Below are 111,682 nucleotides of genomic sequence, written 5' to 3'. Positions count from 1 at the left end.
ACGCGGCGAGCAACCCCGACCGCTCCGGCCCGTATTCCGACCGCCGCTGGTGCGTGAACAAGTACGACGAGGCCGCGCGCAAGTATCTCGGCCGACCGGCCAGCGAAATCCCGTGGGGCAGCAAGATCGAGAAGCCCGGCGTGATGGATCTGATCGGCGTGGACGACGTCATCGAACGCTACGAGGCTGCCGCGCGCGACATGCGGCTGTTTTAGACCGCGCGGTAATCCTGGTACGACTTTTCCTCGACCAGTTGCGAGCCTAGCTTGAGGTTGATCTCGCGCTTGAACGCCGCGCGTTCGTCATTGCGGAAATACACCGAACGTGCCAGCTCGATGAACTCGGCGTCGAACGCCTGCGCCCGCTCTTTCAGGCGGATGCGGTCCTCGATGTCCCACAGCAGCTCGTTCACCGCCAGCAAATGTGCGCGCTCGCCGGAGATGTCGGTGCGCGAAGCCGCGTCATTGGCCCAGGTCGCGTTGAGCAGGTCCAGCTCGTTGCGCACGTTGGCCAGCTTGGCCGCATCGGTGATGCGGCGCGACTTGATCTCCAGGATGGTGATCTTGTCGATCAGCTCACCATAGGACACCGGGGTCTGGATCAGGCTCATGGTCTTGGCTTCCGTCAAAAAGGATGAGTCATGCCGCCGGGCGGAGTGCGCCCTGCTGCACCAGCGCGCAGACCGTGCGCACGTCGCCGTCCATCGCACGGTCGCGGTGCATGAAGCCGATCTGCCGGCGCAGGATCGCATGGGCATCGCGCACGCTGGCGCCGGCGTGGAAATCGCCGGCACCGGCCAATGCCGCCGCGAGCTGCTGCACTTCGGCGACGAACTGTTCGTAATGCGGCTGGCCTTCGCGCGGCGCGTTGGCAATCTTCGCCGCGAGCGCCTGCCAGCCGCCGCGCGTCGCCAGCCGGCGCGCCGCGTTCAGCATTTCCTGGCGGTAATCCAGCGCCTGCGCGGCGGTGTACAGCTCCAGTGCCAGCACGTGGCCGAGGTCTTCCATCATCTCCAGCACGTGGCGCGCCTCGTTGGCACCCATCGAGACGTGGTCCTCGGCATTTGCACTGGTCGGCACCGAATACACGCTGGCCGGATGCGCCCGCGTGGCGAGGTCGTTGACCAGCGCCGCGGCGGTGTACTGCACGATCATGAAACCCGAATCGGTACCGTCCTCGTTGCCGGTGAGGAAGGCCGGCAGGCCGTCGTTGGTGGCCGGGTCGACCAGCTTGTTGAGCCGGCGCTCGGAGATCGAGGCGAGCACCGGGATGGCCGCCTTCACGTAGCTCATCGCCAGCGCCAGCGGCATGCCGTGGAAGTGGCCGGCCGAAATCACCTGCTCCTCGATGAACGGCGCGCCATCGTTGTCCGGGAAGATCAGCGGATTGTCGGTGACCGAGTTCAGCTCGATGTCGATCACCCGGCAGGCCTGCGCCCAGGCGTCGCGCACCGCGCCATGCACCTGCGGCATGCAGCGCAGGCTGTAGGCGTCCTGCGGCTGATGCTTCTTGCCGCCCTTGAACGGCAGGAAGCGCGCGTAGAACGCCTCGCGGCCGTGGCGCTGGTTGGCCGGCACCCAGTCCCAGCCGATGTCGAAGCTGAGTGCCTGGTCGTCGGCTTCGCTCCACGCCTCGGCGCTCCACGGCTTGAAGCGCGGCACCAGGTGGTACGGAATGTCGAGCAGGGTGGAATCGGCCAGCAGTTCGCGCACGTGCGCGGCGGTCTCCACCTGGCCCGGATGCGGGCGCAGCGCGTGGACGTCCGCACGCAGCGCGCCGCTGCGGCCGGCGAAGGCGTCCAGCGTCATCGCCGCGGCGAGGTCGGCGGTGTTCAGCAACTGCTCCAGCGCATCCAGCGCCAGCGCGGCGGTGGCCAGCATCTGCGCGGTGCCGTTGTTGAGCGCCAGACCTTCCTTGAACGACAGCCGGATCGGTGCGAGCCCGGCGCGCTTCAGCGCCTCGGCGCCGCTCAACCGCTCGCCCTGCCAGAACGCCTCGCCGCCGCCGAGCAGCACGATGGCCAGGTGCGACAGCGGTGCCAGATCGCCGCTGGCGCCGACCGAGCCCTTCTCCGGCACCACCGGCACCACGCCGGCATTGAGCATCGCGGCTAGCGCTTCCAGCGTGCTCACGCGGATGCCGGAGTGCCCGCGCATCAGCGTGTTGATGCGGATCAGCAGCATCGCCCGCACCACGTCGGCCGCAAACGGTTTGCCGACGCAGACCGCGTGCGTGATGATCAGGTTGTGCTGCAGCTCCTCCATCAGCGTGCCTTCGGCAGGCTGGCTCCCCGGCAGCTCGTCGCGCACGCGGTGCGCGCCGAGCAGCTTGTCGGCGTTGCTGCCGAAGCCGGTGGTGACGCCATAGGTCGGCTCGCCGCAGCTGACCTTGTCGGCGAGGAAATCGGCGGCGTGCTGCACGCGCTTGAGCTGTGCCTGATCCAGCGCTACCGATGCGCCTTGCCGTGCCACCGCCACCAGCTGCGCGCGCGTCAGGCTGCTGCCGTCGAGAAGAATGGTTTCGCTCACTTAACGAATGCTCCGCACCTTGTTGCCGTCATTCCCGCGCAAGCGGGAATCCATTTTTTGCCGTTGCCAGGCACCTACCGTGATGACCGCTTGTACTACGGCAAGTCTTCCAAAAGATCCCGCCATCGGGGGTTGCTGCCTTCGATCAGTTCCAGCTTCCAAGCTCGGTTCCACTTCTTCAGCTGCTTCTCGCGTGCGATGGCTGACGGGAAGTCCGGGTGGAACTCGAACCACACCAGGTGCTTCACGCCGTAATGCTTTGTAAAGCCTTCAATCACTCCATCGTGGTGTTCCCATGCACGCAGCTTGAGGTTTCCCGTCACACCCACATACAACGTGCCGCGTTCACCGCTGGCCATTATGTAAACAGCCGGCTGTTTCGAAGCCATCCATGCCTCCGTATCTTTCTTCAGGCCGTCATTCCCGCGAAAGCGGGAATCCATTTTGACTTCGTCGCAAGCTGAAGATGGATTCCCGCTTTCGCGGGAATGACGGCTGTGTGGGGGACGATGCTTTGTCTCACCCCATTGCCGCGGCCTGCTCCAGCTCCACCCGCAGCGTCTTGACCAGTTCGCCGCGCGCCACCTCGAACTGGTCCTCACGGCGCAGGTCCTTCACCGTCACCACGCCGCGGACGATCTCATCCTCGCCCAGCACCACCACGAAGCGGATGCCGGCGCGGTCGGCGTACTTGAACTGCTTGCCGAGCTTGCCGCCTTCCAGCACCACCTCGGTGGCGATGCCGGCGCCCCGCAGCTCGCTGGCCAGTGCCAGATAGGCGGGCAGCTGCGCCTCATCCATCTGGGTCACCAGCACGTCGACGGTGCTCTTCGCCGTATCGATCAGGCCGGCGTCTCGCAGCTGCCAGTACAGCCGGGTCAGGCCGATGGAGATGCCGACGCCCGGCAGGTGCGACTTGGTGTACTGGCCGGCCAGGTTCTCGTAACGGCCGCCGGAGCAGATCGAGCCGATCTGCGGATGGTCGTTCAGCGTGGTCTCGTAGACCGTGCCAGTGTAGTAGTCGAGGCCGCGGGCGATCGACAGGTTCAGCGCGTAGTGCGTCTGCGGCACGCCGAACGCGTGGATCAGGCCCAGCACCTCCTTCAATTCGCTGCGGCCCTGCTCCATCGCCTCCGGGCCGGCGCCGAGCGCATCGAGCTTGTCCAGCGCATCCTGCAGCGAGGTCGAGCGCACCTGCACGAAGGCGAGGATCTTCTGCGCCACCTCGGCGCTTAGGCCAAATGCTTCGCCGGTCAGCGTGTCGCGCACGTAGTCGGCGCCGCGCTTGTCCAGCTTGTCCACCTCGCGCAGCACCAGCATCTGCTGCTCGCCGTCGACGATGCCCAGGCTCTCGAAGTAGCCGCGCATCAGCTTGCGGTTGTTGAGCTGGATGGTGAACGGGCCGATGTCCAGCTCGCGGAACACGCTGTAGATCACCGCCGGGATCTCGGCGTCGTAGCGCACCGACAACGCGTCCTTGCCGATCACGTCGATGTCGCACTGGTAGAACTCGCGGAAACGCCCGCGCTGCGCGCGTTCGCCGCGGTACACCTTCTGCATCTGGTAGCGACGGAACGGGAAGCTGAGGTCGCGCTCGTGCTCGGCCACGTAGCGTGCCAGCGGCACGGTGAGGTCGAAGCGCAGAGCCAGTTCGGGGGTGCCCTCGTCGGCCTTGCCCAGCGCGCCGGTGGACTGCACGAAGTACACCTGCCGCTCGGTCTCGCCGCCGCTCTTGGTCAGCAGCACGTCGGAGTATTCGATCACCGGCGTCTCGATGGCCAGGAAGCCGAAACGCTCGTAGTTGCGGCGGATCACGTCGAGCATGCGCTGGAACGCGACCTGGTCGAGCGGCAGCAGCTCGAGCACGCCGGGCATGGTGCGGGCCGGGGTAAGCGCCATGGAATCCTCTACTGACGATGGGGGCATTCCGTCGCACGACAGAACGCGCGACGGCAGCCGTCAAGATTAACAGAACGCCGCCACCCTTCCGCAGCGGATCGTCCAGCGGATGCATCGAACCTGTTGCCAAGCCCCCGATCGGCGATTAAGATACGCGGCTTCCCACGGGGTGTAGCTCAGCCTGGTAGAGCGCTACGTTCGGGACGTAGAAGTCGCAGGTTCGAATCCTGTCACCCCGACCAAATTCGACGATCAAGCTGGCCTCGCGCCGGCTTTTTTGTGTGTTCCGCACGGGTTCGTCAGCCGATCGGAGCCAAGGCGGCCAGCCGGTCGAGCTCCTCTTCGACAAAACCCGCCTCAAGCCGCGCCGGCCGATTGAACGGCCCGCGCAGGCTCACGCCCATATAGTCGCGCAGCAGGGTGAAGAATGTCTCGATCGGGTCGACGCCGTCGCGCTCGCAGCAGTACAGGTACCAGCGGGTGCCGGCGGCGACGTGGGCCACTTCCTCGCGCAAGATCAGCTCCAGGATCGCCACCGTGCGTTTATCACCGAGTGCGCGCAGCCGTTCGATCATGCCGGGGGTGACGTCCAGCCCGCGCGCCTCCAGCACGCGCGGTACCAGCGCCATCCGCGCGGTGTCGCTATCGGCGGTCTTCTCGGCCATCGCCCACAGACCGTCGTGGGCGTCGAAGTCGCCGTAGGCGTGACCCAGCTCGGCCAGCCGGTCGGACAGCAGCGCGAAGTGGCGCGCCTCGTCATGGGCGCAGCTGGCCCAGTCGCGGTAATAGTCCGCCGGCATGCCGCGGAAACGGTACACCGCGTCCCAGGCCAGGTTGATTGCGTTGAATTCGATGTGCGCCACCGCGTGCACCAGGGCGACGCGGCCTGCTTCGCTGCCCAGTCCACGCTGCGGCAGCTGACGGGCGTTGACCAGTTGCGGTTTTGCCGGCCGACCGGGCGGGCCGATCGGCTCGGGCGGCGGCGATGCGGGGTCCGCACGCCATTCGCCCGCGCGGAAGGCCTGCCAGGTTTCGTGGGTGAGGCGCAGCTTTTCAGCCGGGTCGGCGGCATCAAGGCAGCGCTTGGCGGCGGCATGCAGGTCAGTCATAGCGCGCCGCCCGGACGCTGGCTCAGACCGCCCGCCGCGCGGCCTTGGCGTCGTCCGAACGCAGCATCTCGATCTGCTCCAGGTAGCTCTGGTCGAGGCCGGTGACGTATTCGCCGGAGAAGCACGAGGTGTCGAACTGCTTCAGCTCCTCGTTGCCATCCTGCACAGCCCAGACCAGGTCCTTCAGGTCCTGATAGATCAGCCAGTCGGCGCCCAGCGTCTGCTCGATCTCCTTCTCGGTGCGCCCCGCGGCGACCAGTTCCGAGGCCGACGGCATGTCGATGCCGTACACGTTCGGGTAGCGTACCGGCGGCGCGGCGGAGGCGAAGTAGACGTTCTTCGCGCCGGCGTCGCGGGCCATCTGGATGATCTGCTTCGAGGTGGTGCCGCGCACGATCGAGTCGTCCACCAGCAGCACGTTCTTCTTGCGGAACTCCAGGTCGATCGCGTTGAGCTTGCGGCGCACCGATTTCACCCGCTCGCCCTGCCCCGGCATGATGAAGGTGCGGCCGATGTAACGGTTCTTGACGAAGCCCTCGCGAAACGGCACGCCGAGCGCGCCGGCCAGCGCGCTGGCGGCGGTGCGCGCGGTATCGGGGATCGGGATCACCGCGTCGATGCCGTGGTCGGGCCGCTCGCGCAGGATCTTCTCGGCCAGCTTCTCGCCCATGCGCAGGCGCGCCTTGTACACCGAGACGTCCTCGATCATCGAATCGGGTCGCGCCAGGTAGACGTATTCGAAGATGCACGGCGTGTGCGGCGCGCCCTCGGCGCAGCGGCGGGTATGCAGCTGGCCGTCGTCGGTGATGATCACCGCCTCGCCCGGCGCCACGTCGCGGATGCGCTTGAAGCCGAGGATGTCCAGCGCCACCGACTCCGACGCCACTGCGTATTCGCGGCCTTCGCCGCTGATCCGCTCGCCCAGCACCAGCGGGCGAATGCCGTTGGGATCACGGAACGCGATCAGGCCGTAGCCCAGCAGCAACGCGATGCAGGCATAGCCGCCGCGGGCGCGCGCGTGCACGCCGGCGACCGCCTTGAAGATGTGATCGGGGGTCAACGCCATGCGGTCCTGGATCTGCAGCTCGTGCGCCAGCACGTTCAGCAGCACCTCGGAATCGGAATCGGTGTTGATGTGGCGGCGGTCGTCCTGGAACATCTCGCGGCGCAGCGCGTCGGTGTTGACCAGGTTGCCGTTGTGCGCGAAGGCGATGCCGTACGGCGAGTTGACGTAGAACGGCTGGGCCTCGGACGAGCCTTCCGAGCCGGCGGTGGGGTAGCGGCAGTGGCCGATGCCGATGCGCCCGCGCAGGCCGCTCATCGCGCTCTGCCCGAACACGTCGCGCACCAGTCCGTTGCCCTTGTGCAGGCGCAGCCGCGCGCCGTCCACGGTGGCGATCCCGGCCGCGTCCTGGCCGCGGTGCTGCAGCACCGTCAGGCCGTCATAGAGCGCCGATGCCACTTCGGTGGTACCGACAATGCCGATGATTCCGCACATGGTTTGTTGCCTGCTTCAGAGGATATGTTCAGAAAGTCCGGTGCGTGCCGGTCGTGCTGGCTGCCGCCGGTGACGCCGGGTGCACCGCGGTTGCCGCCGGTGCGGGCGTCTTGCCCGATATGGGGGCCGGCAATGCAGCCGGCAAGCTGGACAGGTGAGCTAGCACCGCCGGCGGATGGAGGTACCCGCGCACGCTGGGCGGCACCTGCTGGCCCAGCCAGACCGCCACATGCTGGAAACGCGGCAGCAGCACCGACTGCCGCCACCACGGATCGCGCGTGAACGCGGTGAATCCGACCAGGAATACCAGCAGGGCCACCACCAGTACGCCGCGTGCGAAGCCGAACAACATGCCCAGCAACCGGTCGGTGCCGGACAGCCCGGTGCTCTCGATCAGCCTGCTGATCACGAAACGCAGCAACGCACCAAGGATCAGCACGACGACGAAGCAGAGCCCGTAGCCCACGATGATCCGCGCCGATGGCAGTTCGATCACGTGCTCCAGGCGCCCGGCCGCCGCCGGGCCGAGCATCCATGCCACCCAGAACGCGGCGATCCAGATCGCCAGTGCCAGCACTTCGGAGATCAGGCCGCGCCACAACCCCACGAAGACCGACAGGGTCAGCACGCCGATGATGATGTAGTCGGTCCAGTTCATCCGCCTGCTCCGCGTGCCGGTCTCGGTATCGGCATGCTCAGGGCACCGGCACGACGTTGCCGTCGATGCCCAGCTTCGCCTTGATCTGGTCGTGCACGCGCTGCGCGTCGTCACGCTGGGTCTGCGGGCCGGCACGCACGCGCCACAAACGCCTGCCGCCGGACTGCACCGCATCGACGAAGCCGTCGAAACCGTTCGCACGCAGCTTGTCACGCAGCGCATTCGCATCGGCCTGGTCACCCATCGCCGCCAGCTGCACGGCCCAGCCACCCGCCCTGGCGGTGGTCGTGGCGGCAGCTGGCGGGGTCGCCGCCGCGCTGCTTTCGCGGCTGGCGTCCTGTTCCAGCCGGGCCGGCACGCCAGGGATCGACTGGGTGATCTTCAGCCGCGCGGCCTCGGCCGCGGTGCGCGTCTCGAACGGCCCGGCGATGACCAGGGTGCGCGACTTGCCCGCCTGGGTGATGGCATGGCCGCTGACCGGATAACCCAGCTCGCGTACGCGGCGTTCCAGGCTGGCGGCGCCGGCTGCACTCGCATACGCACTGAGGTTGAGCGTGTAGCTGCCGCGTGCTGCGGTGGGCGCCACCGCCGATGCAGGTGCGGACGGTGCCGCCACGGCAGGCCGGGTCGGCGTGGCAACCACCGTCGGCTTCGTCGCCACGGCTACGCCGGTGTTCGCTGCAGCCTGCGGCGGCGTGGTCCGCTGCGGGATCACCGGCTGGCTCGGCGACGTGCCCGAACCGGTGGTCACCGTGGTCGGTTGCGCCGGCTTGCCGGCTTCGGGGTCGGTCTCGACGTCACGCGGGCGGCTGGAGCCGATGTCCACCGTGGCCAGCTTGTCGGCCGACGCCGGCGTCACCGACTGCGTCTGCACGGTGGTGGCGCTCGCCCCGCTGGCGGGGGCATCCGGCGCCAGGCTCATGGTGCGGGTCTGCAGGTCGCGATCGGGTGCCGGCGGGATCGCCAGGCTGACCGCCTGGTCGCCACCCGGAGCCGGCGGGGTACTGGAAAAGAACATGGGCACGAACAGAACCGCCAGCGCGATCAGGACGGCGGCTCCCAGCAGGCGTGTTTTCAAGTTTTCGCTCCAGGGCGGCAAACGCGGTCACAACGGCGCGATTATACCTGCCTGCGCCGGGCGCCATGAGTCACCCTCAGCCGATGCGTTCAGCGAGCACCGCGCTGGCCACGAAAAACGAGCCGAACGCCAGGATACGTTCGCCCGGCTGCGCCGTCATGCGTGCCACCGCCAGCGCGGCGGCCACGTCGGCATGCACGTCGTAGGACGCCTGCGGCAGGGCCTGTTGCAGGACCGCGGCCAGTGCCGCCACCGGCATGCCGCGCGGGGTGGCCTGATCCAGCCCGGCCAGGTACCAGTGGTCGATGCGCGTGCCGAGCGCGCCGATCACCCCGGCCACGTCCTTGTCCGCCAGCGCGCCATAAACCGCATGCACCCGTGCCGGCGGCTGCGCATCCAGCCATTCGGCCAGCGCGCGGGCGGCCTGCGGGTTGTGGCCCACGTCCACGATCACTGGCGGCTCGCCGCCGATCGACTGTAACCGCGCCTGTACCCGTACCTCGTGCAGGCCGGCGCTGACCGCCGCGAAGAGGGCGCTGGGCGTCAATGTTTCCAGACCGAGCGCGCGCAGCGCGGCGATCGCCGTCGCCGCGTTGGCGTATTGCACCGGCGCTGCCAGCGCAGGATCGGGCAGTTCCATCGCGCTGCCGTCGCGGTGGCGCCAGCGCCAGCCGTCCTGGTGCCGCTCGACGCTGAAATCGATGCCGGCCCGCTCGACCCGTGCGCCGCAGCCGGCGAGCGCATCGAGCAAACCGGTCGGCGGCTCCAGCTCGCCCACGATCGCCGGGCGACCCGCTCGCGCGATACCGGCTTTCTCGCGGCCGATGCTGTCGCGGTCCGGACCGAGCCACTCCATATGGTCCAGGTCCACCGTGGTGATCACCGCCACGTCAGCGTCGATGATGTTGACCGCATCCAGCCGCCCGCCCAGCCCTACTTCCAGCAGCGCCACGTCGACCCCGGCGCGGGCGAACAGGTCCAGCGCGGCCAGCGTTCCGAATTCGAAATAGGTCAGCGGAACATCGCCGCGCACCGCCTCGATCCGCTCGAACGAGGCGACCAGCGCAGCATCGTCGGCATCCGCGCCGTCGATGCGCACGCGCTCGTTGTAGTCCAGCAGGTGCGGCGAGGTGAATGCACCCACGCGCAAGCCGGCGGCACGCAACATCGCCTCAAGCAGGGCGACGGTGGAACCCTTGCCATTGGTGCCGCCGACGGTGATCACCCGCTGCGCCGGCGCCGGCGCACCCATCCGTTGCCACACCTCGCGTACCCGTTCGAGCCCCAGCTCGACGCTGTGGATGTTGACGCGTTCCTGGTACGCCAGCCATTCGGCGAGAGTGCGACTCATGCAGTGACTTCGTGCAGACGGGAAGTGCAAAGCTTAAAGCATCAATTCGAACGCACGGATGAACCCCACCGCCATGCACGCTGCTCCGCGCGAACGGCCTCTCACAAGCGCAGCTTGCGCAAGCGCAGCGCGTTGCTCACCACCGACACCGAGCTCAGGCTCATCGCCAGCGCGGCGATCATCGGCGACAGCGTGATGCCGAACCACGGGTACAGCACGCCGGCCGCCAGCGGCACGCCGATCGCGTTGTAGACGAAGGCAAAGAACAGGTTCTGGTGGATGTTGCGCACGGTCGCCTGCGACAGCTTGCGCGCGCGCACGATCGCGCCCAGCTCGCCCTTGACCAGGGTCACCTGCGCGCTCTCCATCGCCACGTCGGTGCCGCTGCCCATCGCGATGCCGATGTCGGAAGCGGCCAGCGCCGGCGCGTCGTTGATGCCGTCGCCGGCCATCGCCACGCGGCGGCCTTCAAGCTTGAGCCGGTTCACCACCGCCGCCTTGTCGGCCGGCGAGACATCCGCATGCACCTCGTCGATGCCAAGCGTGCGCGCCACCGATTGCGCGGTGGTGGCATTGTCGCCGGTGAGCATCACGATGCGCAGGCCGGCCGCGTGCAGCGCGGCGATCGCCGCCGGCGTGTCCGGCTTGATCCGGTCGGCCACCGCCAGCAGCGCGGCAAGCGACCCGTCGACGGCCAGGAACATCACCGTGGCGCCCTGCCCGCGCAGTTGCTCGGCGCGAGCGTCGGCCTCATCACCGATCGCGGCACGCGACTCCGCCATCAGCTTCGCGTTGCCCAGCGCTGCCGTGCTGCCATCCACCTTCGCGCTGACGCCGCGGCCGGTCAGCGAGCGGAAATCCGTCGCTGCCAGTGTCGCCACGCGCTCGGCCTCCGCCGCCGTCACGATCGCCCGCGCCAGCGGGTGCTCGCTCGGCCGCTCCAGCACCGCCGCCAGCGCCAGCAGGCGTTCGCGCGACTGGCCGCCCAGCACCACCAGCTCGGTCAGCGCCGGCTTGCCTTCAGTCAGCGTGCCGGTCTTGTCCACCACCAGGGTGTCGATGTCACGCAGACGCTCGATCGCTCCGGCGTCCTTGAACAGCACGCCATGCTGCGCGCCGCGACCACTGGCGACCATGATCGAGATCGGCGTGGCCAGGCCGAGCGCGCACGGGCAGGCGATGATCAGCACCGACACGGCTGCGATCAGCGCGTGCGCCAGCCGCGGCTCCGGGCCGACGATCGCCCACGCCGCGAACGCCGCCACGGCCACCGCCACCACTGCCGGCACGAACCATGCCGCCACCTGGTCGGCCACGCGCTGCAGCGGCGCCCGACTGCGCTGCGCGGCCGCCACCAACGCCACGATCTGCGCCAGCATCGTCTCGGCGCCGACCTTCTGCGCGCGCATGATCAGCGCGCCATCCTGGTTCACCGTGCCGCCGGTCAACGGATCATCCTTCGCCTTGGCCACCGGCATCGGTTCGCCGGTGAGCATGGACTCGTCGACGTGGCTCTCGCCCTCGGTCACCACGCCATCGACCGGTACCTTCTCGCCGGGGCGCACGCGCAGCACATCGCCGGCATGCACCTCGTCCAGCGCCACGTCGCTCTCGCTGCCATCGTCGGCGATGCGTCGCGCCGTCTTCGGCGCCAGCCCCAGCAGCGCCTTCAGCGCCGCGCCGGTACGCCGACGCGCGCGCAATTCCAGGAAGTCGCCCAGGGTGACCAGGGTGACGATCACCGCCGCCGATTCGAAGTACACCGCGACCCGGCCGTGCGCATCGCGGAAGCCGTCCGGGAAGATCCCCGGCCACAGGAACGCCACCGCGCTGTACAGCCACGCCACGCCGGTGCCCAACGCGATCAGCGTGTACATGTTCGGCCGCCAGGGATGCAGCGAGCGCCAGCCGCGCACGAAGAACGGCGCGCCGCCCCACAGCACCACGCTGCTGGCCAGCAGCGCCTCGACCCAGCCGGCCACGCCAGCCCACGGCGCGGGCAGGTGCCAGCCGAACAGATGCGGTCCCATCGCCAGCACGAACACCGGCACGGTCAGCGCCACCAGCCACCAGAAGCGGCGCGTCATCGACGCCAGCTCGCCGCCGTCGTCCTCCTCCAACGTCGGCATCATCGGTTCCAGCGCCATGCCGCAGATCGGGCAATGGCCCGGGCCGAGCTGCTGGATTTGTGGGTGCATCGGACAGGTGTAGATCGTGCCGGGCGGTGCCGGTGGAGGCGCTGCTGGACGATCCTTCAGATACGCCGACGGATCGGCGGTGAATTTCTCGTGGCAACGCGCGGAGCAGAAGTGGTAGGTCTGGCCGTCATGGTCGGCGTGATATTTCGCCGTTTGCGGATCCACCGTCATGCCGCATACCGGATCCTTCGCGGCGTGCGCATGCCCTTGATCGGGGTGATCGTGGTTCGCGTGGTCATCCGCCACCGGTTTGCCGGCGCAACAGCCTCCCGCAGGCTTCTGTCCGGCAGCCATGTAGGTCGCCGGCGACGCATCGAACTTCGCCTTGCAACCCGCGCTGCAGAAATAAAACGTCTGCCCGTCGTGCGTGCTGACGTGCTTCGCCGTCGCCGGATCCACCGTCATCCCGCACACCGGATCGATCGCCGCGCCGGCCGCCGGCTTGCTACCGCCCGCGCAGCAGGAAGCTTGCCCGCTCATGCCTTCACCTCCTCGTTGCCAAGCGCGCGCAGGATCGGGCAATGCTCGGGTGCACCATGGCCCGGACACGACGCGACCAGCTCCGCCAACCCGTCACGCACGCGCTGCAGCTCGGCGATGCGCTGTTCGATCGCTGCCAGCCGCTTCTCCGCGCGCTGTTTCACCGCCTTCACCCCGCGCTGGCGGTCGGCTGACAGCGCCAGCAGCTCGCGGATCTCCTCCAGCGTGAAACCGAGATCCTTGGCGCGGCGGATGAAGCGCAACTGCACAACTGCGCTTTCACCGTAACTGCGATAACCGGACGCCCGTCGCTGCGGCTCGGGCAGCAGGCCCTCGCGCTCGTAATAACGGATCGTGTCGATCGCCACGCCGACGCGCTTGGCGACGGCACCGATGGTCAGGGGGGCATTCGGGGTCTTCATGCAGTAAGCATAGACCTTTGATCAAAGTCCAGAGTCAAGCATTCCCGCCATCTTGCTGCCATGGGCCCGCGAGCGCTCCCACCCCACCCAAACTCGTCAGCGACTTCTACGATGCCGGGCGCCACACACAGCAGTGCAATCAGGTCGTCCCAGCCGCAGGTATCAGACCGAACCCGACCGTCGCTTGCCGGCAGCGGCTACGCGCTTCTCCGGTGCGCACTTGCGCTTGGCCGTGACGCACGTGCCGCCGGACTGGCTGCAGCAGTGGTCAGTGAGGTAGCCGACCAGCTCGTCCATCGTCTCCATCACCGGCGCGTAATAGATGAAGCGCCCGCTCTGCCGGCTACTCACCAGGCTCGCGTGTGACAGCTCCTTCAGGTGGAAGGACAGCGTGGCGTTGGGCAGGCCCAGTTTCTCCGCGATCGCGCTGGCGGCCAGTCCTTCCGGCGCGTGCTCGATCAACAGCCGGTAGACCGCCAGCCGCGACTCCTGGGCGAGTGCGGCGAGGATGGTGATGGCTTGGCTGTTCTGCATGGCGCTACTCCCGGGCTGCTTCGTACCAGCGCTTGCTGTGGTTGACGATGCGTACCACCGACAGCATCACCGGCACCTCGATCAGCACGCCCACCACGGTCGCCAGCGCCGCGCCGGAATGCACGCCGAACAGGCCCACCGCGGTGGCCACCGCCAGCTCGAAGAAGTTGCTGGCGCCGATCAGCGCCGACGGGCCGGCCACGCAGTGCGGTACGCCGAAGCGGCGATTGAGCCAGTACGCCAGGCCGGCGTTGAAATACACCTGGATCAGGATCGGCACCGCCAGCAGCGCGATGATCGCCGGCTGCGCGAGGATTTGCCGGCCCTGGAAACCGAACAGCAGCACCAGCGTGGCCAGCAGCGCGCCCAGCGACACCGGCCCCAGCCGCTGCAGCAGTGTCTGCAAGCGCGTCTCGTCGCCGTACGCCAGCAGCTGGCGCCGCAGCAGCATGCTGAGCGCCACCGGCACCACGATGTACAGCAACACCGACAGCAGCAACGTGTTCCACGGCACCGTGATCGAGGAGATGCCCAGCAGCAGCGCCACGATTGGCGCGAACGCCACGACCATGATGGCGTCATTCAGCGCGACCTGGCTCAGCGTGAACGCCGGCTCGCCGTTGCACAGGTTGCTCCACACGAACACCATCGCCGTGCACGGGGCGGCGGCCAGCAGGATCAGGCCAGCGATATAAGAGTCGAGCTGTGCGGCCGGCAACTGGCCGGCGAACAGGTGGCGGATGAAGATCCATCCCAGCAGCGCCATCGAAAAGGGCTTCACCGCCCAGTTGACGAACAGCGTGACGCCGATGCCCTTCCACTGCCGGCGCACGCCGCCCAGCACGCCGAAGTCGATCTTCAGCAGCATCGGGATGATCATCAGCCAGATCAGCACGGCGACCGGCAGGTTCACCTGGGCCACCTGCATGCCGCCCAGCGCCGCAAAGCTGCCGGGCAAAAGATGGCCCAGCAGCGTGCCGGCGACGATGCACAGCAACACCCATAGCGTGAGCCAGCGCTCGAAGAAACCGATGCGGGCGCCGTCCGCAGAAACCGCGCCGGCAGCGAGTGCTGCGGATGGCTGGTTCATGCGTCGGCTTCCTCGCCGGTGAGGCTGCCGATGCGGTCGAGCGCCTGTTTCAGCTCGTCGCGCCCCATCGTTTCCACCGGCAGCTGCAGCAGCGCGGTGATCCGCCGCACGATCAGCGTGTACGCACGCCGAAACGCCGCAGCGGCGTCCGCGTCCCGCGCGGCGGCCGGATCGGGCAGACCCCAGTGGCTTTTCACGAAGTCGCCGAACAGCACCGGACAGGTCTCGCTGGCGGCGTTGTCGCAAACGGTGATCACGATATCCAGCGGCGGCGCGCCCGCTTCGGTGAAGCAGTCCCACGACTTGCTAGCGAGTCCCTCGGTGGCGATGCCGTGGGCCCGGAGTTCTTCGATCGCATAGGGATTGACGCGCCCGGTCGGTTGGCTGCCGGCGCTAAACGCCGCGAAGCGCCCTGCGCCCAGGTGATTGAGGGTGGCCTCGGACAGGATGCTGCGGGCTGAATTGCCGGTACAGATGAACAGGACACGACACGGGTGCATGGGCGGCGGTTCCGGATTGGCTTCCATATTTCCATTATTATAGAATCATCAAACCAACGCAACAGGAACCACCGTGATCCCGGACCTGCCCCACATCGCCGCCGACGTGCTGGACACCCCCAGCCTGGCCAAGTTGGCCCTGCCAGCCGACGCCGACCACCCGCCGCGCATCCTGATCCTGTACGGTTCGCTGCGCCCGCAGTCGTTCAGCCGCAAGCTGGCGCTGGAAGCCGAACGCATCCTGCGCCAGTTCGGCGCCGAGACGCGGGTGTTCGACCCGCACGAGCTGCCGCTGCTGGATAGCGTGCCGGCCAGCCACCCCAAGGTGCAGGAACTGCGCGCGCTGTCGTTGTGGTCCGAAGGCCAGGTCTGGGTCAGCCCCGAGCGGCATGGCACGATCACCGGCGTGTTCAAGAACCAGATCGACTGGCTGCCGCTGGAAGACGGCAGCGTGCGGCCCACGCAGGGGCGCACGCTCGCGGTGATGCAGGTCAGCGGCGGCTCGCAGTCGTTCAACGTGGTCAACACCTTGCGCGTGCTTGGCCGCTGGATGCGCATGCTGACCATCCCGAACCAGTCCTCGGTGGCCAAGGCCTGGCAGGAGTTCGACGACGACGGCCGGATGAAACCCTCGCCGTTCTACGATCGCGTGGTCGACGTGATGGAGGAGCTGTTCAAGTTCACCCTGCTGGTGCGCGGACGCAGCGACTACTTGGTCAGCCGCTACAGCGAGCGCAAGGGCGCCGCCGCGGCGAAGGCGCTGACGGCCGCGGCCGAGGTGCTGGAAAGCGCAGCGACGGCGGGCAAGCCTGCTTGCTGCAGCGGTGGAGCGTGCTGATCGCGGTTCACCCCTGATGTCGCTGCCGACGACGGACGGTCTCGACAACTCTCCCGTCGTCATCCCAGCGAAAAGCCGAAATCGCACTTGAACCACAAGACCCTCCCGTCGTCATTCCGGCGAAGGCCGGAATCGCACTTGATCGACAAGGGCGCCTCACGCATGGAAGGCCAGCAAAAGCCGTGAGCAGCACGCTGCTCCACCACACGGCTGAAGTGCGATTCCGGCCTTCGCCGGAATGACGACAGGGTGAGTGGACACATCGAGCCGAGGTGGCGGATGACGAGCAAAAGCCCGCTCAGCGCCCTCCCTAAACCGGCGTATCCTCCGCCGCAACGAAGCCGCCGGTCTGCCGATGCCACAGCCGCGCGTACAAGCCACTGCGCGCGATCAGCTCGGCGTGCGTGCCGGTCTCGACGATCTGCCCCTTGTCCAGCACCACCAGCCGGTCCATCCGCGCGATGGTGGACAGGCGATGGGCGATCGCGATCACCGTCTTGCCCTGCATCAGGATGTCCAGGCTGTCCTGGATCGCCGCCTCGGCTTCGGAGTCGAGCGCGGAGGTGGCTTCGTCCAGCACCAGGATCGGCGCGTCCTTCAGCAGCACGCGGGCGATCGCGATGCGCTGGCGCTGGCCGCCCGAGAGTTTCACACCGCGCTCGCCGACCAGCGCGTCGTAGCCGCGGCGGCCTTCGCCGTCGCTGAGGTTCGGGATGAATTCGTCCGCGCGCGCCTTGCGCACGGCCTCGACCACCTGCGCCTCGCTGGCGTCGGGGCGGCCATACAGCAGGTTGTCGCGGATCGAGCGATGCAGCAGCGAGGTGTCCTGGGTCACCACGCCGATCTGCGAGCGCAGGCTTTCCTGGGTGACGCCGGCGATGTCCTGGCCGTCGATCAGGATGCGGCCCGCCTCCAAGTCGTACAGCCGCAGCAACACGTTGACCAACGTCGACTTGCCCGCGCCGGACGGGCCGACCAGGCCGATCTTTTCGCCCGCGCGCACGTCCAGGTCGAGCCCGGCGATCACCCCGCCCTGCTTGCCGTAATGGAAATGGATGTGCTCGAAACGCACGCCGCCGTTGGTCACCTCCAGCGGCATCGCGCCCTCGTGGTCCTGCACCGCGCGCGGCCGCGAGATGGTGGTGATGCCGTCCTGCACCGTGCCCACGTTCTCGAAGATGCCGTTGACCACCCACATGATCCAGCCGGACATGTTGTTGATGCGGATCACCAGCCCGGTCGACAGCGCGATCGCGCCCACCGTCACCCGGCCTTCGCTCCACAGCCACAGCGCCAGCGCCGAGGTGCCCACGATCAGGAAACCGTTGAGCGTGGTGATACTGGCATCCAGCGTGGTGGTGACGCGGGTCATGCGGCGCAGCTTGTCGGTCTGCTCGGCCATCGCGTCGGCTACGTAGGCCTCCTCGCGGCGCGTATGCGCAAACAGCTTCAGCGTGAGCACGTTGCTGTAGCCGTCGACGATGCGCCCCATCAATTTCGAGCGCGCCTCGGAGGCCAGCCACGAGCGCTGCTTGATGCGCGGGATGAAGAACGCCAGCAGGCCGATATAGGCAAACACCCAGGCGAACAGCGGCGCGGCCAGCCACGGGTCCGCCTGCGCGAACAGCACGATCGCGCTGCCGGTGTAGATGGTGACGTACCAGATCGCATCGACGATCTGCACCGCCGACTCGCGCAGCGCGCCGCCGGTCTGCATGATGCGGTTGGCGATGCGCCCGGCGTAGTCGTTCTGGAAGAAGCCCAGGCTCTGGCGAATCACGTAGCGATGGTTCTGCCAGCGGATGCGGTTGGTCAGGCTGGGCACGATCGCCTGGTTCACCAGCAGGTCGTGCGCGCCGATCGCCAGCGGCCGCACGATCAGCGCCACGAAGCCCATCCACAGAAGTTCGTGGCCGTGCTGCCGGAAGAAGTCCGCCGCCGGCGCGCCCCTGGCCATGTCCACGATGCGGCCGATGAAGCCGAACAGCGACACCTCGACGATCGCCACCACGAAGCCCACCGCGATCGCCACGGCGAACACCGGCCACACCTGGCGCAGGTAGAACGCGTAGAAGCGCCACACCGACGTCGGCGGCATGCCGTCGACCGGTTCCTTGAACGCGTCGATCAGGGATTCGAACCAGCGGAAGAGCATGGGCATTCCGAGCCTGCGGGGCTGTCCATTGTGCGTGAAGCCCGCACGATACGTGTGACGACGCGGCGCTTTCGTGATCGCCGCGACCTGCCACCGCCGGGGCGGAGTCACCGATCCGGGCAGCCCGCCGCGGAGAGCGCGACACCGAGCCTGAACGCCAGCCGCAAAGACAATCGTTTATCCGCCTGGCGCGATTGACCGCTCGCAGCGGCGCTCCGATCATGGGCGGATGCCCAGCCTGCTCCGCTTCCTCCTGCTCCTGCTGCTGACCTTTGGCAGCACCGTGTCGCCTGCCCAAGACAATGACCAGCCGCCACCGGCCACCGCGCCGGCAGCAACCCCTGCGCCGACACTGGAACAGCTGGGCAGCCAGCTCGACACGGTCAAGGCCTCGCTGAAGAACAAGACATCCGATACACCGCTGGCCGATCTGCGCAACACCGCGCTCGGCGTGCAGGACCAGGCGAGCGAACTGGCCACCAGCCTTGCGCCGCAGATGACCGCGCTGCAGGCGCAGCTCGCCGTGCTGGGTCCGGCGCCGGCGAAGGGCGCGCCGGCGGAGGCGCCGGAAGTCGCCGCACAGCGCCGCAAACTGGACAAGGCCCAGGCCGACCTGGACGCGCAGATCAAGCAGGCGCAGTTGCTCGGCCAGAACGCGACGCAACTGGCGGCGCAGATTTCCGGCCTGCGCAACGACGAGTTCCAGGCGCGGCTGGCCTCGCGCACGGCAACCCCCTTCAGCCACACGTTCTGGGCCGACCCGGTACGCACGTTTCCGGATGACGTGGTGCGGCTCAAGCGCCTCGGCTCGCGCTACGCCAGCGCCGTGGCGCAGGCATGGCAGCCGCCGAACCGGGAGCCGCTGGCGTGGTGCCTGATCGCCGCAGCACTGCTGCTCGGCGGCGGCCGCTGGGTGCTGGAGCGGCTGTTGCTGCTGCTGGCCACGCGGCACGTGCCGGACGGCCATCTGCGGCGCAGCGCAATGGCCACCGCGGTGGCGCTGACTGCGGTCCTCACCACCGGACTGGCGGCGCAACTGGTCTACCTGGGATTGAACTGGAACGACATCCTGGACGACGACCTCGCCGCACTGGCCACCAGGGTGGTCGGGCTGGTGTGTTTCGCCGCCTACGTGACCGGGCTGGGCCGGGCGCTGTTGTCGGTGCGACGGCCGTCGTGGCGCCTGCCTGCGCTGTCGGATCTGGCGGCGCAGCGGCTGCGCCTGTTCCCGTGGCTGCTGGCCGCGGCCGCGCTGCTGTTCGGCCTGCTCGACCGCACCAGCCGCGCGGTCGGCACCAGCCTGCCGGCCTCGGTGGCCACGCGTGGCTTGTTTGCGCTGGTCATCAGCGGGCTGATCGGGCTGGCTTTGCTGCGCCTGCGCCGCACCCGCCAGGCTGCCGCTGCCGATGGCGCCGAGCCGGAACATCGGCCGCTATGGATCGGCCTGCTCACCGCAGCGGCCACGCTCGGCGTGATAGTCAGCTGGCTGGGCGTGGCCACCGGTTTCATCGCGCTGGCGTTCTTCGTCGCCGTGCAGATGCTGTGGATCGGCGTGATCGTGGCCACGGTATACCTGCTGATCTACCTGCTCACCGACCTGATCAACACTACGCTGTTGCCGCACGGGCGCGGTGGCCAGCGGCTGCAAGCCACCTTCGAGCTGGCGCCGCACACGCTGGAGCAGGCCGCCGTGCTGCTCGCCGGCATCTGCCGCGTGGGGTTGGTGCTGCTGGCTCTGGCCACCGTGCTGACCCCGTTCGGCGCCGGGCCGAAGGACCTGCTGGCCAGCGCCGAGCAAACCCTGGGCAACGTCAAGCTGGGCGAGCTGGCGATCAATCCAGGCACCATCTTCGGCGGCGTGCTGGTGCTGCTGGCCGGGATGTTCGTGCTGCGCATGCTCAAGCGCTGGCTGGCCGAGCAGTTGCTGCCGAAGTCCACGATGGAAAAAGGCATGCAGGACTCCATCGTCACCCTGCTCGGCTACGTCGGCGGCCTGCTGGTGGTGGTGCTGACGCTGGCGGCGTTGCACGTGGACCTGAAGAGCATCACCTGGATCGTCAGCGCGCTGTCGGTGGGCATCGGCTTCGGCCTGCAGGCGATCGTGCAGAATTTCATCTCCGGCCTGATCCTGCTGGTTGAGCGGCCGGTGAAGGTGGGCGACTGGGTCAGCCTGTCGAGCGACGTCGAGGGCGACATCCGCCGCATCAACGTGCGCGCCACCGAGATCCAGATGGGGGACCGCTCCACCGTGATCGTGCCGAACTCGCAGCTGATCACCCAGAACGTGCGCAACGTGACCCTGGCCAACGCGCAGGGCCGTGTGCAGATCAAGCTGCCGATGCCGCTGGACACCGACGCTGGCAAGGTACGCGAACTGGTGCTGGGCATCCTGCGCGCGCACCACGGCACGCTGGCCGTGCCGGCACCGTACGTGCAGCTGGAAAACCTCAACAACGGCGTGATGACGTTCAACTGCGTCGCCTATGTCGGCAGCCCGCGCGAGGTCAGCGGCGTGAAGAGCGACCTGCTGTTCGAGATCCTCAAGCGCCTGCGCAGCGAAGGGCTGCCGATGACCAGCCCGCAGAGCATGCTGGTGCGCACGCTGCCGCCGCTGGTCGAGGAAGACGAACCCACCGGCTGAGGCGGCGGCGCGACGATGCCCGGCAAGACAGCGAACGGCGGGCGCGCTAGCCTGTGCGTGGTTTTCGCCAACGGAGTCCCGCCATGCCGGCACCCCATCCCCACGGCAGCACCATCATCCCCTGCCTGCGCTATCGCGACGCGCATGCCGCCATTGAGTGGTTGTGCAAGGCGTTCGGTTTCGAGAAACAGGCGGTTTACGAGAACGAGGATGGCGGCGTGGAGCACGCCCAGCTCACCTTTGGCAATGGCATGGTCATGCTCGGTGAAGTGCGTGACAACGCATTCGGCCAGCACATCGCGCAGCCCGACGAGATCGGCGGCCGCGAAACGCAGTGCGCCTGCGTGACCGTGGTCGACTGCAAGGCGCATTACCTGCGGGCGAAGGCCGCCGGCGCGGTGATCGCCGACGACTATGCCGAGCAGGACTACGGCGGCGCCGGCTACAGCTGCCACGATCCGGAAGGCCACCTGTGGTACTTCGGCAGCTACGACCCGTGGCAGCCCGAGCCGGCCTGACAGAAAAAGAGGCCGGCTTGCGCCGGCCTCCTGCTCACGCGGATGGCGACTGCACCGTTACGGCGTGCAAGCCTTGCCATGCTCGGCGTGATTGCCCTTGGCCTTGGCGTCGGCTTCGCTCATGTACTCGCCATGCTTGGTCTTGCCGTACCACTTGTCGTTAGGGCAGTGGTAAACCTTGCTGCTGGCGTTAACCCAGACCATCCCCGCACCGCCACCCGGCGCCGCGGTGGCAGCCGGCTTGGTCCAGCCCATCGACGACTTCTTCGGCGCGGCTGCAGGCGCGGCCGGTGTGGCCGGTGCGGCTGCGGCGGCGGGTGCCGTCACTGCAGCTGGTGCAGCGGCAGGTGCCGCCTTGGCAGCCGGTGTGCTGGCAGCGGCGTACCACTCCTGCACACCCTTGTGTCCCCGACAGGCACCGCGCTTGGTGGCGGTGCTGGTATAGCTGCCGTCCTTGCACTGACCGGTCGAACCGGACGGGGCGGACGCCTGTTGCGCATAGACCGCCGGCATCGCCAGCAGACAAGCCAGTGCGATGGCGGCAAGACTCGAAGATTTCATGCAGATTCCCTCCAACGTGAGTTCGCGATGACGCTCCCAAGCACCCCCTATCGCAGCGCTTGCGGCATGACTATGCCGCGGAACCATGGCGACAAAACGTGATGGCGGTACGGCATTCATCCGGCAGTCGGTTGCCTCGAACGAACTTGCGACGTGTCCCGCCGACTGACACGCGACATGCACCGGAAAAAGCAGTGGCTGACGGCCCGGTCGGCAGGCCGCGCAATGGCACCATGGCTGAAACCGCTACGGCGCGGCGGCGGCCTTCAGTTTCGTGTCCGGCCGCGCGACTGCATACATTTCCCACGCCATCTGCTTGAGCAGCCCCTGGCGATCCTTGCCCTGCACGTACAGGTCGAAGTGGGTGCGGTCCGGCAGGAAGCGGAAGTCCGACTTCGCGCCCAGTGTGTCCAGCACCGCCTTGAGCTTGTGCGCGGCACCGTCGAGATAGAAGGTGTCGGCGGTGCCCACCACCACGTGGATCTTGCCGTCCAGGTCGCCTTGCAACCGTGGCCAGTTCGTCTGCACGAGGTGGGCGATGTCGTAGTGCTCGCGCCAGTACGCCACCACCGAGGGATCGACGGCGCCGGTGTCGCGATCGAACATCGGCAGCGGCCGGCCATCCGCGCCGCGCGGCGAGAACACCCATTCGAACGAGGCCATCTGGCCGCCGTATTCGCCCAGCACGCGCTCGAGCTTCGCGAACGCCTCGAAGCTGGCGACCACCTTGCCCTTGTCGCGCACCAGCGGGTAGGCCGAACCGTTCGCCCGGCGATAGACGTTCGCGTGCGGCGCGTACAGGTCCACGCCGGTGAAGTCGTGGAAATCACTGGGATCGGGCGAGGTCGACCAGGTGCCGCCGAAGATCGTCGGATAGCGCACCTGCAGCCACAGCGTGGCCCAGCCACCGGAGGAATGCCCGGTGAGGAAGCGGCCGGACGGTCGCGCATCCATGCGGTAACGCGATTCCAGCTGCGGGATCAGCTCGGTGGTGAGCGCCGTGCCCCATGGCCCGTTGTTCACCGAGTCGGCGAATTCGTGCGTGCCGGTGGGGCTGGACTGGTCCAGGAACACCCAGATCATCGGCGGCATCTGCTGCTCGGCCATCGCGCCGTAGACCATCGCGGCGCTGCCGGCGAGCGATGCCGTGCTGCCACCGTAACCGTGGGTGGCATACACCACCGGCCAGGTCTGCTTCGCGCCTGCGTCGTAACCCGGCGGCAGCAACACCCAGCCGCGCATGTGGATCGGGCGTCCCCAGAACGCGCTCAGCGCCGGGCTGACGAAGTCCAGCGATTGCGCCGCGCGGCGCGCCTCATCAAGGTGCTTGCGGGTGGTGTCGCTGAAGTAGCGCGCCGGCAGATCCCACGGTTCGCGCGCGGGCAGCACGCGGTCCAGGCTCAGCTTGGGTATCACCTTGGCCGGCAGGTGCAGCTTCAGCACCGGGCTGATCAGGTCGCCCGCGCCGCGCCCGCCGTAGTTGTAGTCGTGGTTGACGTCGAGCACCGCCTGCACGAAGTAGTCGCCGGGCGGCAGTTGCGACCAGCCGGCTGGGTATGCCAGTGCATCGGCGTCGATCTCCACGCCCTGCCCCGGCATCAGCCGGCTCACTTCGCGCGCTGCCACCGAGGCCTGGGTGGCGCCGAACGGATTCGCGTCCACCTCGTCGACCTTGCCGTCCTTCGCCGCGGCGATGGCCGCCTTGGCGTCGGTGGCGAACAGCAGCAGCCGGCCCGAGGCCGGCTCGGTCAGCGCACTGCCCAGCTCGACACGGAACGGGCTGTGCGCCGCCGGTGCGTCGGTGCGCGCCAACGCCACGCCGGCGAACAGACCGCAGCCCAGCACGATCGCTAGTGCACGATGCATGTCACGCATGTCGATTCCCTCCGTATCGCAACAGTGGAATGGTTCAGGGCCTGCTCAATGCTTGTCGGTATCGGGCTTGTCCGCGGCCGGCACCATGCGCAGGTCCTGGAAGTCGAAGCTGAAATCGGTCAGCGGCGAGATTGGCTGCATGCGTACCTCGCTGACATGGCCGTCCACGTCCAGGCTGAAGGTGATGAAGGCGTCGGCGTTGAGCGTGCGGTCGTCCCAGCGCACGGTGAAGGTGTCGTGCTGCCATGGCGTCATCGTGCCGACCAGCTGCGCGGTCTTCGAGAAACGCAGGCGCAGTTTGCCGTTCTCCTGGCTGACGATGACGTCGCCATACCACGGGTCGCGGTAGGTGCCGGCGTACTTCGCCAGCGGCAGCGACGGCTTGCTGCGCTTGTCGCGCGCGGCTTCATGCTTGGTCAGGCTGTCGTCAGCCTTGGCCTCGGATTTCTTCACCGCCTTGTCGTACGCGGCGACCCAGTCGGTCTTGTGTTCCGGGTTCAGGTACGCATCGAGCACGCGATAAGTCACCGCATTGAACGCGGCACCGGATTCAGCATTGGTCAGCACCACCACGCCGAGCTTCAGCTCCGGCACCAGGGTCACTCGCGAAACCATGCCGGGCCAGCCGCCGGTGTGCCAGACCAGCTTCTGGCCGCGGTAGTCGGACAGGAACCAGCTTTCGCCGTAGCCGGAGAAATTCGGCACCAGCGGCGCCAGTTCCGGAACCGGTGGCTTGCCGACCTTGATCGGGGTCAGCACGCTCCACATCTCGCGCTGGCTGTCCTCGGAAAACAGCCGCGCCGGCTTGCCGTCGGCGCCCATCGTCGGCAATGCGCCGCCGGCCAGTTGCACGTTCATCCACTTCGCCAGGTCGTGCACGCTGGAATAGATGCCACCGGCGCCGGGGTCGTTGAGCCAGGCCATCGGCGGCACCGGCTTGAGATTCTTGAAGTCGGCCTTGGCGTGGCCGGTGGCCACGTCCATGCCGGGTTTCAGATACGTCATGTCGACCAGCGACTCGTCCATGCCGACCGGCTTGAACAGATGATCGCGCACGTAGTCGGCGTAGCTCTGGCCGGAAGCCTGCTCAATCACCAGGGTGGCTACCGCGAACAGGATGTTGTCGTAGGCATAGCCGCTGCGGAAGCCGTTCTTGATCGGCACGCGGGCCAGCCGCTCGACCACTTCCTTCGTGCTGTACGAGGTCGGCGGCCAGTACAGGAGATCGCCGGCGCCGAGGCTGAGGCCGCTGCGATGCGCCAGCAGGTCACGGATGCGCATCTCGTGGGTGACGTACGGGTCGGACATGCGGAACCACGGCAGGTGGTCGATCACGCGGTCGTCCATCTTCAACTTGCCCGCGCCGGCCAGCTGCTGCAGCGCGGCGGCGGTGAATGCCTTAGTGTTGGAGGCGATCGCGAACAGCGTGTTCGCGTCCACCGGCGCCGGCTTGCCGAGCTCGCGCAGGCCGAAGCCCTGTTCCATGACGACGTGGCCGTCCTTGACGATCGCCACCGCGATGCCGGGCACGTCGAAGGTCTTGCGGGCGCTGTCGACGTAGGCGGAAAAGTCCTGCAGCTGCGCCGGCAGCAGCGGCCGCGCGGTGTCGCCGGTGGAGACCGGCGGCGGCGACTGCGCGGCCGGCGACTGCGCCGAAACAGCGGTGGCGGAAACGAGCAGCGCGCAGCACAGCGCCAGGCGCAGGGAGAGGGGTCGCTGGGACATCGAAGGCTCCGCGGTGGGCAAGGCCGCCACTATCGCGGCAAACCGGGGGCAAGGCCAGCGCCGGACGTCACGGTACGCCGTCCGCTCGACGCAGCACACGGCAACGCCGATCATGGCGCCCTCATGCCGGCCACGGCGAACCGAGGAACACGATGGACCCGATGGTGGAATGGATCGCCGCCCATGCCCTGCGGCTGTGGGCCTTGCTGCTGTTGCTGGCCCTGCTGGCCGGCGACCTCGCCTGGCGGCACAACGCACGCTGGCAGCGCCACGCGCTCGCCCGAGGCGACGCGCCGATCGCGCTGCGCTGGCAGGTCGGACTGATCCTGCTGCTGGCGCTGGCCCTGCTGTTCCTTGCCATCGCCTCCGCGGTCGCCGGCCAGCAGGCCGGCGAGCTGGCGCGCTTCGACACCGACCTGGCCGAGCACCTGCATGCGCAGTTGCCGCTGCCGGTGTTGCGCGGCATCGCCGTGGTCACCCATCTCGGCGACCTGTGGTGGGTGGCGCCCACGGCCGCCGTGGTGGCCCTGCTGCTGTTGCTGCGCCGGCACTGGCAGCTGGCAGGCATCTGGGTTGTGGCCCTGCTCGGCATCCTGCCGATCAATGGCAGCCTCAAGGCGCTGTTCCAACGGGTGCGGCCGCTGCATGACCACGGCTTCATCGTCGAACCCGGCTGGAGTTTCCCCAGCGGCCATGCGTTCGGTTCCATCGTGTTCTACGGCATGCTCGCCTACGTGCTGCTGCGTCTGCTGCCGCCGCGCTTCCACCGCGCGGTGATCGCCGCCGCCGTGCTGCTGGTCGGCGTGGTCGGGATCAGCCGCGTGCTGCTGCAGGTGCACTATTTCAGCGACGTGATGGCCGGCTATGCCGCCGGTGCGGCGTGGCTGGTGCTGTGCATCGGCGCTGCCGAACACCTGCGCATGACGGCAACGAGGACCTTGCCATGAACGACCTGTTCGCCCCCGCCAGTCACGACGCCCCCCGCATCCGCGTCGGCATCGGCGGCTGGAACTACGCGCCGTGGCGCGACAATTTCTATCCCGCCAAACTGGTGCAGCGGCGCGAGCTGGAATACGCCAGCCGCCAGCTGCGCACTATCGAGATCAACGGCACGTTCTACGGCGCGCAGAAGCCGGCGACCTACGCGAAGTGGGCGGCGGAAACGCCGGCCGGTTTCGTCTTCTCGCTGAAGGCACCGCGCTACGTCACCGAGGGCAAGCGGCTGGCCGATACCAGCAAGGGCGTCAGCGGTTTCGTGCATGGCGGCTTGGCGGAGATGGGCGACCGACTGGGACCGATCCTGTGGCAACTGCCGCCGTCGCGCCCGTTCGACGCCGACGATCTCGCCGCCTTCCTCGACGCGCTGCCGCGCGAACTGGACGGCCGGCCGCTGCGCCACGTGCTGGAAGTGCGCCACCCGAGCTTCCTCGACCCGCGCTACGTGGCGCTGGCCCGCACGCATCGCGCGCCCACCGTGTTCACCGACTCACCCGACTACCCCTCGCTGGCCGACCTCACCGGCGACTTCAGCTACGCGCGGCTGATGCGCAGCGAGGATGGCAACCCCGCCGGTTATGCGCCCGCCGAACTGGATCGCTGGGCCGGCCACGCGCGCGCCTGGGCCGCAGGCAACGACATCGCCGAGCTGCCGCACGTCGCCGCGTCGCAACCGCTAGGGCCGCCGCGCGACGTGTTCGTGTTCTTCATCAGCGCCGCCAAGCACCGCAACCCGGCCGCGGCGATGGCGCTGCAGTCGCGCGTGGATGCGTTGACCTGATCAGCCGGAGCGGTAGTTGTCTACCTCACGGTAGCGCCGCGCATACAGCCCGAACGCCAGTGCGGCGAGCAGCGCGAAGGCGGCGAAGAAGAACATCTGGAACGCGGTGACGCTGAGCCCCGTGCCGGCGATGGAACCCGTGACGGTTTCGTTGCGCACCGCCGCGTTGGCCAGCAGCACCCACAGGTTGCCGACCGTGGTGGTGAGGTTCCAGAAACTCATCACCACGCCCTTCATCGATGCCGGCGCCTGGCTGTAGGCGAACTCCAGACCGGTCGCCGACACCAGCACCTCGCCGAAGGTCAGCAGCGCGTACGGCAGCACCTGCCACACGATGGAGAGCGGATCACCGCCGTCGATCATCACCTGCAAGCCGCCGACCACGATCCACGCCAGACCACTGAAGGCGATGCCGGCGGTCATCCGGCGCAGCGCAGTGGGCTCGTAGCCGAGCCGGCGCAGCAGCGGATACAGCACCAGGTTGTTGAACGGGATCAGCAGCATCACCAGCATCGGGTTCAGCGCCTGCATCTGCGCGGCATGGAACCACGACGGCATGGTCATCCCGTGGCCCTGCACCACCCAGGTCGAAGCCTTCTGGTCGAACAGCGAGAAGAACGGCGTGGTCAACGCGAAGATCACCAGCACGCGCAGCACGTTGCGCGCGCCGTCCACCGCCGCGTCCGGGTGCTGGCCCCGGGCACGCTCCATCTGCAGCCAGGCACCGCCGCCGACGCCGCCGATCAGCGCCACCAGGGCGAGACAGGCCACGATCACGAAGCCAAGCGAGTCGATCAGGCTGAAGCCGGCCAGCGCCACCAGCACGCCGGCAACCGCGATCCACAAACCGGGCCGCGCCTGTCCTGGCCGATGGGTCAGCAGTGCCGTGCGCAGCACCCGCGAGAACGCGTTGGGGTCCGGCGGCGTCGGCGGCAGCATCACGTACTGCTTGCGGCCCAGCCAGAACACCACGGTGGCAATGAACATCAGGCCGCCGGGAATGCCGAAGGCCACCGCCGCGCCGAAGTGGTGCAGGAACAGCGGCATCAACAGCGAGGCGAAGAACGAGCCGAAGTTGATGATCCAGTAGAACGCGTCGAACACCAGCTTCGCCAGGTGCTTGTTCGAGCGGTCGAACTGGTCGCCCATGAACGACGCCACCAGCGGCTTGATGCCGCCCGCACCCAGCGCGATCAGCCCCAGCCCGGCGAAGAAGCCGAGGCGGTTGTGCTCGAAGATCGCCAGGCAGGCATGGCCCACGCAATACACCAGACTCATCCACAGCACGGTGTGGTACTTGCCGAAGAAACGGTCGGCCAGCCAGCCGCCCAGCAGCGGGAAGAAGTACACGCCGATCACGAAGGTGTGGAACACGTCCTTCGCCGCCAGCGTGCGCTGTCCTTCCGGCAGGTACAGCAGCAAGGTGGTGATCAGGAACGGGGTGAGGATGTTGCGCATTCCGTAGAAGGAAAAACGCTCGCAGCCTTCGTTGCCGATGATGTAGGCAATCTGCCGCGGCATGCGCCCGCCGGCGTGATCGGGGATGGTGCTCATCCATACTCCAGGGATCGGGTGGGCGGCGTGCAGCGCCGTATCCACGGGTCCGCTGGAGTGTGCGCAATTTCTTGCGGTCACGAAACCCCATGGGCAACGTCTCTCGCGTGACCCGTCGCTTCGCCCTGTTAAGCTCGCGGCGCATCCACCGCCAACCCATCCACATGCGCCAACTCAAACCACTGATTCTACTGGCATTCATCGTCTTCGCGGTGATGATGTGGAACCGCCACGCCAGCACGCCGCCGGCCAGCACCGGCCCGGCGGCAAGCGCGGACAGCAGCGCATCGCCCCGCGCACCGGACCGCCCTGCCGGCACCGACGCTTCCGCCTTCCTGCCGGTGGAGGCGCACGCCACGCTGGACCGGATCGCCCGCGGCGGGCCGTTCGAGCACAGCCAGGACGGCGCCGTGTTCGGCAACTACGAAGGCCTGCTGCCGCAGCAGCCGCGCGGCTACTACCACGAGTACACGGTGGAAACGCCCGGCGCACGCAACCGCGGCACGCGACGCATCATCACCGGCGGCACGCCGCCGGTGGTCTGGTACTACACCGACGATCATTACCGCAGTTTTCGCCGTTTCGAGGCGGGCCGATGAGTACGCACGGCTTCGACCTCGACCTGACCCGCACCGCCATGAACGGGGTGTACTTCGTCGGCGCCGACGATCTGGGGCGACTGGCCCGCGGCGCCGGCGAGGCACAGCTGCATGTGTGCCGCACCGACCTGGCCGGCTGCCGCGACAAGGACGAACTGCTGCGCCGGCTCGCCGTCTCGCTGCAGCTGCCGGCCAGCTTCGGCCACAACTGGGACGCGCTGGCCGACTGCCTGCGCGACCTCGGCTGGCTGCCGGCCTGGGGTTATGTGCTGCTGTTCGAGCACGTCGACGAATTGCGCCAGTCCGCCGCAGCCGACTATGACACCCTGCTTGGCATCCTCGACGACGCCGCCACCTTCGGTGGCGATCACGACACACCGTGGTTCGCGTTCCTGGCGCTGCCCGACAGCGCGTTCGACGAAGATCATCCGTCCGCCTGAACGCGGCCTTCCCCCTCATTCCGGAAAACCATGCAAACCATCGACTTTGAACTGGAAGGCGACTACGTCGAGCTCAACCTGCTGCTGAAACTGGTCGGCCTGTGCGACAGCGGCGGTGCCGGCAAGGCGATCGTGGCCAGCGGCGCGGTGCGCGTCGACGGCGTCATGGAACTGCGCAAGACCTGCAAGATCCGTGCAGGCCAGGTGGTCGCCATCGACGACGTGGAGATCCGCGTACTGGCCGATCCCGAGGCCTAACCCGGCAGGCTGTCCAGCCGCTGGTCCAGGCCGGCGTGCATGGGCAGGCGCAACTGGAACTCCTCCTCCAGCACGCGCCGTATCGCGGCGCTGTCGCGCAAGGCGTGCCGCTCGGGTTCCCGCCCCAGCCGCCGCACGGTGAATTCATGGTTGAGCAGGCTCAGGCGCCGGTCGGCGGTGGTGCGCGCCGCGATCAGGTTGCGCGGGAAGCGCGAGGCCGCGTGCGTGGAGACGTAGTGGTTGGCCACCACGTAGTCGACCATCTCGCAACGCCGCAGGTCGAAGCGGTACAGCGTGAACCATTGCCCGCGCACGCATGACTGCATGCGCCATTCGCCGTCGCGCTCGACCAGCCGGAACGGCTCGTGGCCGGTCGGTTGTTCCAGGTCGGCCTGCAGCCGCAGCGCACCGGTCAGCACCTGGTTGCCGAAGCCGACATCCGCCAGCCAGCTTTCACCACCCAGCTCGACGCGCAGCAACATGTGGGTCTGCGCGGTGACGGCATCCTCCGGGTGCTGCCACAGCACGCGCGCGATCAGCCCCGACACCTCGAAACCGATCGTGCGCAGCACCGCGGCGAACAGCAGGTTCTGCTCGAAGCAGTAGCCGCCGCGGCCGTCGTGCACCAGCTTGCGTTCCAGCGCTGGCGTATCCAGCTCGACCGGCAGGCCGAGCAGCGGGGTGAGGTTTTCGAACGGGATCGCCGCCACGTGCGCCACGGCCAGACCACGCAGGGTGGCCAGGTCGGCGGCGACGCTACCGTGCCAGCCGATGCGCCGCAGATAGGCGCCCAGATCGATGGAACCTTGCATCCCTCAACTCCACGAAACCGATGGACAATGATGGTACCGGGCCGGCCACCGCCGCACAGGTAACCGATGGCATACGCCCGGCGAAGAGCAGGTATCGGCCACCCGATGGCCATGCCGGCGAGGCGCAACATGATCCGTCGCAGCACGCTCCACACCATGCCGCTGGCCGCCCTGCTCATGCTGGGTGTGAGCGCTTGCCAGCCGGTGTCCGCCGCCAGCGGCGCGCTCCCGGCGCCGACCGTCGATGCCCGCAAAACCGTTGCCCACGGCGAACAGGTCGCGGTGCTGGCCGGCGGCTGCTTCTGGGGCATCGAGGCGGTGTTCGAGCACGTCAAGGGCGTGCACCGGGTGATCGCGGGCTACTCCGGCGGCAACGCCGATACCGCCCATTACGACGAGGTCAGCGAAGGCGACACCGGCCATGCCGAGTCGGTGCAGGTGCATTTCGACCCGGCCGAAATCAGCTACGGCACGCTGCTGCAGGTGTTCTTCTCGGTCGCGCTCGACCCCACCGAACGGAACCGGCAGGGCCCGGACGTCGGCAGCCAGTATCGCTCGGTGATCTTCTACGGCAACGCCGAACAGCAGCGCATTGCCGGTGCCTATATCGCGCAACTGGGCGCGGCGAAATCCTTCCCGGCGCCGATCGTGACCCAGCTCGCGCCGCTGCAGGCGTTCTACCCGGCCGAGGCGTACCACCAGCATTACTTCCAGCTGCATCCGAACAACCCATACATCGTCTACAACGACGCGCCCAAGGTGGCGCAGCTGAAGCAGCTGTTCCCGGCGCTGTACCAGCCGGACCGACAGGTGGTGGAAGTTCAGCTGCACTGACTTGGGCGAGGCGGCACGCCTCCCATCTTGCGTGAAGCGACGCGGCCCCCATCTCGGGAGTTCCGCGCAAACGACGCCCACGGCCTGACGACTCTCCACGTGCCGCCCCACCACTCCCCCGAATCCGCCGGATCGAGCGAACTCGCGCGCAGCTTCCTGGGCGTGTTCCGCTACAGCGGGCGCGCGCTGGAACTGGTGTGGAGCACCAGCCATGCGCTGACCGTCGCGCTGGCCGCGCTCACCCTGATTGCCGGCCTGCTGCCGGCCGGCATCGCCTACGTCGGTGCGCACATCGTCGACGCGGTGGTGACCGCCAGTCGTCTATGGGCCGCCAACGGCCATGCACCGCTGCGATCGGCCTTCGAATGGGTGGCGCTGGAGGGCTTGCTGGTGGCCGCGCTGGCCGGCGCGCAACGCGGTTTGTCGCTGTGCCAGTCGCTGCTGCGCGCGCAACTGGGCCAGCGCGTCAACGTGATGATCCTGGAGAAGGCGCTGACCCTGGAGCTGGCGCACTTCGAGGATTCGGAGTTCTACGACAAGCTCACCCGCGCCCGCCGCGAAGCATCGAGCCGGCCGCTGTCGCTGGTCACGCGCACGTTCGGACTCGGCCAGAACGCGATCTCGCTGCTCAGCTACGGCAGCCTGCTGTTCCAGTTCTCGCCGTGGGCGGTGGCGGTGCTGCTGCTGGCCGGCCTGCCCTCGTTCTTCGCCGAGACCAAGTTCTCCGGTGACGCGTTCCGCCTGTTCCGCTGGCGTTCGCCGGAAACACGCATGCAGCTCTACCTGGAAACCGTGCTGGCGCGCGAGGACCACGCCAAGGAAGTGAAGCTGTTCGGCCTCGGTCCGCTGCTGCTGCAGCGCTATCGCGACATCTTCCACAGCCTGTACCGCGCCGATCGCGAACTCGCCGTGCGCCGCGACAGCTGGGGCTTCGTGCTGGGTCTGCTGGGCACGCTGGCACTGTACGGCGCCTATGCGTGGATCGCCGCCAGCACGGTGATGGCGCGCATCACCCTGGGCCAGATGACGATGTACCTGGCGCTGTTCCGCCAGGGCCAGTCAGCGGTGTCGGCGATGCTGTCGGCGATCGGCGGCATGTACGAGGACAACCTCTACCTCTCCACGCTGTACGAGTACCTGGAAACCCCGGTGCCGCCGGCGACCGGCATGGCGCAGCGCGGCGCCATGCCCGAAGACGGCATCCGCTTCGAGCAGGTCAGCTTCACCTACCCCGGCGCCAGCGAGCCGGCGCTGCGCGATATCGACCTGCACATCCGCCCTGGCGAGTCGCTGGCCCTGGTTGGCCAGAACGGCTCAGGCAAGACCACCCTGATCAAGCTGCTCACGCGTCTGTACACGCCCGACCGCGGCCGCATCCTGCTCGATGGTACCGACCTGCGCGAGTGGGACGAAGCCGTGCTGCTGCAGCGCATCGGCGTGATCTTCCAGGATTTCGCCCGCTACCAGATGCGCGTGGGCGAGAACGTGGGCGCCGGCGACGTCACCCACTTCGACGACGAGGCGCGCTGGCGCGAAGCCGCCGACAAAGGCATGGCCAGCGACTTCATCGACAGTCTGCCGGCCGGCTTCGAGACCCAGCTGGGCAAGTGGTTCAACGACGGTCGCGAACTCTCCGGCGGCCAGTGGCAGAAGATCGCGCTGGCGCGCGCCTTCATGCGCTCCCGCGCCGACATCCTGGTGCTGGACGAACCCACCGCCGCGATGGACGCCGCCGCCGAGGCCACCATCTTCGAGCATTTCCGCGAATTGGCCGGCGGGCGCATCGCGATCCTGATCTCGCACCGCTTCTCCACGGTGCGCATGGCCGACCAGATTATCGTGATCCAGGACGGCCGCATCGTCGAGCACGGCAGCCACGAGCAACTGATGGCGCTGGGCGGGCACTATGCGCAGCTGTTCTCGTTGCAGGCACAGGGCTACCGCTGATCCGGGCAGTCGGCTTGACCATCGCCGCCCGCGCGCCCCATGCTTTGTCGTCTTGTCTTGATCGAAACACCCGCATGAGCAGTCGCTACAACGCCGCCGACATCGAAGTCCTCTCCGGCCTGGATCCGGTCAAACGCCGCCCCGGCATGTATACCGACACCACCCGGCCGAACCATCTGGTGCAGGAAGTGGTGGACAACTCGGTGGACGAGGCGCTGGCCGGGCACGCGAAAAGCATCGAGGTGGTGCTGCACGACGACGGTTCGGTGGAAGTGAGCGACGACGGCCGCGGCATGCCGGTGGACATCCACCCGGAGGAAGGCGTTTCCGGTGTCGAACTGATCATGACCCGGCTGCACGCCGGCGGCAAATTCAGCGGCAAGAACTACAACTTCTCCGGCGGTTTGCACGGTGTCGGCGTGTCGGTGGTCAACGCGTTGTCCGACCGCGTGGAAGTCACGATCCGCCGCGATGGTTCCGAATACCAGATGGTGTTCGCCCACGGCGACAAGATCAGCCCGCTGGAAGTGATCGGCACGGTACCGAAGAAGCGCAGCGGCACCACGTTGCGCTTCTGGCCGGAAGCGAAGTACTTCGACTCGCCGAAGATCTCGCTGGGCAAGCTCAAGCACCTGCTGCGCGCCAAGGCCGTGCTGTGCGCCGGCCTCAACGTGAAGCTCACCGACGCAGCCTCGGGCGAAGTCGTCGAGTGGCACTACGAGGACGGCCTGCGCGATTACCTGCGCGGCGAACTCGACGGCATCGAGGCGCTGCCGAACGAGCTGTTCGTGCACCACATGGCACGCGACGTCGAAGGCCTGGAAGTGGCACTGGCCTGGCTGCCGGAAGGCGAGCTGGTGCAGGAGAGTTACGTCAACTTGATCCCCACCGCGCAGGGCGGTACCCACGTCAACGGCCTGCGCACCGGCCTGACCACCGCCATCCGCGAGTTCTGCGATATCCGCAACCTGCTGCCGCGCGGGGTGAAGCTGGCGCCGGAAGACGTGTGGGAGCGGCTGTCGTTCGTGCTGTCGGCACGGCTGCAGGATCCGCAGTTCGCCGGCCAGACCAAGGAGCGGCTGTCTTCACGCCAGACCGCCGGCATGGTCGAAAACGTCATCCACGACGCCTTCAGCCTGTGGCTCAACCAGCACGTGGAGATGGGCGAGCGCATCGCGCAGCTGGCGATCGAACGCGCCAGCGCACGCCTCAAGGCGGCCAAGCAGATCGTACGCAAGAAGATCACCCAGGGTCCGCAATTGCCCGGCAAGCTGGCCGACTGCACCGCGACCGACCTCAGCCGCACCGAACTGTTCCTGGTCGAGGGCGACTCCGCCGGTGGCAGTGCCAAGCAGGCGCGCGACAAGGAGTTCCAGGCGATCCTGCCGCTGCGCGGCAAGATCCTCAACACCTGGGAGGTCGAATCGACCTCGGTGCTGGCCTCGGAGGAAGTGCACAACCTGGCCGTGGCGATCGGCTGCGACCCGGGCAAGGACGACCTGTCCAGCCTGCGCTACGGCAAGGTGATCATCCTGGCCGATGCCGACTCCGACGGCCTGCACATCGCCACCCTGCTGTCGGCGCTGTTCCTGCGGCATTTCCCGCGGCTGGTCAGCGAAGGCCACGTGTTCGTGGCGATGCCGCCGCTGTTCCGCGTCGACGTGGGCAAGCAGGTGTTCTATTGCCTGGACGAGAGCGAGAAGGAAGCGATGCTGCAGCGGATCGAGCGCGAGAAGATGAAGGGCGCGGTCAGCACCACCCGCTTCAAGGGCCTGGGCGAGATGAACCCGCCGCAGCTGCGCGAGTCGACCATTCATCCGGACACGCGTCGCCTCGTGCAGCTCACCGTCGGCGACGACGACGGCACCGCCAAGCTGATGGACATGCTGCTGGCCAAGAAACGCGCCGGCGACCGCAAGTCCTGGCTGGAAGAGAAAGGCGACCTCGCCACGCTCGAGGTCTGAACGCCCTGCGTCGCCGCCTGGATTCCACGTCACGGAACTCCGGGCAGCCGCATTGCATCCGTTCTGATGGATGCCGCGTATCTACAGGCGCTTCCAATCCGCGAAGCGGAAAATCCTGGAGAACTTCATGAAGACTCATTCCCGCATGCGCGCCCTGGCTATGGGCCTTTCCCTGGCACTAGCCACCGCAGCCGCAGTGCCGATGGCCATGGCCGGGCAGATGAATTCGTCGATGAGCATGCAGAAAACCGTGATGGTCGGCGGGGCCGCGATGTATCCGTCGAAAAACATCATCGAGAACGCGGTGAACTCGAAGGATCACACCACGCTGGTGGCCGCCGTGAAGGCTGCCGGCCTGGTCGAAACACTCGAGGGCCCGGGTCCGTTCACCGTATTCGCGCCGACCAACGAGGCATTCGCCGCGCTGCCAGCGGGCACGGTCGACAACCTGCTGAAGCCCGAGAACAAGGCCACCCTGACCAAGGTGCTCACCTACCACGTGGTGCCCGGAAAATACACGGCGCACGACCTGGCAAAACTGGCGAAGGCGCATGGCGGCAAGGCGATGCTGAAAACAGTCGAGGGCGACTCGATCACCGTCGCCGGCAAGGATGGCAAGTGGACTGTCACCGATGCCAAGGGCAATGTGGCCAACATCACGATTGCCGATGTGACGCAGTCGAACGGCGAGATCTTCGTGATCGACAAGGTGTTGATGCCGTAACAACTCCCGCCAAGATCGTCTTGCTGCTGCCGCCCGGTGAACGTCGGGCGGCTTTTTTTGTGGCGATGGCAGGGTTATCGTGCGAACTGGTTTTCCGCGAGCACGACGCATGGCCCTGCTGCCGCCACTCAATCTTGAACGCTGGATCGACGGACACCGTCACCTGCTGAAGCCGCCGGTGGGCAACAAGTGCATCGTCGACGGCGACTTCATCATCATGATCGTGGGCGGCCCGAACGCGCGCACCGACTATCACTACGATGAAGGCCCCGAGTTCTTCTATCAGCTCGAGGGCGAGATCACGTTGAAGGTGCAGGACGACGGCGTGGCGCGCGACATCCCGCTGCGCGCCGGAGAGATCTTCTACCTGCCGCCATGCGTGCCGCATTCGCCAAACCGCGCCGCCGGCTCCATCGGGCTGGTGATCGAGCGCCGCCGTCTGCCCGGCGAGAAAGATGGCCTGATGTGGTTCTGCGAGCAGTGCAATCACAAGCTGTACGAGGAGTACTTCACCCTCGCCAGCATCGAGCAGGATTTCCCGCCGGTGTTCGAGCGTTTCTACGGCTCACGCGAGGCGCGCACCTGCGGCGCCTGCGGCCAGGTGCATCCCGCCCCGGGAAAATACCTGTAGAAGCGCAGCCTACGTTTTCGCCAGCCACTTGCGCGCCATCCGCCGCAACGACGTGTCGAGTGTCTCGTCAGCGGCCACCTCGTTCACCGGCCGCCATGCCAGCGCGCGCGATTCGGCATTGACCACGAACGACTCATCCCCACCCGCACGTACCACGTAACGCACATCGTAATGCCAGTGCTCCGGCTCGCTGCCGCGGGCCGGGATGCGATGGCGGTCGATATCGAAGATGCCGCCTTCGACGCGCAGGCCGGCAACACCGGTTTCCTCCTGCGCCTCGCGCAACGCCACCCGCGCCAGGTCGATATCGCCATCGGCATGGCCGCCTGGTTGCAGCCAGCGATCCAGTTTGCGGTGATGCATCAGCAACACGCGCGCACCGTCCGCGCTGACCAGCCAGCATGAGCCGGTGAAATGGCCGATCGCGTTGCTGCGCTCGAAGGCATCCGCATGCGTATGCAGGAATGTCTCGAACTGCGCGGCGACCGCGGCCTCCCCCTGCCATTGGTCACGGTAGTGCCGGATGGCGTCGATCATGACGATGGCTGGCTGTTGCATGGCATCCGTCGAAGCGGGTTGAAACTCGTCACGGCATGTTTCGCCGCAACATGAACGAAGCTTGTACATCATCTATCGCTGGGCTATGTTGGCCCGCCATTGCCCGCCTGTACCACCCATCCGCCGCAGAGCGGAAACGGGCAAAAATCACTTGAGGGGAGCTTGATGATAAAAGGTCTGTTTGCCACTCACGCAATCGAGGCGATGCCTCGCGTGGATGCGGGCGAGCCCGTCGAAGGCAGTTCGGAGGGCGAGATCACTCTCAAGCGCGTACTGACTGCCCGGCATCTGGTGATGCTCGGTATCGGTGCCGTGATCGGCGCAGGCATTTTCGCCATCACCGGTACCGCCGCCGCCCAGTTCGCCGGACCCGCGCTGATCATCAGCTTCCTGATTGCCGCCGTCGCCTGCGGGCTGGCAGGCATGTGCTACGCCGAGTTCGCCGCGATGCTGCCGGTGTCCGGCAGCGCCTACTCGTACTCCTACGCGACTCTCGGCGAAGTGGTTGCCTGGTTCGTCGGCTGGGCGCTGGTGCTCGAATACCTGTTCGCGGCATCGACCGTGGCGGTGGCATGGTCGGGGTACTTCGGCGAAATGCTGCGCATGCTCAGTTCGATGTCGGGACTGAACTTCAACTTGCCGGCGGCGCTCTCCTCGGCTCCGCTCACGTTCGCCGAAGGCGGCCACAAGCTGGTTTTCACCGGCGCCCTGATCAACCTGCCGGCGATCCTGATCGTCAGCGCGATCAGCTGGCTGTGCTATCTCGGCATCACCCAGTCGGCGACCGTCAACGCGATCATCGTGGCAATCAAGGTGATCGTGATCCTGCTGTTCCTGGTCGTGATGTTCAACTACATCAACGCCGACCTGTGGCATCCGTTCATTCCGGCCAACGAAGGCGGTTCGAAGTTCGGCTGGAGCGGCATCTACCGCGGCGCCACCCTGGTGTTCTTCGCCTATATCGGTTTCGACGCGGTTTCCACTGCCGCGGGCGAGGCGAAGAACCCCCAGCGCGACATGCCGATCGGCATCCTCGGTTCGCTGCTGATCTGCACCGTGCTGTACGTGGCGATGGCTGCCGTGATGACCGGCACCACGCCGTTCCGCATGCTCAATACGCCCGAGCCGGTCGCTACCGCGATCAACTATGTGCTCGGCACCGTCGCTGCCGGTAGCGCGTCCAGCTATCTCCTGGGCGCGCTGAAGATCCTGGTGGTGTTCGCCGCCCTCGCGGGTTTGAGTTCGGTGGTGCTGGTGATGCTGATGGGCCAGCCGCGCATCTTCTATTCGATGTCGCGCGACGGCCTGCTGCCGCCGGCACTGGGGCGCCTGCACCCGAAACACCGCACGCCGTATATCGGCACCATCATCGTGGGCGTGATCGCTGCCACGCTGGCGGGCCTGTTCCCGGTGGACGTGCTCGGCGACCTGGTCTCGATGGGCACCCTGCTGGCCTTCGCCACCGTATGCATCGGCGTGCTGGTCCTGCGTCGTACCCGCCCGGATATTCCCCGCGCATTCCGTGTGCCACTGCCGTGGATCGTATGCCCGCTGGGCGCCCTCGCCTGCCTGTTCCTGTTCTGGCAGGCCTTCCAGGTGCGCTGGCCGTTGATGCTCGGCTGGATCGCCATCGGCTTCCTGATCTACGCCTTCTACGGCTACCGCAACAGCAAGTTGCGGCAGACCGCCCACTGACGAGCCATCAGCGGCCGGCGCACATCACGCCGGCCGCTGCGTCTGTGTTGTCCGCCAGGCAACGCCGCATACCCGCTTTCGAAGACGACTTCCCATGCTCAAGCAGTTGCTCGCCCGCAAGACCGACTTCAACGAACCCGACGACAGCCATGGCCCCACCCTGCGCCGCACCCTGGGGCCATGGGGACTGACCGCGCTGGGCATTGGTGCGGTGATCGGCGGCGGCATCTTCGTGATCACCGGGCAGGCTGCGGCCGACCACGCCGGTCCGGCGGTGATCCTGTCGTTCATCCTGGCGGCGATCTGCAGCACGTTCACCGCACTGTGCTACGCCGAGTTCGCCACGCTGATCCCGGTCTCCGGCAGCGCCTATTCCTACGCTTACGCCACCCTTGGCGAACTGATGGCCTGGTTCATCGGCTGGAACCTGGTGCTGGAATACGGCGTGTCCGCCTCGGCGGTGGCGGTGAGCTGGACCGGCTACTTCCTCAGCCTGCTCCAGCATATCGGCAGCACCTTCAACATGGACCTGAGCCTGCCCGCGGCACTGACCAATGCACCGCTGGCGTTCACTGCCAACCACCAGCTGGTTGCCACCGGTGCGCTGTTCAACCTGCCGGCGGTGGTGCTGATCCTGCTGCTGACCTGGATCTGCTACGTCGGCATCCGTGAGTCGAGCCTGGCGAACGCCGCGATGGTGGCGCTCAAGGTCGGCCTGATCACCCTGGTGATCGTGGTCGGCTGGCGTTATGTCGACCCGTCCAACTGGACCCCGTTCGTGCCCGAATCGCAGGGCCACTACAAATACGGTTGGGGCGGCGTGCTGCGCGGCGCGGCGATGGTGTTCTTCGCCTACATCGGCTTCGAGGCCACCTCGGTGGCGGCGCAGGAATCGCGCAATCCGCAGCGCGACCTGCCGATCGGCATCCTCGCCTCGCTGGCGATCTGCACCGTGCTGTACATCGCGATGGCCGCGGTGATGACCGGCCTCAGCTCGTACACCCTGCTCGGCACCGACGAGCCGGTGGTGACCGCGCTGCGAGGGCATCCCCAACTGGAATGGCTACGCTGGCTGGTGGAGGTCGGCGCGCTGCTCGGCCTGTCGTCGGTGGTGCTGGTGATGATCATCGCGCAGCCGCGCATCTTCATGATCATGGGCCGCGACGGCATGCTGCCGAAGGTGTTCACGCGAATCCATCCGCGCTATCGCACGCCGCACCTGAATACGCTGATCACCGGCGCCGGCATTGCCCTGCTCGCGGCGATCTTCCCGCTGGACGTGCTGGGCGACCTGGTCTCGATGGGCACGCTGATCGCGTTCATGGCGGTCTGCGCCGGCGTGTGGATCCTGCGGCATACCCGGCCGGAGCTGCCACGCACCTTCCGCGTGCCGTTCGCACCGGTGGTCTGCACGCTCGGCATCCTCAGTTGCCTCGCCCTGCTGTCCACCATGGCCTGGTACAACTGGTCGCTGATGGTCGCCTGGACCCTCCTCGGGCTGGTGATCTATTTCAGCTACGGCAATCGGCACAGCCACCTGCGTGGCACCACGGAAGACTCCGCAGCACGATAAATCACTATTTTCGTCAAACGTCGATGAAAAGTATCAAATTAGCCAAAAATATCAATAAATTCGACCACCATCGAAGAACGCGAAAATTCTCTACAAGTCTTGAAAATTTTTACGTAAATCATTGTTTTAAATTGATTTAACGAGAACTTTTCAAGAGAAATCGGGGGAGCGATCGCCCTTTCTGCGAACTCGGGAGTATCATCCTCAGTCCGCGGGTTGATCACTTGGCAGTGGGCCCCGGATCGCGGCTCGGCGCGTCAGGTGGGTAGCTCCTCACCCTGATGTGTCCGGGCCGCACTTTTGTCCGCACCTCGCCGCCCCTTCCTTTGCCGGTTCACGCAACGACAACGAAAAAGGCCGGCGATGAGCCGGCCTTTTCCATGCAACCTGTGTGATCGTGGTGCGATCAGGCTTTCTTCAACGTGTGCGACACGCACCAGCCCTTCGCATTCACCGACTTGCCCGGGAACAACTGGCACGGACCGCGACCGGTGGGGCCGCCACTGTAGAACTGGCAGTTGGTGCAGTCGTCGCCGGCCTTGTGCTTCGCGTTGGCGGTCTTCGTGGCGTCTTCCACATAGCCCAATGCCTTCGCGGTCGGATCCGACTCGCTCACCGGTGGCAGATCCGCCGCCCGTGCAAAGCGCGGCAGGCTACCGATGACCATAGCCGCCGCCGTTGTGCCGGCAGCCACCTTGAGGAACCGGCGACGCGATTCGATATCTTGTTCATTCGACATGGGCAAGCCTCCGTCGGAATCTGTCCGGCACACCCTGCGCCAGATCCGCGCCGATGTTACGCCCGGCGCCAAAATTTTTCCTGACTTGCGAGAATGGCTCTCATTACGGTCAGGCGGCGAGCACACGCATGCTATAGTTAACGATCATTTGGACGTCCAAATCGCATGAGCCAGATCCTCCCAGCCACGATCCCCGCCAACGTGTTCGAGCAGTGCGCCGATGCCATTGCCGACGTCGCGCGCGAGCTGTCCGTGCTGGGCTGGACGCCGGCGACCAGCAGCAACTTCTCGATGCGGGTCGATGCAAGCCACGCGGCAATCACCGTATCCGGCCGGCACAAGGGCAGGCTCGGCCGCGACGACATCATGCTGATCGACCTGGATGGCCATGCCGTCGGTACCGATGCCAGGCCGAGCGCCGAAACGGCGCTGCACACCCAGATCTACCGGCGCTGGCCAGAAATGAACGCGGTACTGCACACCCACTCGCGCACACAGAGCGTGGCGTCGCGGCTGTTCGCCGGCGAGGGCGTGATCCGACTGCAGGGCTGGGAGCTGCAGAAGGCGATCAGCGGTTACCGCACCCACGAAAGCGTGCTGGAGATCCCGGTGTTCCCGAACACCCAGCACATGCCCGAACTGGTGGCCCTGGTCGACGCCTGGCTGGATGCAGGCAAGCCGCTGCATGCCTACCTGATCGACGGTCACGGCATCTATACCTGGGGCCGCAACATGGCCGAGACGCAGCGCCATCTGGAAGCGCTGGAGTTCCTGCTCGGCTGCGAACTTGACCTGAAAAGACTGAGGGCATCATGAGCCGCCTGCGCATCTTCGACGAAACCCGACCGCAATCGCCGCTGGTGGTGATCGACGAACACGCCGCCATCGCCGCGGAGCTCGGCAAGGCGGGCGTCCGCTTCGAGCAATGGGAAGCTAGCCAGCCGATTGCCCCAGGCGCCAGCCAGGACGAGGTGATTGCCGCCTATCGCGGCGACATCGACCGGCTGATGCGCGAGGAAGGCTACCAGGCCGTGGACGTGATCAGCCTCGCTCCCGATCACCCCGACCGCGCCACGCTGCGCCAGAAGTTCCTCAGCGAGCACACCCACAGCGAGGACGAGGTGCGCTTCTTCGTCGCCGGCGCCGGCCAGTTCACCCTGCACCTCGGCGGCAAGGTCTATGACATCCTGTGCGAACAGGGCGACCTGATCGGCGTACCCGACGGCACCCGCCACTGGTTCGACATGAGCGAATCGCCCTACTTCGTAGCGATCCGGCTGTTCACCAACAAGGAAGGCTGGGTGGCCAACTTCACCGGCGACGACATCGCCTCGCGCTTCCCGCGCATGGCGCCTGCCGTGTAGGAGCCCACTCGCGGGCGATGCTCTTCCCGAACCCCGGATCCCGAAGCCATGATCGAAATCCGCGCCATCGTCACCGACATCGAAGGCACCACCAGCTCGATCGACTTCGTCCGCGACGTGCTGTTCCCATACGCGCGGAAGCGGCTGCCCGCCTTCGTCGAAACCCACGGCGACAAGCCCGAGGTGCAGCACTGGCTGCATGAGGCGGCCCGCGAGGCCGGGCTGGTCGAGGCCAGCCGCCAGGACATCATCGAACTGCTGCTGCAGTGGATCGACCAGGATCGCAAATCCACCGCGCTGAAGGCGCTGCAGGGCATGATCTGGAAGGACGGCTACGAGGCCGGTGACTACCGCGCCCACATCTATCCGGAAGTCACCGCGCGGCTGCGCGACTGGCGCGCCGACGGGCTGCGGCTGTACGTCTACTCCTCCGGCTCGGTACCGGCGCAGCGGCTGTTCTTCCAGCACAGCGAGGCAGGCGATCTGAGCTCGCTGTTTGCCGGCTACTTCGATACCGAAACCGGCGCGAAGCGCGAATCCGAATCCTACCGGCGCATCGCCGGGGCGATCGGCGAGCAGCCCCGGCACCTGCTGTTCCTGTCCGATATCGTGGAGGAACTCGACGCCGCGCAGGCAGCCGGCTTCCACACCGGCTGGCTGGTGCGCGAGCCGCAGACGCTGCCCAACGCGCCGCGCCATGCGGTCTATCGCGATTTCGACGCGATCACGCCGTGAAACCGCCGCATGCGCCCCACCATGCGTAGCACCCTGACCGTCCTGCTCGCGTTCGCCGCCGGGGTGCTGCTGGCGACCTGGTGGTCCGGCCACCTGGCGATGCCATCGACCGCCAGCCATGCCGCCACCACGCCCGACAGCATGGCATCGGACGCCGTGCCAGAGGACGACGCCGATGTCGACCGCTGGCCCAGCCAGGCTCCCACCCCGGAACAGGTGCTGTACGCGCAGCCACGGATGATGCGCAACGCGCTGGCCGAACTCGGCCCGCGAGTGCCCGGCAAGCCGAACCTGTACCTGCTGGCCATCGCCGGCGATGGCAGCGAGGACGTGTTCCACAACGAGGCCGAATACGCGGCACGGCTGTTCGCCCAGCGCTTCGGCGCCAGCGCCCACAGCCTGGTGCTGGAGAACAACCCGGCCACGCTCACCACCCGGCCGCTGGCCAGCTGGAGCAATCTGGAAACCGCGCTTGACGGCCTGGGCAAGACGATGCAACCGGACCAGGACATCCTGCTGCTGTACCTCACCAGCCATGGCAGCGAGGATCACACCCTGTTGCTGGACATGGATCCGCTACCACTCGACCAGCTCGGCGCCAGCGACCTGGCCGGCATCCTGGCCATACACCCGTTCAAGTGGAAGGTACTGGTGGTCAACGCCTGCTATTCCGGCGGCTTCGTGCCGCCGCTGCGCGGCCCCGGTACCCTGGTGCTCACCGCCGCCCGCGCCGACCGCAGCTCGTTCGGCTGCGGCAGCGACTCGAACATTACCTACTTCGGCAAGGCCTGGCTGGTCGACGCGCTGAACCACACCGACAATTTCGTCGACTCGTTCAAACAGGCCAGCATCCAGATCAGCCGCTGGGAGCAGCAGGACAAGCTCACCCCGTCGGAACCGCAGATCGACATCGGCAGCGGCATTACCGAACAGCTTGCCTTGTGGCGCAAGAATATCGTGGCCGGTCCGCCGGTAGCATTCAAGCCGCCGGCCACGAAAGCCGTCGCCCGCTGAAGCGGCACCCAACGCTGGAAGCACACTTCACGCGGGCTTGATTGTGCGGCCCGCATCCGGCGGCGTGTCGTCAAGTCGCCTTGATGTGCAGACCGCCTATTGCTGAGTGCGGCAAATCGGCGGCAACCACTTGGCGGGAACGTCACCACCACATGACCAGTGGACCGTGTTGTCGCGGACATATGGCGTCAGCAACAGCGCGTGGCCGCGCACGGGCGACCTGATGAAATTGACGGTCAGCGCGCCATGGCTGCCCAGCGTGATGCTGGACACGCTGGAATCGCCGGCAAACGGCGCCAGGCCAAGCTGCCCGATCGAATCGGGCCACTCTTGGTGACTGACGCCAAATTGCGCCACCGCCTCGCGATAGGGAGTGCTGTCCGCCATTGCCACGTTCAAGGCCGCACGCCCCAGATAATCCTGATACGCGGGAATCGCGATCGCTGCCAGGATCGCGATGTAGGCGATCACGATCAGTCCACCGCCGATACCCAACCCGGGCACACGCGGCAAGATCAGGCTGATCAGATAGGCGAATGGATTGCGCGCCCCAAGCTTCGGCTTGCGTTGCTCGGCGAGCGCACGCAGCCACGCATGGCGCTTGTTCAACCAGGGATAGTCGCCGACCAGCTCGTGCAACGACATCCAGAAGCCCGGCGCCGCCGTCGCGCTCTCGCTGTAGTCCGCCAGATTGACTTCGCGCCAGAGGCGTTTGCCGGCAGCCAGCGTGACCAGCCCGTATTGGGCATCCTCTGGATTTTCGCAGACGGCCAGACCATGTCGGTCACAGGTGTATTCGCGTGCGCGCGAATAGGCTGCGCCGATCAACGGCAGGAACATCGCTGGGGCCAACACCTTCGCCCAGGTCAGGTGATGCCTGCGCAGATGACCAAGTTCGTGGCCGATGTAGAAATTCAGGGCCCCCGGTCGGGCTTCGAAGCTCTCCACCACATCCGACAGCAGCACGACGAAATTGCGCCCAAGGAAACGCGTTGCGAAGGCATTCAACACACCGTTCCCATTGACCAGATACGCCTCCGGGAGCTCCCGCATGCCGAGCTTGCGCGCACAGTCGGACAGACGTTGATACAGCTCGGGCATCTGCCTCGAACTGATACGAATCGCATTGCCGCGCAAGTGCGCGATCAGCGCCGAGTGCGCAATGACCGCAAACAGCGCGAACAGTAGTAGGTAAATCAACAACACACCGACGGTGCCGAACAGAAGCAACAGCCAGATGACGATAGACAGAACGAGCGCGATCGCACGCAACGTCGTCTCGTTCTTGTAGACGAGGTCGTTCACTAGATGGTCTCCCTGAAGGCACATCCCCCGATGCGCCTCGCCAGTCTAGGGCAATCTATCGATGCCAGCTAGGACTTGATCTCGCCGTGCCGCGCTTGTAACTGCGAAACCACCTGTGCCAGATCGAGTTCCCGCGCACGCAGCAGCACCATCAAGTGATAGACCAGGTCCGCCGCCTCACCCAGCAGCTCGGCATCGTCCTGCGCCACCGCAGCAAGCGCAGTCTCGACGCCTTCTTCGCCCACCTTCTGCGCGATGCGACGAATGCCACCATCGAACAGCCGGGTGGTGTAGCTGCCGGCCGGACGTTCAGCGTAACGCTGCTCGACCAGGGCATCGAGTTCGGCGAGAAAGCCGAGCGGAGGTCGTACGTCGGCGCTGTCGCCGAAGCAGCTGGAGGTGCCGAGATGGCAGGTCGGCCCCTGCGGGGCGGCCTGGATCAGCAAGGTGTCGGCGTCGCAGTCGATGCGGATCGACTTCAGCGCGAGCACGTGGCCGGAGCTTTCGCCCTTGGTCCACAGGCGTTGTTTGCTGCGGCTGTAGAAGGTGACGTGGCCGCTGGCTTGCGTCTGCGCCAGCGCCTCGGCGTTCATGTAGCCGAGCATCAGCACTTCGCCGCTCAGCCAATGCTGCACGATGGCGGGCAACAGGCCGTCGCCCTTGGCCCAGTCGAGGCGGCTGGTATCGGTGTTGTCGCTCATCGCTGTCATTCCTCCTGGCTTACCGACGTACCGGAACGCCCTGCTCGCGCAGGTAGTGCTTGAGTGCGGGGATGGCGATCGCACCGGAGTGGAACACGCTGGCAGCCAGCGCACCATCCACGTCAGCGTCGATGAAGGCGTCGCGGAAATGCTCCGGCGCGCCCGCGCCACCGGAGGCGATCAGCGGCACGTGGCAGAGCGCGCGGGCCGCGGAAAGCTGCTCCAGATCGTACCCCCGGCGCACGCCGTCGCTGCCCATGCAGTTCAATACGATCTCGCCGGCGCCGCGCTGTTGCGCCTCGACCATCCAGTCCAGCGTGCGGCGCGGCAGCGCCTGGGTCTTCGCGGGGTCGCCGGTGTACTGGCGCACGCGCCACTCACCGTCGGCATCGCGCAGCGAATCGATGCCGACCACCACGCACTGCACGCCGAACGCAGCGGCCAGTTCGTCGATCAGTGCGGGACGCTCCAGCGCCGGCGAGTTCACCGAGATCTTGTCGGCACCCGCATGCAGCACCGCGCGTGCCTCCTCCACCGAACGGATGCCGCCGGCCACGCAGAACGGAATGTCGATCGCCCGTGCGACCTTCTCGACCCAGCCGCGATCCACACTGCGCCCTTCGGGGCTGGCCGTGATGTCGTAGAACACCAGCTCGTCGGCGCCTTCGTCGCGGTAGCGCAGCGCGAGGTCGACGATTTCGCCCATCACCACGTGGTCGCGGAAGCGCACGCCCTTGACCACCTGGCCGTCGCGCACGTCGAGGCAGGGAATGATGCGGCGGCTCAGCATGCCAGGGCCTCCTGCACGGTGAATCTGCCTTCCAGCAGCGCGCGACCGAGGATCACGCCGCGCGCGCCGGCTTCGCGCGCGGCGCGGATGTCGTCCAGCGAGCGCACGCCGCCGGAGGCCTGCACCGCCAGCGACGGCACGGTGGCGGCGAGATGGCGGTAGAGATCGAGGTTGAAGCCGGCGAGCATGCCGTCGCGGTCGATGTCGGTGCACAGCAGGTGGCGCGCGCCGCGCGCGGCGTACCACGGCGCCAGCTCGTCCAGCGTGCGTGCTTCGACTTCGGTCCAGCCCGCGCTGGGCAGGCTCCAGCGACCATCGAGGCGGCGCGTATCGAGCGCGAGGGTCAGCCTTTCGGCGCCGTGGCTGTCCAGCCAGCCGGCCACGAGTTCGGGCTCGCGGATCGCCACACTGCCCAGCACCACGCGCTGCACGCCGGCGTCGAACAGCCGGCGCAGGTCGTCTCCGCCGCGTACGCCACCGCCGGCCTGGATCTGCATGCCATCGGCGGCGATGGCCTGGATCACAGCGAGATTGGCCAGGCTGCCCGAGCGCGCACCGTCCAGGTCGACCAGGTGCAGCCAGCGCGCGCCGGCGTCCGCGTAGCGCTGCGCCAGTTCGCGCGGATCGGCCGCATAGGTGGTCTGCTGCGCGTAGTCGCCCTGCTTCAGGCGCACCACCTGGCCGCCACGCAGGTCGATCGCGGGAATCACGTCGAAATTCATAGTTCGAGGAAGTTCTTCAACAGTCGGGCGCCAACGGCGGCAGAGCGCTCGGGATGGAACTGCATGCCATGGAAGTTGCCGTGCGCGATCACCGCCGAGAACGCGCCGCCGTAGTCGGCCGTGGCCAGGGTCCAGTCGCCGACCGGTACCGCGTAGCTGTGCACGAAATAGGCCTGGTCGTCGTCGCCCAGGCCGGCCAGCAGCGGGTGCGGCCGCCGCACGGACAGTAGGTTCCAGCCCATGTGCGGCACGCGCAGGCCGGGCGCTTCGGTGAAACGACGTACCGGCGCCGGGATCAATCCGAGGCACTCCGTGCCGCCCTCTTCCGAGTGCGCGCACAGCAGCTGCATGCCGAGGCATACGCCGAGCACGGGTTGTTCCAGCGAACGCAGCACGTCGACCAGACCCAGCTCGCGCAGCCGCGCCATGCCGGGACCGGCGGCGCCCACGCCGGGCAGGATCACCTTGTCGGCGGCACGGATCGCCGCCGCGTCCGACGTGAGCGCAGCGTCCACGCCCAGCCGCTGCAGCGCGTAGCGCACCGAGCCGATGTTGGTGCCGCCGGCGTCCACCAGCACCACGTTCATCACAGCGCGCCCTTGGTGCTGGGCAGTTCGCTGCCCTCGCGGCGAATCGCCTGGCGCAGCGTGCGCGCCACCACCTTGAAGCAGGCCTCGACCATGTGGTGAGCATTGTCGCCGCGCACGGCGAGGTGCAGGTTCGCGCCCAGCGTCTCGCACAGCGAGCGGAAGAAATGCGGCACCAGTTCGGTCGGCACCTCGCCCACGCGCTCGCGCGGGAAGCTGCCCTCGAACACGAAGAAGGGCCGGCCGGACAGGTCCAGCGCGGCACTGGCCTGCGCCTCGTCCATCGGCAGGGTGAAGCCGTAGCGGCCGATGCCACGCTTGTCGCCGAGCGCCTGCTTCAGCGCCTGGCCCAGCGCCAGCGCGCAATCCTCGATGGTGTGGTGTTCGTCGATGTGGGTGTCGCCGTCGCAGGCCAGCTCCAGCGCGAAGCCACCGTGCTTGCCGATCTGCTCCAGCATGTGGTCGAAGAAACCCAGGCCGGTGTGCGCCTTCGGTTCGGCCACCCGATCCAGGTCGACGCTGACCGTGATGCGGGTTTCCTTCGTGTTGCGCACCACCGTGGCGGTGCGCGGTGCATCCAGCAGCTGATGCGCCAGCGCCTCCCAGCTCGTGCCAAGTGGGCCGACGCGGAAGCCGCGCACGCCAAGGTTCGCGGCGAACTGCAGGTCGGTTTCGCGATCGCCCACCATCGCCGACGCCGCCCGGCTCCAGCCGTCATCGGCGAGGTAGTGCCGCAGCATGCCGACGCCGGGCTTGCGCGTATCGAGGCCCTCGTGCGGAAAGCTGCGGTCGATCAGCACCTCGCGGAAGGCGATGCCTTGCGAGGCGAGGATGCGCAGCAGCAGTTCGTGCGGCCCGGTGAAATGCGGCTCGGGAAAACTGTCGCTACCCAGACCGTCCTGGTTGCTCACCATCACCAGCTCGTAGCCGGCGGCGACGAAGCGCTGCAGCGCGGCGATTACGCCGGGTAACAGAGCCAGCTTCTCGTAACTGTCGATCTGCTCGTCGGCCGGCTCCTCGATCAGACAGCCGTCGCGATCGACGAAAAGAATCTTGCGGCTCACGGGTTGGTTTCCTGCAGGACGGCCAGCACGCGCTCGTTCTCTGCCGGCGTGCCGATGGTGATGCGCAACGCATCGCCGAGATTCGGATATTTGCGTATATCACGCACCACGATACCTGCGGCCAGCAGCTTCTGATACACCGCGGCGGCATCCTCGAAACGCACGGCCAGGAAATTCGCCTGTGACGGCAACACCTCGCGCACCCCGGGCAACCGGCGTAACGCCGCCAGCATCCGCGCACGCTGCTCGCGCACGATGGTGACATGCCCTCGTGCATTCGCCTGGCCCCAGCCGGACAACGCCAACAACGCGGCGTCCACGCTCGGCAACGGCAGCGGGTACGGCGCCATGATCCGACGCAGCAGGGCGATCACGTCCGCGTTCGCCAGCAGGCTGCCGATGCGCACGCCGGCCAGCGCCCAGGCCTTGGACAAGGTGCGCAACACGGCGAGGTTGTCGTAGCGGTCGATCAGGTCGGCCACGCTGCCTTCGTCGGCGAACTCCACGTAGGCCTCGTCCACCACCAGCAACGCGCGGCCGGCCAGCGCACGCGCCAGCCGCTCCACTTCGGTGCGCGGCACCGGCTGGCCGGTGGGATTGTTCGGCGTGCAGATGAAGACCAGCTTCACTGCCGGGGTCAGCGCGGCCAGCACCGCATCCACGTCCAGGGTAGCGTCTGCCGCCAGCGGCACCTCGACGATGCCCGCGTCCTGCACCCGCGCGCACACCGCATACATGCCGAACGTGGGCGGCTGGATCAGGATCGCGTCGCGGCCGGCGCGGCAGAACGCGCGCACCAGCAGGTCGATCGCCTCATCGCTGCCGCGGCCGACCAGCAACTGTTCGCGCCGAACGCCGTAGAGTGCCGCCAGCGCGTCGACCAGGGCGGCGGGCTGCGGCTCAGGATAGCGGTTGCAGCCAAGGCCGTCGTCGCCCACCGGCGCCCACGCCGATTCGTTGGCGTTGAGCAGGACCTCGCCACCGCTGGCCTCCATCCGTGCCGAGGAATACGGCTGCATCGCGCGGATTTCCGGCCGCGCCAGATCGAGCACGCTCATGCCAAAGCCTCCAGGCGCAGCGTTACCGCGCGGCGGTGCGCTTCCAGTTGCTCCGCCGCCGCCAGCGTGGCGGTGCACGGGCCGATGTTGCGCAAGCCGTCCGCGCTGACTTCCTGCACGCTGATCTGCTTCTGGTAGCTGGCCACCGACACGCCGCTGTAGCTGCGTGCGTAGCCGTAGGTCGGCAGCACGTGGTTGCTGCCGCTGCAATAGTCGCCCACCGATTCGGGCGCCCACTGGCCGAGGAAGACCGAACCGGCACTTTCGACGCCATCGAGCAGCGCACGCGGCGCGGCGACCTGCAGGATCAGGTGCTCGGGCGCGTAGCGGTTGCTCACTTCCACCGCCTGCGCCAGCGAGTCGACGGCGATCAGCCGGCTCTGCGCCAGCGCCTGATTGACGATCGCGCCACGCGGTAACTCGGCGCATTGCCGCTCGACCTCGGCGGCTGCCTGGTCCAGCAACCCGGTGGACGGGCTCAGCAGGATCACCTGCGAATCCGGCCCGTGCTCGGCCTGCGACAGCAAGTCGGCGGCGACGAAGACCGGGTTCGCCCCGGCATCGGCGATCACCAGCACTTCGGACGGGCCGGCCGGCATGTCGATCGCGGCGCCTTCCGGATCGGACGACACCTGCAGCTTCGCCTCGGTCACCCAGGCGTTGCCAGGGCCGAACAGCTTGTCGCACTTCGGTACGCTGGCAGTGCCATAGGCCATCGCGGCAATCGCCTGCGCGCCGCCCAGCTTGAACACCTTGTGCACGCCGGTGAGGCGCGCGGCATACAGCACCGCCTCGTCGCAGCGGCCGTCGGCGCGCGCCGGCGAGCACAGCACCACTTCGCGGCAGCCGGCGATGTGCGCCGGCACGCCCAGCATCAGGGCGGTCGACGGCAACGGCGCGCTGCCGGCCGGCACGTACAGGCCGACCCGGCCGATCGGCCGCAGCATGCGTTCCACCCGCACGCCGGGCGCGGTATCCACCGCCACCGGTTGCAGCGCCGCCGCGCGATGGAACAGCTCGATGCGCGCTGCCGCTTCTTGGATCGCAGCTTTCAGGGCCGGATCGAGGGAAGCCTCGGCCGCGGCGAATTCGGCCTCGTCCACCGCGATCGCCTGCAGTGCGCAGCGGTCGTATTTCGCGCTCAGTTCGCGTAGCGCCGCGTCGCCACCTTCACGCACGGTGGCGATGATCTGCTCGACGCCGCGGCGCAGTTCGTCGCCCCGCGATTGCGCGGGGCGAGCCAGCGCCTCGCGGCGCGCCGTTTCATCCAGGGCGTTCCAGTCCAGACGTTTCATGCGAGCCCACTCTTCATGCCAACCTGCTTCATGCCAGCATCTTCTCCACCGGCAGCACGAACATCTCGCGCGCCCCGGCCTTCTTGATCTCTTCCAGCTGCCGCCAGCTCACTTCGCCGGCACACAGCGCCTGCAACATGAATTGATCCGGCTGGCCGGCTACCGGCAGCAGGGTCGGCTGCGGACCGCCCGGCAGCAGGCGGGTAACGGCTTCCAGCGTGTGGCGCGAGGTCTGCAGCAGCAACAGGCGCGACTCGCGCACCTGGATCACTCCGTCCAGCCGCTTCAGCAGCAGTTCCAGCATGTCGCCGCGCTCGTCCACCGGCTGGGTCAGCGGCCCCGCCAGCACCGCTTCGCTCTGCAGCAGCACGTCGGTTTCACGCAACTGGTTCGCCACCAGGGTGCCGCCGCTCTGCACCAGGTCGCAGATCGCGTCCGCGGTGCCCAGCTTCGGCGCGATCTCGACCGAGCCGGCCAGGGTCACCACGCCGGCAGCGATTCCCTGCGTGCGCAGCCATTCGCCCAGCAGGCCCGGATACGAGGTGGCGATACGCCGGCCCTCCAGTTGCCCGGGCCCGTGGTAGTCCAGTTCCTGCGGCACCGCGATCGACAGCCGGCAACGTCCGAAGCCAAGCGGGCGCAGCTCGCTGAGCGGTTCGGCATCGCGCCCCGTGGTGAGCTGGAATTCGCTCAGTACGTTGCGCCCGACGATGCCGAGGTCGCACACGCCCTGCGCGATCAGGCCGGGGATATCGTCGTCGCGCACCAGCAGCAGGTCGACCGGCTCGCCCTCGCCGAAGCAGAACAGCTTGTCGCGGCTCTGACGGAAGGTGAGCCCGCAACGGGTCAGCAACTCCAGCGCCGGCTCGGTCAGCCGGCCGGATTTCTGCATCGCGATGCGCAAGCGGTCGCGCGGCTTCATGCCTTTTTCCTCGTCGTCTGCGCCTGCCGCCGCGCCGCGCGCGCCGCTGCAGCCAGGTAGCCGCCGTTTCCCTGGTTGAGATAGCGCGCCACGCGCCCGACGGTGGTGATGCTGACCGCGGTGCGCTCGTGGATCTCCCGATACGGCAAGCCGTCCAGCAACAGCGGCACCACGCGCCAGCGATCCACCATCACCTCCAGCTCCGCCGGCGTGCACAGATCGCCGAGAAAGGCGGCCATTTCCTCCGCGTTCTTCAGCGACAGCAGCGCCTCGTACAGGCTTTGCGCGGCGGCATTCACGGCAGTTGCGTCAGCTGATCTACGTTTCATGATGTACTAATGCGTTAATACAATAGTGCGCAGCATAGCTGCCATGACGCGCTGCGGCAAGCCCCGGATGCCAGCGGTCGTCAGGGCGCCGACATCGTGACGCAAGGACCATCTCTGGTATTGACGCACGCCACAAGACCCAATATGTTGTGCCTGTCGGTACCCGGCCGCTTGCGGCGGCCGGGTTGAAAAGGGAATCCGGTGTGAATCCGGAGCTGCCCCGCAGCGGTAAGCGGAAACGAACTGCCTTACAAGCACTGGGCGCACAGCACCCGGGAAGCGAGGCACAGTAGGTGGGCCAAGGCCCGCGTCCGCAAAGTCCGAAGACCTGCCGACACACCGGGCCGAACGTCCGGTGCGGGTGACCGCTTCCGCGGGGGAGCGCGTCGCGAATCGGGCGCCCTGCCCGGTCGCGCGCGCTTGCCTTGCCAAGCCCAACCCTCTTGGCCCTGCGCGCGGGAGCAGGCAACTGGTCAAGAAGCCGCCTCTCGGCTTCCCTTCGGGGAACGCACATGCCACACCTCATGCTCACCTTGCACCGCACGCGCCCGGGCGCGCGCCACCACGCTGACACGTCACGCCGCAGCCAGGCCCGTCCCCCCGGCTGACGGCGCTCCACTGCATCCCTTCATCATCACTGGCCCGCCACCTCGGTGCGCCGGTCATGCCTGCCTGTGCTTCAAAGGAGGACACCCCTCATGCTGGAAACCATCATCAAGCGCGACGGCCGCGTCGAGCCGTTCACTCCGTCCAAGCTCAACCAGTGGGGCGAATGGGCCGCGCAAACCCTGGGCGACGCGGTGGATTGGCCCTCGGTTGTGCTGGAAGCGGTGGCTGGTTTGTCCGGCACGTCCAGCACGCGCGAGCTGCAGCAGCAACTCATCAAGACCTGCCTGCACTTCGACACCTGGTCGTACAACCGCATGGCCGGGCGGCTCTACGCCACCTTGATCCGCAAGAATCTGTACGGCCGCGACCGCCCCAGCGTGCAGGCGCTGCACCGCAAGCTGCAGCAGCTCGGCTACATGGAAGTGCTGGATTACTCCGCGGCGGAATACGCGCAGGTGGAGGCGATCATCGACCACGAGCGCGATTTCGCCTACGCGCATTACCAGCTGCACACCCACCTCACCAAGTACGCCATCGCCGACCGCGTCAACGGCGTCCACCACGAGACGCCGCAGTTCATCTACATGCGCATGGCGATGGCGCTGGCGGTGGATCAGCCGCGCGCGCGCCGCATGCACGACGTGGAACGCCTCTACGAACACCTGTCGCTGAATCGCATCAACGCGCCCACGCCCAACCATGTGAACCTGGGCACGCCGCTGCGTGGTTACGCCAGCTGCTGCCTGTACACCACCGGCGACAACGCGCGCTCCATCGCGGTGGGCAACCACATCGCCAACACCATGACCTACATGTCCGCCGGCATCGGCGCGCACATGCAGACGCGCTCGCTGAACGACCCGGTGCGCGGCGGCGTGATCCGCCACCAGGGCAAGCTGCCGTATTACCGCGCCCTGGTGGCCGAGGTGAAATCCAACCTGCAGAACGGCCGCGGCGGCGCCTGCACCAGCTACTTCTCGATCTTCGACCCGGAAGTGGATGCTCTGCTGCGGCTGAAGAACCCGATGTCCACCGCCGACAGGAAAATCCGCGGCATGGACTACTCCTGGGGCGGCAACCGCTTCTTCGCGCGCAAGGTGGCCTTGAACGAGGACGTGTTCCTGTTCAACTGCTACACCGCGCCCGACCTGCAGGAGGCGCTGTACAGCGGCGATGAAACGCGCTTCGAGGCGCTGTACCGGAAGTACGAGGCGGACACGGGCTTCAGCAAAACCTTTGTCAGCGCGCGCGAACTGCTCATCACCGCCAGCAACGAATGGAACGAGACCGGGCGCATCTACGAGCACAACATCGCCGAGATGAACCGGCATACGCCGTTCAAGGACACCATCTACAGCTCCAACCTGTGCTCGGAAATCGCCCTGCCCACGGCACCGTACAACCACATCCTCGAACTGTATGCGCAGCACGACATCTCCTTCGTCACCTTCGAGACGGAGGCCGGCGACACGCGCCGCATCGAGGGCGGCGAGCGCATCGCCACCGCACGCGGCGAACTGTGGCCCGAGGATCTCGCCGTGGGCGACGTGGTCGATGGCGCCCGCGTCGAGCGCATCGCCCAGCGCTCCTCGCCCGAGGTGGCCACCTGCAACCTCGCCGGCATCTGCGTGGACAACATCGACTCGGAAGAGCAATACGCCGAAGTGGCCTATTACGCGCTGCTCATGATCGACAAATGCATCCACCTCGCGCACTACGAGCTGCCGCAGGTGGGCGTGACTTCGCGCCGGCGCCTGAATGCCGGCGTGGGTATCCTCGGCCTGGCCCACCTGATGGCGAAAAACCGCCAGCGCTACACGACGCCCGAAGGCAAGGCCTTCATCCACGCCGTGGCCGAGCAGCACTACTACCACCTCCTGCGCGCCAGCCTGCGGCTGGGCCAGGAACTGGGCAACGCGCCGTGGATGCACAAGACGCGCTGGCCCGAAGGCTGGCTGCCGCTGGACACCTGCAACGGCAACGTCGACAAGCTCGGCGACTTCCGCATGCACTACGACTGGGAGGCGTTGCGCGCCGAGATCAAGGCCAATGGCGGCATCCGCAATTCGGTACTGGTGGCGCACATGCCCACCGAAACCAGCGCCAACGCCTCGGGCACCACCAACGGGCTCTATCCCGTGCGCGAGCTCACCCTCATCAAGACCGACAACCACCGGGTGAACTACTGGGCCGCGCCCGAGGGCGACAGCATCGGCGAGTGGTACCAGTCGGCCTGGGACATTCCCGCACGCGACCTCACCGAGATGTACGCCATCGTGCAGAAGTGGACCGACCAGGGCATCTCGGCCGACTTCTACTGCCGCGTGATCGGCGACGACTGCATCGAATCCACCGAGATGATCGAGAACTACCTCTACCGCGTGCGGCTGGGGCTGAAATCCAAGTACTACATGAACCAGAAAACCTCCAACGGCATGCAGGCGGTGGTGGCCGAAGCCAGCGCCAGCGTCAATGCCGAGAAGGATGCCGATTGCGAAGCCTGCAGCCTGTGAACCACCGAGAGAGGCTGCTCCGGCAACGACGGGCCATCGCGGCCGAAGCCGCTCCTGCGCATTTCATTCCGGGAACACCATGACCGACCACGTCTTCAACTACGCCAAGACCGATTACGCGAGACCCTCGCTGTTCCTGGGCCAGAAGCCTGGCCTGTTCGACACCATCAACCGCCACTACCCCGACATCTGGCGCCTGTACAAGGCGCAAAAATCGCTGGACTGGGACGAGAACGAGTTCGACTACTCCTCCTGCAACGCCGATTTCAAATCCTGCTCGCGTTCCACCTGGGAAATGATGATCAAGACCCTGGCCTGGCAATGGGAGGCCGACAGCGTGGCCTCGCGCGCCATCGCGCCGGTGCTGGCGCCCTTCATCACGTCCAGCGAGCTGTGGGCCTGCTGGCAGCGCATCTCCGACAACGAGGTGATCCACGCCGCCACCTATTCGGAAATCGTGCGCAACTCCTTCGACGACCCGGGCGCCATCATCGAGGAGATCCTGCGCGTGGAGCAGGCCCACGCGCGGCTGGAGCGCGTGGTCAAGGCCTTCGCCGACGGCTACCGCGCCTCGCACCGGTACGCGCTGGGCCAGCTACCCGACGACCAGGCCACCTACAACACCGTGTTCATGACGGTGGTGGCGCTGTTCTGCATGGAGCGCATCCAGTTCATGGCCTCCTTCGCCGTCACCTTCGCCATCTGCGACACCGGCTTGTTCCAGCCCATCGGCAAGGCGATCCAGAAAATCGCCCAGGACGAACTGGAAATCCACGCCGAACTGGATCGCGCCGTGCTGGCCAACGAGCTCGCCACCGAGCGCGGCCAGCGCGCCTTCCGCGAATGCCGAGACGCGATCGAGGCGCTGATCGAGGAGGTCGTGGACAGCGAGCTGCGCTGGATCGCCTACCTGTTCGACGAGGGCCGCGAGCTGGTCGGCATGAACCCCGAGCGCCTGTCGGCATGGACGCTGTACTGCGCCAAGGACGTCTATCAGACCCTTGGCCTCGCCACCACGAAATATGCCCTGCCCGGCGCCAACCCGCTCAAGTACATGGAGAAGTGGCTGAACATCTCCAAGACCCAGGCCTCGCCGCAGGAACAGGACATCGCCGCCTACAAGGTAGGCGTGATGCGCCGCACCGACAAGAACCTGATCTTCGACGCCAACTTCTGAAGGAGCCTCCATGCAAGTCATCATCTACGGTCGCGACCACTGCGCGAGCTGCGACAAGACCAAGCTGCTGTGCCAGATGAAATCCATCGCGTTCCAGTACCACAGCGTGGGCAGCGACATCAGCGTGGACGAGTTGCGCAGCAAGGTGGGCCAACGCGCCACCAGCCTGCCGCAGATCTTCCTGGCCGAAGGCGACACGATCCGCTACGTGGGCGGCTACGACGACTTGCGCAGCACCCTGCAACGCATGCACTGAGAGATCGTGAATTCTTCCACCTCTCAGCCCGGCCACGACGAGGGCACGACGAGGGCATGGCGAGGGCATGGATGCCCGAGTTGAGGCAACGCAGGAGCAGTTGCCCGATGCCCGAGTTGAGGCACGCAGGGAGCAACTACCCGATACCCGGTGGGGTCAGTCACGAAATGATTGGTCGCAAGCGCGTGCGAAGAAGCTCGCCAGGAGCAAACCTGCACAGCCGCAGGCTGACCCGTACGGCGGGCGGCAAGGATGCCGCACGCACATGCGCCGGGCACGCCGATGAAACATTCCGCACGACGCGGAGTTTTTCGCCGGTGCTGGCCACAGGCCAACAAAAACCCCGCCGAGGCGGGGTTCTGGTTGGCTGCAACCGGCGAAGGAATCAGGCCGACTTCTTCTTCGGCGCGGCCTTCTTGGCGGCGGCCGGCTTGGTCACGGTCGGCTTGGCGCCCACCACGGCCGGCAGCACGCCGTGCGCGCGGGTGTTGCCATAGCTGCCACGATAGGTCTTGCCACGACGGGTCTTGCGATCGCCCTTGCCCATGGGGAACTCCTTGATTTACTGGATGAACGGCCTGCCATCATAGCAGTGTCGGCGCCATGCGGAATAGTCACGGTTGGCTGTGCCCGGCGCAGTCCCCGCCGGCATCGAGGCATTTGCCAGGGTCGATCTGCACGGTCACATGCTGGATCCCGAAACGCTCCAGCAACATCCGCTTGATCGCCTGCAGGGCCTGCGCGCCGTCGGCATGTTCATCCAGCTCGGCGTGCACGGTGGCCATGCGCGAACCCGAGGCCAGCTGCCACACGTGCAGGTGGTGGATATCGCAGATGCCTGGATCGGCCGCGCGCAGCGATGCTTCCACCAGCGCACTGTCCATGCCGTCGGGCACGCCTTCCAGCAGGATGTGCGCGGACATCCGCAGCAACCGCCATGCGCTGCCCAGGATCAGCAGCGAGACCAGCAGCGACAGCGCCGGATCGGCCCACAGCCAGCCGAGCCAGCGGATCGCCAGCGCCGCCAGCACCGCCGCCAGCGAACCAAGCAGGTCGCCCAGCACATGCAGGCTGGCGCCGGCCAGGTTGACGTCGTCGTGCGCATGACCGTGCAGGGTGCGCAGCACCAGCGCATTCACCAGCAACCCCGCGATTGCCACCACCAGCATCACTCCGGACAGGATTTCCCCGGGATGCAGCAGCCGCACGACGGCTTCGTAGACGATCCAGCCGACCAGCACGAACTGGCCCAGCGCATTGACGAAACCCGCCAGCACTTCCATTCGGCCATAGCCATAACTGCGCCGCGCATCGGCTGGCCGGGTCGCCATCCATGCACCGACCACCGCCAGCAGCAAGGCCAATGCATCGACCATCATGTGGCCCGCGTCGGCCAGCAAGGCCAGCGAGCCGGACCAGGCGCCGCCGATCACTTCGACCACCATCATCACCGTGGTCAGGACGAACGCGAACAGCAGCTTGCGACTGCGCCCTGCGGACGCGACGACGTGACTGTGCGCATGTTCGTGATGCGCGTGGTCGTGGTCGTGGTCGTGTCGGTGGGCGTGGGCCGTGGTCATGCGTGCATGCTAGGAACGGCCGGCGCCGTTACACAATCACCAGCTTGTTCGGTGCCACTCAGTGCGCGCACTGCGGGCCGTGCACGTGGGCGCCATCGCCGCTACGGCTGTCCAGCCGCAGGTTGACGAAATGCGCACCGGCCAGCAGCAGGCCGCCGCAAGTCACCAGCACGCTGTGCAGGATCGGCGAGGGGCCGTCGATGTAGACGATGCCGAGCAGCAGCAAGGCCAGTCCCGGCACCGCCAGCCGCAACGGCAACCGGCGCTGATGGCGGCGATAGCCGCGAACCAGCACGAACGAAGCCAGCACGCAGGCGCACAGTACGAAGGTGCGCTCGAAACGATGGTCGGCCAGGAACTCCAGACCCAGCAACGGCAGCAGCGCAAGCACGAAGGGCAACAGCGCGCAGTGGATCGCGCACAGGAAGGAAGCCGCCGCGCCAACGCGATCGGCCACATGCCACCAGCGGGATTTGTTCACCTGCTCGGAATCCATCGGCCTGCCCCGGCGCCGCCAGACGTGGCGACTCTATATCCGGTCGGCGATATGTTACTTTATAACATTACAGAACGCCATACCCCGGAAACCCGGGTTCAGGCCTTGCGGCAGTTCCGGCAGGTGCCGTGCACTTCCAGGGTTTGCGCCTGCGGACGGAAGCCGAGCGTTTTGGCCTGGGCCTCGATCAGTTCGGCGACCCGCTCGTCGCAGACTTCCTGTGCACTGGAGCAGATATCGCAGATCAGGAACGGCACCTGGTGCGCCTCGGCCGGGTGGTGGCAGGAGACGAACGCGTTGATCGATTCCAGCTTGTGGATGAAGCCGTTCTCGAGCAGGAAGTCGAGCGCGCGGTAGACCGTGGGCGGCGCCGCGTTGCCGTGCTTCTCGCGCAGCTGGTCGAGCAGGTCGTAGGCCTTGACCGGCTTGTGCGCGGTCGCGACCAGTTCGAGCACTTCCCTGCGCAGCGGGGTAAGGCGCAGGCCGCGCTCCTCGCTGGCATGCTCCACCGCGCGCACAAACCCCTTCGCATCCTCGTGATGATGATGCGGATGGTGCGCGTGCGGGTTATGGGCGACTTCGTGGCTCACGCGTTTCACCTCAAGACGGATCATACACTTGCAACCGCATCACTCCAGACAAGGCTCAGCGCCGCAGTGGCGGCGGCTGCGGGCGCGGCGCCGGGCGGGGCCTGAACAGGATCACGATCCAGCCGATCGGCCCCAGCACCCACGCCCACACGATGCCTTCGAACAGGCGGCCGCGCCACCAGCCGAGCAGCGCACCCACCGCGACGAACAGCAGGCTCCACCAGAACATGGCTGCCCACGGCAGCATATTCAACAGGTTGAAGAAGATGTGCCAGAACGCGCCCGGCGCGTCGGGGTCGACGCCATGGGTGGCCCTGGCCAGCAGTTCGTCCATGCCAGGCTCAGTGCGTCATCGCCGGGTCATCCCCGCGCGATGACGATCGCGGCGTCGACGCGCCTGAGCGCCTCGTCGCGGCCGGCCAGGTAGATCGTGTGCTCGATCGACGGCGAGACCTGGGTGCCGGTCATCGCCACCCGCAGCGGCTGCGCGATCCTGCCCATGCCCAGCTCAAGTTTCGCGGCAACCTGCTCGATCACCTGGTGGATCGGCTCCGGCTGCCATTCGCACCCGGCCAGCATGGTCCTGGCCGCGTCGAGCACGGCAACCGCGCTGTCGTTCTTCAGGTGCTTGGCGACCGCCTTGTCGTCCCATTCGGCGATCGGCGCGTACCAGATCTTCGCGCGCTCGGCCATTTCCTTCAGCGTGTGCACGCGGTCGCGCAGCGCCACGATCACGTCGAACGGCGCCGGGCCGTGCGACGTGTCGACGCCGGCGCGCTGCAGGTGCCACTCGAACTCGGCGGCCAGCGACTGCGGTTCGTCGGTCTTCAGGTAGTGCTGGTTGAGCCAGGCGAGCTTCTCGGTGTCGAAGCGCGAAGCGGCCTTGTTGACGTCGGCGATGTCGAACAGCGCGATCATCTCCTCGCGCGAGAAGATTTCCTGGTCGCCGTGCGACCAGCCGAGGCGCACCAGATAGTTCAGGATCGCGTGCGGCAGGAAGCCGTCGGCGCGGTACTCCATCACGCTGACCGAGTTGGTGCGCTTGGACAGCTTCTTGCCTTCCTTGTCCAGGATCATCGGCAGGTGCGCAAACTCCGGCACCTTGGCGCCGAGCGCGTGATAGATGTTGATCTGCCGCGGCGTGTTGTTGACGTGGTCGTCGCCACGGATCACCTCGGTGATGCCCATGTCGATGTCGTCGACCACCACGGCGAAGTTGTAGGTGGGCCAGCCGTCGGAGCGGAAGATCACCAGGTCGTCCAGTTCGCTGTTGGCCCATTCGATGCGGCCCTTCACCTTGTCCTCGAACACCACCGAACCTTCGCTCGGGTTCCTGAAGCGGATCACCCGGTTGGGGTCGTCCCGGTACGCTTCGTTGCGATCGCGGTAATGGCCGTTGTAGCGCGGCTTCTCGCCCGCCTTCATGGCCGCCTCACGCATCGCCTCGATCTCTTCCTTGCTCTCGTAGGCGTAGTACGCCTTGCCGGCGGCGACCAGCTCGTCGGCGACCTGCTTGTACCGCGCCAGCCGTTGCGTCTGGTAGAACGGGCCTTCGTCGGCGTCGAGGTCAAGCCAGTGCATCGCGTCGAGGATCGCCTGCACCGCCTCGTCGGTGGAGCGCTCGCGGTCGGTATCCTCGATGCGCAGGATGAACTCACCGCCGCGACGACGCGATTCCAGCCAGCAGTACAGCGCGGTGCGCGCGCCGCCGATATGCAGGAAACCGGTGGGGCTGGGGGCGAAGCGGGTGCGGACGGTCATCGGGATATCGGCAGCGTGAGAGCGAAGCTGCCGATTTTAACCGATCTGCCGCCTGCAGCCCGCGAACCGCCCGCTTCACACGGGATCACTTCACGTGGATGGTGATCTTCTTCGACACCACTGCCGGCTCGAACGGCACGTGGTTCTGGTCGCCCAGTTCCAGCTGCAGGGTATGCGTGCCCGGGGCTAGCTTCAGCATGGTCTGGGTCTGGCCGCCGCCGAAGTGGAGGTGGTTGGCGTCGTTCGGGATCGGCTGGCCTGCAGCAGGCAGCTCCTTCACGTCGACCAGCAGGTGATGGTGGCCGGTGTGTTCCTTGGTCACCCCGGCCGGCGCCACGCCCATGCCCTTGAGGCCGAAACGCACGGTGACGTCCTGGCCCACGGTGGCACCGTTGGCGGGCGAGATGATGTAGGCCTCGGCCCCGGTCGGCGCCGCGGTGACCGGAAGACCGGCGGGAGCGTCGGCAGCCAGCGCGGCGCCGGTCAGTCCGCTCAGGGCAAGTGCGAGCAGGATGCGTTTCATCGTCGGTCTCCAGCGGTGAAGGATGGCCCAGTGTAAGCGCTGCGGCGCCCCCAGGGCACCCGCAACGTCACCGCGACGTCATGCACCCGCCACGCCGCCGCAACGCTGGTCGGCGAAGCTGCGCCCAGCCAGCACGGGTATCGTCATGCGCATCGGCATCGTCAGCGAAACCTATCCACCGGAAATCAACGGCGTCGCCCTGACCGTGCACAGCCTCGCCGCCGGACTCGCCGCGCGCGGCCACAGCATCGACCTGATCCGCCCGCGCCAACCGCAGCCCTACAGCGATGAAGCCGGCATCGACGCGCTCGAACTGCGCGGCGGCGCCCTGCCCCGTTATCCGGGCCTGCGTTTCGGCCTGCCGGCCGGCCGCACGCTGCGCGAGCACTGGTCGAAGCAGCGCCCCGATGCGGTCTACGTCGCCACGGAGGGACCACTCGGCTGGTCGGCCACGCGTGCGGCCAGGCGACTGGGCATCCCGCTCAGCAGCGGCTTCCATACCCGCTTCGACAGCTACGTCAGCCACTACGGCCTGGGCCTGCTCACGCCGCTGGTACGCGGCTACCTGCGCCGCTTCCACCAGCGTGCTGCCGCCACGCTGGTGCCGACCAATGCACTCGCACAGGAGCTGCACGCCATGGGCATCACCAACGCCTGCCTGTTGCGCCGCGCGGTGGATACGCAGCTGTTCCACCCGAACCGGCGCGATGAAGCCTTGCGCGCCGACTGGGGCGTGGACGCGGCCACGCCGGTGGTGCTGTACGTCGGGCGCATTGCGCCGGAGAAGAATCTCGACCTGGCGGTGCAGGCCTTTCGCGCGATCCGCCAGCAGGTGCCACAGGCGCGCTACGTATGGGTCGGCGACGGCCCGGCCCGCGACGCGCTGCAGGCCGCGCATCCGGATTTCATCTTCGCCGGCGTGCAACGCGGCGAGGCACTGGCACGGCACTACGCCAGCGCGGACCTGTTCCCGTTCCCCAGCCTCAGCGAGACCTTCGGCAACGTGATCATCGAGGCGCTGGCCGCCGGCCTGCCGGTGGTGGCGTATGCCGAAGGTGCCGCGCGCGAGCATCTCGTCGATGGCGTCAACGGTTATTGCATCGCATCGGGCAACGCAGCGGCCTTCATCGAGGCGGCCGCGAAACTTGCCGGCAATCCGGCGCTGATCCGGCACATGGGCCGCGCCGCCCACACCGGTATGGCCGGGCTTTCGCCGGATGCGGTGATCCGCGATTTCGAAACCCTGCTGCGCGACATGGCCGAGGAGAACCTGCATGAACACGCCTCCATCGCTGCCCGCGTCTGAACTTCTTCCCGGGCCGCGTTTCGCGCTGGACCGACGCGTCTGCGTGATCGCCAACCACTGGGGCGCCCGGCGCCTGGTCGGTCTGTTCTTCGGCATCGTCAGCCGGCTCGGCGACGGCGTGTTCTGGTACGCACTGATGGTTGCGCTGGCCGTGCTCGGCGGTCAGCGCGGGATCACCGCGGCCGCGCACATGGCGGTCACCGGACTCGCCGCCCTGCTGCTGTATCGCCTGCTGAAGCGCTGGACGCGCCGTCCGCGTCCCTACCGCGCCTGTCCCGGCGTGATCGCGCACGTGCCGCCGCTGGACGAGTTCAGCTTCCCGTCCGGGCACACCTTGCAGGCGGTGGGCTTCAGCATCGTGGCGCTGGCCTGGTATCCGTCGCTGGCGCCGCTGCTGCTGGGCTTCACCGCGCTGGTCGCCGCGTCGCGGGTGATCCTCGGCCTGCACTACCCCAGCGACGTGCTGGCCGCCATCATGATCGGCAGCGGCCTCGGCGGCGCCTCGATCTGGTTGATCGCGGCGCCGCTCTGAACCCGACGCTGCGCAGCTTCTGCGCACGCCGTCGGCGTTCCCTTTGCACTCAGCCAGATAGCCTACTTGTCCACAGGCTTTGCCACGCGCGTTCCACAATCGCTGTGGAGAACTTCGCGCCGCTGCGCAAAAAAACCGCAATGCGTGCCAAGTGCCTGTCGACAATGGCGCACGCCCCGCTTGTCCACAGGCTTGTACAGAAGACACCCACCATCGCTGTGGAAAACACGCATGCCGACAATCGACGCGACGGGCGGCGCTGCGCAATCCCTGCGCAACATGTAGCAAGTGTCTGATGGAAAAGCGCCCGGCGACGCTTGTCCACAGGCTTTACCAACACGCTTCCACAGCGGCTGTGGAAAACCCGGTCGCACAAACGACGATGCCGCCCGAAGGCGGCATCGCATTGCTGCAGCAAGCATGACCGGTCAGGCTGCGCGCGGCGCCTTCATCAGGATGCCGAACAGGTCGGCCAGCTTGTCGCGCATCTCGCGGCGGTCGACGATCAGGTCGATCGCGCCGTGCTCGAGCAGGAACTCCGAACGCTGGAAGCCTTCCGGCAAGGTCTCGCGCACGGTCTGCTCGATCACGCGCGGGCCGGCGAAGCCGATCAGCGCCTTCGGCTCGCCGATGTTGATGTCGCCCAGCATCGCCAGGCTGGCCGAGACGCCGCCGGTGGTGGGGTTGGTCAGCACGCTGATGTACGGCACGCCGGCATCGCGCAGGCGCGCCAGCGCGGCCGAGGTCTTGGCCATCTGCATCAGCGAGAACAGCGCCTCCTGCATGCGCGCGCCGCCGGTGGCGGAGAAGCACACCAATGCGCTCCGGTCGGCCAGTGCGCGTTCGGCGGCGCGGGCGAATTTCTCGCCGACCACCGAACCCATCGAGCCGCCCATGTAGGCGAACTCGAATGCCGTCGCCATCAGCGGACGGCCCTTGAGCCGGCCGCTCATCGCGACCATCGCATCCTTTTCGCCGAGCTTCTTCTGGGTGGCGACGATGCGGTCGCGGTACTTCTTGGTATCGCGGAACTTCAGCGGATCGGTCGGCTCCAGGCTGGCCCACAGTTCCTGCGCGGAACCTTCATCCAACAACGCGCCCAGTCGCGCACGCGCGCTGATGTAGTGATGATGTCCGCACTTGGGGCAGACCATCAGGTTGCGCTCCAGCTCCGGCCGGTACAGCACGGTGCCGCAACCGCCGCACTTCTCCCACACGCCCTCGGGCACCGAGCCCTTGCCGCCGTTCGGACTCTGCGGGCGGGTGCGCGGGTTCATGATTTTCTGCAGCCAGTTCATTGCATCACCCCACCGTTCGTGCGCGCCGCCCTGGGCAGCGTATTGTTCAATGCGCGTCGAGCGCGCTGCGGATCGGTGCGAGAAACGCGCGAACCCGTCCAGCAACGTCGTCGGCATCCGTCGCGCCGGCCAGCTTGTCCACCAGCGCGCTGCCGATCACCACCGCATCGGCGAAACCGGCGATCGCCCTTGCGCTCGCTGCATCGCGAATGCCGAAGCCCACCGCCACCGGCGCCTTCGAGCGGGCGCGGATATCGGCCACGCGCACCGCGATGTCGCCGGTGCTCAAGTGTGCCGCACCGGTGATGCCGGCGAACGAGACATAGTACAGGAAACCCTCCGCCGAACCGCACAACTGCGCCATACGCGAGGGTTCGGTGGTGGGTGCGGCGAGCAGGATCTGCTGCAGCCCGGCGTCGCGCAGCGGCTGCAGCACGGCGGATTCTTCCAGCGGGCAATCGACCAGCAGCACGCCGTCGACGCCGGCCTGCACGGCCTCCTGCGCGAAGCGCGCGTAGCCGTGAATCTCGACCGGATTCAGATAACCCATCAGCACGATCGGCGTGTCCGCATCGCGCTGGCGGAACGCAGCGACCCAGCCCAGCACGTCGGCCAGGCCCACGCCTTTCGCGATCGCCCGCTCGCTGGCGTGCTGGATCACCGGGCCGTCCGCCATCGGGTCGGAGAACGGCACGCCCAGCTCGATCAGGTCGGCGCCGGCGTCGACCAATGCATGCATCAACGCCACCATGTGCTGCGGCGACGGGTCGCCCGCGGTGACGAACGGGATCAAGCCAGTGCGATGGGCAGCCTTCAGTGCGGCGAAGCGACGGTCGATACGGCTCATACCTCGACTCCTTCGCGCGCGGCGATCGTATGCACGTCCTTGTCGCCGCGGCCGGAGAGATTGCACAGCACGATGCCGTCCTGCGGATACTCGCGCGCCAGCTTGATCGCCTGCGCCACCGCGTGGCTGGATTCCAGCGCGGCCAGGATGCCTTCGGTGCGCGCCAGCAGGTGGAACGCTTCCAGCGCCTCGTCGTCGGTGATGCCGACGTAGTCGGCGCGGCCGGCGTCCTTCAGGAACGCATGCTCGGGGCCGACGCCGGGATAGTCCAGGCCGGCCGAGACCGAATGCGTCTCGGTGATCTGGCCGTTGTCGTCGCACAGCACGTAGGTGCGGTTGCCGTGCAGCACGCCGGGACGGCCGGCGGCCAGCGAGGCCGCGTGATGACCCGTCGCGATGCCCTCGCCCGCCGCTTCGGCGCCCACGATGCGCACGCTGGCGTCGTTGAGAAAGGCATGGAACAGGCCGATCGCGTTGGAGCCGCCGCCGACGCAGGCGGTCAGCACGTCGGGCAGGCGGCCATACTCTTCGAGCATCTGCGCGCGCGCCTCGCGGCCGACGATCGCGTTGAAGTCACGCACCATCAGCGGGTACGGATGCGGCCCGGCCACGGTGCCGATGATGTAGAAGGTGTCGGCCACGTTGGTGACCCAGTCGCGCATCGCCTCGTTCAGCGCGTCCTTCAGCGTCTTCGAGCCGGAAGTGACCGGCACCACCTCGGCGCCGAGCAGCTTCATGCGGTAGACGTTGATCTTCTGCCGCTCGATGTCCACCGCGCCCATGTAGACCACGCATTTCAGGCCCAGCCGCGCCGCCACCGTGGCGCTGGCCACGCCGTGCTGGCCGGCGCCGGTCTCGGCGATGATGCGGGTCTTGCCCATGTTGCGCGCGACCAGCGCCTGGCCCACGGTGTTGTTGATCTTGTGCGCGCCGGTATGGTTGAGGTCTTCGCGCTTGAACAAGATGCGCGCGCCACCGACGTGCTTCGACAGCCGTTCGGCGTGGTAGATCGGGCTGGGCCGTCCGACGTAGTGCTTCAGGTCGCGGTCGAGTTCGGCGATGAAGGCCGGATCCTCGCGCAGGCGCAGGTAGGCTTCGGTCAGCTCGGCCAGCGGCGCCATCAGGGTCTCGGCCACGTAACTGCCGCCGTAGTTGCCGAAGCGGCCGTGCGCGTCGGGGTAAGCGTTGTAGTCCACGATCTTGCTCATCTGGTCACTCGGGGAAGGGCATGCCGCACTGCGGCAAGCGGTCATCTTAGCGGCAAGCCCGGGCAAATGGGGTCACAGATAGCGGCGGACCGAAGCCCTGGCCTCGGCCAGTTGCGCGGGCGTGAGCGGGCCGAGGATGCCGCGCCGGTTGACGGGCAAGTGTGCGGCGGGATCCTCGTCGCCGAACACGTAGTAGTCCAGCAGCTCCCTCCACGCCGCCCGTTCCGTCGGCGGCAGCGAGCGGAAGGCGAGGATGCAGTGCATCAGGCAGCCCAGCGCGGTGTCCGGCGCATGACCGGCCGCGGGCACTGGCCGCCACCAGTAATTCACCAGCGCATTGATCCGCTGCAGGGATTCCACGTGGTGCCACCACAGCGGTGGGATGTAGATCGCATCACCCGGATGCAACTCCGCCACCTGCGCTTCGGCCAGCGCCAGTTTCAGGCGGGGATAGCGCGGATCGTCGGGGCGGTCGAGCCGGGCGATGCCGATCGCCGCGCCGGTGGGCGCGAAATCCAGCGGCCCGACGTACAGGTTGCGCGCCTGTTCCGGCGCGAACAGGGTGAAGCGCCGGACACCGCACACCACGCAGGCGACGTTGTGGTACTCGTCGAAATGCGCCGGCGTGGTGACCCGGTTGCCGATCCAGATGCGCGGCTGGATGCTGCGGTCGAGGAACGGAATGGCGTGATCATCCAGCAACCCCGGCAGGCACTCGGCGATCAGCGCGCTCTGCATCGCCAGCCCCGGTGCACCCGGCTGACGGCTGTACTGCGCCAGCCGCTGCAGGCCCTGGCCGATCGAGACGCGGTGGTGCTCGTAGTTGAAGCCGTCGAACGCCGCGTTGTAGCCGATCACCCCACCCTCGCCCGGCGGCAACAGCAGCGCATCGACCTCGCTGCCGTTGTCCCGCCGCGCCAGCTCGCGGGCGAAGGCATCGTCCGACTGCCGCGCCCAGGCCACCATCGGCCAGTCGCGGCACAGACCGCGGATCACCAGCGGACGGGCGCGACCGACCAGGTCGGCAAGGGCGAACGACCCGTCGCCATCGCGGCATTCCTCGATGGCGACCGGCGCGCCGCTCACGCCGCATCCGCCTCGCGCACCGCGCGGATGAAGGCTTCCAGCCGGGTCGGGTCCTTGATCCCCGGTGCCGACTCCACCCCGCTGGCCACGTCCACCGCCCACGGCCGCGCCGCACGCACGGCCGCGCCCACGTTGCCGGCGTGCAGGCCGCCGGCAAGGATCAGCGGCTGCGCCAGATCGCTGGGCAACAGCGACCAGTCGAAGGTCCGGCCGCTGCCACCGGCCTCGCCTGCCGCGTGGCCGTCCAGCAGCAGGCCTGCGGCGCGCGGGTACTCCCGCAGCCGCGGCAACGCCGCCACGCCCTCGCCCATCGCGATGGCCTTCAGGAACGGATGGCCGAACTGCGCGCACCAGGCATCGCTCTCGCTGCCGTGAAACTGCAGCAGGGTGGGCCGCACGTCATCGAGCACCTGCCGCACCAGGCCCGGCTCGTCGTCCATGAACAAGGCGACGGTAGCCACGAACGGCGGCAGCGCCGCCACGATCTCGCGTGCCCGCGCCAGCGTCACCTGCCGCCGGCTGCGTGCGGTGAACACCAGCCCGATCGCGTCGGCGCCGAGCCGCGCGGCGAGCTGCGCGTCACCAACCCGGGTCATGCCGCAGCACTTGATGCGGATCATTTGCCGGCTCCCATCAGGCAGACCTCGGCCGGCAGGCCCCAGTGCACTTCATAGCGCGGGCCGATGAAGGTCAACCCAGAAGCCGGCGCGGTCGGCCCGGCCACCTGGCGGTCGCAGCGGGCCAGCAGCTCGGCCATCCATGCGACCGGCTGCTCGCCGCGACCGATCAGCAGCAGCGAGCCGACGATATTGCGCACCATGTGATGCAGGAACGCGTTCGCCTCGATCTCGACGAACAGCTGTTCGCCCTCGCGCCGCACGCCGACTGCCAGCACGCTGCGGCGCGGGTGCGCGGCCTGGCAGGACAAGGCACGGAATGCACTGAAATCGTGTTCCCCCAGCAGTGCCTGCGCGGCTTCGTGCATGCGCGCGGCATCCAGCGGCAGGCGCTCCCAGGTGACGTAGCGCGCATCCAGCGCCGCGCGCACCGGCCGGTTGAGGATGTGGTAGCGATAACGCCGGCTGCGCGCCGCGTAACGCGCGTGGAAGCTGTCCAGCACCGGCTGCGCCCACAGCACCGCCACGCTGGCCGGCAGGTTGGAACAGCCGCCGAGTACCCAGCCGCGCATGTCGCGGCGTGCCTCGGTGTCGAAATGCACCACCTGGCAGCGGCCATGCACGCCAGCGTCGGTGCGCCCCGCGCAGCTGACTTCCACCGGATGGTCGGCGACCTTCGACAGCGCCTGCTCCAGCACGCCCTGCACGCTGACATCCGTCTTCAGGCGCTGCCAGCCGCTGAAATCGGTACCGTCGTATTCGATGCCCAGGGCAATACGCATGGAGTCGTGCAGAGATTCGCCGAAAAAGAAAGATTAGCAGGCCGCAACGGCATCGGGCCGGCAAAAGCCGGCCCGATGCATCCCGCGAAAGGTGCCGCGCGACTCAGTGCAGGCTGTCGAGCAGGCGCTTGGCGGCGTCCTTCTGCATCTGGGTGCCTTCCTTGACCACCTCGCCGAGCATGGCGCGCGCGCCTTCGGCGTCGCCCATGTCGATGTAGGCACGTGCCAGGTCGAGCTTGGTGTCCACCGGGTCGTCGTTGAACTCGTCCAGCTCATGACCCGGGCCGGTCGGCAGCGGCGTGCCGCCTTCTTCATCGAAATGCCAGTTCGACGCCGGTACGGCGGGCGCCGGCTTGCTCGACGCCAGCGGTGCAACCACGGCAGCATCGTCCGCCGTCGGCGCGGCGCGGGACGCCGGCTCGGCGACGGCCCGGGTCAGGTCGAAGTTGAAGTTGTACTCGCTGACGGGTTTCGGCCCGTTCGGCGGCAACGGCGGCATCGAGGAGACCCCCGCAGGTGCATCGTTCTGATCGGCATAGTCGTCGATGTTGAACTCGCCGCGCGCCTCGGCATCGTCATGCGCCGCCGGTTCGGCGTGGTGGTCGAACAGCGGGTGGCCGGGCACCAGGTCCTCGCCCATGTGCAGCACGTCCTGCCACTCGTCCTGCTGCGGGTCGGTGATATGGGCGTGCATCGCCTCGGCTGCCGCCTCGAAATGCTCGACGTCGCGGCGCGAGTAGTACAAGGTGACCAGTTCCAGGTGCAGGCCGATGTCGTCGGGGTGTTCGGCCAATTGGTCGAGCAATTCGTCCTGGTCGATGTCATCGCCGGGGAGGTCCTGACCAGCGGATGGCGAACCGAAACGATCCGCCAGCGACGACGAAGCCTTCGCTGCGTCGGCGCCCGGCTTGCGCCGACGACCAAGCATGGCCAGCAGGATCAGCAGCACGATCGCGCCGGCCCCGGCCGCCCAGGCCCAGGTCTGCATGTACCACGGCTGCTCGACCGCTGGCGTGCTGGCCGATGGCAGCCTGGCAGGCTTCTCCACCGGCTTGGCCGGCGCTGGTGTCGCGGCGATGGGCGTGGTCACCACGGAGGCCCCGCTGACCGGCGTGCTGGCCGGGCTGGACGCAGCAGCCGGCGCGGCTGTCGCCGCCGAGTGGGCGGCAACCGGCGCCGCAACCGCATGGGCGGCAGTGCTGGCGGTGGCGGTGGCGGTTTCCAGGCGGCTTGCCGCCGCCGGCACGGTCGCCGCGGCAACCTTTGCCGTGCTGGTCGTCGCGGCCGGCGGCATGCCGGCCGCCTTGCGCGCGGCAGCCAGCTTGGCCTGCAGCTCGGCGATCTCGTTGTCCTTCAGCGACAGCAAACGCTCATTCTTGCTGTTGATGTCCGCCAGATCCTTCAGGCGGGTCTTCAGATCGGTACCCTGCTGCTGCAGGCTGGCCAGGCTTTCGCGGGTGCGCATCAGGTCCTGGCGAAGGCTGGCGCTGGACTTGTCACCCGCACCGCTGCCGCGGATTCCGGCAGCGCTGCCTTCCTTCGCCGGCACCAGCGCAAGCCGGTCGCCGGTATCCGGCGCGCTGGCGGGCGCCGCAGAACTGGTGGCGCGGGTCGCGGCATCGGCCACGACCGTGGGTTTTCCCGGCACGCCGGCTCGCCAGTCGCTGTTCTGCCGGCGCACTTCGGCGGCGGCTGCGGCGATCGTCATGGCCTGCGCCTCGGCCGAGGTCGGTACGCGCAACACAGCGCCACTCTTCAGCGCATTGATGTTGCTGCGGTAGAACGCATCGGGGTTGGCCTGCTGCAGCGCCAGCATCATTTGCTGTGCGTCCACGCCAGCCGGCGTCACGCTGCGCGCGATGCTCGACAGCGTCTGGCCGCGCTCGACCGGGCCGTAGTGGCCGTTGCTGACTGCCGGGGCAGCCGGCTTCGGCTTCGGGACCGGCGCGCGTGCGGGTGTTGCCGGGCTGGGCCGGGCGGCCACCGGCGCCGCGGCCGGAGCCTTCGCAGGTTGCGCCGGCTGGCTCGGCGCCGATACGGCCGGTACGGCGGCAGCTGTCGCCGTCGGTGCGTTTGGTGGATCGAGCAGGATGGCGTACTCGCGCACGCTCTTGCCGGCCTTGCCGTTCACTTCGATCAACAGGTCGAGGAAGGGATCGTCCACCGGCGTACTGCTGGTGATGCGGATGACCGGCTGGCCGGCACCGGCCTGGCCCACGCTGAAATGCAGCGGGATCGAGGTACGCCCGCCGACGATGCCTGCGCGCGCAAATTGCTCGCTGGAAGCCAGCTGGACGGTGAGACCCTGCAACTCCGCCGGACTGTCGGGATGCAGCGGGATCTCGGCCAGCAACGGCTGCCCCAGCGTCGATTTGACCTGGATCTGGCCAAGGTCGACCGCCATGACCTGGCTGCTGCCCAGTGCCAGCGCGATCAGCATCGACAACTTCAACGAACGATTCATTGCATGTTCCCCCGAACGATCCTGGCGCGACTCTTCAATTTATTCATGGCGTTGCCGCAATGGCGGCCACTACCCCAAACGAGGTGCCACTTTAGTTACATGCAGGCCAATCAACAATAGCTGCAGCGAATACTTGCAGTGCATTGCTGTGGTGCGTTCTCACCACAGCGGCACTTTCAATCCGCACCCGGGACCGGCACGGCCTGCAGTTCGTCCAGTTGTTTGTGCAGCTCGGCGATGGCCTGGTCCTGCTGCTGCAGCCGTTCGCTGGCCCGCCGGCTGTCCGATTCCTGCCGGCCGAGGTCCTGTTCCAGCTGTTCCACTTCGGCCTGGCTGCTGGCCAGTTGCTGCCGGGCAGTCGACAGCGGTTTTGCCAACGCCGGCGTGACCGGCAACGACTTCGCCCGGTCGCCGGCCCAGGCCGTCGACACGATTACAAATCCAGCAAGTACAAGGAGTTGCATCAAACGCATTTCAGAGATAATCCTCGATCAGCAGTTCGGCGATCTGCACCGCATTCAGCGCCGCGCCCTTGCGGATGTTGTCCGAGACGATCCACAGGTCCAGCCCGCGTTCGTGCGAGATGTCCTCGCGGATACGCCCCACGTACACCGCGTCGTTGCCGGCCGCCTCGCCCACCGGGGTCGGATAGCCACCCGGCTTGCGCTCGTCCACCAGCACCACGCCCGGTGCCTGCCGCAGCAGCTCGCGGGCCTGCTCGGCGGTGATCTTGTCGCTGGTCTCTATGTGCACCGCCTCGGAATGACCATAGAACACCGGCACGCGCACCGCGGTCGGGTTCACCTGAATCGACTCGTCCTCCAGGATCTTGCGGGTCTCCCACACCAGCTTCATTTCCTCCTTGGTGTAGCCGTTCGGCTGGAAGTCGTCGATCTGCGGAATCACATTGAACGCGATCTGGGCCGGGAATTTCTTGCCCGGCTCCACGCTTTGGAAGTTCAGCAGGGCCGCGGTCTCCCGCCCCAGCTCCTCCATCCCGCTGCGGCCGGCGCCGGAAACCGACTGGTAGGTGGCCACGTTGATCCGCTCGATCTGCGCCGCGCGGTGGATCGGCGCCAGCGCCACGAGCATCTGCATGGTCGAGCAGTTCGGGTTGGCGATGATGCCGCGCGTGGTGTACTGCGCGATCGCGTGGGGATTGACCTCGCTGATCACCAGCGGGATGTCGTCCTGGTAGCGGAACTCGGAAGTGTTGTCGATCACCACCGCGCCAGCCGCCGCCGCCCGCGGTGCGTGCACGCGGCTGACCGAGCCCCCGGCCGAGAAGAACGCGATGTCGACGCCGGCGAAATCGTAGGTATCCAGCAGCTGCACGGTGATGTCCTTGCCGGCGAAGCTGACCTTGCCGCCGGCGGAACGCTCGCTGGCCAGCGGCACCAGCTCACTGACCGGGAACTCGCGCTCGGCGAGGATCGCCAGCAGGGTCTCGCCGACCGCGCCGGTGGCGCCGACCATAGCGACCTTGTAACTGCTCTTCTGACTCATGGGGATTGTCTGCTCAGGGGTGGAGGGTTGCGCCGGTCACTTGTCCAGCACGGAAGGGTTGAGGATGGTCGGCGGCCGCCCGGCGTGCGGGCCGTGGCCGAACAGGGCCAGCACATTGTCGACCGCCACCGAGGTCATCGCGCGGCGGGTTTCGGTCGTGGCGCTGGCGATATGCGGGCTGAGCACCACGTTGTCCAGTTCGAGCAGGCCCGGGTACAGCGCCGGCTCGCCCTCGAACACGTCCAGCGCGGCGCCGGCCAGGCGTCGCTCACGCAACGCCGCCGCCAGCGCCCTGTCGTCCACGATGCCACCGCGGGCCACGTTCACCAGCATCGCGGTCGGCTTCATCAGCGCCAGCTCGGGCGCACCGATCGCGTGCCGGGTCTGCGGCGTCAGCGGCAGCACCAGCACCAGGAAATCGGCTTCGCGCAGCAGCTGTGCCTTGTCGACGAAACGAGCGTTGCAGGCGCGTTCGGTCGCCTCGGGCAGCGGCGAACGGTTGTGGTACAGCACCGGCATGCCGAAGCCGACTGCGCGACGCGCGATGGCCTGGCCGATCCGGCCCATGCCGAGGATGCCCAGGGTACGGCCGCGCACGTCGGCGCCCAGCCACGCCTTGAACTCGGTGGCACGCCATTGCCCGGCGCGCAGCCAGCGCTCGGCCGCCATCATCCGCCGCGCCGCGCCCAGCAGCAGCGCCCAGGCGTAGTCGGCCACGCTCTCGTTGAGCACGTCGGCGGTGTTCGAGGCGGCGATGCCGGCGGCACTGAGCGCATCCAGATCGAGGTTGTCGTAGCCGACGCCGAGGTTGGCAATAATGCGCAGCCGACGCGCGCCGGCGATTTCCGCCGCGCCGATGCGGTCCTTCAGGCCGACGATCACGGCATCCTGCCCGGCCAGCTTCGCCGCAAGTTCGGCCGGACTGAACTTGCGCTCCTCCGGCTCGGCCGTCACCTCGAAGTGCGGTTCGAGCCGGGCGACGATGTCCGGGAAGGTGGGACGCGAGATCCAGACGCGCGGCTTGCTGGTCAAGGCACGGCTCCGATCGCGGGGGCCATCTCGTCGGCAAGCCAGTAGTACGCCAGCGTCATCGCGAACAGGGTTCCGATCAGCCACAACGCCCAGCGCCCATGCCGCCAGGCTGCGCGGAACGGCGAATACTGAGCCGGAATGTCGACCAGGTACGCTGCGCAATAGCAGGCATTGGCGAGCACCGCCAGCACGAACAAGGCCAGCACGGACTGGAATCGCAGGGCGGCCAGGACACCCGGCCAACTCATCATGACCCAGCCGACGACCACCAGCACCAGTGCCAAGTTGTAGGCGATCCGCCGCACTTCCCAGTAACGGATCGCGTCGCCGAGGATGTCCTGCAACGACGCATGCGGCGGAGCGGCGTGGAGCGGATTCGACGATACAGGCATGACGTACCCCTCCGGCTCAGGGAATGCGCGGCGCCACCGCGCCCACATCGCCGCACTGGGCGCGGTGGCGCAAGGCATGATCCATCAGCACCAGCGCCATCATCGCCTCGGCGATCGGCGTGGCGCGGATGCCGACGCAGGGATCGTGGCGGCCCTTGGTCACCACCTCGACCGGCTCGCCGGCCAGGTTCACGCTGTGGCCGGGAATCAGGATGCTGGAGGTGGGCTTCAGCGCGATCGAGGCGGTCACCGGCTGGCCGCTGCTGATGCCGCCGAGGATGCCGCCGGCATGATTGGACGCAAAGCCGTCCATGCTCATCTCGTCGCGATGCTCGCTGCCGCGCTGGGCCACCGCGGCGAAGCCGTCGCCGATCTCCACGCCCTTGACTGCGTTGATCGACATCAGCGCACTGGCCAGGTCGCCGTCGAGCTTGCCGTAGATCGGTTCGCCCCAGCCCGGCGGCACGCCGTCGGCGACCACGTTGACACGCGCGCCGACCGAGTCGCCGGATTTGCGCAGCACGTTGATGTAGTTCTCCAGCGCCGGCACCTGGGCTGCGTCGGGCCAGAAGAACGGGTTCTGCTCCACCGCGTCCCAGTCGAACGCGTCCGGCACGACGTCGCCGATCTGCGCCAGGTAGCCGCGCACGCGCACGCCGTAATGTTCGGCCAGCCACTTCTTGGCGACCACTGCGGCGGCCACCCGCATGGTGGTCTCGCGCGCCGAGGAACGCCCGCCGCCGCGTGGGTCGCGGATGCCGTATTTCTGCCAGTAGGTGTAGTCGGCGTGGCCGGGGCGGAAGCTTTGCGCGATGTCGCCGTAGTCCTTGCTGCGCTGGTCGGTGTTGCGGATCAGCAGCGCGATCGGCGTGCCGGTGGTCCTGCCCTCGTACACGCCTGAAAGGATCTCCACCTCGTCGGCCTCGTGCCGCTGCGAGGTGTAGCGGCTGCGGCCGGTGGCGCGGCGATCGAGGTCGCTGCGGAACTCCTCGGCGCCGAGCGCCAGTCCCGGCGGGCAGCCGTCGATCACGCAGCCGATCGCCGGCCCGTGGCTTTCGCCGAAGGTGGTGACGGTGAACAGTTTGCCGAAGGAATTGCTGGACACGAGGTTTGGACGTCTATTGGGTAATCGCCACAGCTTAACCGCGATGGCGCTGCGCTGCCCGCCATTCGTGCTCCAGCAGGGCGAAAATCACGTCGTCGACCCACTCGTCGCGCAGCCACAGGCTTTCGCGGTGGTGCGCCTCCTGGCGCATGCCCAGCGCATGCAGCAGCGCCATGCAGGCCAGGTTGCGCGGGTCGACCGAAGCGTGGACGCGATGCCGGCCGAGCTGACCGAACACATGATCGAACACCGCGCGCACGGCCTCGCCGGCATAACCGAGGCCCTGCCGGGCCGGCGCGATGCTGATGCCGAACTCGACCGAATCCCCGGCCGCTTCGGGCAGGTTCACGCCGAGGTCGCCGATCAGCCGGCCGTCCTCGCGCAGCCGGATCGCCCGCTGGAACCAGCCGTGCGACGGCGGTTGCGGCTGGGCATCGATGAACGCGCGGGCGGCGGCAAGATCGGCCGGGAACCAGCCCTGGTAGCGGGCTACCGCGGGATCCCTGCGCAGGGCGAACAGTGCCTCGGCATCATCGGCGCGCAACGCGTCGATACGCAGCCGCGCCGTGACCAGTTCCATCGCTCAGCCAGGAAGACGCACGGCGGCCGCCGCACGAATCGCCGCGACGTGCTCGACCAGGTCGCGCCGCTCCAGCGCAAACACCCCCATCGGGCCGACCTTGAACTCGATCCAGATGAACGGTACTTCCGGCAGCAGCGCGGCCAGTGCGTGCTCGCTCTCGCCTACCTCGACGATCAGCAGGCCGTCCTCGGTGAGGTGATCGGCCGCTTCGTCCAGCATGCGCAGGCACAGGTCCAGGCCATCCGCGCCGGAGGTAAGGCCGAGCTTCGGCTCGTGCGCGTACTCGCCCGGCAGCGCGGCGTATTCGTCCTCGGTGACGTAGGGCGGATTGGAGACGATCAGGTCGTACTTGCGCCCGGCCACGCCGGCAAAAAGATCGGACTGGATCGCCTCGACGCGGCCCTCGACGTGCTGGAACGCGATGTTCTCGCGCGCCAGCGACAGCGCCTCGTCGCTGACGTCGACGATGTCGACCTGCCACTCCGGGTTGTACTCGGCCATCGCGATGCCGATGCAGCCCGAGCCGGTGCACAGGTCCAGCGCGCGCTCGATGTGGCGCTCGTCCAGCCAGGGCGCGAAGCCCGACTCGATCAGCTCGGCGATCGGCGAACGCGGCACCAGCGCGCGGCGGTCGCTCTTGAACTTCAACCCGGCGAACCAGGTCTCGCCAACCAGGTAGGCCACCGGCAGGCGCTCGCTGACGCGGCGCTCGATCAGCGCCAGCACGTTCGCGCGCTCGGCCGTGGTGAGCCGGCCGGCGCCGTACGCCGGCGGGATGTCCGGCGGCAGGTGCAGGCTGGCCAGCACGAGATGCGTGGCCTCGTCGATAGGGTTGTCGTGGCTGTGGCCGAAGGTCAGCCCGGCCGCCGAGAAGCGGCTGGCGCCATAACGGATGAAGTCGATGATGGTGGCAAGCTCGGCGGTCACGGCGATCCAGGGATGAAACAGAATGGCCGGCCATTATAGGGCCTGAAGCGGCGGCCACCCCGTATACTGGGCGGATGACTTTCAACGTATTCCTGCAGTACATGCTGCCGCATCGCGCCCTGTCGCGGGTGGTCTACTGGGCCACGCGCTGGACCTTCGCGCCGTGGAAGAACTGGTTGATTGCCACCATCGTGCGCAACTACAACGTGAACATGGCCGAGGCGGCGCAGCCCGATGCGCTGGCCTACCAGCACTTCAATGCCTTCTTCACCCGCAAGCTGAAACCCGGCGCGCGTCGGGCCGATGCCGATCCGGCCACCCTGCTCTCGCCGGCCGACGGCCGCATCAGCCAGGCCGGCACGATCGTCGATGGCCGCATCTTCCAGGCCAAGGGTCAGGAATACAGCGCCGCCGAACTGCTCGGCGGCGACGAGGCCGCCGCCGCGCCCTACCGCAACGGCCGCTTCGTCACTGTGTACCTGTCGCCGCGCGACTACCACCGCGTGCACATGCCGCTGCAGGGAACGCTGAAGGAAACCGTGCACGTGCCGGGGCGCATCTTCAGCGTGGCGCCGTTTGCGGTGGCAGCGATCCCGCGGCTGTTCGCGCGCAACGAGCGGCTGGTCTGCCACTTCGAGGGCGAACACGGCCCGTTCGTGGTGGTGATGGTGGGCGCGATCCTGGTCTCGTCGGTGGCTACGGTGTGGGACGGGCTGGTGATCCCGCCGTACGCCTCGTCGATCCGTCGCAAGTCGTTCACCGGCCAGAACGTCACACTGGAACGCTTCGCCGAGATGGCGCGTTTCAACATGGGTTCCACCGTGATCCTGCTGCTGCCCGAGGGCGCGGCCGAACTGGATGACCTGCAGCCGCAGCAGGCCGTGCAGGTGGGCCAGCGGCTCGGGCGCGGCTGAGTATCCGTAATCCACGCCCAAAAACTGACGCGGCGGGTCATTTTGTGACGCCCTAGGCGCTATTCCGCTGGTTGCTTCGCTACGCTCTCGGCTTCGCCGCGCGTCCTGCGCGCCGACGAATTCCAGCGCCGAGGGGATCTCATGCAAATACTGACGCCAGTCCTTGTGATGATGCGCGCGCGCCTGCTTGGCCGCCAATTCCGCGACATCGAACGCAGCGTGCGGGCCTTGCCCAAGCGCAACCGCGAACGCCTGGGCACGCTGACCCTGCGCGAGATCGGACAAGCCTCGCGCAGCGATTTCCCGCACCTGTACGGCACCGCGCCGGAAGCGCGCTACCTGCCCTGGGGCCAGGGCACCGAGGCGGGTTACGAGCGCGCCTGCTCGAACAACGCCGAGGTGGCGCTGCGCGGCATCGCGCTATGGCTGGCCGTGGCCTACCACGAAACCAAGAATTCCCCGCACGCCAGCCTGCAGCCGCAGCACCGCCAGCTGATGCAGCTGTTGCGCGAACTGAAGGAAGTGCACGGCAGCGGCAGCCGCAGCGGCGACACCACCAGCAACTGGACGCAGGAAAGCGCGGTCGCCTGAAGCCCGGCCCGCGCGGTCACGAATCAGCGGCAAGTCGGCAGCTTCAACGTCTGCCCGATACTGATGTGGTGGTGCTTCAGCCCGTTCATCTCGGCAACTTCCTGGACGCTGGAGCAGTGCAGCTTGCGCACGATGCTGATCAGCGTATCGCCACGACGCACCTTGTAGCGGCTGGTTCCCCTCACCGCCGGTGGAGGCGCCACCGGCGCCTGCACCACCGGCACCACCGCGCGATGCAGGTCGCCGGCGAGGATCGGCCATGGGCCGTCGACGCAGCGCGCCGCGTAGGCCTGCTCCAGCAACTTCGGCAACTGCAGCGGCGCGCCCGCTGGCTGGGTCACCTGCGGGTCCAGTCGCGGATTGAGGTTGCGCAGGGTGCGGAACCAGCCGTCCCGCATGCCACCGGCCGAACCCAGGCACACGGTCAGCTCCGACAGCGAGGCCGGCCGCTTCAGGGTGACCGTGCCGGGCGCACCGTCGATCTTCGGGAAACGCAGGTTGTAGCTGTCCGGATGCTGGAACAGCCACGCCGCGGCAAGTACCGCCGGCACGTAGTCACGGGTTTCCTGCGACAGCTGGTCGTAGATGCGCGGATCGTAGAAGCTCACCGAGGTGTCGTCGCCGACCGTGCGGCGCATGCGCCCCTCGCCGCCGTTGTAGGCGCCGAGGGCGAGTTCGAGGTTGTCGTTGAATTTCCTCAGCTGCTCGTTGATGTACTCGGCGTTCGCCCGCGCCGATGCCGCCGGATCGAAGCGCAGGTCGAAACCGTTGTCGCTGCCCAGGCCGAAGCGCATGCCGGTGGCGTACATGAACTGCAACGGCCCCGACGCGCCCGAGCGCGAGACGGCGTGCACCTTGCCGCCGGACTCCTTGGCCATGATGCCGAACAGCAGCGCCTCGGGCAGGTCCGCCTTCTGGTACTGCGGCCACATCTGGTAGCGCAGGTACTGGTAGTTGACCCAGGCGTCCATCAGCTGCGGGCGCCACTGGGTCAGCCACATCTCCAGCGCGGCCTTCACCGGGCCGTTCATCGCGATCAGCTGCGACAGCTTCTGCCCGTGCAGCAGGGTCACGCTGCGCTGCGCCTGCGGCAGGCTGGCCGCGCCGGTGCTGCCGGTGGCCAGCGCCGCCTGCGACGGGTCGACGTCGCTGTCCAGATCCTGGCCGCTGCCGAAATCGCCGTCCTTCAGGCGCAGCAGATGATCGAACGCCGAGAAGAACCGTTGCGGATCGCAGCCAGCGGTATTGCCGCAGCGCGCCGAGGCCTCCTTCAGGCGGTCCAGCGAGCGGGCCAGGGTCAGTTGCGAGGCTTGCCGGTCACCCTCGCGCGATTGCTGCAGGGCGGTTTCGTAGCCCTTGCTGGCCTGGTCAAGTTCACCGTACAGCGTGTCGAGCGGGGTCGCCGGCCGGGCGCCCCCGGTGCTGGCACAGGCGGCAAGCAGAATGATCGCCATGGCTGGCAGAACCAGACGCAGAGTACGCACAACGAAACACGACGGCATCTCGAACTTCTACCTGCGGAAAACGCCCACCATAGCGGGCGCGGGGTTTCGACTCAACGCGCCGCGACAGCAGCACCAGCTTGGCTACAATCGCCCGACCAGCAACGGATGGAACGCCATGACTGAAATCCTGATCGGCCGCAACGACAGCACCAGCGTCAACCTCGACCCGCATTACGGCAACCGCCACGGGATGATCGCCGGCGCCACCGGCACCGGCAAATCCGTTTCGCTGATGGTGCTGGCCGAAGGTTTCTCGCGGCTGGGCGTGCCGTGCTTCCTGGCCGACGCCAAGGGCGATCTGGCCGGCCTGGCCATGGCTGCGGGCGAACCGGGCGACAAGCTCAAGGCACGCCTGTCCAAGCTCAAGCTCACCGACTGGAAGGCCCAGGCCAATCCGGTGATCTTCTGGGACATCTACGGCAAGCTCGGCCACCCGGTGCGCGCCACCATCAGCGAGATGGGTCCCACCCTGCTCGGCCGCGTGCTGGAATTGAACGACACCCAGGAAGGCGTGCTGGAGGTGGTGTTCAAGGCCGCCGACGACCAGGGCTGGCTGCTGCTCGACCTGGCCGACCTGCGTGCCCTGCTCACCTACGCCGCCGACAACGCCAAAGCGCTCTCGACCCAGTACGGGCTGATCAGCACGACCAGCATCGCGGCGATCCAGCGCGCGCTGCTGAAACTCGAGAGCGACGGCGCCGACCAGTTCTTCGGCGAGCCGGCGCTGGAACTGGTCGACCTGATGCGCCAGGACATGAGCGGCCGCGGCATCATCAACGTGCTAGCCGCCGACCAGCTGATCATGAAGCCGCGGCTGTATTCCACCTTCCTGCTGTGGCTGCTGTCCGAACTGTTCGAGCAGCTGCCCGAAGTAGGCGACCTCGAGCAGCCGAAGATGGTGTTCTTCTTCGACGAGGCGCACCTGCTGTTCGACGACGCCTCGCCGGCCCTGCTGCAGCGGGTGGAACAGGTGGTGCGGCTGATCCGCTCCAAGGGCGTGGGCGTGTACTTCTGCTCGCAGAACCCGGACGACGTGCCCGGCGTGATCCTCGGCCAGCTCGGCAACCGCATCCAGCACGCCTTGCGCGCGTTCACCCCGCGCGACCAGAAGGCGGTCAAGGCGGCAGCGGAAACCTTCGTGGCCAACCCGAAGCTCGACGTCACCGAGGCGATCACCAAGCTTGCCGTGGGCGAGGCGCTGGCCTCCACCCTGGCCAACGGCGGCGTGCCGACGCCAGTGGAACAGGTGCTGGTGACCACGCCGTGCTGCCGCATCGGCGCGATCACCGATGCGGAGCGCTCCACCATCCGCCAGCGCTCGCCGGTCGGCGCGAAATACGACACCACCGTCAATCGCGAATCGGCCGCCGAGATGCTGGCCAGGCGCGCCGAAGACAAAGCCGCCGACGCCACCACCGTCGCGGCCGACGCGCCGGCCAAGGGCTCGGCGAAGGAGGCCGACGGCGGTTGGGGTGGAGCGGTGCACGATGCCCTGTTCGGCACCAAGCGCCGCCAGGGCATGATCGAGACGATGGGCAAGCAGATGGTGCGCACCGCGGGCAGCCAGCTCGGCCGGCAGATCCTGCGTGGCGTGCTGGGCGGCATCTTCGGCGGCAAGCGCTGAGGCGCCATCGATGCCGCGCGTCGAAGTAGTTCCCGCTGACACGCCCTTCGCACAGCGCCTCGCGGCCGGCTTCGGCTATCCATTGCGTGGCGCCGCGCTACCCACCTGCGTGGTGCTGGCGCTGATCCACTACGTCGGCCTGCTGCCTTCCTGGACCGGCGCGCTGGCCGGCGCCCTGGTCTGGGCCGCCACCTGGCGCTACGCCGCGGACTGCCTGCTGCACACCGCCAACGGCTACGCCGACCCGCCGGACGTCGGCAACGACGGCAACAGCGCCAGCGGCTGGGGCCTCACTGCGATCCATCTGCTGGTGGTCGCGCTGTGCGTGCTCGCCATCGTGTTCTTCCCGCGCCTGCTGTGGCCGGTGCTGATTCTGTCGGCTCTGGTGCTGCCGGCGATCGACATGTCGCTGGCGTTCGACGGCAACCTGGCGCTGGCGATCAACCCGTTGAACTGGGTGCGCGTCATCGGCGGTTTCGGGGGCGCCTACCTGATTCCGGTGGCGATCAACCTGCTGCTCGGCCTGCTGATCGTGCTGGCCTCGGTCACCACCGCGCTGCTGCCGCGGCTGCTGGCGCTGCCGCTGTTCGCCTTCGCCTATACCTACCTGATCGTGCTGGCCTTCCATCTGATGGGCGCGATGATCCATCAGCGCCACGAACGCTTCGGCATTGAACCGGAGGCCGAAAAACTCGCCGCAGCCTCCGGCCAGGATGCCGACGACCGCCTGCTCGACGAGGCGCGCCAACTCGCCACCGACGATCCGCTGGCGGCGCTGCGGCAACTGGCCGCCCGCCTGCAGGACCGCACCGCACCGCCCACCGTGCACCAGCTCTACCGCGAGCTGCTGCGCCGGCAAGGCCTGCGTGACGACCTGCTGGTGCACGGCCAGATCTGGATCGCCGCGTTGATCGCCCAGCACGAACCGCGCCGCGCGCTTGGCGTATTGCAGGAATGCATCGGCATCGACGCCACGTTCGTGCCGGACGATCCGCGCACCTGCGGCGAGCTGGCCGAGCTGGCCGCACGACTGGGCATGGATCGGCTCGCGATCCAGCTGGGCCGCGGCTACCTCGCGCACTGGCCGCGCGACCCGCAGGCGCCGCACTACGGCCTGCTGACCGCACGCCAGCTCGCCGCGCACGCCGACCAGCACGCCGAGGCGGCGGCGCTGCTGGATCGGCTCGCCGCCGCCTGGCCCGGGCACCCGCTGCGCGGCGAGATCGACGCGCAACGGCGACAACTGGCCAGCCCGGCATGAGCCGCTGGCGTCCGCCCTCGCCCGGCTCCACCGCGATCATTACCCGCGAGGGTTTCGAACGGCTGAAGGCCGAGCTCGACCACCTGTGGCACGTGCTGCGCCCGGAAGTGGTGAAGGCGCTCGCCGCGGCCGCGGCCGAGGGTGACCGCTCGGAAAACGCCGAGTACACCTACCGCAAGAAACAGCTCGGCGAGATCGACCGCCGCGCGCGCTACCTGAGCAAGCGCATCCCTTCGCTCAAGGTAGCCGAAGGCGTGCCGGGCGATCGCGGCGCGATATTCTTCGGTGCCCGCATCGAGCTGGAGAACATCGCCACCGGCGAGCTTCACCGCTACCGCATTGTGGGTCCGGACGAGACCGACGCGAAACGCGGCTGGATCAGCATCGACTCGCCGCTGGCACGAGCGGCCATGAAAAAACGCGTCGACGACGAGTTCTCCGCCGAACTGCCGGGCGGCACCGCCCAATTCGCCGTGCTCGTCGTGGATTACGGGTAGGCAGACCGGCGCACGTCTATCGCGGCTGCAGCTTCCGCACGGCGCGCCGATGGTCGTCTTCGATCTGCACCAGCCGGGCCTGCCGGGCCTGCGGAGTGACCCACTGGCCGTGCTCGGCCTGCTGCCGCAGCAATGTGTATTGCATGTCCACGAACGGTTCCAGCACGCGGTTGGTTTCCGCTGCGAAGCCACCCAGGTCGGGAATGCGGGCCAGTTTCGCCCGCTCGTTCGCACCGGTTTCGTCGTGGGCCCTGCCGTAGCCAAGCAGGAAGGCGGTCAATTGCTGGCGCAACGGCGCAGGCGTGCCGTCGCGGATCACCAGTACCCCGGAAGGGATCAGCGGCGAGCGCCAGATCACCCGAAGCTGCTCCGCTTCGTGCGGGAAGTTGTGGCGGAACAGATCCATGTCCGGATTGTTGCTGCTGGCCACGTCGACCTCGCGGTTGACCACCGCAAGCAGGTTGCTTTGATGGTCGCCCACCCGCACGCTGCCGAAGAACGTGTCGGAATTGAGGCCATGCGGCGCGAACACATAGGCTTCCGGCGCGATATAGCCGGTAACCGACAGATGCTCGCTGCGGGCATAGCGCCAGCTGCTGCCCTGCGTGGACAGCAGGTCGTCCAGGTTGCGAATGGGACTGTCGTCGCGCACCACCAGCATGGCGACGTTGCCCTTGGCGCCATCGCTGCGCACGAACTGGGCAAATACCTGCATGTGCTGGTGCGTCACCGCCTCGACGGCCAGCTTGCCGGAGAGGAAGGCGATGTCCACCCGCTGCGCACCGATCGCATCGGAAAGGCTGGCGTAGCTGCCCACCGATACGGTGGTCACCGGGCGTTGCAACCGCTTCTGCAGATCGTCCAGCAATGGGCGCCACTGTTCCAGCGATTCGGCTGCACTGCCGATCGGCAGGATGCCGAAACGAATCGGCGGCGTCGGGCCGGCTCCCCGAGTCGCCGCCACCGCGCTGCCAGCACACAGCAACGCGATCGACACCCCTGCGGCGAGCACCGCCAGGCAACGACAGCGATATCCGTAGATGCCCACTGTCCCTACTCCCCGACCCACACCGATGCCCCGTATATAGTCGTGATCACCGGTCGGAGCAAGCTCCGGGCCGCCCGTTCAGGGGATCGGCCATGCCGGCGGATACTCGCGTCCGGCGCGCCGCGGCTGGTAGCAGGCGGCGCCATGATGGAAAGCCTCGCCGGCGTTGTCGGGATGCCAGCCCGGGATTCCCGACAACGGCAGCGGCCGCAGCTCCAGCGGATCGAGCAGCAGGCGTCCGGAGCCGATCGCGGCGGCGCAGCACGCGGACAGGTCGGCGTCGCCACCGGGCTGGAACACCAGCGCCTTGCCCACCAGCAGCCGGTCCGGACTCAAGGCCAGTTCCAGCAAGGCATGGCCGAACAGCTCCAGCCGGATCGAGCCGTCCAGCCACGCCTGCCGCCGACGCCAGAACAGGCCGTGCCAGTCGTGCGCATCCCACAGCGCCAGCAGGGAGGGATCGCGCACGGCGACGATCACGCCGGCCTCGTCGAAGTGGGTCAGCGCATATTGCGCGCGCGAGCGCCGTTTCGGCCCCATGCGGGCGATCTCGGCCACCTGACGCGCGTTGAGCGCACGCTTGATCGCTGGATGGCGCAGCCAGACCAGCGCGTTGAACAGGTCGTGCCAGTTGCGCTCGCGGGTGGCGATGTCGCCGCACTCGGCGATGCGCTGCTCGTAGTGCATGCCGTCGGCGAGCAGTTCGCGGGTCTGCACCACGAAGCGCTCGGGCAAGCCAGCCGGACGGCAGGCGTTGAGCGCGTCGATCGCCGGCCAGTCGCGGCCCTCGATCAACCCGGCATGCTCGCGCCACGCCGCCAGCGGCGGCCGCTCGAACACCGCCGGATCAACCGCGTCGCGGACCGGCGCGACGTAGCGCATGGATGCCTACACCACCTTGAGCTGCGGGTGCGCCAGGCGCGCGTGCAGGTCGTGTTCGCTGGCCGCCTCGACCACCACGTCGACGAACTGGCCAGGCTTGAGGTGCTGGCCGTCGGCGATCAGCACGCTGCCGTCGATCTCCGGCGCGTCGGCGGCCGAACGGGCCACGGCGCCGTCGGCATTCGCCTCGTCCACCAGCACCTTGAGCGTACGGCCGATCTTGCGCTGCAGCCTGGCAGCGGAGATTTCCGCCTGCACTGCCATGAACTGTTCCAGACGGTCTTCCTTCAACTCCTCGGACACGGCACCGGGCAGTTCATTGGCCTTGGCGCCGTCCACCGGCGAATAGGCGAACGCACCGACCCGATCGAGCTCGGCCTCGCGCAGGAAGTCGAGCAGTTCCTCGAACTCCGCATCGGTCTCGCCGGGGAAGCCGACGATGAAGGTGCTGCGGAGGGTCAGCTCCGGCACCTGCCTGCGCCAGTTCTGGATGCGCTCCAGCGTCCTGTCGATGTTGCCGGGGCGCTTCATCAGTTTCAGGATGCGCGGGCTGGCGTGCTGGAACGGGATGTCGAGGTACGGCAGGATTTTTCCGTCCGCCATCAGCGGCATCACCTCGTCCACGTGCGGGTACGGGTAGACGTAGTGCAGCCGCGTCCACACGCCGAGTTCAGACAGGCCTTCGCACAGCTCGGTCATGCGCGTGCGGTACGCCTTGCCACGCCACTCGCGCTCGGCGTACTTGAGATCCACGCCGTAAGCGCTGGTGTCCTGCGAGATCACCAGCAATTCCTTGACGCCGCCCTTGACCAGCTTTTCGGCCTCGATCAGCACCTCGTCGACCGGGCGCGACACCAGGTTGCCGCGCATCGAGGGGATGATGCAGAAGCTGCAGCGGTGGTTGCAGCCTTCGGAAATCTTGAGATACGCGTAGTGCTTCGGGGTGAGCTTCACGCCGGTATCCGGCACGATGTCGATGAACTTGTTGCGCTGTGGCGGCAACGCCTGGTGCACCGCGCTCATCACGCTGGCGTAGTCCTGCGGGCCGCTGATCGACAGCACGTCCGGGTAGGCCTCGCGGATCAGCGCCTCGCGCTTGCCCAGGCAGCCGGTGACAATCACCTTGCCGTTCTCGTTGAGCGCCGTGCCGATCGAATCCAGCGACTCCTGCACCGCCGCGTCGATGAAGCCGCAGGTGTTCACCACCACCGCGTCGGCCTCGCCGTAGCTGGGCACGATCTGGTAGCCCTCGACCTTGAGCTGGGTGAGGATGCGCTCGGAGTCGACCAGCGCCTTGGGGCAGCCGAGGCTGACGAAGCCGATCTTGTGGGCGGTCTGGGACATGCGGGGCCACCGGGAACATGCGGAGTAACCGGGAATTATACGGCAGTGCGGCGTGGCCACCGGCGCGGCTAGACTTCACGCCATCCCCTCGCCGGAGCCAGCCATGGGCCAGCACATCAACATCCCCACCACCCGCACCCAGTGCATCGGGGGTTATCTCGCCCAGCCGCAGGGCAAGCCGAAGGGCGGCATCGTGGTGATCCAGGAAATCTTCGGCGTCACCGCGCACATCCGCCGCGTGGCCGACCTTTTCGCCGAGCACGGCTATACCGCGATCGCACCGGCGTTCTTCGATCACCTGGAAAGCGGCGTGGAGCTGGGTTACGACCAGGTCGGCGCCAACAAGGGCAAGCAGCTGATCGCGGAGCTGGGGCTGGAGCGCGCGCTGGAGGACGTCGCCAGCGCCGCCGAGTCGATCGCCTCGGCCGGCAAGATCGGCACCGTCGGCTACTGCTGGGGCGGCACCGTGGCCCTGCTTGCCGCGCTGCGCCTGGGCCTGCCTTCGGTGAGCTACTACGGCGCGCGCAACCTGCCGTTCCTGCACGAGACGCCGCAGGCACCGGTGATGTTCCACTTCGGCGAGAAGGACCACAGCATCACGCCGGAGATGGTGGCGAAGCATCGCGAGGCGCTGCCGCAGATGGATGTCTTCACCTACCCGGCCGACCACGCCTTCAACCGCGACGGCAGCACCCCCTACGACGAGGCCAGCGCGAAGCTGGCGCTGCAGCGAACGCTGGCCTTCTTCGACCGTCACCTGGCCGGCGCATGAGCGGGGCCGGCTTCGCGCTCGATCCCCGACTCGCGGCGGATACCCGCCCGGTTGCATCGCTTCCGCTGTGCGACGTGCGGCTGATGGACGACGCGCGCTATTCGTGGCTGATCCTGGTGCCGCGTCGCGCCGGCCTGGTCGAGATCGCCGACCTGCACGACGACGAACAGGCCGTGTTGTGGCAGGAGGTGCATCGCGCCGCCGCCGCGCTGCGCGACGTCGCCCCCTGCGACAAGCTCAACCTCGGCGCACTGGGCAATATCGTGCGCCAGCTGCATGTGCACGTGGTCGCGCGGGTCGAAGGCGATGCGGCATGGCCCGGGCCGGTGTGGGGCCATGGCCAGGCCGTGGCCCGCGACGACAACCAGGCGAAGGCGCTGATCGCGGCACTGCAGCGGCAACTGGCAGGCTCGGCGCAGGCCTGACACGAAGAGGCCCGCGAATGGCTACGCGGGCCTCTCGAACGGTACCCTTGCGATCAGTGCTGCTGCGTCGGGTCGCCGTAGGTGCTGTCGGCCGCGGACTTGCCTTTCTGTTCGTCGTTCATCTGCACCGGCGCGTGGTAATCCTCGAGCTTGCGCGCCTTGGTATCCACCGGGTTAATCTTCTTCAACGTGCCGTCGTCGTCGTAGTACGCGGTGAAGCCATAGTCGAGCTGCATGCGCGCCATGTACTCCAGATGCTGCTTGCGCACCTTCGAGTCGTCGCTGTGTTCCAGCAGCACGGTCTTCGGCAGCTTGCCCTGCTCTTTCAGGTAGGCGAAATGACTGCCCAGATCCAGCGCCGACAGCACCGCGTCATCCAGCAGGAACTGGCCGCTCTTGTAGGCCTTGACCACGGTGTCAAACTGGCCCTGGGCCTGGGCGGCGCTGATCTCATCCTTGGTGCTGCCGCGGTGGCAGCCGGCCAGCACCAGCAGGCTGCCCAGCATGGCGGCCGCGGCGACGCGGGTAAGCAGGGGCGAAAAACGGATCATCGGTGTCTCCTGGAAAACTTGTCGGTGCACCGGGCGGAGTGTAGCGCCCGGCCGTGATCGTGGGCAGCGCTGGACGCCACCCGTTCAGGGGAGCGATCAGGTACGCGGCAAAGTCACACCCTGCTGGCCCTGGTACTTGCCGCCGCGATCCTTGTAGCTGGTCTCGCACTCCTCGTCGGATTCGAGGAACAGCATCTGCGCCACGCCCTCGTTGGCGTAGATTTTTGCGGGCAGCGGCGTGGTGTTCGAAAACTCCAGCGTCACGTGGCCCTCCCATTCCGGCTCCAGCGGCGTCACGTTGACGATGATGCCGCAGCGCGCGTAGGTGCTCTTGCCGAGGCAGACGGTGAGCACCTTGCGCGGGATGCGGAAGTACTCGACCGTGCGCGCCAGCGCGAACGAGTTCGGCGGGATGATGCACACATCCGCCTCGACATCGACGAAGCTGGAGGGGTCGAACGACTTCGGGTCGACGATGGTGGAGTTGATGTTGGTGAAGATCTTGAACTCGCGCGCGCAGCGCACATCGTAGCCATAGCTGGACGTGCCGTAGGAGATCAGCTTGTTGCCGTCGCGCAGCTTCACCTGGCCCGGCTCGAACGGTTCGATCATGCCGTGGCTTTCAGCCATGCGGCGGATCCACTTGTCGGATTTGATGCTCACGCGGTCTCCGGTCGATTGCGACGCGCCCGGCAGGCCGGGCGCAAAACGGCAAAAGTACATGGTCGGGGTACCGCCGCGCCAGCCGACCGCGTCACCGCCCGCAGAGGCCCGACAGCGCCACCGGCACCTGCTACGCCGTTGCCGTCATGCGGCCGGCACGCCCTGCACCACGATCTTGCCCAACCCCAGCGACTTGTTGCGCGGCTGCCGCGACAGCCGGCCGGCCACGTTGCGGGCGATCTCACGATAACGCATGGCGAGATCGGAATCGGGGATCGCCGCCACCGTGGGGTTGCCGCCGTCGGTCTGCTCGCGGATACGGATGTCCAGCGGCAGCGAGCCGAGATAGGCCGCGCCGTACTGCGTGGCCATGCGCTCGCCGCCGCCTTCGCCGAAGATGTTTTCCTCGTGGCCGCAGTTGGAACAGACGTGGGTGGCCATGTTCTCCACCACGCCCAGCACCGGCACCTCAACCTTCTCGAACATCTTCAGCGCCTTGCGCGCATCCAGCAGGGCGATGTCCTGCGGCGTGGTGACGATCACCGCGCCGGCCACCGGCACCTTCTGCGACAGCGTGAGCTGGATGTCGCCGGTGCCCGGCGGCAGGTCGACGATCAGGTAGTCGAGCTGCTCCCAGCGCGTGTCGGTGAGCAGTTGCATCATCGCCTGGGTCACCATCGGACCGCGCCAGATCATCGGCGTGTCCTCTTCCACCAGGAAGCCGATCGACATCACCGGCATGCCGTGCGCCTGCATCGGGATGATGCTCTTGCCGTCCGGCGACGCCGGCTTGCCGTGCACGCCGAGCATGGTTGGCTGGCTGGGGCCGTAGATGTCCGCGTCCATCACGCCGACCTTCGCGCCCTCGGCCTGCAGCGCCAGCGCCAGGTTCGCCGACACCGTGGACTTGCCCACGCCGCCCTTGCCCGACGCCACCACGATGATGTTCTTCACGTTCGGCAGCGGCCCCAGCGTGCCCTGCACCTTGTGCACGTGGATGCGGCTGGTGATCGACACCACGGCCGCGTCGATCGACGGATCGGCTTCCAGCGCCTGGCGCACGCGCGCGGTGAGGCTGTCGATCGCGCCGGCTGCCGGATAGCCCAGTTGCAGGTCCACCGACACCTTCGTCCCGTCCACGCCGACCGCGCGCACGGCCTCGGCCAGTGGCGCGCCGGTATGGGTGTCGATGAGACCACCAAGGATCTGGCGGACCAGGGTTTCGTTCGCCTGCGTCATGTCGGCTCGGGTGTTTGCGGGGATGCCCATTATGCCAGCCCGCCGGCGCCGGCCCGCTGACCTGGGTCAGTGACGAGGGATGGCGCATTGCAGCTTGACGCTCCCGCCGAACCTCGCCAGTCTCGCATCCATACGCTTTCGTACGGGAGGATCATCCATGAAGCATGCTGTTCGTCTCACCTTCGCTGCCGGCCTGCTGCTGGCCGCCGGCGCCGCGCTGGCCGCCAACGACACGCCGGCCGGCACCTGGAAGACCATCGACGACACCACCCACCAGCCGAAGTCGATCGTCGAGATCACCGAGCACAACGGCGAGTACCAGGCGAAGATCGTGCAGTTGCTGAACCGCACGCCGGAAGACGTGGCGCGCGACGGCGAGCACCCGCTGTGCACCAAGTGCGACGGCGAGCGCAAGGACCAGCCGATCGTGGGCATGACCTTCATGTGGGGCGTCAGCAAGGACGATGACGTGTGGGACGGCGGCAAGATCCTCGACCCGAAGAACGGCAAGATCTACAAGGTGAAGCTCAAGCTGGTGGACGGCGGGCAGAAGCTCGACGTGCACGGCTACATCGGCTTCGCCCTGCTCGGCCGCTCGCAGCTCTGGGAACGGCAGAACTGACCCTCGCACCACCGCGTTCGACCAGACGCCCCGCACCGCCCGCCGGTGCGGGGCGTTTTCATGTGCGGCCGATCAGTCGGCCACCGCTTCGGCCCGGTGCACGCTGACGCCGCGGGCGCTGAACGCGGCACGCGCCGGCCGGCCGACGGCATGTTCGAGCACCAGGTGCTGCACCTCGGCGATCGGCACGACCCGGTGCGTGGCCACCGTGCCCAGCTTGTCGCTGGTGGCCACCACCACGGTCTCGCCGCTGGCCTCGACCATCGCCCGCTTCAGCCGCGTTTCCTCGCTGTCGAAACTCCACAGCCCGCTGTCCGCATTGATCGCGCAGGCGCCAGGGAAGCACAGGTCGGCGCGCACGCGTTGCAGCTCCTGCAGGGTTTGCGCACCCACCGCACCGCCGATCCGCGGATCGATGCGGCCGCCCAGCAGCAGGATCTCGAAGCCTTCGCGCTCGATCAGCGCCAGCGCGATATCCGGCGCATTGGTGATCACCGTGAGGCGCATCCGCTCGGGCAGCGCCGCGGCGATCGCGGCATTGGTGGAACCGGCGTCGATCAGCAGCACCTGCCCTTCCCGCACCAGGCTCACCGCCTTGCGCGCCAGCGCCAGCTTGCGACCGGCATGCTCACCGCGCCGCTGCTGCAGCGGCGCAACCGCGGCCGACAGCGGCAGCGCCCCGCCGTAGACGCGTTTGCACAAGCCCTGCGCGGCCAGTTCGCGCAGGTCGCGGCGGATCGAATCCTCCGACGCCGCAAACTCCGCTGCCAGCTCCGCCGCCACCACCCGCCCGCGGCTGCGCAGGCGCTGCAATATCTCGTGCTGGCGTTCCTGCGGCAGCATTTCCACGGACGGCGCGCGCCTAGCCATGCGCCGCCTCCAGCAGGCCCGCGCGGCACAGGTCCCCGCGCAGCGTGACAGGGTCGCGGAAGTGCAGCGCGTGCATGCCCAGCCGTGCCGCAGCCTCGACATTGCGCGGCGCGTCGTCGATGAACACCGTGCGCGCGGCCTCCAGCCCATGGCGCGACAGCAGCACGCGGAAGATCGCCGGGTCGGGCTTGATCAGGCGCTCCTCGCCCGACACCACGATGCCGCGGAAGGCGTCCATGAAACCGTAGCGTTGCCGCGCCAGCGGAAAGGTTTCCTGCGACCAGTTGGTCAGCGCGTACAGCGGCACGCCACGCGCGCGCAGCTCGCCGAGAATCGCCACGGTGCCTTCGATCGGCCCACTCAGCATCTCGTCCCAGCGCTCGCGGTAAGCGGCGATCAGCGCGGCATGCTGCGGGTGCTGCGCGCTGAGCCCGGCGATGGCTTCGTGCCAGGGGCGGCCCGCATCCTGCTGTTCGTTCCAGTGCGAGGTGCATACCTCGGCCAGGAAACTCTCCATCGCTACTTCGTCATCGAACAACCGGCGATACAGATGACGCGGGTTCCAGTCCAGCAGTACGCCGCCGAGGTCGAACACCACAGTGTCGAAACGCGGAGCACTCATGGCCGCACCAGCCTTGCCGACGCGGCGGTCAGCAACAGCAGGCCGGCCACTGCTGCAAGCGCCACCGGCAGGCTGCTGGCCTGGGCCAGGAAACCGATCAGCGCCGGGCCGCTGAGCAGGCCGGCATAACCCAGCGTGGTCACCATGGCGATGGCCATGCCCGGCGAGGTGCCAGGCAGCCGGCCGGCCGCGCCGAACATCACCGGCACGATATTGGCCGCGCCCAGTCCGACCAGCACGAAGCCGCTCAGCGCCGCGGGCGGCCACGCCAGCATCGACGCCAGCAGGAAGCCCGCCGCCGCGGTGCAGGCGCCCAGGCGCACGGTCAGCACCGGGCCGAAGCGCGCCACGATCCGGTCGCCGCCAAGTCGACCCACGGCCATCGCCACTGAAAAGGCGGCATAGCCGAGGCCGGCGGAAGCCGCCGGGAAACCGCGGAAGTCGCGCAGGAACACCGCGCTCCAGTCCAGCATCGAACCCTCGGCCAGGAAGCTGATGAAACACAACAGACCCAGCACCAGCACGATGCCGCGCGGCATGCCGAACGCCGCGCGTTCACCAACATCCTCGACGTGTTCGATCAGGCGTGGCCACTGCGTCACGACCACGACCGCCAGCAACGCGGCCATCACCACAGCGGCGGCGGTCAGCGGCATGCCCAGTGCCAGCAGCAGACTCATGCCCGCCGCCCCGCTCAAGCCGCCGATGCTGAACAGCCCGTGGAAGCCCGACATCAGCGGGCGGCCGTCGCGCCGCTCCACCTCCACCGCGTGCGCATTCATCGCCACGTCCACCGCACCCAGCGCCGCGCCGAAGTACAACAGGGCGAGCGCCAATGTGGCCACGCCCGGCGCTAGCGCCAGCAGCGGCAACGCCAGGCACAGCAGCAAGCCGCCGGCGCCGATCACCCGGCGACTGCCGAAACGATGGGTAAGCCAGCCCACCAGCGGCATCGACACCATCGAGCCGCCGCCAAAAGCCAGCAGCAACATGCCGAGCTGGGCCTCGTCCAGGCCCAGCCGTGCCTTCGCATACGGCACCATCGGCGCCCACGCGGCCATGCCGATGCCGGAAACCAGGAAGACCAGGCGGGTGGCGCGGATGGCCGATGCCAGCCCGTTCCGTTCGTCCGTCGCCAGGGGATTGCTGCTCGTCTGCACGCTTGTTCCATCCGGCAAAAATACGTATGAATATACATAAATGCGTATAAACATGTAATCGGACGGATCGCGTTCAGCCGCCACAAAGCGAGTCCGGACCACACCCGACGTCGTTGCCGGACCCTTGCCGGAAGCCCACCTGCGGCCAGTACAGCGGGGTGGTCATGGCATAATGCGCAGTCATCACCGGAATACGCCCCATGAGTCGTCGCCTGCTCGTCACCAACGCCCTGCCCTACGCCAATGGCCCGCTGCACATGGGCCACCTGCTGGGCTACATCCAGGCCGACATCTGGGTGCGCGCGCAGCGGATGAGCGGCCACAAGGTGGCCTACGTCTGCGCCGACGACGCGCACGGCACGCCGATCATGCTGGCCGCGGAAAAGGCCGGCATGACACCCGAGGCCTTCATCGCCGGCATCCGCGAAGGCCACGAGGCGGATTTCGCCGCGTTCGGCGTGGCCTTCGACCAGTACCACACCACCCATTCGGAAGAGAACCGCGAGCTGTCGACGCTGATCTACACGCGCCTGCGCGACGGCGGCTACATCGCCAAACGCGAGATCCAGCAGTTGTTCGACCCCGAAAAGCAGATGTTCCTGCCGGACCGCTACATCAAGGGCACCTGCCCGAACTGCGGCACGCCGGACCAGTACGGCGACAACTGCGAGCACTGCGGCGCCACCTACGCGCCGACCGACCTGATCAACCCGACCTCGGTGATGTCCGGCGCCACGCCGGTACTGCGCGATTCGGAGCACTACTTCTTCCAGCTGGGCAAGTTCGAGGGCCTGCTGCGCGACTGGTTCGCCGGCAAATTCACCCACGGCAAGCCGGTGGCGAACAGCGGCGTGGCGGCGAAGCTGCGCGAGTGGCTGGACGGCGGCCTGAAGGACTGGGACATCTCGCGCGACGCACCCTACTTCGGCTTCCCGATCCCCGACGCGCCGGGCAAGTTCTTCTACGTATGGCTGGATGCGCCGGTCGGCTACCTGGCCAGCTTCAAGGCGCTGTGCGACCGCACCCGCCTGAAGTTCGACGAGTTCCTCGCTCCCGGCAGCAGCGCCGAGATGCACCACTTCATCGGCAAGGACATCATCAACTTCCACGGCCTGTTCTGGCCGGCAATGCTGCATGGCGCCGGCTTGCGCACGCCGACCGCGCTGCACGTCAACGGCTACCTCACGGTGAACGGCGCGAAGATGTCCAAGTCGCGCGGCACCTTCATCCAGGCGCGCACCTACCTGGACGCCGGCCTGCATCCGGGATTCCTGCGCTACTACTTCGCCAGCATGCTCGGCGACGCGCCGGTCGACGTGGACCTCGACCTCAAGGCGTTCGAGGAGCGCGTCAACTCACACCTGGTCGGCAAGTGGGTGAACATCGCCAGCCGCACTGCCGGCTTCGTGCACAAGTATTTCGGCGGCCGCCTGGCGCCGCAGTTCTGCGCGGAAGAGACCGCGCTGTGGAACACCCTGCTGGAACACTACGACGGCATCGCCGCGCTGTACGACAGCGGCGACTTCGCCGAGGTCACCCGCCGCTTCGTGCTGATGGCCGACCTGGTCAACGGCCACATCGCCGCCAAGGCGCCATGGGCGATGGCCAAGGACGAGAGCCGCCGCGACGAGCTGCACCAGGTGTGTTCGTTCGCGCTGACCGCGTTCCGCCTGCTGACCGGCATGCTCAAGCCGATTTTGCCGATCACCGCGGCCGCCGCTGAACGGTTCCTGGCCGCACCAATCGCCGACTTCGACGACGCCCGCGCCGGCCTGCGCAACCACGCCATCAACACGTTCGAACCGTTGCTCGGCCGCATCGACCCCAAACGCATCGAGGCGATGGTCGAGGCCTCGAAGGATTCGCTCGGCAGCCCGGCCGAAACTCCCGCCGCCCCGAAAAAGAAGAAAGCCGTGAACGACAGCCCGAAACCCGCCGCCGTGATCGCCGACCCGGCTCCGGCCGCGCCCGCCACCATCGGCATCGACGACTTCGCCAGGCTCGACCTGCGCATCGGCAAGGTCACCGCCTGCGAATTCGTGGACGGTTCCGACAAACTGCTGCGCTTCGAACTGGACGCCGGCATGCTGGGCACGCGACAGATCTTCTCCGGCATCCGCGCCGCCTACGCCGAGCCGGCGAAACTGGTGGGCCGCAACGTGGTCTTCATCGCCAACCTCGCACCACGCAAGATGCGCTTCGGCCTGTCCGAAGGCATGATCCTCTCGGCCGGCGACGGCGGCAGCGACCTGTTCCTGCTCGATGCCGACCAAGGCGCCCAGCCAGGCGCCACCGTGCGCTGACACACCGACGATGAGCCTGGCCGATCGCATCGACGCCCTGCTGCCGCAGACGCAATGCGAGCAATGCGGCTACCACGGTTGCCGGCCGTATGCGGAGGCGATCTCGCACGGCGAGGCAGAAATCAACCGTTGCCCCCCGGGCGGCGCGGCAGGCATCGAAAAGCTCGCCGCGCTGCTGCAGCGACCGGTGCTGCAGCTGGATCCCGCACACGGCGTCGAGAAGCCACGCATGCAGGCGCGCATCGTCGAAGCCGACTGCATCGGTTGCACCAAGTGCATCCAGGCCTGCCCGGTCGATGCCATCGTGGGCGCCTCGAAGCTGATGCATACGGTGCTCGCCGACGACTGCACCGGCTGCGAGCTGTGTGTGGCAGCCTGCCCGGTCGACTGCATCGTGCTGGAGCCGATGCCGCCCGCGCAGATCGACACGGCGCACGCCGACGCGGCACGCATGCACTTCCAGCGCCGCGAAGCACGCCTGCAATGCCAGCGCGACGAACGCGAGGCTGAGCTGGCCGCGCGCAAGGCCGCGGTGGATACCGCCGCCGGCCCGGTCAATCCGGTACTGGCCGCCCTGGCCCGCGCCCGGGCGAAACAGCAGGAGCCGAAACCGTGAAGCGTACCGACGTGATCGAACTGTTCTCGCGCCTGCGCGAACTCGACCCGCACCCCACCACCGAGCTGGCCTACAACACGCCGTTCGAGCTGCTGGTTGCCGTGGTGTTGTCGGCACAGGCCACCGACGTGGGCGTCAACAAGGCCACGAAGAAGCTCTATCCGGTGGCGAACACGCCGCAGGCGATCCTCGAACTCGGCGAGGACGACCTGAAAAGCTACATCAGCACGATCGGCCTGTTCAACACGAAAGCGAAGAACGTCATCGCATTGTGCCAACTGCTGATCGAGAAACACGACGGCGAGGTACCGCGCTCGCGCGAGGCACTGGAAGCGCTGCCCGGCGTGGGTCGCAAGACCGCCAACGTGATGCTCAACACCGCGTTCGGCGAACCGACCATCGCGGTCGACACGCACATCTTTCGCGTCGCCAACCGCACCGGACTCGCGCCGGGCAAGGACGTGCGCGCAGTCGAGGACAAGCTGGAGAAAGTGGTGCCGGCCGAGTTCAAGCAGGATGCCCACCACTGGCTGATCCTGCATGGCCGCTATGTGTGCAAGGCACGCAAGCCGGATTGTCCGCACTGCGTGATCCGCGATCTGTGCCGGTACAAGCACAAGACCGTCGCCGACTGACCGGAACATCCGCGCCAGCGGTTGACTTGAGCACACCGGGCCATCAGCATGCGCGCGCCTTCACCTGCACCAGAAATACACGAGACCCGATCATCATGGATCGCACCCCTGCCGGTTGCATCCGGACTGCCCCCAGGGAAACTTCGGTGCAACCCGATGCCCATACTCGCAGCTCGGCCGCGAGTGGATCGCTGCCCGGCTGACCCACTCGCTCCGTGCGGCGTACACGGAAGATCCGCATGAAGAAATTTCACCTGTTCGGCGCAGCCACCTGGCTCGCGCTGGCATCGGCGCCCACACTGGCCAGCGACGCACCGTTGTTTGTGCCGCAGTGGCTGGGCGCGCAATACACCCTGGTTGACCAGCATCAATCGACGCTGCACTCGCCATACAGCGGCCCCATGAGCCTCCGGCCACAAGGCGATACCGAGCGCTCGCATACGTTCGGTGCGTATTTCGGGGTGGCCCTGCCGGCACATCTGCAGTTCTATGTCGATGTGGAAATGTTCAAGGGCGAAGCGGTCAGCGGTGCCACCGGACTCGGCGGCGTCGCCAACGGCGATGTGGTGCATTCCGGTGGAGGCACCTTGAGCAAGACCGCGTACGTGGCGCGGCGTTACCTGCGCTGGACGTTGCCGCTGGGCGACGAACGCGAGCTGGTCACGCGTGGCCAGGGGCAATTGCCGGGGCTGGAAGCCACGCACCGCATCGAGATCAAGCTCGGCTTGATGGCGGTAAGCGATGACTTCGACAAGAACCGCTACGCCGATGCCGCGCGCACGCAATTCCTGAACTGGTCGCTGCTCAACAACACTGCATGGGATTTCGCCGCCGACACCCGCGGCTACACCGATGGGCTGATGCTGGGCTGGATCAACCCGACCTGGAGCCTGCGCTACGGCGTCTACCTGATGCCTGTCGAGGCGAATGGAACCAAGCTGGAAAGCTCGCCGCATCGTGCACGCGGCGAGCAACTGGAGCTGACCCTGCAGCCCTGGGCGAACGGTGGCGTGCTACGGCTGCTGGCGTTCCGCAACATCGCGAACATGGGTGTGTACCGCGATGCGATCGCGTATGCACTGGCCCATGGCACCGCGCCGGATATCCATGCCGACGACCGGCCTGGCCGGCGCAAGCATGGCTTTGCCATCAACGGCGAGCTGCCGCTGGCCGACGATGGCGATACCGGCGTGTTCGCCCGCGCCGGCTGGAATGACGGGCGCAACGAATCGTTCGCATTCGCCGAAGTCGATCGCACGTTGAGTGTCGGCATGCAGCTTTCCGGCGTTCATTGGAGCCGACCGCAGGATCATCTCGGCGTGGCCCTGGCGATCGATGCGCTCTCGCCGGCGCACCGCGACTACCTGGCGCTGGGCGGCCAGGGATTCACGCTTGGCGACGGCGGCCTCACGTATGGGCGTGAGCGCATTGTCGAGGTCTATTACAACGTCGCCGTGATCGATCACCTCACGCTCGCCCCCGACCTGCAGCTGATCCGCAACCCCGGCTACAACCGCGACCGCGGGCCGGCGCGCTTCGTCGGCCTGCGCGCGCATCTGGAGTTCTGAGCAGGCTGGGCCTCAGACCGGCAGCTGCGCCCGTTCCAGCGCTGCGATGTGGCGCTCCAGCCGCGGCCCGAGGTAGCAGTGCGAGCCGCATGGCAGCAAACCCACCGTGCCGAACTCGCGCAGATACCACGCCGGTGCGCGCGACACGAAGCCGTGGTGGTCGCCGGCCACGTCGTCGCGGCTGGTGAACACCTCCAGGAACGCTACGCCTTCGAGCATCTCGCCGATGCCCTGCAGCCCGGCGCGAATCTCCCCTGGTTTCAGGTAGTGCAGCACGTCGGTGCACACGATCAGGTCGAAACGGGTGTCGAAGCGCAACTGCTCCAGCTGGCCGAAGCGCGCCAGGCCGATGTTGCGGCTGCGCCCGTAGCGCGCCACCACGTACTCGCTGGCATCCAGCCCGCGATACGCGATGCCCGGCCGCAACGCGCGCAGCGGCGCGCGCCAGGTCGCCTCGCCGCAGCCCACGTCGAGCACGTTGCGGATCGGCCGGCCGAGGTAGTACTCGGCCTGCGCCACCACCATCGCCACCTTGCGCCTGAGCTCGGCTGGCGAGGCCACCGAGTGCCGCGGATCGCGGTACCACTTGTCGAAATAGTCGCGGTCGTAGGTCTTCGGCATGGCAGGCTCCGGCGGGTGTCGCATGGTAACTGCCACGACACGCAACGGCGACAAGCTGAATCACGTCCTTCCTGATGCGCTTTTCGCCACGCTGCCGGAGTCATCCAAACCGACACCACTGCGTTCGACACTACTGCCCTCATCCACCACCGGAGTACGCACGCATGCCCGCTGCCGCCCCGCTTCGCCACCGCACGCTGGTTCTCGGCCTGCTGCTGACGCTCGCTCCTGCACTGGCTTGTGCCGGCGAGGGGAATCCTCCGGACCAGCTGCCAGCCGCCAGGGTCACCGCAAAAGTGGACGGCCTGCGACTGGGCGACATTGCCTGGCTGCGCCGCGACAGCTTCGGCCTCGACAGCGCCACGCTGGCGCGCTACCGCGAGCTGGGCCGCACGCGCTTCCTCGACCAGCAGCTGGCCGGCGGCGACGACAGCCTGCCGCCGCAGGTTGCCGCACAGATCGACCACCTGTCCGTCATCAGCACGCCGCTGCCGCAGCAGCTGGCCGAATACCAGGAACGTGCGCAACAGTTCAGGCAGGTACCGGCCGGTCCGGCCAAGGACGCTGCCAAGAAGGCGTTCCAGCAGTACCGCCGCGACATCTACCAGCAGGCCGCGCAGGCCGAGATGCTGCACGCGATCTACGGTGGCGACCAGTTGAAGGAGCAGCTGGTGTGGTTCTGGCTCAACCACTTCAGCGTCTATGCGGACAAGGGGCCGGTGCGCCTGTTCGCCGCCGACTACGAGGAAAACGTGATCCGCCCGCATGCGCTGGGCAAGTTCAGGGATCTGGTGATGGCCACGCTGCAGAGTCCGGCCATGCTGGTATTCCTCGACAACGTGCACAACGTCCAGGGCAAGACCAACGAAAACTACGCGCGCGAGTTGATGGAACTGCACACGCTGGGCGTGAACGCCGGCTACTCCCAGCAGGATGTGCAGCAGCTGATGCGCATCCTCACCGGTGTCGGCCTGATGCCGGCGAAGCCGGCCGCACGTCGCCGCCTGTTCGCCCGCTCGCGTCCCGGCCTGGTGCGCGACGGACTGTTCGTGTTCAACCCGAACCAGCACGACTTCGGCGACAAGAACTTCCTCGGCCAGACCATCAAGGGCCGTGGTTATGCCGAGGTCGCCCAGGCGGTGGACTTGATCACGCGCCAACCCGCCTGTGCGCACTTCATCTCGCAACAGCTTGCCGAATACTTCATCGCCGACCAGCCGCCGGCTGCGCTGGTCGATGCGATGGCGAAGACGTTCCAGCGCACCGATGGCGACATCGCCGCCGTGATGCGCACGATGCTGCTGTCACCGGAGGCCGCTGCCACCGACGGGCACAAGTTCAAGGATCCGATGCGTTTCCTGGTCTCGTCGATGCGGCTCGTCTACGACGGCCAGCCGATCCCGAACGCCGTGCCGCTGGTGAACTGGCTGCGGCAGATGGACGAACCGCTGTACGGCCGCATCACACCCGACGGCTGGCCGCTGGATTCAGCCAGCTGGACCGGCTCGGGCCAGATGAGCAAGCGCTTCGATTTCGCCGGTGTGATCGGCAGCGGACGCAACCGGCTGTTCGTCGACAACGACGATCCTGCACAGCCAGGCAATCCTTCGAACCTGCCACGGGAGGCCCCTGCGTTGCAAGACTCGGCGCTGTACCGCGACGCGGTCGCGCCAGGGCTCTCCATCGCCACCGGCCATGCGCTGAGCCAGGCCAGGTCGCCGACGGAATGGAACACGTTCCTGCTGTCGTCGCCCGACTTCAACTACCGCTGATGTCCTCTTCCGTGTGCATGTGCTTACTTGCCGACCACCACCGGGGTGCTCCATGAACCGTCGCGAATTCCTGCTCGCTGCCGGCGCCTTCGCCGCCGCTTCCACCTTGCCGTTCTCCGGTCGGCTGTTTGCCGCACCGGCGAATACGCCGCGCTTCCTGCTGGTCTTCCTGCGCGGCGGCTACGACTGCAACAACCTGCTGGTGCCCTGCAGCAGCGACTTCTACTACGCATCGCGCCCTAGCCTCGCCATCGCCAGGCCCGATTCCGGCAACCCCGACAGTGCCATCGCGCTGGATGCGGACTGGGGCCTCAACCCGGTGGTGCGCGAAACGCTGTATCCGCTGTGGCAGAAAAAGCAGCTGGCGTTCGTCCCGTTCGCCGGCACCAGCGACCTCAGCCGCAGCCACTTCGAAACGCAGGATCACATCGAGCGCGGCGAACCCGAGTCCATGGGCAACTATCGTTCCGGCTTCCTCGCGCGGCTGTCCGGCCTGCTCAGCGGAACCTCGGCGATCGCGTTCACCAACAACCTGCCGCTGAGCTTCCAGGGCGCGCAACGCGACATCCCCAACATCTCGCTGAAGGCCGATCCCAAGGCGCATTTCAACGAGCGACAGGCGGCGATCCTGTCCGGCATGTACAAAGGCACACCGCTGGCCGCGGCCAGCGCCGACGGCTTGGCGCTGCCCAAGACAGTGTCGGCGGACCTGCGCAACGAGATGGTGCAGGCCAGCCGTGGTGCGCCCGGCGCCCGCAACTTCGCCGCCGAGACGCGGCGCATCGCCACCCTGATGCGCGAGCAGTACCGGCTCGGCTTCGTCGACGTGGGCGGCTGGGATACCCATGTCAACCAGGGCAGCGTCAGCGGCGGCCTCGCCAACAACTTGCGCAACCTCGGCGAAGGCCTGGCTGCCTATGCCGAGGCACTGGGCGACGCCTGGAACGACACCACCGTGGTGGTGCTCTCCGAGTTCGGCCGCACCTTCCGCGAGAATGGCGACAAGGGTACCGATCATGGTCACGGCACCGTGCACTTGGTGCTCGGCGGCAAGGTCAATGGCGGACGCCTCGCCGGCGAGCAGGTCGCCGTCAACCAGCAGAACCTGCTGCAGAACCGCGATTACCAGGTGCTCAACGACTACCGCGACGTGCTGGGTGGTTTGTTCGGGCGCATCTGGGGGTTGACCGGCAGCGAGTTGCAGGCGGTATTCCCGCAGGCACAACCACGGGACCTGCAACTGGTGTGATCGAATATCCCGTCAATTCGCCGCGCGCGGCACCAGCATGTGCTTGGCGACAAGCCCGTGCAGCCGGCCCAGGCCACGCGCCAGGTGCAGGGTGGCGAACAGCAGCACGATGCCGATCACGCACATCGCGATCGCGTCGCCCCAACCCGGCACATGCGCACCGAGACCCCAGTCCACGGTGACCTGGCGCGGCCAGGACACCCAGCTGTCGTCGCGGAACAGCATCGCCAGCGGCGCACCGATGAAGGCCACTGACACGCTGAGCAAGGTCACGGCGAGCGTGAAGTACACGATGCCCAGCGGCAGCATCAGCCACATGTAGCAAAGCGTCGTCCAGGTGTGCACGTCGGTGAACATGCTGCCGATGCGCTGCAGCAGGGTCATGCCGGTGGTCGGGTACACCGGCCGCCGTGGCATGCGCATGCCCAGCATCGCCTCCACGATGCGTCCTTCCACCAGCGACAGCACGCGCACGCTGCCGAAGAACAGCACGATGAACGGCAGGCCGATGATCAGCACCGACAACCCCAGCGACAACGACAGCCCAGTCACCGCCCAAGTGAAGTAGAAGATGCCGGTGGCCAGCGACAGCAGCATGTAGAACAACGCGCCGTAGGTGCGCGGATCGGCGGCGACGCCGAAGAAGCGCCCGGCCAGCGAACGGCGCTTCGGCGGCGGCGGCGGACGCAGCGCGCGCTGGATCCTGATCTCCTGGTCGCGATAGATCTCGGCCACTTCGTCCGGCGCGCCGTAGCTGCCGGCGACGTGTTCCAGCATCTGTGCCTCGCTGCGCCCGGGCTGCTCGGCCAGTTCGGCACGCAGATGTTCCTCGGCGTCGTACAGCGCGTCCTGGACCAGCGCCGGATCGGCGCCGCGCAAGGCGGCACGCAGTTGTTCGATGTATTCGACGATGGTACGTGGCGCGTTCATGACACCCCTCCTTGCAAGACGTTATCGACGGAGTCGCGAGTGGCGTTCCACGCGGCGACCCATTCGCGCAATACCTCGCGCCCCGGTCTGGTGATGCGGTAATAGCGGCGCGGCGGCCCGCTGACGGACGGCTCCACCTCGCTGGCGAGCAGGCCGGCCGCCTCCAGGTTGCGCAGCACGGGATACAGCGCGCTCTGCTTGCCGGCCAGCACGCCCTCACCCGTTTCTTCCAGCCGCTTGGCGATCTGGTAGCCGTACATCGGCTGGCGCGACTGCCCCAGCACCGCCAGCAACACCAGCGACACGGTGCCGCTGGAAAGCTCCTTCTGGAACTTCTTCAACTGGCTGACGCTGTCGTCCATCCAGGCTCACCCGCACTGCTTCTTAGGTTGGAGTAAACCATAGTGCGAACTTGACACTAGTGCATGGGCCTGAAGTCATGCGTGGCGTGATCAGCGGCAGCACTCTGCTAAGTTGCAACCGTTGCCCATCCACTGCCCAGGGAATGCCATGCTTCGCCGCCATCTCATCGTTGCACTCGCGCTGACCAGCAGCCTGCTGGCACTGTCCGCCCTCGCCGCCGAGCAGGACAAGCCCACGCCGACCGCGAAGGAAATCCTGGCCAGGTCCACGCCGGCCGAGTGGCGCACGCCGGACCCGCAGAATCTGTTGTTCATGCAACTGCCGACCGGGCGCGTGGTGATCGAGCTGGCGCCGGATTTCACCCCGCTGCACGCGGCGAACATCCGCACCCTGGTGCGCCAGCACTACTTCGACGGGCTGGCGATCATCCGGGTGCAGGACAACTTCGTCACCCAGTGGGGTGATCCCAACGACGACGACAACGGCGACAAGAGCAAGCTCCGTTCTCTGGGCAAGGCCAGCAAGACGCTGCCGCCGGAGTTCACCCGCGCGATCGACGCGAAGCTGCCGTGGACACCGCTGCCGGACGGCGACGTGTACGCGCCGGAGGTCGGTTTCAGCGAAGGCTTCCCGGTGGCGCGCGATCCGGCTGCCGGGCAGGAGTGGCTGGCGCACTGCTACGGCATGGTCGGCGTGGCGCGCGACGTGGCGCCGGAAACCGGCAGCGGCAGTTCGCTGTACGCGGTGATCGGCCAGGCGCCGCGCCGGCTGGACCGCAACCTCGCCGTCGCCGGCCGCGTGCTGGAAGGCATGCCGCTCTTGTCCGGCCTGCCGCGCGGCGCGGAACCGATGGGCTTCTACACGAAGCCGGCACAACGCACCACGATCGAGTCGGTGCAGCTGGCCGCCGACATTCCGGCGAAGGAGCGCCCGGCGATCGAGGTGCTGCGCACCGACAGCGCCAGCTTCGCGGCGCTGGTCGAGGCGAAACGCAACGGGCGCAACGCGTTCTATGCCCGGCCGGCCGGCAAGGTCGACCTGTGCAGCATGGACGTGCCGGTACGCGAGGCGAAGCCGGCGCACTGAGGCCGCCACGCCACGACGAACATTTTGTTCACCCACGTCGGTTACCTTGCCTTTCTTGCCGATGCTGGAAACCGCGACATGCCGTTGAACGACACCCTGGCCTTCCTGCGTGCCTGGCTGCGCGACCCGCGCGGCATCGGCGCGGTGACGCCGTCCGGCGCGGCGCTGGCGCGGCTGATGACCAGCCAGGTCGGCGCGCTGGATGGCCCGGTGATCGAACTCGGCCCCGGCACCGGCGCGCTGACCCGCGCCCTGCTGGCGCGTGGCGTGCCGCTGCACCGGCTGGCGCTGGTCGAGGCTGATCCGCACTTCGCCGACGCGCTGAGCCGGCGCTACCCGGCGGCGACCATCCTGCGCATGGACGCCGCCCGGCTCGGCGATACCGAGTCGCTGTTCGGCGACGAACGCGCCTGCGCCGTGATCAGCGGCCTGCCGCTGCTGTCGATGCCGCCGGCCCAGGTCGCCGCGATCGTGGAAGGTGCGTTCGCGCGTCAGCTGCGCAGCGGCGGCATGTTCTACCAGTTCACCTACGGCCCGCGTTGTCCGCTATCGCCGGCCCTGCTCGCACGGCTGAACCTGCAGGCCCGCCGCGTCGCCAGCGCACTGCTCAACCTGCCGCCGGCGGCGGTCTACTGCATCAGCCGGCGGGCCGAGAACCAGGTCGCGGCCTGATCCACCGCAGGCTTCGCCCGGCGAGCGCGCGTGAACGGGGTCTGAAAGCAGTCGGCGACCACCACATAACCTTTGCATCTCTGCGGTTATCACTGGGCGCGATGACTCGATCCGTCCATACGACGTGCGGGTCAACCGCCGCAGGAGTGACGGATGCAACGCAGCCGCAAAGTACTCAGCTGGATCGCCGGCACGCTGCTGGTGCTGATCGCGGTGCTGCTGATCGTGGTCGCCTCGTTCGACTGGAATCGCATGAAGCCGTTCATCGCCGACAAGGTCAGCCAGGCGATCGGCCGGCCGTTCGCGATCAACGGCGAACTGACCGTCGACTGGCAGCGCGACCGCAACAGCCGCTGGCCCAGCTCATGGCTGCCGTGGCCCGAGTTCACCGCGCGCGACATCAGCATCGCCAACCCGGACTGGGCAGCACAGCCGCGGTTCGCCCACCTCGACGCGCTGCGCTTCCGGTTGTCGCCGCTGCCGCTGCTGGCGCACCACATCGACGTGCCCACGCTGCAGCTGGTGCGTCCCACGGCCGACCTCGAGCGCGACAAGTCGGGGCGTGCCAGCTGGGACTTCACGCTGCCGGAAAACACGGCGCCTTCCGCCTGGAAGCTGCAGCTGGGCACGATCGGTTTCGACCAGGGACTGCTCACGCTCGATGACGCGGCCAGCCGCGTGAAGCTCAAGCTGGTGGTGGAGCCGCTGCAGGCGGCGATTCCGTACGACCAGATCGTGGCCCAACAATCCAGCGCCGCGCGCGAGGAAGCCGGCAAGACGCTGGGTGCTGCGGCGAAGAAAACCCTGGAAAGCGGTGATGCCGGTCCGGGTCCGGACAAGGCGAAATCATCCATCACCTATCAGTTCGGCTGGACCGCCGAAGGCAGCTACCAGGGCAGCCCGCTCAAGGGCAAGGGCCGCACCGGCGCGGTGCTGGCATTGCAGGACACGACCACGCCATTCCCGCTGCAGGCCGACGTGCGCATCGGCGACAGCCGCATCGCCCTGGTCGGCACGCTGACCGATCCGCTGCACCTGGGTGCGCTGGACGTGCGCCTGTGGCTGTCCGGCTCCAGCATGGCCAAGCTGTACCCGATCACCGGCATCACCCTGCCCGACACCCCACCGTACGCGACCGAAGGCCACCTAAAGGCCGAACTGCACCGCCGCGGCAGTCGTTACAGCTACCAGGACTTCCGCGGCCGCGTCGGCGGCAGCGACCTGGCCGGCAACCTGCTGTTCGTCACCGGCGGTGCGCGGCCGAAGCTGAGCGGCGACCTGCACTCGAAGCTGCTGCAATTCGCCGACCTGGCCCCGCTGATCGGCGCCGATTCCCGCGCCGGCAAGGAACGGCGCGGCGACGCCACGCCGCAACCGGCCGACAAGCTGCTGCCGGTGGAACCGTTCCGCACCGACCGCTGGCAGGCGATGGACGCGGACGTGACTTTCGCCGGCGCGCACATCGTGCGCGGCGCGGCGCTGCCGATCGACTCGCTCAGCACCCACCTGGTCATGAACAACGGTGCGTTGTACCTCGACCCGTTGAGCTTCAGCCTGGCCGGCGGCACGGTGCGCAGCAACCTCACCCTCGATGGCAGCCGCACGCCGATGCGCGGCGTGCTGAAACTCGACGCGCGCCACCTCAAGCTCAAGCAGCTGTTCCCGACCTTCGAACCGATGCGCACCAGCTTCGGCGAGATCAACGGCGACGCCACGCTTGATGCGCAGGGCAACTCGGTCGCCGCCCTGCTCGGCAGCGCGAACGGCGAGCTGAAGCTGCTGATGAACGATGGTGCGATCAGCAAGACCCTGCTGGAAACCGCTGGCCTCAACGTGGCCAACATCGTCATCGGCAAGCTGTTCGGTGACCGCACGGTGCCGATCAACTGCGCCGCTGCCGACATGAGCGCGACCAACGGCCTGTTCGACATGCGCCTGTTCGTGTTCGACACCGGCGACGCGGTGGTCAACGTGACCGGCACGGTGAACTTCGCCGACGAGAAACTCGACCTCGACGTGAAGCCGCACACCAAGGGGTTCCGCGTGTTCTCGCTGCGCTCGCCGCTGTACGTCCGCGGCACGCTGAAGAATCCGGACGTCGGCGTGCATGCCGGCCCGCTGCTGGCGCGTGGCGCCGGCGCCGTCGCGCTGGGCGTCGTCGCCGCCCCGGCCGCCGCCCTGCTCGCCCTGGTTGCGCCCAGCCACGACGACGAGAGCGACAACACCTGCCGCGTTGTGCTGCAGCAGCTGCGCAGCTCCGGCACTGTGCTGCCGGCGGGCAAACCGGCAGCGAGGAAGTAAGTGCTCGTACCCGACGCAGCGGTCGGCAGCGTCTCGTCAGCGCTCCTGCATTCGTCCGCGACGGGTGAACCGGCGCCACAGCCAGAGCCACAGCAGCGCCAGCGGGAAGGCCAGGATCAGGAACGGCAGGCCGTAGCCCAGCAACCCCAGGGCATCGGTCACGCCCTCGGTGGTTTCGTCGAGCAGGCCGGAAAAACCGTCACCGATACGCCCGCTGCGCGAGTACGCGCGGGTGTCGCCGAAATGCAGTTCGAGCCGGTTCGTATCCAGCCGACGCTGCTGGTTGGCGGCCACCGCCTGCAGCGAGTGCAGCTGGCTCTCCACCGAAGCCTGCTCGTGGCTGAGTGCGATCAGGTCGGCAACGGCAATGTCCTTGCGTGCAGCCAGTTCCGCCAGGTGTTGTGCGTGCTTCTCGAGCAGTTCGCGCTGACGCTGGTTGTCGTTGACGGCATCGGCGATATCTTCCGCCGTGGTCTGCCGGAACCCGACCGTGCCGCCTTGCGCAGCCAGCTTCGCCATCGGCTCCACGCCTTCCGGAACGATCCGCACCGCGAGTTCGGCATCGTGTTCTGCCTGCTCGATGCGCAGTACGTTGCAGGCACCGAAACGGGCCATCTCGCAGGCCTGTCGGGCCGCCGCCAGGCGGCCGGCGATCTCCGTCCCGGGCAACCTAATCCGCAGCACGTGCTCATAGGCCAGCATCGCACCGGCCTTCGACCGTTCCCCGCTGATCGGGGCCGGCACGACCTCCTGCTTCTTCGAGCACCCGGCGAGAACCTGCAGCAGCCCCAGCAACAACAGCCCCATCAAGGCAGAACGGTTACGTGACATGCGATTCCCCCGACGCAAGGCAAGTCAGGGCAATCTGCCACAGCCACCGGCAAACTCAAACCGCGGCGCAGCGACAAGCCTGGCCAAACCGGCCATTGCACGTGCCTTGTGAGAATCCGCCTGCCCCGATGCGGACGCTAGAATGTTGCACCACCCTTCCCTGCGAATTCCCCATGCAACCCGTCAACCAGGCCCGCCTGCAGATCCACTTCTGCGTGTTGCTGTGGGGCTTCACCGCGATCCTCGGCAAGTTGATCACGCTGCCGGCGCTGCCCTTGGTGTGGTGGCGCATGTTGCTGGTGGTGGCGGCGCTGCTGCTGATGCCGCGGGTCTGGCGCGGCTTGCGCGCGATGCCGGCGCGGCTGGTCTGGGCCTATGCCGGCATCGGCGTGCTGGTGTCGCTGCACTGGCTCACTTTCTATGCCGCGATCAAGCTGTCCAACGCCTCGGTCGGCGCCACCTGCATCGCGCTGGGGCCGGTGTTCCTGGCCTTCATCGAACCGTGGATCGCGAAGCGCCGGTTCGATCCGCGCGAGCTGCTGATCGGCGTGGCGGTGGTGCCGGGCGTGGTGATGGTGGTGGGCGGCGTGCCCCACGACATGCGTCTGGGCATCGCGGTGGGCGTGCTGTCGGCGCTGTTCGTGGCGTTTTTCGGTTCGCTCAACAAACGCCTGGTGGAACACGGCGACCCGCTCACGGTGACCTTCATCGAACTGGGCACCGGCACCGTTTTCCTCACCCTGCTCGCGCCGTTCATTCCGCACGCCGGCCCCGCATTCATGCTGCCGGGCGCGCACGATGCGCTGCTGCTGCTGGCGCTGGCGTTCGGCTGCACCTTGCTGCCGTTCACGCTGGCACTGGTGGCGCTGCGCCACATGAGTGCGTTCGGCACGCAGATGGTGACCAACTTGGAGCCGGTCTACGCAATCGTGCTGGCGATCGTGCTGCTGGGCGAGCAGCACGAGCTGGACCACTGGTTCTACGCCGGCGTGGCGGTGATCCTGGCCGCGGTATTCATGCACCCGCTGCTGAACCGGCGGGTGCGCCCGCCGGAGCAGCCCGAGCTGATCGGCACCACTGAAAGCCACAGCATGGTCGACTGACCCGCCGCCGCTCCCGGCAGGCCCGCCATGACCGGGCGGCAGCGGCACCGGGAAACAGCCTGCCAAACCAGGGCGCCGGATGCATCGGGATGCATCGCTGACGCCGCTCACGCCGGACCTGCGCCTATCCGCAACAGGATTTCTGCTGCTGCACGGGCGGACACGGCACGCTGCCCCAGGAACAGAACACGCAGCAGTCGCCA

At 67.5% G+C, this 111,682-nt stretch carries 112 protein-coding genes, 1 tRNA gene and 1 riboswitch (2 of these 114 running past the window's edge); of the genes, 45 read left to right on the top strand and 68 right to left on the bottom strand.

Going from position 1 to position 111,682, the window contains the following annotated elements:
* Window positions 1-215: the final stretch of a glycosyltransferase family 9 protein gene (locus tag IMW82_RS01575; protein ID WP_211004289.1), read on the top strand. It extends 829 nt beyond the left edge of the window; 215 of the gene's 1,044 nt are visible here — the last part of the coding sequence; its start codon lies beyond the left edge, outside the window; it ends in the stop codon at window positions 213-215.
* On the opposite strand, the gene IMW82_RS01570 is transcribed toward IMW82_RS01575, so the two are convergent.
* From IMW82_RS01570 to hisS, 4 genes are all read right to left on the bottom strand, one after another.
* Complete coding sequence (locus IMW82_RS01570) at window positions 212-610, bottom strand: DUF6165 family protein (RefSeq protein ID WP_211003698.1); 399 nt, start codon at window positions 608-610, stop codon at window positions 212-214. The genes IMW82_RS01575 and IMW82_RS01570 overlap by 4 nt on opposite strands.
* Before the next feature lie 28 nt (window positions 611-638).
* Window positions 639-2,528 (bottom strand): aromatic amino acid lyase, encoded by a 1,890-nt coding sequence (locus tag IMW82_RS01565; protein ID WP_211003697.1) that lies wholly within the window; start codon window positions 2,526-2,528, stop codon window positions 639-641.
* A 95-nt stretch (window positions 2,529-2,623) separates the two neighbouring features.
* Entirely contained in the window at window positions 2,624-2,971 is a 348-nt protein-coding gene (locus IMW82_RS01560) for a GIY-YIG nuclease family protein (protein ID WP_280518322.1), read from the bottom strand.
* A 76-nt stretch (window positions 2,972-3,047) separates the two neighbouring features.
* Window positions 3,048-4,427, bottom strand: coding sequence for a histidine--tRNA ligase (gene hisS, locus IMW82_RS01555; RefSeq protein ID WP_211003696.1), 1,380 nt, complete (start codon window positions 4,425-4,427; stop codon window positions 3,048-3,050).
* Window positions 4,428-4,592: 165 nt separating this feature from the next.
* Here hisS and IMW82_RS01550 point away from each other — a divergent pair.
* A tRNA-Pro gene (locus tag IMW82_RS01550) sits at window positions 4,593-4,669 on the top strand.
* Window positions 4,670-4,726: 57 nt separating this feature from the next.
* Here the strand turns inward: IMW82_RS01550 and IMW82_RS01545 are convergent.
* From IMW82_RS01545 to IMW82_RS01500, 10 genes are all read right to left on the bottom strand, one after another.
* Window positions 4,727-5,536: a ferritin-like domain-containing protein gene (locus IMW82_RS01545; protein WP_211003695.1), complete on the bottom strand. Its 810-nt coding sequence runs from the start codon at window positions 5,534-5,536 to the stop codon at window positions 4,727-4,729.
* 22 nt (window positions 5,537-5,558) lie between these two features.
* Window positions 5,559-7,034: an amidophosphoribosyltransferase gene (gene purF / locus IMW82_RS01540; RefSeq protein ID WP_108471384.1), complete on the bottom strand. Its 1,476-nt coding sequence runs from the start codon at window positions 7,032-7,034 to the stop codon at window positions 5,559-5,561.
* Between the two features lie 28 nt (window positions 7,035-7,062).
* Window positions 7,063-7,692 (bottom strand): CvpA family protein, encoded by a 630-nt coding sequence (locus tag IMW82_RS01535; protein WP_211003694.1) that lies wholly within the window; start codon window positions 7,690-7,692, stop codon window positions 7,063-7,065.
* A gap of 37 nt (window positions 7,693-7,729) precedes the next feature.
* Complete coding sequence (locus tag IMW82_RS01530; protein WP_211003693.1) at window positions 7,730-8,770, bottom strand: SPOR domain-containing protein; 1,041 nt, start codon at window positions 8,768-8,770, stop codon at window positions 7,730-7,732.
* A 76-nt stretch (window positions 8,771-8,846) separates the two neighbouring features.
* Entirely contained in the window at window positions 8,847-10,121 is a 1,275-nt protein-coding gene (gene folC, locus IMW82_RS01525) for a bifunctional tetrahydrofolate synthase/dihydrofolate synthase (protein WP_211003692.1), read from the bottom strand.
* A 101-nt stretch (window positions 10,122-10,222) separates the two neighbouring features.
* Window positions 10,223-12,799 carry a heavy metal translocating P-type ATPase gene (locus tag IMW82_RS01520; protein WP_211003691.1) on the bottom strand — a complete coding sequence of 859 codons (2,577 nt, stop codon included), beginning with the start codon at window positions 12,797-12,799 and terminating at the stop codon, window positions 10,223-10,225.
* Complete coding sequence (locus tag IMW82_RS01515; protein WP_108471389.1) at window positions 12,796-13,221, bottom strand: heavy metal-responsive transcriptional regulator; 426 nt, start codon at window positions 13,219-13,221, stop codon at window positions 12,796-12,798. Before IMW82_RS01515 ends, IMW82_RS01520 begins: the two co-directional genes overlap by 4 nt.
* Before the next feature lie 162 nt (window positions 13,222-13,383).
* Window positions 13,384-13,755 (bottom strand): metalloregulator ArsR/SmtB family transcription factor, encoded by a 372-nt coding sequence (locus IMW82_RS01510; RefSeq protein ID WP_211003690.1) that lies wholly within the window; start codon window positions 13,753-13,755, stop codon window positions 13,384-13,386.
* A 4-nt stretch (window positions 13,756-13,759) separates the two neighbouring features.
* Complete coding sequence (gene arsB, locus IMW82_RS01505) at window positions 13,760-14,845, bottom strand: ACR3 family arsenite efflux transporter (protein WP_211003689.1); 1,086 nt, start codon at window positions 14,843-14,845, stop codon at window positions 13,760-13,762.
* Window positions 14,842-15,345, bottom strand: a complete 504-nt coding sequence (locus tag IMW82_RS01500; protein WP_211003688.1) for an arsenate reductase ArsC — start codon at window positions 15,343-15,345, stop codon at window positions 14,842-14,844. Before IMW82_RS01500 ends, arsB begins: the two co-directional genes overlap by 4 nt.
* Window positions 15,346-15,421: 76 nt before the next feature.
* Between IMW82_RS01500 and arsH the strand changes: the two genes are divergently transcribed.
* On the top strand, window positions 15,422-16,183 hold the full coding sequence (gene arsH / locus IMW82_RS01495) for an arsenical resistance protein ArsH (protein ID WP_211004287.1): 762 nt from the start codon (window positions 15,422-15,424) through the stop codon (window positions 16,181-16,183).
* Between the two features lie 310 nt (window positions 16,184-16,493).
* Here the strand turns inward: arsH and IMW82_RS01490 are convergent, their stop codons facing one another.
* A complete protein-coding gene (locus IMW82_RS01490) occupies window positions 16,494-18,338 on the bottom strand; it encodes an ABC transporter ATP-binding protein (RefSeq protein WP_211003687.1) in 1,845 nt (614 codons plus the stop codon).
* A 229-nt stretch (window positions 18,339-18,567) separates the two neighbouring features.
* Between IMW82_RS01490 and IMW82_RS01485 the strand changes: the two genes are divergently transcribed.
* Together IMW82_RS01485 and IMW82_RS01480 are read left to right on the top strand one after the other, a co-directional pair.
* Entirely contained in the window at window positions 18,568-20,979 is a 2,412-nt protein-coding gene (locus IMW82_RS01485; RefSeq protein ID WP_211003686.1) for a DUF3772 domain-containing protein, read from the top strand.
* Between the two features lie 83 nt (window positions 20,980-21,062).
* A complete protein-coding gene (locus IMW82_RS01480) occupies window positions 21,063-21,497 on the top strand; it encodes a VOC family protein (protein ID WP_108471394.1) in 435 nt (144 codons plus the stop codon).
* A gap of 57 nt (window positions 21,498-21,554) precedes the next feature.
* On the opposite strand, the gene IMW82_RS01475 is transcribed toward IMW82_RS01480, so the two are convergent.
* The 3 genes from IMW82_RS01475 to IMW82_RS01465 all read right to left on the bottom strand — a co-directional run bounded on the left by IMW82_RS01475 (window position 21,555) and on the right by IMW82_RS01465 (window position 25,658).
* Window positions 21,555-22,058, bottom strand: coding sequence for a DUF3761 domain-containing protein (locus tag IMW82_RS01475; protein WP_108471395.1), 504 nt, complete (start codon window positions 22,056-22,058; stop codon window positions 21,555-21,557).
* A gap of 246 nt (window positions 22,059-22,304) precedes the next feature.
* Window positions 22,305-23,933 carry an alpha/beta hydrolase-fold protein gene (locus tag IMW82_RS01470; protein ID WP_211003685.1) on the bottom strand — a complete coding sequence of 543 codons (1,629 nt, stop codon included), beginning with the start codon at window positions 23,931-23,933 and terminating at the stop codon, window positions 22,305-22,307.
* 45 nt (window positions 23,934-23,978) lie between these two features.
* Window positions 23,979-25,658 (bottom strand): serine hydrolase, encoded by a 1,680-nt coding sequence (locus IMW82_RS01465; protein WP_211003684.1) that lies wholly within the window; start codon window positions 25,656-25,658, stop codon window positions 23,979-23,981.
* A gap of 152 nt (window positions 25,659-25,810) precedes the next feature.
* Here IMW82_RS01465 and IMW82_RS01460 point away from each other — a divergent pair, with 152 nt between their 5' ends.
* Complete coding sequence (locus IMW82_RS01460) at window positions 25,811-26,605, top strand: phosphatase PAP2 family protein (protein ID WP_211003683.1); 795 nt, start codon at window positions 25,811-25,813, stop codon at window positions 26,603-26,605.
* Window positions 26,602-27,435: a DUF72 domain-containing protein gene (locus tag IMW82_RS01455; protein ID WP_211003682.1), complete on the top strand. Its 834-nt coding sequence runs from the start codon at window positions 26,602-26,604 to the stop codon at window positions 27,433-27,435. Before IMW82_RS01460 ends, IMW82_RS01455 begins: the two co-directional genes overlap by 4 nt.
* On the opposite strand, the gene IMW82_RS01450 is transcribed toward IMW82_RS01455, so the two are convergent.
* Window positions 27,436-28,989 carry an oligopeptide:H+ symporter gene (locus IMW82_RS01450; RefSeq protein ID WP_211003681.1) on the bottom strand — a complete coding sequence of 518 codons (1,554 nt, stop codon included), beginning with the start codon at window positions 28,987-28,989 and terminating at the stop codon, window positions 27,436-27,438.
* 164 nt (window positions 28,990-29,153) lie between these two features.
* On the opposite strand from IMW82_RS01450, the gene IMW82_RS01445 reads away from it, so the two are divergent.
* Genes IMW82_RS01445 through IMW82_RS01435 form a run of 3 tightly spaced genes read left to right on the top strand, consistent with a single transcriptional unit; the run spans window position 29,154 to window position 30,286 of the window.
* Window positions 29,154-29,588 (top strand): ribonuclease domain-containing protein, encoded by a 435-nt coding sequence (locus IMW82_RS01445; RefSeq protein ID WP_211003680.1) that lies wholly within the window; start codon window positions 29,154-29,156, stop codon window positions 29,586-29,588.
* A complete protein-coding gene (locus IMW82_RS01440; protein ID WP_211003679.1) occupies window positions 29,585-30,028 on the top strand; it encodes a barstar family protein in 444 nt (147 codons plus the stop codon). The genes IMW82_RS01445 and IMW82_RS01440 overlap by 4 nt, the downstream gene beginning before the upstream one ends.
* Before the next feature lie 30 nt (window positions 30,029-30,058).
* Window positions 30,059-30,286, top strand: a complete 228-nt coding sequence (locus IMW82_RS01435; protein WP_108471403.1) for an RNA-binding S4 domain-containing protein — start codon at window positions 30,059-30,061, stop codon at window positions 30,284-30,286.
* Here IMW82_RS01435 and IMW82_RS01430 read toward each other — a convergent pair.
* Entirely contained in the window at window positions 30,283-31,098 is an 816-nt protein-coding gene (locus IMW82_RS01430; protein WP_211003678.1) for an arylamine N-acetyltransferase, read from the bottom strand. The genes IMW82_RS01435 and IMW82_RS01430 overlap by 4 nt on opposite strands.
* 129 nt (window positions 31,099-31,227) lie before the next feature.
* Between IMW82_RS01430 and msrA the strand changes: the two genes are divergently transcribed.
* From msrA to IMW82_RS01405, 5 genes are all read left to right on the top strand, one after another.
* Window positions 31,228-31,932: a peptide-methionine (S)-S-oxide reductase MsrA gene (gene msrA, locus IMW82_RS01425; RefSeq protein ID WP_211003677.1), complete on the top strand. Its 705-nt coding sequence runs from the start codon at window positions 31,228-31,230 to the stop codon at window positions 31,930-31,932.
* A gap of 99 nt (window positions 31,933-32,031) precedes the next feature.
* On the top strand, window positions 32,032-33,879 hold the full coding sequence (locus IMW82_RS01420; protein WP_345777110.1) for an ABC transporter ATP-binding protein: 1,848 nt from the start codon (window positions 32,032-32,034) through the stop codon (window positions 33,877-33,879).
* Between the two features lie 74 nt (window positions 33,880-33,953).
* On the top strand, window positions 33,954-35,843 hold the full coding sequence (gene parE, locus IMW82_RS01415; RefSeq protein WP_108471405.1) for a DNA topoisomerase IV subunit B: 1,890 nt from the start codon (window positions 33,954-33,956) through the stop codon (window positions 35,841-35,843).
* Between the two features lie 127 nt (window positions 35,844-35,970).
* Window positions 35,971-36,567: a fasciclin domain-containing protein gene (locus tag IMW82_RS01410; protein WP_211003676.1), complete on the top strand. Its 597-nt coding sequence runs from the start codon at window positions 35,971-35,973 to the stop codon at window positions 36,565-36,567.
* A gap of 109 nt (window positions 36,568-36,676) precedes the next feature.
* Window positions 36,677-37,198, top strand: a complete 522-nt coding sequence (locus tag IMW82_RS01405) for a 3-hydroxyanthranilate 3,4-dioxygenase (protein ID WP_211003675.1) — start codon at window positions 36,677-36,679, stop codon at window positions 37,196-37,198.
* A gap of 9 nt (window positions 37,199-37,207) precedes the next feature.
* On the opposite strand, the gene IMW82_RS01400 is transcribed toward IMW82_RS01405, so the two are convergent.
* On the bottom strand, window positions 37,208-37,756 hold the full coding sequence (locus tag IMW82_RS01400; RefSeq protein ID WP_108471407.1) for an NUDIX hydrolase: 549 nt from the start codon (window positions 37,754-37,756) through the stop codon (window positions 37,208-37,210).
* A 165-nt stretch (window positions 37,757-37,921) separates the two neighbouring features.
* On the opposite strand from IMW82_RS01400, the gene IMW82_RS01395 reads away from it, so the two are divergent.
* Together IMW82_RS01395 and IMW82_RS01390 are read left to right on the top strand one after the other, a co-directional pair.
* On the top strand, window positions 37,922-39,451 hold the full coding sequence (locus IMW82_RS01395; RefSeq protein ID WP_211003674.1) for an amino acid permease: 1,530 nt from the start codon (window positions 37,922-37,924) through the stop codon (window positions 39,449-39,451).
* Between the two features lie 94 nt (window positions 39,452-39,545).
* Window positions 39,546-41,024 carry an amino acid permease gene (locus tag IMW82_RS01390; RefSeq protein ID WP_211003673.1) on the top strand — a complete coding sequence of 493 codons (1,479 nt, stop codon included), beginning with the start codon at window positions 39,546-39,548 and terminating at the stop codon, window positions 41,022-41,024.
* 406 nt (window positions 41,025-41,430) lie between these two features.
* On the opposite strand, the gene IMW82_RS01385 is transcribed toward IMW82_RS01390, so the two are convergent.
* On the bottom strand, window positions 41,431-41,763 hold the full coding sequence (locus tag IMW82_RS01385) for a high-potential iron-sulfur protein (protein WP_211003672.1): 333 nt from the start codon (window positions 41,761-41,763) through the stop codon (window positions 41,431-41,433).
* Between the two features lie 165 nt (window positions 41,764-41,928).
* On the opposite strand from IMW82_RS01385, the gene IMW82_RS01380 reads away from it, so the two are divergent.
* From IMW82_RS01380 to IMW82_RS01365, 4 genes are read left to right on the top strand one after another with little or no spacing between them, the layout of a single operon-like run.
* Entirely contained in the window at window positions 41,929-42,579 is a 651-nt protein-coding gene (locus tag IMW82_RS01380) for a methylthioribulose 1-phosphate dehydratase (RefSeq protein ID WP_108471411.1), read from the top strand.
* The gene (locus tag IMW82_RS01375) at window positions 42,576-43,127 is read left to right on the top strand and encodes an acireductone dioxygenase (protein ID WP_108471412.1); all 552 of its coding nucleotides are present in this window, start codon (window positions 42,576-42,578) and stop codon (window positions 43,125-43,127) included. The genes IMW82_RS01380 and IMW82_RS01375 overlap by 4 nt, the downstream gene beginning before the upstream one ends.
* 48 nt (window positions 43,128-43,175) lie before the next feature.
* A complete protein-coding gene (gene mtnC, locus IMW82_RS01370) occupies window positions 43,176-43,862 on the top strand; it encodes an acireductone synthase (RefSeq protein WP_211003671.1) in 687 nt (228 codons plus the stop codon).
* Window positions 43,863-43,883: 21 nt separating this feature from the next.
* Window positions 43,884-44,876 (top strand): C13 family peptidase, encoded by a 993-nt coding sequence (locus IMW82_RS01365; protein ID WP_211003670.1) that lies wholly within the window; start codon window positions 43,884-43,886, stop codon window positions 44,874-44,876.
* 96 nt (window positions 44,877-44,972) lie between these two features.
* On the opposite strand, the gene IMW82_RS01360 is transcribed toward IMW82_RS01365, so the two are convergent.
* The 10 genes from IMW82_RS01360 to IMW82_RS01315 all read right to left on the bottom strand — a co-directional run bounded on the left by IMW82_RS01360 (window position 44,973) and on the right by IMW82_RS01315 (window position 53,649).
* Window positions 44,973-46,181, bottom strand: a complete 1,209-nt coding sequence (locus tag IMW82_RS01360) for a M48 family metallopeptidase (protein WP_211003669.1) — start codon at window positions 46,179-46,181, stop codon at window positions 44,973-44,975.
* 68 nt (window positions 46,182-46,249) lie between these two features.
* Window positions 46,250-46,882 carry a bifunctional phosphoribosyl-AMP cyclohydrolase/phosphoribosyl-ATP diphosphatase HisIE gene (hisIE, locus tag IMW82_RS01355; RefSeq protein WP_108471415.1) on the bottom strand — a complete coding sequence of 211 codons (633 nt, stop codon included), beginning with the start codon at window positions 46,880-46,882 and terminating at the stop codon, window positions 46,250-46,252.
* Window positions 46,883-46,901: 19 nt separating this feature from the next.
* A complete protein-coding gene (gene hisF, locus IMW82_RS01350; RefSeq protein WP_211003668.1) occupies window positions 46,902-47,672 on the bottom strand; it encodes an imidazole glycerol phosphate synthase subunit HisF in 771 nt (256 codons plus the stop codon).
* Window positions 47,666-48,394 carry a 1-(5-phosphoribosyl)-5-[(5-phosphoribosylamino)methylideneamino]imidazole-4-carboxamide isomerase gene (hisA, locus tag IMW82_RS01345; protein WP_211003667.1) on the bottom strand — a complete coding sequence of 243 codons (729 nt, stop codon included), beginning with the start codon at window positions 48,392-48,394 and terminating at the stop codon, window positions 47,666-47,668. Before hisA ends, hisF begins: the two co-directional genes overlap by 7 nt.
* A complete protein-coding gene (gene hisH / locus IMW82_RS01340; RefSeq protein ID WP_211003666.1) occupies window positions 48,391-48,981 on the bottom strand; it encodes an imidazole glycerol phosphate synthase subunit HisH in 591 nt (196 codons plus the stop codon). The genes hisA and hisH overlap by 4 nt, the downstream gene beginning before the upstream one ends.
* Window positions 48,981-50,045, bottom strand: a complete 1,065-nt coding sequence (gene hisB, locus IMW82_RS01335) for a bifunctional histidinol-phosphatase/imidazoleglycerol-phosphate dehydratase HisB (protein WP_211003665.1) — start codon at window positions 50,043-50,045, stop codon at window positions 48,981-48,983. Before hisB ends, hisH begins: the two co-directional genes overlap by 1 nt.
* Window positions 50,042-51,103, bottom strand: coding sequence for a histidinol-phosphate transaminase (gene hisC, locus IMW82_RS01330; RefSeq protein ID WP_211003664.1), 1,062 nt, complete (start codon window positions 51,101-51,103; stop codon window positions 50,042-50,044). The genes hisB and hisC overlap by 4 nt, the downstream gene beginning before the upstream one ends.
* Window positions 51,100-52,398, bottom strand: a complete 1,299-nt coding sequence (gene hisD / locus IMW82_RS01325) for a histidinol dehydrogenase (protein ID WP_211003663.1) — start codon at window positions 52,396-52,398, stop codon at window positions 51,100-51,102. The genes hisC and hisD overlap by 4 nt, the downstream gene beginning before the upstream one ends.
* 28 nt (window positions 52,399-52,426) lie before the next feature.
* Entirely contained in the window at window positions 52,427-53,320 is an 894-nt protein-coding gene (gene hisG / locus IMW82_RS01320) for an ATP phosphoribosyltransferase (protein WP_211003662.1), read from the bottom strand.
* Window positions 53,317-53,649 (bottom strand): YerC/YecD family TrpR-related protein, encoded by a 333-nt coding sequence (locus IMW82_RS01315; RefSeq protein ID WP_211003661.1) that lies wholly within the window; start codon window positions 53,647-53,649, stop codon window positions 53,317-53,319. Before IMW82_RS01315 ends, hisG begins: the two co-directional genes overlap by 4 nt.
* 140 nt (window positions 53,650-53,789) lie before the next feature.
* Window positions 53,790-54,000, top strand: a riboswitch (cobalamin riboswitch).
* A 347-nt stretch (window positions 54,001-54,347) separates the two neighbouring features.
* Here IMW82_RS01315 and IMW82_RS01310 point away from each other — a divergent pair.
* The 3 genes from IMW82_RS01310 to IMW82_RS01300 all read left to right on the top strand — a co-directional run bounded on the left by IMW82_RS01310 (window position 54,348) and on the right by IMW82_RS01300 (window position 58,204).
* Entirely contained in the window at window positions 54,348-56,771 is a 2,424-nt protein-coding gene (locus IMW82_RS01310) for a ribonucleoside-diphosphate reductase subunit alpha (protein ID WP_211003660.1), read from the top strand.
* Between the two features lie 79 nt (window positions 56,772-56,850).
* Window positions 56,851-57,948 carry a ribonucleotide-diphosphate reductase subunit beta gene (locus tag IMW82_RS01305; protein WP_211003659.1) on the top strand — a complete coding sequence of 366 codons (1,098 nt, stop codon included), beginning with the start codon at window positions 56,851-56,853 and terminating at the stop codon, window positions 57,946-57,948.
* 10 nt (window positions 57,949-57,958) lie between these two features.
* Window positions 57,959-58,204, top strand: coding sequence for a glutaredoxin domain-containing protein (locus IMW82_RS01300; protein ID WP_211003658.1), 246 nt, complete (start codon window positions 57,959-57,961; stop codon window positions 58,202-58,204).
* 385 nt (window positions 58,205-58,589) lie between these two features.
* Here the strand turns inward: IMW82_RS01300 and IMW82_RS01295 are convergent, their stop codons facing one another.
* From IMW82_RS01295 to IMW82_RS01265, 7 genes are all read right to left on the bottom strand, one after another.
* Window positions 58,590-58,751, bottom strand: coding sequence for a 30S ribosomal protein THX (locus tag IMW82_RS01295; protein WP_015447337.1), 162 nt, complete (start codon window positions 58,749-58,751; stop codon window positions 58,590-58,592).
* Window positions 58,752-58,818: 67 nt separating this feature from the next.
* Window positions 58,819-59,784: a cation diffusion facilitator family transporter gene (locus tag IMW82_RS01290; RefSeq protein ID WP_211003657.1), complete on the bottom strand. Its 966-nt coding sequence runs from the start codon at window positions 59,782-59,784 to the stop codon at window positions 58,819-58,821.
* A 58-nt stretch (window positions 59,785-59,842) separates the two neighbouring features.
* On the bottom strand, window positions 59,843-60,280 hold the full coding sequence (locus IMW82_RS01285; RefSeq protein ID WP_211003656.1) for a MerC domain-containing protein: 438 nt from the start codon (window positions 60,278-60,280) through the stop codon (window positions 59,843-59,845).
* Between the two features lie 98 nt (window positions 60,281-60,378).
* A complete protein-coding gene (locus tag IMW82_RS01280) occupies window positions 60,379-60,894 on the bottom strand; it encodes a transcriptional repressor (protein ID WP_211003655.1) in 516 nt (171 codons plus the stop codon).
* Between the two features lie 31 nt (window positions 60,895-60,925).
* A complete protein-coding gene (locus IMW82_RS01275; RefSeq protein WP_211003654.1) occupies window positions 60,926-61,204 on the bottom strand; it encodes a hypothetical protein in 279 nt (92 codons plus the stop codon).
* A 26-nt stretch (window positions 61,205-61,230) separates the two neighbouring features.
* A complete protein-coding gene (gene gltX / locus IMW82_RS01270; RefSeq protein ID WP_211003653.1) occupies window positions 61,231-62,631 on the bottom strand; it encodes a glutamate--tRNA ligase in 1,401 nt (466 codons plus the stop codon).
* Between the two features lie 85 nt (window positions 62,632-62,716).
* Entirely contained in the window at window positions 62,717-63,154 is a 438-nt protein-coding gene (locus IMW82_RS01265) for a DUF4399 domain-containing protein (protein ID WP_211003652.1), read from the bottom strand.
* 145 nt (window positions 63,155-63,299) lie between these two features.
* On the opposite strand from IMW82_RS01265, the gene IMW82_RS01260 reads away from it, so the two are divergent.
* The 3 genes from IMW82_RS01260 to IMW82_RS17895 all read left to right on the top strand — a co-directional run bounded on the left by IMW82_RS01260 (window position 63,300) and on the right by IMW82_RS17895 (window position 65,416).
* Entirely contained in the window at window positions 63,300-64,460 is a 1,161-nt protein-coding gene (locus IMW82_RS01260; protein ID WP_211003651.1) for a glycosyltransferase family 1 protein, read from the top strand.
* Window positions 64,429-64,992 (top strand): phosphatase PAP2 family protein, encoded by a 564-nt coding sequence (locus IMW82_RS01255; RefSeq protein WP_211003650.1) that lies wholly within the window; start codon window positions 64,429-64,431, stop codon window positions 64,990-64,992. Before IMW82_RS01260 ends, IMW82_RS01255 begins: the two co-directional genes overlap by 32 nt.
* 295 nt (window positions 64,993-65,287) lie before the next feature.
* On the top strand, window positions 65,288-65,416 hold the full coding sequence (locus IMW82_RS17895; protein WP_267895689.1) for a hypothetical protein: 129 nt from the start codon (window positions 65,288-65,290) through the stop codon (window positions 65,414-65,416).
* 4 nt (window positions 65,417-65,420) lie between these two features.
* Here IMW82_RS17895 and accD read toward each other — a convergent pair whose 3' ends face one another.
* The 14 genes from accD to prmB all read right to left on the bottom strand — a co-directional run bounded on the left by accD (window position 65,421) and on the right by prmB (window position 78,839).
* On the bottom strand, window positions 65,421-66,290 hold the full coding sequence (gene accD, locus IMW82_RS01250) for an acetyl-CoA carboxylase, carboxyltransferase subunit beta (RefSeq protein WP_211003649.1): 870 nt from the start codon (window positions 66,288-66,290) through the stop codon (window positions 65,421-65,423).
* Window positions 66,291-66,336: 46 nt separating this feature from the next.
* A complete protein-coding gene (gene trpA, locus IMW82_RS01245) occupies window positions 66,337-67,137 on the bottom strand; it encodes a tryptophan synthase subunit alpha (protein WP_211003648.1) in 801 nt (266 codons plus the stop codon).
* Window positions 67,134-68,345, bottom strand: a complete 1,212-nt coding sequence (trpB, locus tag IMW82_RS01240) for a tryptophan synthase subunit beta (protein ID WP_211003647.1) — start codon at window positions 68,343-68,345, stop codon at window positions 67,134-67,136. Before trpB ends, trpA begins: the two co-directional genes overlap by 4 nt.
* Before the next feature lie 72 nt (window positions 68,346-68,417).
* Window positions 68,418-69,431, bottom strand: coding sequence for a cupin-like domain-containing protein (locus IMW82_RS01235; RefSeq protein WP_211003646.1), 1,014 nt, complete (start codon window positions 69,429-69,431; stop codon window positions 68,418-68,420).
* Complete coding sequence (locus tag IMW82_RS01230) at window positions 69,428-70,051, bottom strand: phosphoribosylanthranilate isomerase (protein ID WP_108471438.1); 624 nt, start codon at window positions 70,049-70,051, stop codon at window positions 69,428-69,430. Before IMW82_RS01230 ends, IMW82_RS01235 begins: the two co-directional genes overlap by 4 nt.
* On the bottom strand, window positions 70,048-70,830 hold the full coding sequence (gene truA / locus IMW82_RS01225) for a tRNA pseudouridine(38-40) synthase TruA (protein WP_108471439.1): 783 nt from the start codon (window positions 70,828-70,830) through the stop codon (window positions 70,048-70,050). Before truA ends, IMW82_RS01230 begins: the two co-directional genes overlap by 4 nt.
* Before the next feature lie 103 nt (window positions 70,831-70,933).
* Window positions 70,934-73,294: a FimV/HubP family polar landmark protein gene (locus tag IMW82_RS01220; RefSeq protein ID WP_108471440.1), complete on the bottom strand. Its 2,361-nt coding sequence runs from the start codon at window positions 73,292-73,294 to the stop codon at window positions 70,934-70,936.
* A 176-nt stretch (window positions 73,295-73,470) separates the two neighbouring features.
* Window positions 73,471-73,725: a BREX-1 system adenine-specific DNA-methyltransferase PglX gene (locus IMW82_RS01215; RefSeq protein WP_234411311.1), complete on the bottom strand. Its 255-nt coding sequence runs from the start codon at window positions 73,723-73,725 to the stop codon at window positions 73,471-73,473.
* A gap of 43 nt (window positions 73,726-73,768) precedes the next feature.
* Window positions 73,769-74,800 carry an aspartate-semialdehyde dehydrogenase gene (locus IMW82_RS01210; protein ID WP_108471442.1) on the bottom strand — a complete coding sequence of 344 codons (1,032 nt, stop codon included), beginning with the start codon at window positions 74,798-74,800 and terminating at the stop codon, window positions 73,769-73,771.
* 36 nt (window positions 74,801-74,836) lie between these two features.
* Window positions 74,837-75,832, bottom strand: coding sequence for a D-glycerate dehydrogenase (locus IMW82_RS01205; RefSeq protein ID WP_108471443.1), 996 nt, complete (start codon window positions 75,830-75,832; stop codon window positions 74,837-74,839).
* Window positions 75,829-76,176 (bottom strand): hypothetical protein, encoded by a 348-nt coding sequence (locus IMW82_RS01200; protein WP_211003645.1) that lies wholly within the window; start codon window positions 76,174-76,176, stop codon window positions 75,829-75,831. The genes IMW82_RS01205 and IMW82_RS01200 overlap by 4 nt, the downstream gene beginning before the upstream one ends.
* A gap of 64 nt (window positions 76,177-76,240) precedes the next feature.
* Complete coding sequence (aroC, locus tag IMW82_RS01195; protein WP_108471445.1) at window positions 76,241-77,329, bottom strand: chorismate synthase; 1,089 nt, start codon at window positions 77,327-77,329, stop codon at window positions 76,241-76,243.
* Between the two features lie 34 nt (window positions 77,330-77,363).
* Complete coding sequence (locus IMW82_RS01190) at window positions 77,364-77,909, bottom strand: GNAT family protein (protein WP_108471446.1); 546 nt, start codon at window positions 77,907-77,909, stop codon at window positions 77,364-77,366.
* A gap of 3 nt (window positions 77,910-77,912) precedes the next feature.
* On the bottom strand, window positions 77,913-78,839 hold the full coding sequence (prmB, locus tag IMW82_RS01185) for a 50S ribosomal protein L3 N(5)-glutamine methyltransferase (RefSeq protein WP_108471447.1): 927 nt from the start codon (window positions 78,837-78,839) through the stop codon (window positions 77,913-77,915).
* A 74-nt stretch (window positions 78,840-78,913) separates the two neighbouring features.
* Between prmB and asd the strand changes: the two genes are divergently transcribed.
* Window positions 78,914-79,753: an archaetidylserine decarboxylase gene (gene asd / locus IMW82_RS01180; RefSeq protein WP_108471448.1), complete on the top strand. Its 840-nt coding sequence runs from the start codon at window positions 78,914-78,916 to the stop codon at window positions 79,751-79,753.
* Between the two features lie 141 nt (window positions 79,754-79,894).
* Entirely contained in the window at window positions 79,895-80,344 is a 450-nt protein-coding gene (locus IMW82_RS01175; RefSeq protein WP_234411312.1) for a hypothetical protein, read from the top strand.
* A 23-nt stretch (window positions 80,345-80,367) separates the two neighbouring features.
* Here the strand turns inward: IMW82_RS01175 and IMW82_RS01170 are convergent, their stop codons facing one another.
* Window positions 80,368-81,846: a transglycosylase SLT domain-containing protein gene (locus IMW82_RS01170; RefSeq protein WP_211003644.1), complete on the bottom strand. Its 1,479-nt coding sequence runs from the start codon at window positions 81,844-81,846 to the stop codon at window positions 80,368-80,370.
* Window positions 81,847-81,964: 118 nt separating this feature from the next.
* Between IMW82_RS01170 and IMW82_RS01165 the strand changes: the two genes are divergently transcribed.
* The 3 genes from IMW82_RS01165 to greB are packed head-to-tail and all read left to right on the top strand — an operon-like array spanning window position 81,965 to window position 85,231.
* On the top strand, window positions 81,965-83,473 hold the full coding sequence (locus IMW82_RS01165) for a helicase HerA-like domain-containing protein (protein ID WP_108471451.1): 1,509 nt from the start codon (window positions 81,965-81,967) through the stop codon (window positions 83,471-83,473).
* Window positions 83,474-83,483: 10 nt separating this feature from the next.
* On the top strand, window positions 83,484-84,734 hold the full coding sequence (locus IMW82_RS01160) for a hypothetical protein (RefSeq protein ID WP_108471452.1): 1,251 nt from the start codon (window positions 83,484-83,486) through the stop codon (window positions 84,732-84,734).
* The gene (gene greB, locus IMW82_RS01155) at window positions 84,731-85,231 is read left to right on the top strand and encodes a transcription elongation factor GreB (RefSeq protein WP_108471453.1); all 501 of its coding nucleotides are present in this window, start codon (window positions 84,731-84,733) and stop codon (window positions 85,229-85,231) included. Before IMW82_RS01160 ends, greB begins: the two co-directional genes overlap by 4 nt.
* Window positions 85,232-85,247: 16 nt before the next feature.
* Here greB and phnD read toward each other — a convergent pair whose 3' ends face one another.
* The 3 genes from phnD to rimO all read right to left on the bottom strand — a co-directional run bounded on the left by phnD (window position 85,248) and on the right by rimO (window position 88,505).
* Window positions 85,248-86,279, bottom strand: a complete 1,032-nt coding sequence (gene phnD, locus IMW82_RS01150; protein ID WP_234411313.1) for a phosphate/phosphite/phosphonate ABC transporter substrate-binding protein — start codon at window positions 86,277-86,279, stop codon at window positions 85,248-85,250.
* Between the two features lie 78 nt (window positions 86,280-86,357).
* Entirely contained in the window at window positions 86,358-87,161 is an 804-nt protein-coding gene (locus tag IMW82_RS01145; protein ID WP_108471454.1) for a DUF3025 domain-containing protein, read from the bottom strand.
* Between the two features lie 6 nt (window positions 87,162-87,167).
* A complete protein-coding gene (gene rimO, locus IMW82_RS01140) occupies window positions 87,168-88,505 on the bottom strand; it encodes a 30S ribosomal protein S12 methylthiotransferase RimO (RefSeq protein ID WP_108471455.1) in 1,338 nt (445 codons plus the stop codon).
* Window positions 88,506-88,608: 103 nt separating this feature from the next.
* Between rimO and IMW82_RS01135 the strand changes: the two genes are divergently transcribed.
* Window positions 88,609-89,277 (top strand): dienelactone hydrolase family protein, encoded by a 669-nt coding sequence (locus IMW82_RS01135; RefSeq protein WP_108471456.1) that lies wholly within the window; start codon window positions 88,609-88,611, stop codon window positions 89,275-89,277.
* A complete protein-coding gene (locus tag IMW82_RS01130; protein WP_108471457.1) occupies window positions 89,274-89,702 on the top strand; it encodes an HIT family protein in 429 nt (142 codons plus the stop codon). Before IMW82_RS01135 ends, IMW82_RS01130 begins: the two co-directional genes overlap by 4 nt.
* Window positions 89,703-89,755: 53 nt before the next feature.
* Here the strand turns inward: IMW82_RS01130 and IMW82_RS01125 are convergent, their stop codons facing one another.
* The 3 genes from IMW82_RS01125 to apbC all read right to left on the bottom strand — a co-directional run bounded on the left by IMW82_RS01125 (window position 89,756) and on the right by apbC (window position 92,155).
* The gene (locus IMW82_RS01125; protein ID WP_108471458.1) at window positions 89,756-90,253 is read right to left on the bottom strand and encodes a hypothetical protein; all 498 of its coding nucleotides are present in this window, start codon (window positions 90,251-90,253) and stop codon (window positions 89,756-89,758) included.
* Window positions 90,254-90,349: 96 nt separating this feature from the next.
* On the bottom strand, window positions 90,350-90,916 hold the full coding sequence (dcd, locus tag IMW82_RS01120; protein ID WP_108471459.1) for a dCTP deaminase: 567 nt from the start codon (window positions 90,914-90,916) through the stop codon (window positions 90,350-90,352).
* A 144-nt stretch (window positions 90,917-91,060) separates the two neighbouring features.
* Window positions 91,061-92,155 carry an iron-sulfur cluster carrier protein ApbC gene (apbC, locus tag IMW82_RS01115; protein ID WP_211003643.1) on the bottom strand — a complete coding sequence of 365 codons (1,095 nt, stop codon included), beginning with the start codon at window positions 92,153-92,155 and terminating at the stop codon, window positions 91,061-91,063.
* A gap of 157 nt (window positions 92,156-92,312) precedes the next feature.
* On the opposite strand from apbC, the gene IMW82_RS01110 reads away from it, so the two are divergent.
* A complete protein-coding gene (locus tag IMW82_RS01110; protein WP_108471461.1) occupies window positions 92,313-92,777 on the top strand; it encodes a DUF2147 domain-containing protein in 465 nt (154 codons plus the stop codon).
* 72 nt (window positions 92,778-92,849) lie between these two features.
* Here IMW82_RS01110 and IMW82_RS01105 read toward each other — a convergent pair whose 3' ends face one another.
* Genes IMW82_RS01105 through IMW82_RS01095 form a run of 3 tightly spaced genes read right to left on the bottom strand, consistent with a single transcriptional unit; the run spans window position 92,850 to window position 95,429 of the window.
* Window positions 92,850-93,647: a DeoR/GlpR family DNA-binding transcription regulator gene (locus IMW82_RS01105; protein ID WP_211003642.1), complete on the bottom strand. Its 798-nt coding sequence runs from the start codon at window positions 93,645-93,647 to the stop codon at window positions 92,850-92,852.
* Entirely contained in the window at window positions 93,640-94,269 is a 630-nt protein-coding gene (locus IMW82_RS01100) for an HAD family phosphatase (RefSeq protein ID WP_211003641.1), read from the bottom strand. The genes IMW82_RS01105 and IMW82_RS01100 overlap by 8 nt, the downstream gene beginning before the upstream one ends.
* Complete coding sequence (locus IMW82_RS01095) at window positions 94,266-95,429, bottom strand: MFS transporter (protein ID WP_199909822.1); 1,164 nt, start codon at window positions 95,427-95,429, stop codon at window positions 94,266-94,268. Before IMW82_RS01095 ends, IMW82_RS01100 begins: the two co-directional genes overlap by 4 nt.
* Window positions 95,430-95,629: 200 nt before the next feature.
* Between IMW82_RS01095 and metG the strand changes: the two genes are divergently transcribed.
* From metG to IMW82_RS01075, 4 genes are all read left to right on the top strand, one after another.
* The gene (gene metG, locus IMW82_RS01090) at window positions 95,630-97,732 is read left to right on the top strand and encodes a methionine--tRNA ligase (RefSeq protein ID WP_108471464.1); all 2,103 of its coding nucleotides are present in this window, start codon (window positions 95,630-95,632) and stop codon (window positions 97,730-97,732) included.
* Window positions 97,733-97,742: 10 nt separating this feature from the next.
* Complete coding sequence (locus IMW82_RS01085) at window positions 97,743-98,348, top strand: RnfABCDGE type electron transport complex subunit B (protein ID WP_108471638.1); 606 nt, start codon at window positions 97,743-97,745, stop codon at window positions 98,346-98,348.
* Window positions 98,345-98,983 (top strand): endonuclease III, encoded by a 639-nt coding sequence (gene nth / locus IMW82_RS01080; protein WP_108471465.1) that lies wholly within the window; start codon window positions 98,345-98,347, stop codon window positions 98,981-98,983. The genes IMW82_RS01085 and nth overlap by 4 nt, the downstream gene beginning before the upstream one ends.
* Before the next feature lie 239 nt (window positions 98,984-99,222).
* Complete coding sequence (locus tag IMW82_RS01075) at window positions 99,223-100,551, top strand: carbohydrate porin (RefSeq protein WP_211003640.1); 1,329 nt, start codon at window positions 99,223-99,225, stop codon at window positions 100,549-100,551.
* A 12-nt stretch (window positions 100,552-100,563) separates the two neighbouring features.
* Here the strand turns inward: IMW82_RS01075 and IMW82_RS01070 are convergent, their stop codons facing one another.
* A complete protein-coding gene (locus IMW82_RS01070) occupies window positions 100,564-101,172 on the bottom strand; it encodes a class I SAM-dependent methyltransferase (protein ID WP_211003639.1) in 609 nt (202 codons plus the stop codon).
* A gap of 164 nt (window positions 101,173-101,336) precedes the next feature.
* Between IMW82_RS01070 and IMW82_RS01065 the strand changes: the two genes are divergently transcribed.
* Both IMW82_RS01065 and IMW82_RS01060 read left to right on the top strand, forming a co-directional pair.
* Window positions 101,337-102,944, top strand: coding sequence for a DUF1800 domain-containing protein (locus IMW82_RS01065; RefSeq protein ID WP_211003638.1), 1,608 nt, complete (start codon window positions 101,337-101,339; stop codon window positions 102,942-102,944).
* Window positions 102,945-102,996: 52 nt separating this feature from the next.
* Window positions 102,997-104,193, top strand: coding sequence for a DUF1501 domain-containing protein (locus IMW82_RS01060; protein ID WP_211003637.1), 1,197 nt, complete (start codon window positions 102,997-102,999; stop codon window positions 104,191-104,193).
* A 12-nt stretch (window positions 104,194-104,205) separates the two neighbouring features.
* On the opposite strand, the gene IMW82_RS01055 is transcribed toward IMW82_RS01060, so the two are convergent.
* Window positions 104,206-105,123 (bottom strand): sensor domain-containing protein, encoded by a 918-nt coding sequence (locus IMW82_RS01055; RefSeq protein WP_211003636.1) that lies wholly within the window; start codon window positions 105,121-105,123, stop codon window positions 104,206-104,208.
* Window positions 105,120-105,485, bottom strand: a complete 366-nt coding sequence (locus IMW82_RS01050) for a PadR family transcriptional regulator (protein WP_211003635.1) — start codon at window positions 105,483-105,485, stop codon at window positions 105,120-105,122. Before IMW82_RS01050 ends, IMW82_RS01055 begins: the two co-directional genes overlap by 4 nt.
* 148 nt (window positions 105,486-105,633) lie before the next feature.
* On the opposite strand from IMW82_RS01050, the gene IMW82_RS01045 reads away from it, so the two are divergent.
* The 3 genes from IMW82_RS01045 (at window position 105,634) to IMW82_RS01035 (ending at window position 109,545) form a co-directional block, all read left to right on the top strand.
* A complete protein-coding gene (locus IMW82_RS01045; RefSeq protein ID WP_211003634.1) occupies window positions 105,634-106,572 on the top strand; it encodes a peptidylprolyl isomerase in 939 nt (312 codons plus the stop codon).
* A 78-nt stretch (window positions 106,573-106,650) separates the two neighbouring features.
* Complete coding sequence (locus IMW82_RS01040) at window positions 106,651-107,244, top strand: phospholipid methyltransferase (RefSeq protein WP_211003633.1); 594 nt, start codon at window positions 106,651-106,653, stop codon at window positions 107,242-107,244.
* A 153-nt stretch (window positions 107,245-107,397) separates the two neighbouring features.
* Window positions 107,398-109,545 (top strand): AsmA family protein, encoded by a 2,148-nt coding sequence (locus IMW82_RS01035; protein ID WP_211003632.1) that lies wholly within the window; start codon window positions 107,398-107,400, stop codon window positions 109,543-109,545.
* A gap of 36 nt (window positions 109,546-109,581) precedes the next feature.
* Here the strand turns inward: IMW82_RS01035 and IMW82_RS01030 are convergent, their stop codons facing one another.
* Entirely contained in the window at window positions 109,582-110,340 is a 759-nt protein-coding gene (locus IMW82_RS01030; RefSeq protein WP_244754129.1) for a DUF4349 domain-containing protein, read from the bottom strand.
* Between the two features lie 209 nt (window positions 110,341-110,549).
* Between IMW82_RS01030 and IMW82_RS01025 the strand changes: the two genes are divergently transcribed.
* Window positions 110,550-111,479 (top strand): DMT family transporter, encoded by a 930-nt coding sequence (locus IMW82_RS01025; protein WP_211003631.1) that lies wholly within the window; start codon window positions 110,550-110,552, stop codon window positions 111,477-111,479.
* Window positions 111,480-111,603: 124 nt separating this feature from the next.
* Here IMW82_RS01025 and IMW82_RS01020 read toward each other — a convergent pair whose 3' ends face one another.
* Window positions 111,604-111,682 carry the final stretch of a GDCCVxC domain-containing (seleno)protein gene (locus tag IMW82_RS01020; RefSeq protein WP_108471477.1) on the bottom strand. Its footprint extends 137 nt past the window's final position, so 79 of the gene's 216 nt are visible here — the last part of the coding sequence; the start codon falls outside the window, past its right edge; it ends in the stop codon at window positions 111,604-111,606.

This window comes from Rhodanobacter sp. B2A1Ga4, from assembly GCF_018101315.1.
In the GTDB taxonomy this organism is placed as follows: Bacteria; Pseudomonadota; Gammaproteobacteria; order Xanthomonadales; family Rhodanobacteraceae; genus Rhodanobacter; species Rhodanobacter thiooxydans_A.
This window is presented reverse-complemented; position numbering and strand designations above follow the sequence as displayed.

Bases quoted from the DNA above. Each gene is read 5' to 3' on its own strand.
- IMW82_RS01570 (WP_211003698.1), bottom strand. From the start codon at position 610: ATGAGCCTGATCCAGACCCCGGTGTCCTATGGTGAGCTGATCGACAAG.
- IMW82_RS01560 (WP_280518322.1), bottom strand. From the start codon at position 2,971: ATGGATTCCCGCTTTCGCGGGAATGACGGCCTGAAGAAAGATACGGAG.
- hisS (WP_211003696.1), bottom strand. From the start codon at position 4,427: ATGGCGCTTACCCCGGCCCGCACCATGCCCGGCGTGCTCGAGCTGCTG.
- IMW82_RS01545 (WP_211003695.1), bottom strand. From the start codon at position 5,536: ATGACTGACCTGCATGCCGCCGCCAAGCGCTGCCTTGATGCCGCCGAC.
- purF (WP_108471384.1), bottom strand. From the start codon at position 7,034: ATGTGCGGAATCATCGGCATTGTCGGTACCACCGAAGTGGCATCGGCG.
- IMW82_RS01535 (WP_211003694.1), bottom strand. From the start codon at position 7,692: ATGAACTGGACCGACTACATCATCATCGGCGTGCTGACCCTGTCGGTC.
- folC (WP_211003692.1), bottom strand. From the start codon at position 10,121: ATGAGTCGCACTCTCGCCGAATGGCTGGCGTACCAGGAACGCGTCAAC.
- IMW82_RS01520 (WP_211003691.1), bottom strand. From the start codon at position 12,799: ATGAGCGGGCAAGCTTCCTGCTGCGCGGGCGGTAGCAAGCCGGCGGCC.
- IMW82_RS01515 (WP_108471389.1), bottom strand. From the start codon at position 13,221: ATGAAGACCCCGAATGCCCCCCTGACCATCGGTGCCGTCGCCAAGCGC.
- IMW82_RS01510 (WP_211003690.1), bottom strand. From the start codon at position 13,755: ATGCAGAACAGCCAAGCCATCACCATCCTCGCCGCACTCGCCCAGGAG.
- arsB (WP_211003689.1), bottom strand. From the start codon at position 14,845: ATGAACCAGCCATCCGCAGCACTCGCTGCCGGCGCGGTTTCTGCGGAC.
- IMW82_RS01500 (WP_211003688.1), bottom strand. From the start codon at position 15,345: ATGCACCCGTGTCGTGTCCTGTTCATCTGTACCGGCAATTCAGCCCGC.
- IMW82_RS01490 (WP_211003687.1), bottom strand. From the start codon at position 18,338: ATGCTCTTCCGCTGGTTCGAATCCCTGATCGACGCGTTCAAGGAACCG.
- IMW82_RS01485 (WP_211003686.1), top strand. From the start codon at position 18,568: ATGCCCAGCCTGCTCCGCTTCCTCCTGCTCCTGCTGCTGACCTTTGGC.
- IMW82_RS01480 (WP_108471394.1), top strand. From the start codon at position 21,063: ATGCCGGCACCCCATCCCCACGGCAGCACCATCATCCCCTGCCTGCGC.
- IMW82_RS01475 (WP_108471395.1), bottom strand. From the start codon at position 22,058: ATGAAATCTTCGAGTCTTGCCGCCATCGCACTGGCTTGTCTGCTGGCG.
- IMW82_RS01470 (WP_211003685.1), bottom strand. From the start codon at position 23,933: ATGCGTGACATGCATCGTGCACTAGCGATCGTGCTGGGCTGCGGTCTG.
- IMW82_RS01465 (WP_211003684.1), bottom strand. From the start codon at position 25,658: ATGTCCCAGCGACCCCTCTCCCTGCGCCTGGCGCTGTGCTGCGCGCTG.
- IMW82_RS01460 (WP_211003683.1), top strand. From the start codon at position 25,811: ATGGACCCGATGGTGGAATGGATCGCCGCCCATGCCCTGCGGCTGTGG.
- IMW82_RS01455 (WP_211003682.1), top strand. From the start codon at position 26,602: ATGAACGACCTGTTCGCCCCCGCCAGTCACGACGCCCCCCGCATCCGC.
- IMW82_RS01450 (WP_211003681.1), bottom strand. From the start codon at position 28,989: ATGAGCACCATCCCCGATCACGCCGGCGGGCGCATGCCGCGGCAGATT.
- IMW82_RS01445 (WP_211003680.1), top strand. From the start codon at position 29,154: ATGCGCCAACTCAAACCACTGATTCTACTGGCATTCATCGTCTTCGCG.
- IMW82_RS01440 (WP_211003679.1), top strand. From the start codon at position 29,585: ATGAGTACGCACGGCTTCGACCTCGACCTGACCCGCACCGCCATGAAC.
- IMW82_RS01435 (WP_108471403.1), top strand. From the start codon at position 30,059: ATGCAAACCATCGACTTTGAACTGGAAGGCGACTACGTCGAGCTCAAC.
- IMW82_RS01430 (WP_211003678.1), bottom strand. From the start codon at position 31,098: ATGCAAGGTTCCATCGATCTGGGCGCCTATCTGCGGCGCATCGGCTGG.
- msrA (WP_211003677.1), top strand. From the start codon at position 31,228: ATGATCCGTCGCAGCACGCTCCACACCATGCCGCTGGCCGCCCTGCTC.
- parE (WP_108471405.1), top strand. From the start codon at position 33,954: ATGAGCAGTCGCTACAACGCCGCCGACATCGAAGTCCTCTCCGGCCTG.
- IMW82_RS01410 (WP_211003676.1), top strand. From the start codon at position 35,971: ATGAAGACTCATTCCCGCATGCGCGCCCTGGCTATGGGCCTTTCCCTG.
- IMW82_RS01405 (WP_211003675.1), top strand. From the start codon at position 36,677: ATGGCCCTGCTGCCGCCACTCAATCTTGAACGCTGGATCGACGGACAC.
- IMW82_RS01400 (WP_108471407.1), bottom strand. From the start codon at position 37,756: ATGCAACAGCCAGCCATCGTCATGATCGACGCCATCCGGCACTACCGT.
- IMW82_RS01395 (WP_211003674.1), top strand. From the start codon at position 37,922: ATGATAAAAGGTCTGTTTGCCACTCACGCAATCGAGGCGATGCCTCGC.
- IMW82_RS01390 (WP_211003673.1), top strand. From the start codon at position 39,546: ATGCTCAAGCAGTTGCTCGCCCGCAAGACCGACTTCAACGAACCCGAC.
- IMW82_RS01385 (WP_211003672.1), bottom strand. From the start codon at position 41,763: ATGTCGAATGAACAAGATATCGAATCGCGTCGCCGGTTCCTCAAGGTG.
- IMW82_RS01380 (WP_108471411.1), top strand. From the start codon at position 41,929: ATGAGCCAGATCCTCCCAGCCACGATCCCCGCCAACGTGTTCGAGCAG.
- IMW82_RS01375 (WP_108471412.1), top strand. From the start codon at position 42,576: ATGAGCCGCCTGCGCATCTTCGACGAAACCCGACCGCAATCGCCGCTG.
- mtnC (WP_211003671.1), top strand. From the start codon at position 43,176: ATGATCGAAATCCGCGCCATCGTCACCGACATCGAAGGCACCACCAGC.
- IMW82_RS01365 (WP_211003670.1), top strand. From the start codon at position 43,884: ATGCGTAGCACCCTGACCGTCCTGCTCGCGTTCGCCGCCGGGGTGCTG.
- hisIE (WP_108471415.1), bottom strand. From the start codon at position 46,882: ATGAGCGACAACACCGATACCAGCCGCCTCGACTGGGCCAAGGGCGAC.
- hisF (WP_211003668.1), bottom strand. From the start codon at position 47,672: ATGCTGAGCCGCCGCATCATTCCCTGCCTCGACGTGCGCGACGGCCAG.
- hisA (WP_211003667.1), bottom strand. From the start codon at position 48,394: ATGAATTTCGACGTGATTCCCGCGATCGACCTGCGTGGCGGCCAGGTG.
- hisH (WP_211003666.1), bottom strand. From the start codon at position 48,981: ATGAACGTGGTGCTGGTGGACGCCGGCGGCACCAACATCGGCTCGGTG.
- hisC (WP_211003664.1), bottom strand. From the start codon at position 51,103: ATGAGCGTGCTCGATCTGGCGCGGCCGGAAATCCGCGCGATGCAGCCG.
- hisD (WP_211003663.1), bottom strand. From the start codon at position 52,398: ATGAAACGTCTGGACTGGAACGCCCTGGATGAAACGGCGCGCCGCGAG.
- hisG (WP_211003662.1), bottom strand. From the start codon at position 53,320: ATGAAGCCGCGCGACCGCTTGCGCATCGCGATGCAGAAATCCGGCCGG.
- IMW82_RS01315 (WP_211003661.1), bottom strand. From the start codon at position 53,649: ATGAAACGTAGATCAGCTGACGCAACTGCCGTGAATGCCGCCGCGCAA.
- IMW82_RS01310 (WP_211003660.1), top strand. From the start codon at position 54,348: ATGCTGGAAACCATCATCAAGCGCGACGGCCGCGTCGAGCCGTTCACT.
- IMW82_RS01305 (WP_211003659.1), top strand. From the start codon at position 56,851: ATGACCGACCACGTCTTCAACTACGCCAAGACCGATTACGCGAGACCC.
- IMW82_RS01300 (WP_211003658.1), top strand. From the start codon at position 57,959: ATGCAAGTCATCATCTACGGTCGCGACCACTGCGCGAGCTGCGACAAG.
- IMW82_RS01295 (WP_015447337.1), bottom strand. From the start codon at position 58,751: ATGGGCAAGGGCGATCGCAAGACCCGTCGTGGCAAGACCTATCGTGGC.
- IMW82_RS01290 (WP_211003657.1), bottom strand. From the start codon at position 59,784: ATGACCACGGCCCACGCCCACCGACACGACCACGACCACGACCACGCG.
- IMW82_RS01285 (WP_211003656.1), bottom strand. From the start codon at position 60,280: ATGGATTCCGAGCAGGTGAACAAATCCCGCTGGTGGCATGTGGCCGAT.
- IMW82_RS01280 (WP_211003655.1), bottom strand. From the start codon at position 60,894: ATGATCCGTCTTGAGGTGAAACGCGTGAGCCACGAAGTCGCCCATAAC.
- IMW82_RS01275 (WP_211003654.1), bottom strand. From the start codon at position 61,204: ATGGACGAACTGCTGGCCAGGGCCACCCATGGCGTCGACCCCGACGCG.
- gltX (WP_211003653.1), bottom strand. From the start codon at position 62,631: ATGACCGTCCGCACCCGCTTCGCCCCCAGCCCCACCGGTTTCCTGCAT.
- IMW82_RS01265 (WP_211003652.1), bottom strand. From the start codon at position 63,154: ATGAAACGCATCCTGCTCGCACTTGCCCTGAGCGGACTGACCGGCGCC.
- IMW82_RS01260 (WP_211003651.1), top strand. From the start codon at position 63,300: ATGCGCATCGGCATCGTCAGCGAAACCTATCCACCGGAAATCAACGGC.
- IMW82_RS01255 (WP_211003650.1), top strand. From the start codon at position 64,429: ATGAACACGCCTCCATCGCTGCCCGCGTCTGAACTTCTTCCCGGGCCG.
- IMW82_RS17895 (WP_267895689.1), top strand. From the start codon at position 65,288: ATGGAAAAGCGCCCGGCGACGCTTGTCCACAGGCTTTACCAACACGCT.
- accD (WP_211003649.1), bottom strand. From the start codon at position 66,290: ATGAACTGGCTGCAGAAAATCATGAACCCGCGCACCCGCCCGCAGAGT.
- trpA (WP_211003648.1), bottom strand. From the start codon at position 67,137: ATGAGCCGTATCGACCGTCGCTTCGCCGCACTGAAGGCTGCCCATCGC.
- trpB (WP_211003647.1), bottom strand. From the start codon at position 68,345: ATGAGCAAGATCGTGGACTACAACGCTTACCCCGACGCGCACGGCCGC.
- IMW82_RS01230 (WP_108471438.1), bottom strand. From the start codon at position 70,051: ATGATCCGCATCAAGTGCTGCGGCATGACCCGGGTTGGTGACGCGCAG.
- truA (WP_108471439.1), bottom strand. From the start codon at position 70,830: ATGCGTATTGCCCTGGGCATCGAATACGACGGTACCGATTTCAGCGGC.
- IMW82_RS01220 (WP_108471440.1), bottom strand. From the start codon at position 73,294: ATGAATCGTTCGTTGAAGTTGTCGATGCTGATCGCGCTGGCACTGGGC.
- IMW82_RS01210 (WP_108471442.1), bottom strand. From the start codon at position 74,800: ATGAGTCAGAAGAGCAGTTACAAGGTCGCTATGGTCGGCGCCACCGGC.
- IMW82_RS01190 (WP_108471446.1), bottom strand. From the start codon at position 77,909: ATGGAACTGGTCACGGCGCGGCTGCGTATCGACGCGTTGCGCGCCGAT.
- asd (WP_108471448.1), top strand. From the start codon at position 78,914: ATGACTTTCAACGTATTCCTGCAGTACATGCTGCCGCATCGCGCCCTG.
- IMW82_RS01175 (WP_234411312.1), top strand. From the start codon at position 79,895: ATGCAAATACTGACGCCAGTCCTTGTGATGATGCGCGCGCGCCTGCTT.
- IMW82_RS01170 (WP_211003644.1), bottom strand. From the start codon at position 81,846: ATGCCGTCGTGTTTCGTTGTGCGTACTCTGCGTCTGGTTCTGCCAGCC.
- IMW82_RS01165 (WP_108471451.1), top strand. From the start codon at position 81,965: ATGACTGAAATCCTGATCGGCCGCAACGACAGCACCAGCGTCAACCTC.
- IMW82_RS01160 (WP_108471452.1), top strand. From the start codon at position 83,484: ATGCCGCGCGTCGAAGTAGTTCCCGCTGACACGCCCTTCGCACAGCGC.
- greB (WP_108471453.1), top strand. From the start codon at position 84,731: ATGAGCCGCTGGCGTCCGCCCTCGCCCGGCTCCACCGCGATCATTACC.
- IMW82_RS01145 (WP_108471454.1), bottom strand. From the start codon at position 87,161: ATGCGCTACGTCGCGCCGGTCCGCGACGCGGTTGATCCGGCGGTGTTC.
- rimO (WP_108471455.1), bottom strand. From the start codon at position 88,505: ATGTCCCAGACCGCCCACAAGATCGGCTTCGTCAGCCTCGGCTGCCCC.
- IMW82_RS01135 (WP_108471456.1), top strand. From the start codon at position 88,609: ATGGGCCAGCACATCAACATCCCCACCACCCGCACCCAGTGCATCGGG.
- IMW82_RS01130 (WP_108471457.1), top strand. From the start codon at position 89,274: ATGAGCGGGGCCGGCTTCGCGCTCGATCCCCGACTCGCGGCGGATACC.
- IMW82_RS01125 (WP_108471458.1), bottom strand. From the start codon at position 90,253: ATGATCCGTTTTTCGCCCCTGCTTACCCGCGTCGCCGCGGCCGCCATG.
- apbC (WP_211003643.1), bottom strand. From the start codon at position 92,155: ATGACGCAGGCGAACGAAACCCTGGTCCGCCAGATCCTTGGTGGTCTC.
- IMW82_RS01110 (WP_108471461.1), top strand. From the start codon at position 92,313: ATGAAGCATGCTGTTCGTCTCACCTTCGCTGCCGGCCTGCTGCTGGCC.
- IMW82_RS01105 (WP_211003642.1), bottom strand. From the start codon at position 93,647: ATGGCTAGGCGCGCGCCGTCCGTGGAAATGCTGCCGCAGGAACGCCAG.
- IMW82_RS01100 (WP_211003641.1), bottom strand. From the start codon at position 94,269: ATGAGTGCTCCGCGTTTCGACACTGTGGTGTTCGACCTCGGCGGCGTA.
- metG (WP_108471464.1), top strand. From the start codon at position 95,630: ATGAGTCGTCGCCTGCTCGTCACCAACGCCCTGCCCTACGCCAATGGC.
- IMW82_RS01085 (WP_108471638.1), top strand. From the start codon at position 97,743: ATGAGCCTGGCCGATCGCATCGACGCCCTGCTGCCGCAGACGCAATGC.
- IMW82_RS01075 (WP_211003640.1), top strand. From the start codon at position 99,223: ATGAAGAAATTTCACCTGTTCGGCGCAGCCACCTGGCTCGCGCTGGCA.
- IMW82_RS01070 (WP_211003639.1), bottom strand. From the start codon at position 101,172: ATGCCGAAGACCTACGACCGCGACTATTTCGACAAGTGGTACCGCGAT.
- IMW82_RS01065 (WP_211003638.1), top strand. From the start codon at position 101,337: ATGCCCGCTGCCGCCCCGCTTCGCCACCGCACGCTGGTTCTCGGCCTG.
- IMW82_RS01060 (WP_211003637.1), top strand. From the start codon at position 102,997: ATGAACCGTCGCGAATTCCTGCTCGCTGCCGGCGCCTTCGCCGCCGCT.
- IMW82_RS01055 (WP_211003636.1), bottom strand. From the start codon at position 105,123: ATGAACGCGCCACGTACCATCGTCGAATACATCGAACAACTGCGTGCC.
- IMW82_RS01050 (WP_211003635.1), bottom strand. From the start codon at position 105,485: ATGGACGACAGCGTCAGCCAGTTGAAGAAGTTCCAGAAGGAGCTTTCC.
- IMW82_RS01045 (WP_211003634.1), top strand. From the start codon at position 105,634: ATGCTTCGCCGCCATCTCATCGTTGCACTCGCGCTGACCAGCAGCCTG.
- IMW82_RS01040 (WP_211003633.1), top strand. From the start codon at position 106,651: ATGCCGTTGAACGACACCCTGGCCTTCCTGCGTGCCTGGCTGCGCGAC.
- IMW82_RS01035 (WP_211003632.1), top strand. From the start codon at position 107,398: ATGCAACGCAGCCGCAAAGTACTCAGCTGGATCGCCGGCACGCTGCTG.
- IMW82_RS01025 (WP_211003631.1), top strand. From the start codon at position 110,550: ATGCAACCCGTCAACCAGGCCCGCCTGCAGATCCACTTCTGCGTGTTG.